Source organism: Clostridium swellfunianum (genome assembly GCF_023656515.1).
GTDB lineage: Bacteria > Bacillota > Clostridia > Clostridiales > Clostridiaceae > Clostridium_AT > Clostridium_AT swellfunianum.
In genome coordinates this window covers 1,356,028-1,471,370 of record NZ_JAMOFV010000006.1, presented here as the reverse complement: position 1 = coordinate 1,471,370, position 115,343 = coordinate 1,356,028, and the positions used below count along the sequence as shown (strand labels likewise).

Below are 115,343 nucleotides of genomic sequence, written 5' to 3'. Positions count from 1 at the left end.
ATTTGAAAAGTAACTCCGAATTTATCAGTTACCATACCATATGCAGGGCTGAAGTAGATTTCATTAAGTTCAATAAGGACTGTGCCTTCTTTCTTTAAGTTTTCATAAAACTGTTTAGCTTCCTCAATATCGTCAGTTGTTATACAAATTGAAACCTGGGTTCCATTTTGAAATGGGAGCTCAGGAATAATATCAGCAATCATAATTTTATTTTCACCAATCTTCAATACTGAATGTGCAACAAGATTTAACTCATCCTCTTTCATCTTAATCACATCATCCTTTGGTCCTTCACCAAAGGTTTGTTCAAAAAGAACTTTTGCATTTAATGCATTTTGATAATATTCAATAGCTTCTTTTGCTCTTCCGTTCATTAGAATATAAGAAACAAGTTGGCATGACATAATATACATCTCCTTTATAATATTATTTTTTTACACAAAATTAAGTATGTGTTATTACTAATGTATTTATTATTGTATAATATAATAGTGACAAACTATGTCATAGTCATTTTGGAGGTAGCAATGTCAAAAGCAAAAAGATTAAATGAAATGATAATGATGGTTAATAGGAAAAAAAGATTTACTGTTGGTGAACTGGCTCAAGAATTTGGAGTTTCTAAAAGGACTATTTTAAGGGATTTGCAAGAACTAAGCGAAATGGGAGTTCCTCTATATTCTGAGGTGGGACCGCATGGTGGATATCATATACTAAAAGAAAGAATTCTTCCTCCTATTGCATTTAGTGAAGATGAGGCAATATCAATATTTTTCATGATCCATGCGTTAAAACATTATACCTCTCTTCCATTTAAAATTGAGTACGAGTCAATCAAAAAGAAATTTTATTTAAATCTTTCTGGAGATATCAGAGATGCAATAGATAGATTAGAAGATAGAGTTGATTTTATGGCAGTTTACCAACAGGAGGAGATACCCCTCTTAAGGCAGCTTTTAGATGCAGCAATCCAACAGAAGGTTATCGTAATAAGCTATGAAGTAAATGAAAAAATCAGCAGAAGAAGTATTCAGCCAATAGGCATTTATGCAAATGAAGGGAAATGGTATTGTCCCTCTTACTGCTTCTCAACTAAAGATTATAGGGTTTTCAGATGTGACCGCATAAAAGCTTTAACAGCTGATGAAGATACGAAACCTATTGACTTATCCAATATAACTTTGAAAAATCGTTATTTGATATTGGACCATGATAAAGAGACTCTTAAGCTATATGTAGAGTTAAGTAAAAAAGGTGTAGAAAAATTTCAAACAGTAAATTGGTCAAATATTAAGCTTACTAAACGTGAAGATGGAACAGGATATTTGAGTGGAAGCATTACGAAAAAGGATATATACTTTTTTTCAGATTACTTTATTACTTATGGCAAAGATGCAATTGTTAAAAAGCCATTTGAGCTAGTTGAAAATATAAGAGAAAAGTTATATGAAATTTTAAAAATATATAACAACTAGCGTATTTAAACTGCTAGTTGCTGTTGTGAGAAGGAGAGAAAAAATGTATAGAAAATTTATTAATTGCTTAGTGGGTATTTTGTTTATAGTATTCACAATGTCAGGGTGTAGCCGAGCTGTATCAAACGATACGAATGGGAAGGTAAATAACAGCGTCCTATCAGAAGGAATTAGTCAGTCACAAAGTAACACTGCTGAAGTTAAAGATGGAACACAGAACAAGGAGAACTCTCAAGCCAAAGAAGATATAAACAAAAATAATAGTTCTGAAAATAAGTCTACTGAGGAGGCTTCCTCAAAAGTTGATGTGAAAAACGAAAAGCCAAAGGATACCAACACTAATACTAAACAAGCAAAAAAAAATAATAAAGTTATTGTCGTAGATGCAGGGCATGGAGGAAGATCAGGTTCTGAAAAGGAGAAGGTTTCACCGGATTCAAATGAACTGAAACCTAAAAATGTAAGTGGAGCTACAGGGGTAAAATCAAAAACTCCAGAGCATGTTATAGCACTTCAGGTTTCTCAGAAGCTTAAGAAGCTTTTGGAAAAAGAAGGGTACACTGTTATTATGACTAGAACTAGTGATACGCAAACTGTAGGAAATATAGAACGAGCTGAAATTGGAAATAAGAACAATGCAGATTTGGTTATAAGAATTCATGCTGATTCATCAACAAGTAGCTCAATTAAAGGTGCTTCAATGCTTGTTCCTGGACAAGCTGGATATGCAAAAAGTATTGCAAAAGTAAGCAGGGAATATGGAGAAACCATATTAAAGACCTTAGTAGAAGAAGCTAATATGCAAGATAGAGGCGTTGTAACAAGAAATGATCTTACTGGTTTTAATTGGTCAAGGGTTCCAGTGGTGCTGGTAGAGATGGGGTTTTTATCAAATCCAACTGAGGATAGTCTATTAAATTCAAGCGATTATCAAAACAAAATTGCTTTGGGGCTAGCTAAAGGTGTAGACAAGGTGTTTTCTAATAGGTAAGGAGATGGCTTTTAGCTATCTCCTTATCATAACTATATTCCTAAGGTTTCTACGCTGTTTTTCAGCATATTCCATTCCTCTATGACGCTTAGGCAGTAATTTTTTCCTTCAGTAGTAACTCTATAATACTTTCTTTGAGGTCCACCTGTTGATTCTCTCATATAGGTTTCCGTGTGCCCATCAGCATTGAGACGCCTTAAGATAGCATATATAGAGCCATCATAAACATCAGGAAAAACATCTTTTATTATTTTCATTATTTCATAGCCGTACATATCATTTTTTGTAAGCTGAAATAAAATGCACATCTCTAGTATACCTTTTTTAAGTTGGGTATCCATAAAATCATCCTCTCACTGAAACAACTATTGTTTTCGCTGCTCTATCGTGAACTGTGTTCCGCTCGCTAGTTAAAGATGCCCAAATTAGTGAGCCTATATTCAAGAGACCGCATAATATTACGTTAGCAATGGATTTAATAATTAATTCTCTAAAGATGGCATCCATAAAGGAGATTGCTGATCCATCAATTTTCTGAACTCTAATTTTAAAAAGCTTCTTTCCAATAGTATAGCCCTTAAGCTTCCAGGTTATAAATGAATTAAATATATTTGAAGCCAGTAGCGCTGTAAGAAATATTAGTAATTTAACTCTTGAGGGAAAAGGAACTTTAACGGTTGTAACATGTTTTCGTATGCTAAAGTCCTTGGAGATATCAAGTTTGTTTGAATCAATAAAGCTTACAAATTCTTCACTGCTGCCCTCGAAGACATTTTTATGGTTTTTATCTAGAACTTCAACCTTTGTTGTTAAACCATTGCTATCTTTATGAAATTTAGCTTCATAACCACTGCCGCCATTATCCACATTCCATATAACCCTTTCTTGGTTTAAGAAAGGTATATAAGCTGCAGCCATGATGATGACAAGTATGATAGTGCCAATAATTGTGTCTATGGCAAAGGCTCCAAAACGGCTTGACATAGATGCAAGATTTCTTGTATCGGTATAAGACTTATCGGCGTTTGATTTGAACTGTTTTTCCGGGGTATCTTCAAGTATTTTTCTTGCAATTTTAGCAGGTGAGCCTAACTCTATAGCTGTTTCTTCTTCAGTTTTTCCATCATATATACCATTTCCAAATATGTCGTTGTAGTCATTCAGTATTTCGCTGATTTCATCTTGAGGAAGTTTGCCTTCCAGCGAGTTTTCCAGTTCTGTTAAAAATTCTTTTCTTGTCATTTTTACCCTCCTATATTTCCTAATAGTGCGTAACCTACACATCCTATTTAATACACTATTGTTTAATGAATAATAGTGTAGTTTTATAGTAGCATACTATTGTTCATTAAACAATAGTGTGATGAAAAAATTCTTAATATTTTATATCTTCGCTAGGGATGTAATTTTTATGGCTATTGTACCATTTGAATCAATATGATAACATAATGCTAAGAAGTAAAAAATACCATTATACACACAAATGAGGGTTGAGTATGGCTAATGAAAATTTAGATACAAAAAATAAGCTTTTGCAAGCAGCAATAGATATATTTGGATTTAAGGGAGAGGTTACAACAAGAGAGATTACAGAGGCAGCTGGGGTAAATGTAGCTGCTATTAACTATTACTTTGGCAACAAAAACAACTTATTAAAGGAAGTAGAAAACTATTATGCTAACTTGCTTAACAGCAAACAGCATGAGATTCTAAAAAACAGCGACTTAAGCCCATTAGAGAAGCTTGTGAAGTGGGCTTATAATCTTACAGAGTTTATGTTTAAGTTTCCGGCAGTAACAGAACTTGTTATAAGTCTTGCTACTGTTGATAGAACATATAACCCCGCTTTAATTCAAAGGGTTTATTTGGATAAAGAAGTTCAGGATATGATTGAGGACAGTATTATAAAAGTCACAGGCTGCAGCAATCCTCAGATAGTAAAACATAAGTATTTAGAGATTTTCTCTGGAATTGTAGGTTTGGTTGTTCACCATATAATATCTAAAATATATTTTTCAGAAAAGGGTATATCAGGAATAGATAGCGATAAAGAATTAAAGGAATACATAGAAAGATTTATAACTGATATTTTATCAAGTAAGTAAGACCAGCTAATGGAAGCAGGTCTTTTTTATTTGGCTGAAATTTAGGATAGTTTTATATGTAGGAAGGATTACAATATAAATAATTCAGAGAGATTTAGTTTTACTATTTTACTCATTGACTACAGAAATTCAGCATGATATTATTAAAACATAAATTTAAAACACTTGTTTTAAATTTATGTTTTAATAAGTTAGTTAAGAAAGGGATGGATTATGAAGAGGTTTGCTAAATTCATTGTTGAACATCAAAAGTTCATTATTATGTTTTATATCTGTGCTATTTTATTTTCCCTTATAGGCTCGAGGTTCGTATCAATAGAGTATGATTTAGGGTCTTATCTTCCTAGCAGCATGAACTCTATCAAGGGAAAGCAGAAACTTGAACATGAGTTCAGCATCAATGGCACGGCATCATTAATGGTGAAAAACAGTGAGCTTTATGCGGTCAAGGAATTAAAAGATAAAATTAAAGAACTTCCAGGCGTAGAAGAGGTAGTCTGGCTAGACAGCATAGAAGATATAAATAAGCCTGCTGAATTTTTTGATGAAAAGCTGACTGAAAGATTTGTGCGTGGTGAATATAGTCTTTTCCAGATACAGTTTAAAGAAGGAAATGAAAGTATATCAACTAGAAAAGCATTAGATAAAATAGATGATATGGTTAAGGAGGAGCATTACCTAGGAGGACCTGCAGCGGTATCAAAGGACATGATGGATACTACCTCTAGGGAATTATTTCTTTATTCAGCTGCTGCCTTCATAATTATAACAATTATACTGGTTATATCCTCTGAAGCCTATTATGAGCCAATTTTATTTTTTATAACCATTGGTGTGGCTACAGTATTAAACATGGGAACAAATATGTTTTTCGGGAAGATATCTTCTATGACAAACTCCGTATCAAGTATTCTCCAGCTTGCAGTTTCCATGGATTACTCCATATTCCTGCTCCACAGATTTCATGAAGAGAAACAAAGCAGGGATAAAAAAGAGGCAATGATTAATGCAATCATTAAATCCTTCAGTTCTGTTTCTGCCAGTGCGATGACTACGGTTAGCGGTTTCCTTGCTCTTGTTGCTATGAAGTATGGAATAGGCAGAGATATGGGAATTGTACTTGCAAAGGGAGTGTTTTTCAGTCTTGTAGCAGTTATGACTTTAATGCCTGTTTTAATTTTGAAACTTGATGAGAGATTTAATAAATATAAGCATAAGATATTTTTACCTGACTTTAATAAAAACTCAAGAAAGCTTGCAGCACTTCGTAATGTAGCTGTTATTATAGCACTTATTTTAACTGTACCTGTATTTTTAGGACAGTCAAAGCTTAAATATTATTATTCAAATGAAAAGACATTAGCTGAGAATTCAAAATCTGCGGTACACAATAGAAAAATTGAAGAAGTGTTTGGAAAGAGCAATGAAGTTGTTCTAATTGTTCCTAAGGGAGATAAAGTAAAGATAAATACTCTTATAAACCAACTTAAAACAAAGGATAGTATAGACACTATACAAGGACTCTATTCTATGGTTGATGAATATCTTCCAGATTCCATAATTCCAAAGGAAGCTAAAGAAGCTTTTGAATCAGATAAATACACTTATTTTGCTGTAAACCTCTTAACAGGAGTGGAAGGAGAAAAAGCTTCAAAAGCCTTGGACGAAATAGGTGATGTAGCAGCCAAGTATTATGATGAATGGTATTTAACAGGCCAGGCTGTGGTTTATAAGGATCTTCAGCAGGTTACTTCCAAGGATTTCTCAGTAGTAAATATTATATCTATTTTTCTTATAGGTTTAATTCTTCTAATAACCTTTAAATCTATAGCAATTCCTCTGCTGCTAATCTTTGTTATACAGCTTGGAATATGGATAAACCTAAGCATACCATATCTTCAAGGAAATACAATAAATTTTATCAGCTTTATTATAATAGGAGCTATTCAACTTGGGGCCACAGTGGATTACGCAATTTTGTTTACTTCAAGATATAAAGAAAATCTGGAACAAATGCCACCTGTGGAAGCAGCTGTAAAGACTATTGGAGATACTGGAAGGTCTGTACTTACAAGTGCACTTATACTGATAGCAGGAACTTTCAGCATATCCTTCATTACTACAATAAGAACAACGGCGGAGCTTACTCTTATGATTGGAAGAGGTTCGCTTATAAGCTTGGTACTTGTATTTACACTGCTTCCAGGCGTCTTAGTTATATTTGATTCTTTAATAAGAACTACTACAATGGGCTGGCCTAAAAAATATAAAACTTTAAAAATGGGGAGTGAAAGCATAAATGAATAAAAAGCTTATTAGTGCATTATTAGCGTTTTCTATAGTAAGTTCAGGTACTGTAGTATACGGAAAAACAGCTAAAGATGAAACAGTATATGCTTCCTTAAAAAGTGATGGAAGTACAGCAGAAATAAAAATTGTTAACCATATTTATGGCAGTGATGATAAAGATTATTATACAGACTATGGTAACTATAAAGATATAAAAAACTTATCAGGTTTTGAGAAGCCAATGGTTAATGGCAGCGAAATTAAGTGGCCTATGGGGCTTATAAAAGATAAAGGACTGTATTATGAAGGTACCATAGAAAAGCAGCTTCCTGTGAATATTCAAATTAAATACTATTTAGATGACAAGGAAATAAAAGCAGAGGAACTTGGAGGTAAAAGCGGACACGTCAAAATTGCATTTAAGGTGAATTTTGACTCAAAGGACAAGGATTTAGCTTCTCAACTAATGGCTCAAATTCAAGTTGCTGCAAGTCAGGACGTATGTAAAAATATAGTTACTGAAGGCTCAAAAGTGGTAGTAGGAAAGAAAACAACTATTAGCTTTGTGGCTCTCCCTCCAAAGGAGCAAAGTTTTGTTCTTGAGATGGATGGAAATGATATAGAGCTTGAACCTATAAATATAACCCTTATAGCCTCTGGTAGTGCTATACCAGAAGATATATCAAAGGATTTAAACAAACTTACCGATGGACTTGGGGAATTATCTGAAGGTTCAAAGGGTATTGAGGATGGTATAGATGAGCTTGTTAACGGAACTAAAAAGCTTAAAAATGGTATGGTTGAGCTTAATTTTGGTATTGAAACTCTAAGCAAAGCTTCTAATGAAGCTGCAGCAGGGACAGTGCAAATCTCTAATGGTATGAATGAGCTTCATAAGGGAATGCTTCAAGCTGCTAAGGACAGCGAAGGCTTGGTGGCTGGGATCAACAGCTTATCAAATGGATTAGGCGAACTGGCTAAAAACAGTAGTGCTTTTGATAGCGGCATTTCAGGCTTGAACGATGGAATTAATGGATTAAGCACTGGAATGGAGGGTTTGTCTTCTGGAATGAGCAATCTAAAAGCTGGCCATGACCAATTGGCGCTTCTAGCTCAAGCTTTGCTAAGTGATCCAAATTTAAAGAATAACCCGCAGATTCAAGCTCTAGCAGGGGGAGTTATTTCAGAAGCACAAGGGATTAACTCGTTAACCCAAGGTATAAAACAAAGTGCTGGGGGAATAAAAGAAATTGGGAAAAATACAAAAGCCTTAAAGGAGGGTTATGCACAGTTTAATAATGGCATTGGAACAGTGGCTGAAAATACTAAGTTTATGGCAGGACAGGTATCAAAGCTTCCTGAAGGCTTAAAAGTGATGGCAGATAACTTTAATACTTTAAAAAATGGAACCAACCAGATTTTTGGAGGTTTTGGGGAAATGAGCAAGGCATTAAATACTATTGATAAACAAACTTCATCCATTCCGACCAATATAGAAAAATTAACAACTGGTCAAAATGAGATAAAAAATGGCGTAAGCAAGCTCCGTAAAGATGGCATAGATACCATGAAAGCTGAGCTGAAAGGCAGTATTGAAGATAGTGTGCTTGGTGGAAACAAAAAGGTTTCGTATACCTCCTTTGCAGACAATGAAAGAAATATAAATTCAACTGTTCAATTTATACTAAGGACTCCTGCCATTAAAAAACCAGAAGCTAAGAAGGTAGTGCAAGAGGAAAAGCTTGAGAAGAAGGGGCTTATAGCAAGATTGATAGATTTATTTAAATAGTAAATACTAAAAGGTCCGCTGACTATAACAATCAGTGGACCTTTTGATTTACTTAACTGTAAAGATTACAGCTGAGGTTATATTAGATTATAGCGTTTCAATAAGTCTATAATAACTGTTCCTGATACTTGTTTCAAAGCATTCATTGCGAACATGGTTGCTTGAGGTGGAAGATGTAAGTCAGTAAGTTTTTTGCCGTCCATCATTTTTGAGGTAGAATCTAATAATACCCGAACGTCATAGCAGGAAGCGAATACTTCGGGTACCCCACGGTCAACATTTAATAAGGTATATACTGCTTCCATTGCTGTTCTAACAGAATATTCTGTAGTAAATACTGTATCGCGTACAGTATCAGCAAACTGACCAATAAAGGCAAAGTTTACACATCCCTCCGGTACAACCTTTGGTCTGTCTCCTTTTGCTCTAGGCATAAAGAAGGCAGTTATATATGGCATCATGCATGGAATGCAATGAGCTGAATTCAATGCCATGTCATGAATTTCAGACTCTGGAACTCCCAAGTGATATAGCCATTCTTCAGTAATTTCTGTTCCTGTACATTCTCTCATAGGTTTCTTAATATAGTTTCCAGGAACGTCTACAAATAATCCATATACCCAAACTACAAGTTGATCCTTAGGCTGGCTCTTAAAATGAGGCTGACGATTTAAGGTGTAGCTCATAAGCCAATTTGAGTCTTTAGCGGTAATAATACCGCCTGTAACTACTTTACCGCTGAAAGGGTCTCTTTTACATATTTTTTCTATATAAGGTGGGATTCTGTTATCTAGGGTAGTGATTGTAGCAGATTCCCAAGTTGTTGCCTTTTTATCTGAACAGAACTTATCAGGATTACCAAAGGATGGATCCTGCTTGGCGATGTTCTTCCAAAGCTCCCAGCAGCCTCCCACAGAGTCGTTAAAGATTGGAGCATGATCATCATCGCCAGTAGTAGAGTTTTCTGTACAGCTGCCGTTAGTAACAAACACTAAATCATTTTCTGTAAGCTCTATATATTCTTTCTTTCCGCTGCGCTCATAAATAATTTTAGAGGCAACCTTTTTATCCTTTTGAATATTAAAAATAACATTGGTTACTCTAGTGTCATATTGAAAGTCAACACCATTGGCTTCAAGATATTTTATCATTGGAAGAATTAATGATTCATATTGGTTGTACTTAGTAAATTTTAGTGCAGAAAAGTCTGGAAGACCACCGATATGGTGTATAAATCTCTGAATATAAAGTTTCATTTCTAAGGCGCTGTGCCAATCTTCAAAGGCAAACATTGTTCTCCAGTATAGCCAGAAGTTTGAGGAGAAAAACTCATCTGTAAATACATCTGTAATTTTCTTGTCATATAAATCTTCATCTCGAGTCATAAACAATTTAATAATTTCCATTGAAGCTTTTTCACTTAATGTGAATTTTCCGTCAGTGTGAGCATCTTCACCTCTTTTTATAGTTGCTCTCATCAGCGAATAGTTTGGATCTTTCTTATTGAGCCAATAATATTCATCTAAAACAGAAGCGTCCTCAGTTTCAAGAGAAGGTATAGAACGGAACAAATCCCATAGACATTCAAAATGGTTTTCCATTTCACGTCCGCCTCTAACGATAAATCCCTTTTGAGGATCTTTTATACCGTCGCAGGCGCCGCCAGCAATATTCAGCTCCTCTAGAATGTGAATATGTTCACCTTTCATCTGGCCATCACGTACTAAGAAACATGCTGCTGATAAGGCTGCTAACCCTGAGCCAACAAGGTAGGCTGACTTATTATCCACATCAGCTGGTTTCTGAGGACGAGCAAAAGCTTCATAATTTCCATTGCTATAATACATTTTTATTCCCCCTAGTCTTTCTTTTTTGCACAAAACAATTATTAATTGTTTTGCCCTTAGTTTTTATATTGGCTTGATATCTATATAATAAAAATTAAGAGGGATACGTTCAATAGACGATATATGCTGTGTGTTTAAAGTTTCAACAAAGTGCCTATGGTGTAAAAAAATTAGACACTGTATTATAAGTGTCTAAATATGAATATTTGTTTTGAAGTTTTCAAGTGCTTTAATAATACTTCCATGGATTACAATATTTACTCTTTCAATAATACCGCAGGGGTCATCCTTCATGCCTTTCCCAATCCACTCCAGCATAAGTCCTACAAAGGCAAACTTATAAAAGTGAGCAATAAATGCCTTATCAGCTTCTTTTACATTGACTCCTGCAGCTTTTTCTTCTACAACCCCTATTAAAAGATTATAAGTTTCATTATATAGGTAATTCTCTAAGTGCTCACGATTAAGGGAATGATATGTATTTATTACAAAGGTTTTATTCTTTAGTACATACTCAAAGATTTGCATGAAGCCCTGCTGCCATGTGTCGTATGTTTTTTTATCCCCAAGCGCCTTTGAGGCTTCATTAGTATAAATCCATTCAACAAGATCATATATATCCTTAAAATGATAGTAAAATGTTTGTCTATTAACTTCACAATCTTCAACGATATCAACAACGGTAATCTTGTCCATAGGCTTTTCTAGCAATAGCTTTTTAAATGATGCTGCAAGTGCTTTTTTAGTTGTTTGTGCCATAGTGCCTCCTCATTGTATAAGCCAAAATTTTAATGATAATGGAAATAGGTATATTCTTATTAATGATACTTTTAATAATTACTTTACAATATATTATATAACTTATAACGTTTGTTGCCTATATAATTAAGCTGTTGTTTTTTTCAATGATAATTGACAAAAGGCTGGTTCTAGAAATTACTTAAGTCTTAAATGGCCTTTGAGTATTGAAGAATAATAACAGATTGCCTATGATACATATTAGGGAGGATGATGCAAATGAAGGAAAAAAGTTTAAGAGCTCATGAAAAATGGAAAGGGAAAATAGAAGTTATCAGCAGATGCAGTATAAATAACAGTGAAGACTTAGCGGTAGCTTATACACCTGGTGTAGCTTTTCCATGCTTGGAGATAGAAAAGAACGAAGAAGATTCCTATAAGTATACAAGAAGAGGTAATCTAGTTGGAGTAATTACTGATGGAAGTGCTGTATTAGGACTTGGGAATATTGGAGCTTTAGCTTCAATGCCTGTTATGGAAGGAAAGTGTGTTTTATTTAAGGAATTTGCAGGAGTTGATGCTTTTCCTATATGTATTAAGGATAATGATGTAGAAACTATAGTAAAAACTGTAAAGCTTATTGAAGGAAGCTTTGGAGCAATAAATTTAGAAGATATAAGTGCTCCACGCTGCTTTGAGATAGAGGAAAAATTAAACGAAATCTGTGATATTCCAGTTTTTCATGATGATCAGCATGGAACTGCCATCGCTGTTCTTTCAGCGCTTTTAAACTCAATTAAGGTTCTTAAAAAAGATTATAGCGTAAAGATTGTAGTAAATGGAGCTGGAGCGGCAGGTATTGCAATAGCTAATCTGATTTATGAAGCAGGTTTTCATAATATTGTAATTTGTGATAGATATGGTATAATCACAGTTGAAAATGCAGCTAATAAATATCAAAAGGATTGTGCTGTAAAGTTTAATAAAGATAAAGAAGGTAGCTTAAAAGAGGCTCTAACTGGAGCAGATGTTTTTATAGGGGTAAGTGCGGGCAATATATTGACTGAGGAAATGGTTTTATCAATGAACCATGAGCCATTAGTATTTGCACTAGCTAATCCAGTTCCAGAAATAATGCCTGAGGCAGCTAAGAACGCTAAGGTTAAGATTATGGCAACCGGAAGAAGCGATTATCCAAACCAGATAAACAACCTGCTAGTTTTTCCAGGTATAATAAAAGGAGCTTTAAAAGCACGCATCAATAAAATTACTACAGAAATACAGCTGGCAGTTGCTAGAGGGATTTCAGGTTGCATAGACGAGGCGGAATTAAACTGTGAAAATATAATTCCAAGCGTTTTTGATAAAAGAATTGTAGATTTAGTTTGTGATATAGTTTGCAGTTTTAAAAAATAAGGAGTATTTATGGAGAATTTAGCTAAGCTATTTAATAAATTAACTAACAGTGAGCAGAAAGTATTTACATATATTTATGCCAATCAGCAAAAAGTTATGAAGATGAAGATAAGCGACTTAGCTAAAGAGACCTTTACTTCTAAAACTGTAATTATTAATTTAGCTCAGAAGTTAGGCTTTGAAGGCTTTTCTGACCTAAAATATTATCTTAAATCATCTAAAGGCGATGAAGATAATAGAAAGGTCTTGGAAGATTTACAGTACAATTTAAAGCATAATATTGAAAAAACCTTTGTGGTTATAGAGGCAGACTTATATAAAAACATTACTAGAGAAATATTAGCTGCAAAAACTGTATATGTTTTTGCAAGAGGTACAAGCAAAGCAGCTGGATATTACTTAAATCATCTATTGCTTACTATAGGAATTAAGTGCGTATTCGTTGATGATTATAATTTACTCGCTTTAGTTAGCAATACCTTAGAAAAGGATGAATTAGTAATTTTAATTTCACTTTCAGGAAACACAGCAAAAATATTAGAGGTAGCTAATATAGCAAAGGTCAAAGGGGTTAAAAGCATAGCAATAACTGCCTTTGGAAACAATGAATTATCTAAGATAAGCGATTATACTTTGCATTGCGTATCAAATGATACTGAGACTAAATACAATGACAGTATTTCAAGAATAGGAATGTTTATAGTTATTGAAATGATTGTTAACTGCATAAAAGAACTTAATGCCAAATAGCTCGTTAATAAACGGGCTTTTTTTATTTGTAAAACTATTACATGACCTAGGTCATTTCCTGTGACCTGGGACTTTATGTTGGAAAAGAGTATCATCAAGAAGCGTTGTAAGATTATATACCAGAAGGTAGAATAGATATCAAGAAGAGTGCTCTTTTAGTAAACGTGTTCATAGTTTTATTTTATATTTTAAATGGAGGAAGGCGAAATGTCTAAAAATTTTAGTCAGAAGATACAACAGTTTGGAAGAACTCTGTTACTTCCTATCGCAGTTATGGCGCCTGTAGGAATGGTGCTGGGTATAACTGGTGCACTTGTTCAATCTTATATGATTGCTAGGTTTCCGTTCTTAGGGAACCCAGTTCTTAAAACTATATTAACTAATTTGAGAACAATCGCTAGTGCAATTTTTGATAATATTCCATTACTATTTGCAATGGGTGTAGCTTATGGCATGAGCAAAAAGGATAAGGGAATAGCTGTATTTGCGGCAACAATAGGATACATTATTCTCATAATATCCATGAATGTATGGCTTACTGTTACTGGAAAGCTGGCACCGGCAGATGTAATGAGCCAGTTTGGGCAGATTAAAATTCTAGGAATACAGACCATGAATGTAAATGCCTTGGGTGGAATAATAACTGGTTTAGTTGCAGCATGGGCAACAGATAAATTCTACAAGCTTGAGCTTCCAATAGCTTTTGCATTTTTCTCAGGTAAAAAATCAGTTCCGATTATAACTATGGGAATAATGATGGTAATTGGTTTAACAATACCTTTCATATGGGAAATCTTCGTAGCGTTACTAAAGAAATTATCAGTAGTTTACTTAAGCCCTGTAGGACCATTCTTTACAGCAGGTGGAGAAAGATTATTTATTCCTTTTGGACTTCACCACGTATGGAATGCTCTGTTTAGATTTACAGAGGCTGGTGGAACTTATGTTATAAACGGAAAGACCTATGTAGGGGTTGTTCCTACTCTAAACGAGATACTATTTAACTTAGGACCAAACAGTGAATACTGGAGTATGATGCCTAAGTTAACTAGATTCATGGCTCAGCAGCAGATGTTATGTACACTATTTGCATTCCCTGCAATAGGACTTGCTATGTACAAAACAGCATACCAAGAAAATAAAAAGCTAGTTAAATCCTTAATGGTTACTTGTATATTAACTGCACTTTTAGGTAATGTTACAGAACCATTAGAATTCTCCTTTGTATTTATTGCGCCAGTTCTATACGTAGTTTATGCATGTATTATAGGTATCGGAGCTGTTGCCTTATCACTAGCTAATGTAGCAATAGGCTATATAAGAGGAACTATATTCGACTTTGCAATATTTGGATTGCTTTATGAAAATACAAATTGGATAGCTTTTGTAATAATAGGCTTGATTCTGGCTGTGGTTACTTACTTTGTGTTTACATGGGCAATATTAAAATTTGACCTAAAGACTCCAGGTAGAGAAGATTCACCATCAGCAGATAATACTCTTATCAAAGAAAAGAGATATGATGAGATTGCTAAGATTGTAATACAAGCATTGGGTGGAAGAGCTAATATTAAACACGTTGAGAATTGTATAACCCGTTTGAGAATAGATTTAGGAGAAGTAAATGTAGTGGATCGTAAAATGCTAGAGTCTTCAGGCTGCACGGGAATATTCTTCCCAGCACCAAAGCATATTCACATTGTTTATGGACCTTTAGTAGAATTCGTAAGAAACGAAGTAGATGATCAATTAGCAGCTATGTAAATAAGACATAATGGAGACGTGAAGATTAAGCATTTTCACGGACAGTGTAAGGAAAACAGGAGGATTGACATGAGAAGCAGCAATATAATAACAATAACTGGGGCAGGTAGTGGCAGAACTCCAGCATTAGTAGGAAGCTTAGTAAAATTAAAGGATAGATTTCCTTTAAAAAAGGTAATCTTTTACGATATCGACAACGAAAGAACCTCAAAAATGGAGGCTTATATAAGACTTGTATTAAAGACTTACTGCAACGAAACAGAAGTAGTATTTACAACAGATGCAGATGTAGCATATGAAAATACAGACTTTGTATTTTGTCAAATGCGTGTTGGAAAGAATGAAATGAGAAGTCTTGATGAAAAAATACCTCTAAAGTATGGCTTAGTTGGTCAGGAAACCTGTGGACCAGGAGGCTTTGCTTATGGTATGAGATCTCTTGGTGCGATGATAGACATGGTTAATCAGGTACGTAAGTATTCAAAGGATACTTGGATTTTAAACTATACAAATCCTGCTGCTATAGTGGCTTTAGGGTTGGATAAGGTTTTCCCTGATGATAAGAGAATCTTAAACCTGTGCGATCAGCCATACTCACTTATGCGCTCCTATGCTAAAATCCTAGGAGTTGAGCAGAAGGATTTAAGAGCAACTTATTTTGGATTAAACCACTTTGGGTGGTTTACAGAACTTAAGGATGTTAATGGAAAAGACTATTTTGATCAATTAAGAACCTACTTAAGAGATTATGACTTTAAGCCATATAATGCAGAGCAGCGTTCTAAGTCCTGGCTTGACACTTACTTAAGAGTGAACAAATACATGAAGCTATTTGATGAGTATGTACCAACAACTTATCTTCAATATTATTTCTTCCCAGAGGAAATAGTTGCTGAAAGTGATCCTAACTATACAAGAGCAGATGAAGCAAGAGACTCCAGAGAGAAGGAAGTTTGGGAAATATGCTCAAAGGCTGTTGGAGCAAAATCTATAGAGGATGTTGACCTTATAACTAACAGTGTATTTGGCGACTTAATGATTGAACTTGCAGAATCTATAGCTTATGATTTACACAATGAGTTCATCCTTATGAGCAGAAACAATGACATAATAACTAACTTTAGCAAGGATGCTATCGTAGAAGTAGCAGGTACTGTTGGCAAAGACGGCGCTCATCCTTATAAATATGGCGAAATTAAACCTTTCTATAAAGGTCTAATGGAAACACAACATTCCTATGAACTTCTAACAGTTGAAGCATTCTTAGAAAAAGATTATGTTAAGGCGCTTCAAGCTCTAACTTTAAATAGAACTATTGTTAATCCAGAGAAGGCAAAAACTGTGCTAGATGACTTGATGGAGAACAATAAAAACTATTGGTATCTAGAGAAAAAGAAATAAGTATTTGGTAAAGAAGAATGCTGTAGACCTAAGCCTACAGCATTTTTTTCTTAGCTATTTTCCTTCAGCAGCGTATTTTCCAGCAATTCTACCAAAGGTTACTATATCAGAAATAGCATTACCGCCAAGTCTGTTTGTTCCATGAATAACTCCTGTAACTTCTCCAGCAGCATAAAGACCTTCAATAACTTTTCCGTCTTTAGTCTTTACTTTAGCGTTAGTATCTATTACAAGTCCACCCATAGTATGATGAACAGATGGTACAGCCTTTTGTATATAGTAAGGACCTTTTTCAAGAGATACAAATTTTCCTCTATAGTTAAAATCTAAGTCTTTTCCAGTCTTTGCAAACTCATTAACTCTAGCAACTGTAGCCTTAAGAGTTTCAACAGGAATTTGGAAGTGTTTAGCTGCATCTTCTAAGGTTTCTGCCTTATATAATATGCCTTCTTTTACAAGTTCCTCATACTCATCTTTGTGAACGCTTATAGTTTTGCTTATATTGTCTATATCTTGATTCCAAAGCTGATAAGTGTATCCGCCTGATTGAGCTAATATAGCTTTAGATATAACGTCTCTTCTTTCTAGTTCTTCAACAAATCTCTTACCTTCTTGGTTTATAAGTATAGCACCATCAAATCTGCTGTCTGCAACTAGAGATATTAAGCCAGTTTTTGGATTTGAGATTGGATATGTTTGAATATATTCCATTCCCATAGTAGCAGCGTTTAGTTTTTCTGTCATAATTATACCATCACCTGTAGTACCAGGAGCATCAGTAGTTAAATATTTTTCATCCATTTCAGGATTGTATTTCTTTCTCATTTCAACATTAGAGCCGAATCCACCAGTAGCAATTATAACACCTTTTTTTGCCTTAAATACAAGGTCTTGTCCAGCAGCGTTCTTAGCTTTTACGCCCACTACTTTCCCGCCTTCAGTAATAAATTCTTCTGCTTTAGTTTGAAGCTTTATAGGTATTTTTAATTCATCAGCTTTAGATTTAAATTTTGATATCATTTCAGCGCCAGTATGGCCTTCTGGTATTAAGGCTCTCTTAACAGAGTGACCACCGAATTGGAAAAGCTGGTCTTCTAAAAATTTAACTTTTATATAATCCTTTAGCCATTCTGCAGATGCTAGAGCATTGTCAGTAAATATTTTTACTAACTCTGGAACACCCTTATTGTCTCCGCCCTTAATAGTATCATTATAGAATGTTTCAGCGCTATCATTGTTTATGTTTAGTTTCTTTTGAACCCAGTTTCCCGGAGCGTTCATTTCTCCACCAGAAATTAAAGTATTTCCTCCGATGGAAGGCATTTTTTCAAGAATAACTACGTTAGCTCCAGCGTTTCTAGCCTCTATTGCAGCACTAAAGCCAGCACCACCAGCACCTATAACTACTACATCATATTCTTGAGTCGTTTGCTTTTCCTTCTCAGGTTCTACTGATATTTTATCAGCAGATAAATTCAAACCTGCTTTTTTAAGAGCAGCTTGTACAGCATTTATGTATGCTTCACTAGTTGCAGTTGAACCGCTTACGGCATCAACATTAGCGTTGTTCTTATCTATCATAAGAGCCTTTATTTGGTTAAACACAGGTTCACTAAGAATAGGGTTTTCCTTGGTTTCTAAAACAGTTATATCCTTAATCTTTTGGTTTTCTACAGTAACCTCTACTTTTAAAGTACCGTGCTTACCTTGTCCTTCTCCAATATATTTGTTTGCTTTAGAGCTGGAAGAAGTACAACCTGTCATTAGAGTAAAAAGCATAGTTACTACTAATGATAAACAAAATAGTTTTTTTAGTTTTTTCATCATTCTGCCTCCTCAATTGTTTGTTAATTAACTAACATAAACCAAGCATAGTTTATCAGCATTTAAATTATAATGCAATAAATTTTGAATAAAATGAGGAATATTTGTTAAGAATTTGTGAAATGTTTATATAAACATAGCTGTTTAATTGTAAATTGCCACATTAATACACAGTATTTAATCGTGTGGAGAGCATAAATAAATGATATTAACAGTGCAGTAAAAAATATCTTAGTGTAATCGTTACATAGCGTCTTTGAACCATTGACATTATATAAGTAAGCGAGTAAAATATATTTTGTGTACGAAATATGGTAATGCGAATAGTACTAGCACGAATATTTCTAAACAAAAGAATTGAAAGAAGGTGTAGGTTCTGTGGAGGAAGTAAGTAAGGCGGTTAAAATCATTCAGTTAATGAAAAAGGTTACGAATGCTATAAAGCAAAGAATGGGCAATCACTTTAAGGAAATGAATTTGACTGGACCTCAGGGAATGTTAATGGGAACTTTAGCTCATAACGGAGAAATGAAAGTTAGTGAGTTAAGTGATAAACTTGGGTTATCTAATAGTACTGTATCTGGAATCCTAGATAGACTTGAAAATCAAGGTCTAGTAGAGAGAGTTAGAAGCAAGGAGGACAGAAGAGTAGTTTATGTGAAAGTTACTGATGAATTTATAAAACATTCTCAAAAACACTTTGATGAAATTAATAATATTATAGAACAGATGATGAACAAAGCTACTCCAGAAGAACTAGATATTATATTTAAGGGTATGGATACTTTACAAAAGGTTATGGATAGACAGGATGACTAGGTTTTTATCAAAACAAAATATTTTTAGCAAGGAGACGATACAACAATGTATAAATTGGCAAAATATTTAAAGCCATATATAGGACTGCTTTTAATTGCAGTAGTACTGCTTTTTGGGCAGGCTATGGCAGATCTTTCTCTACCTGACTATATGTCTAATATAGTTAATGTAGGGATTCAACAAAATGGTATTGAAAATGCTGTACCTGACGCCATTAGAGTAAGTCAAATGGATAAGCTTACAATATTTATGAATAATGAGGATAAGCAAGAAGTTTTAAAGAACTATACACTAATCGATAAATCAAACTCAGACTATGACAAATACCTTAAGAGCTATCCAGCGCTTGAGAAAGAATCAATATATGTACTTAATGATATTAAGGATACAGAAGTAGAAAAGCTTAATCCTGTGATGGGTAAGGCGCTATTAACAGTTACAGGCGTCGAAAAAATGAAGGAAAATGCTAAAGACGGCTTTATTGAATTCAATGGGAATAAGATCCCTGCAAGTACTGATTTGTTTGCAGTGTTTGCAAAGCTTCCTGAGGATCAAAGAGCTAAAATCTCTGAGGATTCAAATAAAAGATTTGAAGCTTTAGGAGATAAGATGATTATCCAAGGCGCCGCTGCTTCTATTAAGGAAGAATATAAAGCGCTTGGCATGGATACAGACAAAATACAAAGGAACTATATTCTTTTAGCTGGTGTTATCATGCTTGGAATATCCCTTTTAAGTGCTATAGCTACTGTAGCAGTTGGGTTTCTCGCGTCTAGAACAGCGGCAGGAGTTTCAAGAGACCTTAGAAAAGACGTATTTACAAAGGTTGAACAATTTTCAAACACAGAATTTGACAAGTTCTCAACAGCATCACTTATAACAAGAACTACAAATGATATCACACAAATTCAAATGCTTATAGTAATGGCTGTTAGAATGATAATATATGCTCCAATTATAGGTATAGGTGGAGTAATAAAGGCAATGAATAAGGCTGCTTCAATGTCTTGGATTATTGCCCTTGCGGTTGTAGTGCTTTTAGGTCTTATAGGAATAGTATTCTCAATGGCGCTCCCAAGATTTAAAGCAGTTCAAAAGCTTGTAGATAAACTAAATCTGGTTACCCGTGAAAGTTTATCAGGGATGATGGTTATTAGAGCCTTTAACACTGAAAAGTTTGAAGAGAAGAGATTTGACAAGGCTAATAGAGATCTTACAGGCACAATGTTATTTGTAAGCAGAATAATGATAACCTTGTTCCCTGTTATGATGCTTATCATGAATGGAGCTACCTTGCTTATAGTATGGGTTGGAGCTCACAGGATAGCAGAATCCTCAATGCAGGTTGGTGACATGATGGCATTTATGCAGTATGCAATGCAGATTATATCGGCCTTCCTGATGATGTCCTTTATGTTTATAATGATACCTAGAGCCTCAGTATCAGGGCAAAGAATATCAGAGGTTTTGGAGGTAAAATCTACAATTATAGACCCAGAAAAGCCTAAAACCTTTGGTGGAAAAGCAAAGGGTACTTTAGAGTTTAAAAACGTATCCTTTAGATATCCAGAAGCTGAGGAAGATATGCTTAAAGATATAAGCTTTACGGCTTTGCCTGGTCAGACTACTGCTATTATAGGTTCAACAGGTTCGGGCAAAACAACTTTAATTAATCTTATACCGCGTTTCTATGATATAACCAAGGGACAAATTTTACTTGATGAAATTGATATAAGAGAAGTTACACAGCACGAGCTTCGAGAGCAGGTTGGTTATGTGCCTCAAAAAGGTTTCTTATTTAAGGGTACTATTGAAACCAACCTAATGTATGCTGATGAAAATGCTTCAGAAGAAGAATTAAATAAGGCTGCTGAAATAGCACAGGCTATGGAGTTTATAGGTGAGAAGCCAGAAGGCTTTGATACTGAAATCTCACAAGGTGGAACAAACGTATCTGGTGGGCAAAAACAAAGATTATCTATTGCTCGTGCCCTTGTTAAAAAGCCTCAGATTTATATATTTGATGACAGCTTCTCTGCTCTAGACTTTAAAACAGATGCTAAGCTTAGAAAGGCTCTTAAAGAACAGACTTCAGGAAGTACTGTTATTATAGTTGCACAGCGTATATCAACAATTAAGAATGCAGAGCGGATTATAGTGCTTGATGAAGGTAGAATAGTAGGAAGTGGTACACATGATGAACTTATGAAGACATGTGATACCTACCAGGAAATAGCTTTATCACAGCTCTCGAAGGAGGAACTAGCATGAGTGAAAACCAAAATAATAACGTAAAGCCTCCAAAAGGAGGAGGAGGCCCCGGACATGGAGGGCCAATGGGTATGATGAAGGGCGACAAAGCGCGTGACTTCAAGGGAACCATGAAAAAACTTATAGAATATTTAAGCGTATATAAGTTTTCATTAATTACAGTATTTATATTTGCCGCAGCCAGTGCAGGTTTTGGTATTGCAGGACCGAAGATTTTAGGTAAGGCTACCACAAAATTATTTGAAGGCATAATGGGTAAAATAGCTGGCACAAGTGAAGGAGTAGATTTTGATTATATAGGAAGAATAATGCTTACACTTATAGTTTTATATGGAGTAAGCTCACTGCTAGCTTATATACAAGGCTGGATAATGTCTAATGTAGCCATGAAGGTAAGCTATGGCTTTAGAAAGGATATTTCAGAAAAGATAAACCGTATGCCTCTAAAGTATTTTGACGGCACAAACCATGGTGAGGTTTTATCTCGTGTTACAAACGACGTTGATACACTAGGCCAAACCTTAAATCAGAGCTTATCACAAATAATAACATCAATTACAACAGTAGTAGGTGTTCTTATAATGATGCTAAGCATAAGCTGGACAATGACTCTTGTATCACTTATCATACTGCCTATATCTATGATTCTTATAATGGCTATAGTTAAGAGATCACAAAAGTATTTTAAAGAGCAGCAGGATTATTTAGGTCACGTAAACGGTCATGTTGAAGAAATGTACGGTGGTCACCAGGTAATGAAAGCCTTTAATGGAGAAGAAAAAAGCGTTAAAGAGTTTGAGGTAAACAATAACAAGCTTTATGGAGTTGCTTGGAAGTCACAATTCTTTACAAGTATAATGATGCCTCTAATGGGGTTTGTAGGTAACCTTGGTTATGTTGCAGTATGTATAATGGGCGGATATCTAGCAGCAAAGAAATCAATACAAGTTGGTGATATTCAAGCCTTTATACAGTATGTACGCCAGTTTACACAACCAATTTCTCAAATTGCCAATATATCAAATATTCTTCAGCAAACCGCTGCATCAGCAGAGAGAGTATTTGAATTTCTTGCAGAAGAGGAAGAAGTTCCAGAAGCAGAGAACCCGGTTAAGCTTGATGAAGTACATGGAGCAGTTGAATTTAGAGATGTTCACTTTGGATATAATCCAGACAAGATAGTTGTAAATGACTTTTCAGCTTCAATTAAGCCAGGACAAAGAGTTGCTATAGTAGGTCCAACTGGAGCAGGTAAGACAACAATGGTTAAGCTTCTTATGAGATTCTATGATGTTAATAGTGGAGCAATACTTATTGATGGTCACGATATAAGAGAATTTTCAAGAAATGACCTTCGCTCAATGTTTGGCATGGTCCTTCAAGATACATGGCTTTATAATGGAAGCATTATGGAGAATATTCGTTATGGAAGACTTGATGCTACAGATGAAGAGGTAAAAAAAGCTGCAAAGGCAGCCCACGTAGACAGTTTTGTGCATACTCTTCCAGATGGTTACAATATGGTTTTAAATGAAGAAGCTTCAAACGTATCACAAGGACAGAAGCAGTTGTTAACTATAGCCAGAGCCATCCTTGCAGATCCTAAGATATTGATTCTTGATGAGGCAACAAGCTCAGTAGATACTCGTACAGAAGTGCAAATTCAAAAGGCTATGAATAATCTTATGAAGAATAGAACAAGCTTTATAATAGCCCACAGACTCTCAACAATACGTGATGCTGACCTAATTCTAGTTATGAATCATGGAGATATTGTTGAGCAGGGAACCCATGAAGAGCTTCTTGAAAAAGGCGGCTTCTATGCTAACCTTTATAACAGTCAGTTTGAAACATCAGAGATTTCAGCTTAGAGAATATGTAACTTATTTCCTAGGAAATAGATAACAATAAAGAGCTTTCCGTGATATTAATTTATATTATGGAAAGCTTTTTGTTTTTGGCAGGCAATGGTATAATGTGGATAGTTTATTAGTGAAGGAATATAGCAAAACAGGAGGATAAGATGAAAACTATAGTATGTTTTGGGGATTCGAATACTTGGGGTTATAATCCTGCAGGCGGAGCACGTTATTCAATGGAAGAAAGGTGGGGCAGCTTACTTAGGGAAGAACTTGGAAGTGAATATTTCGTTATTGAGGAAGGGCTATGTGGAAGAACTACTGTGTTTAATGATCCTATAGGAGAACATAGAAGTGGCAAGGAGTACATTATACCTTGCATTGAATCTCATAGTCCAGTTTATTTAGTTATAATACTATTAGGAACAAATGATTTAAAAAAGAGATTTTCACTAACAGCTGGCGACATTGCTAATGGAGCTGGAATTTTAGTGAAAATGATTCAAAGCAGTAATGCAGGACCGAATTGGAAAGCTCCAAAGGTTTTGCTAATAGCACCTCCTCCAATAAAGGAAGTAGGGGTATTTGCAGAAGCCTTTGAAGGTGGGGAAGAAAAATCGCATAAACTATCAGAGCGTTTTGAATCAGTGTCCAAGTTATTAGGTTGCGAATTCCTTGATGCTGCAAAAAATATTACATCAAGTGATATAGATGGAATACATTTGGAGGTTTCAGAACATAAACGATTGGCAGCTGCTGTAGCTAAAAAAGTAAGAGAACTTTTATAACAGTTTGCATAGTTGGTAGTGGTGAGTAAATAGATGTCACCCCCTTATTATGTCCAGGTGGAATAGTATGGATCAATATACAGATTGGATAAACATGAGTATCTATCGTTCACATTACTACAGCTGTAGTTGAAGGGATGATTTAAAAACTGGCCTGACACTATGGAAATTTATTACATAGTGTCAGGCTTTGTGCTACAATAAAAACAACTAATAAAATAGGGGGGGATATTATGAAAAACGTAGTAATTACAGGCAGTACACGGGGACTAGGGTTGGCTATGGCTAGAGAATTTCTAAAGGCAGGATGCAATGTAACAATTTCAGGTTCAAAACCAGATTCTTTTAATAGAGCAAAAGAGGAGCTTAAGGAGTTTGAAAAACAGTTAATTTTTATTTCTTGCAATGTGAGAGCTATATCTGATATTAAGAATCTATGGATTAAATCAGCTGAAAGATGGGGAGGTATTGATGTTTGGATTAACAATGCAGGACAAAATTGTCCTCGTGAATTTATGTGGGATACTGAAGAGAGTTATATAGATGCTGTTGTTGATACAAATATAAAAGGAGTTATGTATGGTTCTAAGGTAGCTGTAGAAAATATGCTTAAACAAGGGCATGGTCAGGTATGGAACATGGAAGGGCTAGGATCAAATGATATGATTATAGAAAAAACTATTTTATACGGCACTTCAAAACGAGCCCTCACCTACTTTACCAAAAGTCTTGCAAAGGAATTGAAAGATTCTCCTGTAAAGGTAGGTAGATTATCTCCAGGAATGATGCTTACTGAATTCATCACTAAATCACCAACAGGCGAACCTTCTTCGGTTACAGAAGACAATCAGTTTAAAAAAATATTCAACATTTTAGCAGATAAACCAGAAGCAGTTGCAAAGTTTTTTATTCCTAGAATCCTTGCTAATACAAAACAGGATGCACACCTAGAATGGCTTACCAATGTAAAATCTGCCCAAAGGTTTATGATGGCTCCTTTTAAAAAGAGAAAGCTAATATAAAAGGACGCTAAAAGTTATTGTAAAAACTTACATTTATGCTATAATATCAATAACGAGAGTGTATCTAGGGTTCCGATCAATAGATGTCTGGTCCGAGCGGTACAGGAGTTTATCTACACTTTTAGGAAAAAAGCCTAAAGGACGAGTCTCAAACAGGAGACTTGTGCTTTAGGCTTTACTTTTTTTAGGGGGGATTATTATGAGTATCATCAAGGTTAACAAGCTGCACAAAACCTTCAGAGTTAAAACAAAAGACCCTGGACTCAGTGGAAGTATTAAATCACTATTCTCACCAACATATAGAGATATAGAGGCAGTAAACAATATTTCCTTCGAGGTTGAGAAAGGAGAAATACTAGCCTTTATTGGACCAAATGGGGCAGGAAAATCAACTACTATTAAAATGCTCACAGGAATATTACACCCATCTTCAGGAAGCATTGAAGTATTAGGATTAAGCCCGTCACTTCAGAGGAAGCAATTATCCTTTAAAATAGGTACGGTGTTCGGACAAAAGTCTCAGCTTTGGTTTCATTTGCCGCCACTAGACAGCTTTAACTTGCTGGGTAATATTTATGAAATGGATAAAGTTAAACTTAAAAAGAGAATAGACTTCCTAAAGGAGATTTTTGAAATTGGGGATTTAATGGATGTACCTGTAAGAAAACTTTCTTTAGGACAAAGAATTCGTTGTGAGATAGCAGCATCAATCCTTCATGAACCAGAAGTTATATTTTTAGACGAGCCTACAATAGGCTTGGATGTAGTAGTTAAGCAGAAGATAAGAGAGCTCATTCTTCAGCTAAACAAGGAGGAGAGAACTACAATTTTTTTAACCTCACACGATGCAGGAGATATAGAGCAGCTTTGCAAGAGGGCAATAATTATCAATCATGGAGAAATTGTACTAAACGAAACTATTAAACGTCTTAAGTACGACTATTTAAATAAAAAGGAAATTCATATTAAATACAACCAACCTGTAATTATTGATAACCCAGGTATAAATATCATTAAGAACAAGGGAAATGCCTTGAAGGTTCAAGTGGATACCTCTAAGCAGGATATTGAAGAAGTATTGACTATGCTTATAAGGTATGGAAAGGTTAACGATATAACTATATCTGAGGCTCCATTAGAGGAAATCATATCACATATCTACCAGCAGAACAGGGAGATTACAGTTAATGATTGATAATCATTAAGTGCAAAAAAGGAATACAGGAGGGATAAGCATGAAGGCAATTCGTAAGTATGCAGAAGTTTCAAAAATAACTATGTCAAACAGCCTTGTTTACTTCTGGAACTTTTTAAGTAAAAATATATTTTTCGTATTTATCATGTTCATATATTTGATGCTCTGGAAAAATATCTATAGTCAAAAGGGGGATAGTCTAGGCGGTTTAACCTTAAATAAAATGATATGGTATTTGGTCGTTACAGAACTTATAACTCTTTCTAGGACAGACCTTTACAACCAAGTGAATGAAGATGTGAAAACAGGTAATATAGCTTATTTGCTAAATAAACCTTATAACTATGTACTATACTGTCTATCCTATTTTTTAGGTGAAATAGGCATGAAGCTTTTAACCAACGGTATAGTGGGGCTATCTATTGGGCTGATTTATGTTGGAACTCTGGAAAACTTTAGGTTTGTACATCTTCCATTTATAGTTCTTTCAATAATAGTCGGATGCATTATACATTTCTTTATCTATATAATTTTAGCTCTAACCTCTTTCTGGTTTGAGGAAAATAGTGCTTTCTTTTGGATTTATTCAAAGCTTGTTTTCACTTTGGGTGGAATGCTTATGCCAATAGACCTTTTCCCTAAATGGCTTCAAAGCATATCAAAGTATATGCCTTTTGCCTACGTAACTTATGTACCAGCAAAGCTTGCAGTAGATTTTTCCTTTGCAAGTTTTTATAGACAATTTTTCATTCAGCTAGTTTATTTAGCAGTAGCCTTTATGGTTGCTATGATCTTATATAGAAAGGGGGCAAAGAGCTTAAATGTTAATGGAGGTTAGAAAAAGTCTTAAGTTAATGTTTTACTATTTTAGATTTAATATTGCTTCTGTTATGGAATACAGAGTGAGCTTTCTTGTTCAGAGCCTTGGCATGGTATTAAACAATGCTGCCTTTATATTTTTTTGGTGGATATTGTTTAATAATGTTAACAGCATAGGAGGCTACGGCTTTAAGGATGTTATGATGCTGTGGGCATTATCCTCATCAGGTTTTGGAATATGCTTTGTTATTTTTGGAAACGTAGGTCAGATTACAAGAATGATATTAAACGGTGAGTTGGATACCTATCTTCTTCAGCCTAAAGACCCTTTGATTAACCTAATTTGTTCAAAAACTATAGTTTCAGCTTGGGGAGATACTTTATACGGCATAATCCTATTTTTTATAGTTAGAGGTATTGACGTTAAAGGTTTTGCATTATTTTTAACTTTTGCTATAACTGCAGGCATAATGTTTGCTGCAGTATTAGTAACCTTTCATGCCTTAAGCTTTTATGCAGGAAATGTAGAAGGCTTGGCGCAGCTCACAACTGAATTTTTAATAAGCTTCAGCATATATCCGGAAGGGATATTTAAAGGGGGGCTTAAATATGTGCTTTATACTTTAATTCCTGCTGGCTTTATGGTATATATTCCAGCTAGAGTTATAAACGAGTTTAATCTAGTATTACTTTTAGAAGTTTTTGGAGTAGCATTATTATGGATTATCATAGCTTATTCAGTATTTTACAGAGGTCTTAAGAAATATGAATCAGGAAATCTAATAATTAATAAACTTTAGAAATAGTAGCTTCAGTTTATATTTTATGGTATGTGTGGATTACTATAAGAAAAGGAGAAAAGTATATAAAGCTTCAACATTTCTTAGTCAGTAATTGAAGGTGCCTGACCCTGTCACAAAGCTTTATTGGGTCAGGCACTTTTTCATTATTTATATATATCAAAGTACTTTGTTAGTTTGGTAGGTCCTTCCAATATATCTCGTCCTATATACAATGTGCCGTCTTCTTTTGTCTTTACGTTCCATTTAACAAGTGCTATTGTCCCCTGTGATATCTCTAGTGCAGTTATGCATCTAGGGTGGACCGAGCTACCGGCATTAAAGTAAGGCGGCTTGCCTACTTTAGGAAATACTGGTCTGTGAGTGTGACCTGCAATAAGCATAGTCTTTTTCTTTTTTGCCCACTCAATAAGTTTTTTCTCAACAGCAACTTGCTGATCATAATTTTTTGCCGTATTTGTCGGATCATTAATTCCTAGAGAAGAAAGTGGTTCCCAGAGAGTTTGGCATAATAATCTGCCCAAATACCACATCTTATCGTTTAAAAATTGGCCTTGATGTCCGTGTGCCAAAAGGATTTTATCATGTGTAACCGTATATTTTAAAACTAGTCCTTCATGAATCTGTATATTTTCAAATAAAGGAACAGTTTTTTTTTCATGCTCATTATAGTACTCATATAAATTATTTTTAACAAATTTACTACTTTTCTTAATTATATCGTGATTACCAAAGATAAAGTGGAGTCTTCCTTCTTTATAAAAGTTAGACAGATACCAAAAGATATGGCTATATTCTCTCTTAATCTCAGAAAAATTGGTGCTTTTCCATAGTTCATCCCCATCACCAATTTCAATATAAGTGAAGTTTTTGTTATAATAATTTTTCAGTGCTACAAAATAAAGATTTTGATTTTTTGAAAATGCGTCTGACAATCCACCTGTTCCCCTATGACAATCGCTCATTAAAACGATTTTTGAGGAGTCATCAAAAGGAATTTCTACAGAGCTTTTAAATATTTTAGTTATGCGTTTAAATGTGCTCATTATCTCACCTCGAGAAGGTATCAAAGCTTAGATGTTTGATTAATCATTCTTTTTTTGTTTAATTAAATTTTTAAAGCTTTTGTAAACTTCAGGACATTGTACAATAACTATCGCTAATTTATCTGTTAACCAATCAACTGGTCTAGCTATACCGTTATACTTGTCGCATAAATACTTATTCTTTTCTTGTATTATCCAATCTGTTAACCAAGTGCGGGTATAAGGCTGAGCGGTATGAGGCTTATTAAAGGTGAAGCTTACAGTATTTTCTTTTATATCAATTTGTTTATTTAGATAACCTGTTTTCCTTAGTGCTTGTACAAATGCTTTGCACATTTCTTCATCTTTTAAAGTAATTGTTACTTTCATAATCAGTTCTGAGGGCTTTGAAAACTCGGCCAGCTTAAATCCTGTTAGCCACCAGTGGGTATCATCCCTTTCAAAGAGGACCTTTCCATTCTTTATTAATACAGCATTCATATGAAGCATATCTTCATCACTTGCACAGTGGTAAAAGAGATTTTTATAAATTATAGGAATGTTTAAGTTTTTGAAGTCAGAGGTGTAAATTCCTATTTCACAACCAGTTACCATGTCATATTGGCCTTTCCAAATTTCGATAAGCCACTTTTTTCCTCCATATTCAAAATAGAAGGGTTCACAATCTACAATCATTCCAGTGACTGCAGCTGATTCATCATATAAGCGACAGTAGCCCATCTTCCTCTGCCATGCATCCTGAGTAGAGTAAAACATATCCTGTTTTATATCATAAGCGTAGCCGAAGGTTGCTATAGACTTGTCCAGAAAATCTTTATCTTCTGGCTCTTTTCCGTTGTGAATCTTAGCAATTGCAATTAGAGACTTTAAGCCGAGAAACATAAAAATACCTCCTAGAAATATAGTTTTTTTATATACTATTCACAGTGTGCCAAATGTGCTATAGTAAACAGTTGGTGTTTATTGACGAAAAAGAGAATATAAAAGATATGTTGATAGTTGAGAGATATGGTAAAATATAACTGAATGTTTTTGATTTTCTTAAAATGGTAATATTGGTTTTAATATATAGAGTGGCAGCATAGAATAAAATGTGCCTTAGAAAAAAGACAAGCCTTATTTTTTTAGTTTAATTTCATTTAAAGGGGTTGGGTGTTACGGAAACAAGAGTAGAAAGACGACTTAAAAAAAAGCTAATAAACAGAGCGAAAGAATTTATTAAAAAGCATAAAAAAATTGCTATAGGTGTTATAGTTTTTCTTTGCGTGCTGTTTATTATATATTTGGGAATGGTAGCATATTTTATGAAGCATTTTTATTTCGGTTCTGAAATTAATGGAATTAATATATCAGGTAAAACTGTGGAACAGGTAAACGAGAAAATGGCCACCGAGCTTGTAAAATATAATCTAAATTTAAAAGAGCGAGGAGGTAAGACTGAGCAAATTAAAGCTGAAGAAATTGGTTTGAAATATAATTTGGAAGGCGATTTTAAAAGCTTTAAAGAGCAGCAAAATCCTTATAAGTGGATATGGGCCTTATTTAATAAAGAAGCACATAAAATGGCTATAGATTTAAAACATGATGATAATATGCTAAAGGAGAGAATAGATAAGCTTTCCTGTTTTGAAACAAATACTATAATTGAACCTAAAAATGCTGAAGTGAAATATGAGAATAATAATTATGTAATTGTTGATGAAGTACCAGGAACTAAAGTGGATAAGGATATTTTATATAAGCATATATCTGAGACAATACTTAAAGAAGGAACCATATTAGATTTTGAAGCTATTGATTGCTATGTTAAACCTGAATATACTTCAAAGTCACAAAAGGTTATTGATGCAAGAGACATGCTTAATAAATATATATCTTCTAAGGTAACATACACTATTGGAGATCAAAAAGAAATATTAGATGGCTCAAAAATAAATGAGTGGATAACTATGGATGAAAGTTACGCAGTAAAACTTGACGAGGGAAAGGTGAAGGAGTTTGTTGATGCTCTTTCTAAATCTTATGATACAATAGGAAGCACAAGGAACTTTACCGCATCTTCTGGGAAGGTAATAAATGTTAAAGGCGGAGATTATGGCTGGAAGGTCAATAAATCGAAGGAAACAGAGACATTAGTTGCTGCAATAAAAGAAGGAAAAACCTTGGAAAAAGAACCAGCGTATATTGCAACAGCCTTTGCTTTAGGAAAAAATGATATTGGAAGTACTTATGTTGAAATAGATCTTACAAAGCAGCATATGTGGTTTTATAAAAACGGTGCCCTAATAGCTCAGGGAGATGTGGTTACAGGTAATGTAAGTTCTAAAAATACGACACCTCCAGGTATTTATAAACTAAAATACAAAGAACGAAATGCTACACTGGATGGTCCTGATTACTCAGTTCCAGTAAACTTTTGGATGCCCTTTAACGGAGGTATAGGAATTCATGATGCAAGCTGGAGAAATGCTTTTGGTGGAAGTATCTATAAGACGAACGGGTCTCATGGCTGTGTGAATTCACCATATAATTTAGCAAAAGCTATATTTGATAATATTACTCCAGGTACTCCTGTTGTTTGTTACAACTAAGATGGTGTCTGATTTTATGATAATTGAAGTCATAGAATCAGATATTTTTTTATTTAAGGTTTGTTTAAGGTTCAATATATAAAATTAATACATAATCAATATGAAACTGTTAAACAACAATAAATGAAGTAGAAAAAGGAGATAAATATTATGAATAAAAAATCTGTGTATTTAAAGGTAGTAGCAGCGTTAGTAACAACTACGTTTTTATATGGCTGCAGTTCTAAAGGCGGAACACAAACAGAAACAAGTACTCAAACTGAGACAACAGCACAAGCCAAAGCCAGCATAATAGGAGATAAAAATGTAGGTTCTATTATAAGTCAGCTTGTTACTTATGAGAAAGAAGAATCCTATAGTGACTGGAAAAATGAAAATCCAAATTATATTGAGTTGAGTGGGACTACTGCAAACTTAAAGGGGTCTGGTGCCGAGGTTAAGGCTAGTAAAATTACAATAACTGCAGCAGGAGTTTATGTTGTTAGTGGAAAATTAGATAATGGACAAATTATTGTAGATGTTAAGGATAAGGGGACAGTTAAAATTGTTTTAAACGGCACAGAGATAAAGAGCTCTGATAATGCACCTATCTATGTAAAGAATGCAGGCAAAACAATACTATCGATTGAGGCTGGCACAGAAAATAGTATAACAGATGGTGAAAAATACACGTTGGAAGATGCCTCTTCAGATGAACCAAGTGCAGCGATTTTTAGTAAGGATAACCTAGTTATAAATGGAACAGGCAAGTTAACTGTAAAGGCAAATTATAAAGATGGAATTGCAAGCAAGGATGATTTGAAAATTGTAGAAGGAAATATTTATGTTATAGCGGTTGATGACGGTATAGTAGGACGTGATATATTAGCTGTAAAGGAAGGCTCAATAAATATTGAGGCTGGAGGCGATGCAGTTAAATCTTCTAATGATGAGGCTGCAGATAAGGGAATAGTAGCTATTGAAAATGGAACCTTTAATCTAAAATCTAAAAATGATGGAATACAAGCTGAAACGGCGGTACTTATAACAAATGGTTCTTTTAATATTATATCTGGCGGCGGAAGTGTAAATGGCACTAAAAAAGCTGAAGAAGGAATGAGAGGACCAATGGATTCTGGGAAGAATACTAATAGCACAAATACAGCAACCTCCGCTCAGACTGAATCTGAAAGCGCAAAGGCAATAAAAGCTGGAGCAGATGTAGGAGTTGCCGGCGGTACCTTTAATATCGATTCTGCTGATGATTCTATACATAGTAACAACAATGTTACTATAGAAGGTGGAAGCTTCAATATTACTTCTGGAGATGATGGCATTCATGGAGATTCTACTATCTTTGCAAAGGGTGGAAAAATAAATATTACAAAAAGCTATGAAGGAATAGAGAGTTCAATAATAACAATTTCAGATGGAGAGATTTATGTTACTGCAAGTGATGATGGTTTAAATGCTGGTGGGGGTGCTGACGGGTCTTCTGTAAATGGGCGCCCAGGACAAAATAATTTTAACTCCTCAAGCAGCAATAAGCTAAATATAAATGGTGGATATATAGTAATAAATTCTGTTGGTGATAGCTTGGATGCTAATGGCTCAATATATATGACTAAGGGTACAGTAATTGTAAGCGGGCCAACAGCAAATTATAATGGCGCTTTAGACTATGATGGAACCTTTGAGATGACTGGAGGCTACTTAGTTTCAGCAGGAAGCTCAGGAATGGCTCAAGCACCTTCAGATACATCAGCTCAAAATTCTATAATAATGACTTATCCTAAGGCTCAAGCTGCAGGAACTATTGTTAACCTTCAAGACGGAAAAGGAAATGCTATCGTCACCTTTGCACCGGGTAAGGAGTATCAAACTGTAGTTATAAGTTCACCACAGCTTAAAAAAGGCGAGAATTACACACTTTATTCAGGAGGAAAGTCAACAGGCACTTCTAAAGACGGACTATATATTGATGGAAAATACGAAGGTGGTACAAAGGTTGTAAGCTTTGCTATCTCAAACTCAACGACTTGGCTTAATGAATCAGGAGTAACAACTGCTAAAAGCGGCATGCAGGGAGGACCTGGTGGTAAAGGCGGATTTAGAGGAGAGGGAGGCCAAAAGGGAGAACGTCCATCCGCTCCTCCATCTGGCCAGCAACCTCAACAACCTCCTGCACAGCAGCAATAATAAAAACTTAACAATATAAAAATATAACTAGATATCGTGATATCAAGATAAGAAGATATCGCGATATCTAGTTTTCAATAAAAGAATAAAATAGCCATTGCTTAAGGATTAAGCAATGGCTATTTTATTCTTTTATTGATTATTAATACGAGGAAGTTCAATTATAAAACTTGTTTCTTCATCTGGAATGCTTTTAACAGAAATCTTCCCACCATGCTGCTCAGCTATTGCCTTTGCTATAGAAAGGCCTAGTCCGTAGCCCCCACTATTTTTTGAGCGAGATTTATCGATGCGGTAAAAACGATCAAATATCCTGCTAATATATTCCTCTGGTATTCCTTTGCCAGTATTAGAAACTGTCATCACGGATTTGTTGCTAAACTTTTTTAAGGAAAGAGAAATTCTGCCTTTGGGATTGGTATATTTTAAAGCGTTATCTAAAAGTATCATTACTACTTGCTTAATTTGTTCATTGTTTCCATGAATTAAAACATTAGGTTCGATATTGTAGTCTAGAAACATATCATTTTCAAAAATAACTGCCTCCATTGTTAAAATAACATTCTCAATAGTTTCGCTTAAATTAAAATCTGTGGATATTAGCTTAATATCTGAATGATCAACTTGTGCAAGGTATAATAAGTCGTTAGTTAGCTTTGTCATTCTTTCAACTTCAGATTTTATATAATAAATCCATTTAGATTGATTTTTTATAGCATCCTCACTATTTGATAAAAGAACATCTGTATTTGTATTTATAACAGCAAGGGGTGTTTTCAATTCGTGTGAGGCATCAGCAATAAATTGCTTTTGCTTGTCAAAGCTTTCCTTAATCGGTTTAATTGATTTGTTTGCAAAGAATCTACTTATGAAGAAAATTGCAACAAGCATAACAAGTGCTACCACTAAGAATGTATAAATCAAATTAGTTAAATAAGAATGTCTCGAGGTTATATCTAAAAATACTAATCTAAAGCCAGTCCCGTCAGGAATAGGTCTAATCACAAATTCCCAGTAGGTATCTTCAAGCTTAAACCTTCCTTCGCTAGTCTTTTCAGATAGAGCCTTTTCTTTTGCGGTCTCGTAAAAATCCTCATCCATATTAAACACGGAAAAATAATCTACAAGATTGCTATTGTTATCCACTGTTAGACTGAAAGACAAGGAACGATCCATACGGTCATCTGGTCTAACATCACCAATCTTAGCATCTCTTGGCCCATTGTTTGGTTTTTTATTAAAGTCGGATAACTTCATCATTTCCATGTTGATATCCTTGCGGACATTATTATAAGTTACTAGATATATCGTTGTGAAAGAAATAAACATCATAATTGATATAATAACTAAATTCAGTATTAAAAATCTATTTCTAAGCTGCTTAAACATTTCCGTCCTCCAAAATGTAGCCAACACCTCTTACAGTATTTATAGTAACGCCGGAATTTAAGTAAACAAGTTTTTTTCTTAAAAAAGATATATAAACTTCAACATGATTATGTTCTGCATCAGAATCATAGCCCCACAGCTTTTCAATTATTAGTTCCTTAGAAGTAGCAAGGCCTTTTCTAGTAATAAGAAGTTCTAAGAGCTCAGCCTCCTTAAGGATAAGCTTAATTTCCTTGCTGTCCTTTGTTAGCTTGAGGGTGGAAGGGTTTAATTGCAAGTCGCCAAATCTTAAGTTGTTATCTTGAAGAACCTCGCCTTTACGCCTTGACATAGCTCGTATTCTTGCTAAAAGCTCTTCACTTGCAAAAGGTTTTGCTAAGTAGTCATCTGCCCCGCTGTCAAGACCATGAACCTTGTCAGAAATTTCTCCTCTTGCAGTTAATAGTATTACAGGAGTGGAAAGTCCCTCTTTTCTAATAGCCTTAAGAATGCTTAGTCCATCCATTTTAGGAAGCATAATATCTAAAATTATCAAGTCGTAAATACCCGTTACAGCATTGTCTAAGCCACTTTCGCCGTCGTTAACTGCATCAACAGTATAATTGTTTTTTCTAAGAATCTGAGTTAAAGCCTCAGCTAGCGGAAGTTCATCTTCTACTATTAATATTCTCATTTTGTTTGTCTCCTTTTAAAGCTATATTTATCTAAATTATATCACAACGAACCTTTAATGAAGCTTAAATGAAAAGCTATGAAAGTTTTAAGCTTTTAAATATATTTAAGGTTCGTTTAAGGTTGTTTTAATAAAATAAGTTCATAGGGCAGCGACGGAAAAAGTTAGGAAGGGAGAAATTTAGATGGCTATTGAGGTCTTTAGCAGAAATGAGTGCAAGTTTATAGTTGATAATGATATATACAAAGTAATGAATGAAAGGCTTCTAGAATATATGGAGATGGATGTCTATAATAAGGCTCATGATTTTTATACAATAAGTAATATCTATTATGATACTAAAGATAATTATTTAATACGAAATTCTTTGTCTAAGCCTAAATATAAAGAAAAGCTTCGACTTAGAGCCTATGGAGTTCCTAAAGAAAATGACAAAGTATTTTTAGAGATCAAGAAAAAATTTAATGGATTGGTTAATAAGAGAAGAACAGGCATTAGGCTTAACGAAGCTTATGAATTTGTGGATACAGGAGAAAAGCCAGAATTAAAACATTACATGAACAAGCAAGTTTTAAATGAGATAGGATACATTTTGAAGCTTTATGAGGTTGAGCCAAAGCTTTACTTGGCCTATGACAGAAAAGCTATGTTAAGCAAGGAAGACAGGGGTTTAAGAATAACCTTTGACACAAATATTAGAACGAGAAGATATGATTTAAAGCTTGAAGCTGGAGACTATGGGGAATTTCTCTTAGAAAAAGGAGAATGGCTTATGGAAGTTAAAGCAGAGAATAATATTCCTATTTGGCTTTCAAGGCTTTTATCTGAGTACAAAGTTTATAAAACCAGTTTTTCAAAATATGGCAAGGAATATGAAAAGATGCTTACAAAAAGTAAAAGTTCTAAGGAGGAAATGAAAAAATGTTTGACTCAATATTCAACTCAGTATCAAGTACAGCCGCAGCTGGTACAGCAATACCTTTAATGGATTCAATTTTGACTATTCTTATATCTTTTATACTAGGAGCAATTATTAGCATAACTTATATGAAAACTTCAAACAGAGCAGGGTATTCTCAAAACTTTGCTTTAACCCTTGTGATTATTCCAACAGTAATAGCTATTATAGTTCTTTTAATAGGAAGCAATGTTGCCAGAGCTTTCAGTTTAGCAGGTGCTTTCTCAATAATCAAATTTAGAAGTGCGCCTGGAGACCCAAAGGATATAGCTTTTGTACTATTTACTATGGCGGCAGGGTTAGCCTGCGGTGTAGGGGCCTATGGCTATGCGGGACTGTTTACAGTTTTCCTTAGTGTGCTAATGTATGTTCTTAATGTTATAAATTTTGGGGAGAGAAAAGTTTCTCATAAACTCTTAAAGATTACAATCCCAGAGGATTTAGATTATGAAGGTGCTTTTGATGATATATTTGCAAAGTATACAACTCACCATGAACTTATAAAAGTTAAAACAACAGATTTAGGAAGTTTGTTTCAGCTTGTATTTACAGTAACAATGGATAATGGTAAAAGTCAAAAGGAGTTTTTAGACGATTTGAGATGCAGGAATGGAAATTTAAATATTACTTTATCTATGAATGAGGATACAGCAGAGTATTAAATTTTGTCAGCATAATTCTTAAGTATTCTATTAAATTTATGATATAATTGAATAAAACTTAGGATTAGGCTGGTATCGAACATGAAGAAAAAGAAGGTTAAAAACAAAAGGTTTTTTATTACAGGTTTAGTGTTCTCACTGCTCTTTATAGTTCTTATGGGCAGGTTGCTTTACATTACAGGGGTTAAGGGTGCTCAATATAAGGAATATGCGGAAGGACAGTGGACAAGAACTATAGAAATAGCTCCAAAGAGAGGCGCTATATTTGATAGGAATGGTTCTACGCTAGCTATAAGTATGCAATCTTATAGAATCGATGCAGACTTGATGGTACTTAAGGCCTATTTGGAAGATAAGAAAATTACAGATGATAAGGCAGCTTCAGAGCTTGCGAGTGCTCTTGAAATGGACAAGAGCAAGGTTGAAAAAATATTAGCTAGTAAAGACAGCAAAGGGAAGCCTCTTCAATTCGTATCCCTAAAAAGACAGGCTGAAAAGAAGTCTGCGGATGCTGTTAACAGTTTAAAGTATAAGGGTATGCTGATTTCGCTGGACGAAGTAAGGTATTATCCAGAAGGCAGCTTTTTGTCCCATGTTATTGGACATACTAACTTAGAAGGAAATGGAATTAATGGAGTTGAGCAAAGCTATAATGAGATTTTAAGAGGAGTTCCGGGGCGTAGAATTCTTGAAGCCGATAGAACAAATAATGAATTGCCGAATACTGAAATTCTTTTAGCTCAGCCTGTAGAAGGAAAAGACCTAACTTTAACTATTGATTCAAGAATTCAATTGGTAGTAGAAAGAGTGGCAAAAGAAACTCTAAAGGAAAACAGCGCAAAATCAGTAAGTATTACAATTATGGATCCAAATAACGGTGAGATTTTAGCCATGGCAAATGCACCTTCTTATGATCCAAATAAGCCTGAAAAAGCTGGCAAGACTAGTGAAGAAATACAACAGTCCTGGAATAACCCTGCTGTAGGAGCTTTGTTTGAGCCGGGATCTATTTTTAAGGTAATAACTGCAGCAGCAGGACTTCAAACTGATTCAGTAACTGAAAAGGATAGATTTAATAGTACTGGAACTATGAAAGTAGCTAACGCCACAATTAAGAACGATAGATATGAAGCAAATGGTATTTTAGATTTGGCTGGAATTATCCAACATTCAGATAATATTGGTTTCGTTCAGTTAGGCCAAAAAATAGGCAAGGATAAGCTTTATGAATTTATAAGAAATATTGGCTTCGGTCAAAAGACAGGGGTCGATTTGCCAGGTGAAGGTGTTGGTTTGGTTACACCATTAAAAAATATTGGACCTGTTGAACTTGCTACTATGTCTTATGGACAAGGGGTTGCAGTTACTCAAGTACAGTATCTTGCAGCTTTTAATGCAATTGCAAATGGAGGAACTTGGATAAAACCTCATGTTATGAAGGAGATTTCTCATACTGCTGAAGACAAGAAGATTGTCGAAAAAAAATATGAAGATACTAATAATAAAACAATAATGGATAAGGATAAAGCAGCTCAGCTTAGAACCTACTTAGAACAGGTTGTTAATAAGGGAACTGCAACCGCTACCTTTATGGAAGGTTATCATATTGCAGGTAAGACTGGAACAGCAAATAAGGTAGACACCAATAATGGAAGATATGAGAGTGGAAAGTATGTGTCCTCTTTCGCAGGGATGGCTCCATCTAATAATCCTAAAGTAACCTTAATAGTTACAGTTACAGAGCCTGATCCAGAAAAGTACTATGCTTCTCAAACGGCAGTTCCAGCAGCTCAAAAGCTGTTTAAAGAGCTGTTTACTATATTAAATATAAGTCCAGATGATGCAGAAGCTTCGGATGGTAAGAAGAGCAACTAAACAAAAGACCTAAAGATAAATCTCAAGCAAGAGATTTACCTTTAGGCTTTTTTATTTGTTCTTATAATAGAACACTGCCAACTGAGTTCTGTCACGTAAATTTAGTTTTTCTAATATGACACTAATATAATTTCTTACAGTGCCCTCACTTAAATATAGTTTTTCCGCAATTTCTTTGTTGTTTAAGCCATTAGCAACTTGAACTATAATATCAAATTCCTTCTCATTTATATGGAAATTTGAAAATCTAAGCTTATTATTATCGGTAATTAATGAAGGAATTTTAGTTATTATTTCATCCCCGAAGACGGTCTGACCCATTTGCACAGCTTTCAAACAGGGAACTATACTTTCAAAGTTTTGCTTTAATAGGTACCCCTTAGAGCCAATGTTTAAAGCTTTTATAATGTATTCGTCATCTTGAAAAGTTGTTAGAAATAATATTTTGGCATCCTTATGTTTTTTTAGAATTGTTTCTGCGGCATCAAGGCCAGTCATTGTATCCATACGTATGTCCATTAAAAGTACATCTGGTCTTAGGTTATCATATAGTTCAATAGCCATTTTACCATTGTAGCCTAAGGCTGGCACTTCTATATCTTTATCGGCTTCAAGAATAATTTTAAGTGAAGCGCAAACTAATTTGTCATCATCTACTATTAAAACCTTCATTTTATTCCTCCATTATAGTATTAAGACCTTAGCAACTAAAGATTGCTAGCCTTTGGGGATAGATATAAATATTTTAAAGCCCCTGTCTGTATTTATATTAATATTTCCATTAAAAGCAGTAACCCTATCTATCATATTTTTTATACCAATACCCGATTCAGAATTATAATTTTCTATAGCTCCATTGTCTTCAATAATTAATTGATAAAAACTAGGATGTTCCCTAAGCCTTATGCTTACCTCGGTGGCGTTAGAGTGTTTAATTATATTTGACAGGGATTCTTTAATTATTGATATAAATGTATATTTAAGACTTTTATTAGGATTTTGACTTATATCGTAGTCAAGCTTTATGGGGCAAAAGGAAAATTCCTTAACAAGTCTATAAATTTGGTCATATAAGTCTATGGATTCTTCATGAAGATTATGAACACTTTTTCTTACACTGTCCATAGCCTCGGACATCGTATTCTTTATAGAAGTAAGATTTTCTTTTATAGAAGGGTCCTTATTAATAGCTATCACAGCTCCAATTTGAAGAAGGCATCGAGACAAGATATGTCCAAGGTTATCGTGAATTTCTCTTGCTATTCTGTTTCTTTCACTTAATGTGGCCACATGAATTTCATGATCCTGATTTGCCGCTAATTTAGCATTTTGCTCTTCGAGAAGCATGGACACCTCTGAGGCTTTGTCTCTAAAATTTATGTAATCTCTTTGAAGCTTTGAAGTTTTAAGAGTTCGAAGCTTCAAAAGGATAGCTAAGGACATAAAGGAAAGGGTGATAAAAATAATTCTATTTGAAACATCTAATTGGTTAGTTACTAATGGCATAAAAGCAAAAAAGTAAACTATCTGCATCTTATCCCTTATAATATCGTAAAGAATTAAAGGAAGAAATAATAAAAAGCTGTTGTAAAAGCTGCATAGTATGCTGTAAACGATAAATGATATCGCATGAAAAACTGGCCTTTCGATATAGCTGTTTAGACTGCTTATTGTTAAGGATAAAATTATTGGGAAAATCCATAGGCCTTCAGGAAGATCTAGTAAATATATACTTGTTAAGCAGAGAAAGATAAGTGCTTTGTCTACAATTTGCAGCATTTCTTGACTCCTTAATAATTTATATTTCATTTATATAATACAGAAGTTCTAATACACTAGCAATGTCCCAAAAATCCTTGAAAACTGGATATTTTGTGACATTGCTAGCGTAAGAACTTTATTGAATTATATATATGACAATTGTCATATGAAGTAATGATTTCTCTCACTACTAAATAGTACCATAAAATTGTAATATTAAGCTATAGACAAAGCTTAGTAGATTTTAATATAAATGAAAGGTAGTGAATTTTGCATGATAGTTAAGGTTAGTAACTTAGTGAAGAGATATAATGAGGTTTTAGCGTTAGACCATTTTAATTTAGAGGTTAAAGAGGGGGAAATTTTTGGACTTCTTGGACCTAATGGCTCTGGAAAATCAACCTCAATAAACTGTATTCTTTCTTTATTGAAATATGATAAGGGTGAAATAAGAATTTTTAATAAGCCTATGACACCAGATGCTTATGAAATAAAAAAAGATATAGGAATTGTAATGCAGGATGTTGCAGTATTTGAGGAACTTACAGTATATGAAAATATAGATTATTTCTGCGGACTTTATGTAGAAGATAAAGCTAAGAGAAAGCAGCTTGTTGAAGAAGCAATTGAGTTTGTAGGATTAAAGGATTTTAGAAAGTTTTATCCAAAGAAGCTAAGCGGAGGTCTTTTAAGAAGATTAAATATAGCTTGCGGTGTAGCTCATAAACCTAAACTCATAATCCTTGATGAGCCAACGGTTGCTGTAGATCCTCAAAGCAGAAACAATATTTTAACAGGAATTAAAAAGCTGAATCAGCAGGGAGCAACCATCATATATACTACTCACTATATGGAAGAGGTTGAGCAAATCTGCGATAGAATAGCCATATTAGATAAGGGTAAGACTGTAGCTTTAGGAACAAAAGAAGAATTAAAGGCGATGATTAAGATGGGGGAAAAGATTACTGCAGAAGTATACAACTTATCTCCTAAGCTGTTGGAGGAAATAAAACAATTATCTACTGTTGAGAATACAGAATATAGGGAAAACACTTTGGTTATTAAATCTAAAAAGGGTAAGAACAATTTAGTTAGAATTTTAGAATTCTTGAACCAACATGATATTGAATTTGGGAAAATTTATTCGGAGCTGCCAACTTTAAATGATGTTTTCCTAGAGATAACAGGTAAAGAGCTTAGGGATCAGGGGGTATAGGTATGTTTGGGCATATATTTGTTACAAGATTAAAATGCTTAATAAGAGATAAACAGCTTGTGTTTTGGAGTCTGGTCTTTCCAATACTGCTAGCTACCTTATTTAAAATCGCATTTTCTAATCTTTCAAGCAGCGAGATTTTTAAAGCTATTGATATAGCTGTAGTAGATAATCAATACTACAAAAACAATGAAGGTTTTAAGGGAGCTATGGAACAGGTATCTAAAGCAGGAGAGGATAAACTGTTCAACGTAACTTTTGCTGAAGAGGATAAAGCTGAAGAGCTTCTTAAAAACAGCAAGATAGAAGGATATATTTATTTAAATCCAGATATAAATCTAGTAGTTAAGTCTTCGGGCTTAAACCAAACTATTATTAAGTCTTATTTAGACAATTATAAACAGATTGAAAGTACTATAGCAGGCATTGCTAAAGAAAATCCCCAGGCAATGATGAATACAGCTTTAATGGAAGATATCTCATCCTATAAGGAATACACTAAAGAAATCTCCCCTTCAAGAGGAGAACCAGATACTATTTTAAACTATTTCTATTCCCTTATCGCAATGGCATGTCTTTACGGAGGGTTTCTAGGGTTAAAAGAAATAACAGATATACAGGCGGATTTGTCTAAGAGGGCAGCTAGAGTTAATATGGTTCCGGTGCATAAGATGAAGGTGTTTATATATAGCTTTTCAGCAGCGTTTATGGTTCAATTTGCACAAATACTCATCCTGCTAGGATATTTAAGGTTTATTTTAAAGATAAATTTTGGCAACCAGTTACCTTATATTTTGCTGCTGTGTTTTGTGGGCTGTATGGTAGGAGTTTCTATGGGAGCCATGATAAGTGCTTTAGTAAAGAAAAAGGAAGGTATGAAGGTTGCAATACTAATATCAGTTTCAATGATAGGTTCTATTTTATCAGGAATGTACCAGGCAAGCATAAAGTATTTTGTAGAACAAAAGCTGCCTGCTTTAGCTTACATTAATCCTGCAAGTCTTATTACAGACGGTTTCTACACTTTGTATTATTACAATACTCATGGTAGATTCTTTGTAAACACCTTCATATTAGTGGCATTGTCTGTGGTGTTTTGCTTGATAACCTACTACATTATAAGGAGGCAGAAGTATGCAAGTCTTTAAGGTTTATTTTAAAATTATTAAAGCCAATATAAAACAAATGAGCATATATCTGATAGTATTTTTAGCTATGGCAATGGTATTTTCTATTTCATCAATGCCGAAAAGCGAAGACACTTTTTCACAAACAAAGACTAATATCGCCTTTATAAATTTAGACAAGAATACTGTTTTTATAGATGGATTTAAGGATTATTTATCAAAATACGTAAACTTTGTTCAAATTGAAAATGAACAAGAAAAACTTCAGGATGCTTTGTTTTATAGAAATGTAGAGTATATATTAACCATACCTGAAAATTTCTCTGATTCTTTTATGAAGGGGGAAGCTGTAGAGCTGGAAAAAACTACGGTTCCAAGTTCTACGACCTCCATGTATGTTGACATGGCAGTAAATAAATATTTGAATTCAGCAAGAGTATATGTTAATAACATACCTGGAATAACAGAAGCGAATCTAATCAAAGAGGTTTCTAAAGATGCTGCCTCTGAAATAAAAGTTAATTTAAAAACCTTTGGAGCTAAAAAGAAAAGCAACACTTTTGCTGTAAATTATTTTAATTATTTTGCTTATTCCTTGTTTGCAATGCTCATACTTGGAGTAAGCTCAAATTTAATGGTTTTTAATGATAAGAATCTAAAAAGAAGAAACCTATGTTCTCCAATGAAAGATAGAAATTTTAATATTCAAATGATTTTAGGAAATTTAATTTTTGCTTTTGTGTGTTATGCAGTTATGACTATTTTCATTCTAATAATAAATGGGAAGAACATGATGTCATATAATGGGCTTCTCATATGCATAAATGCTTTAATATTTACGATATCGGCATTAAGCATAAGCTACTTGGTAGGACTTTCAATAAACAGTAAGAATGCTCAGGCAGCTGTATCCAATGTGCTTTCGGTAGGGCTTTGCTTTGTAAGTGGTGTATTTGTGCCGCAGGAGTTTCTAGGTGAAAAGGCACTAACCATAGCAAGCTTTAGCCCTGTATATTGGTATGTAAAAGCTAATAATACAATCGGAAAGCTATCAAGCTTTACTTTTGAGAATCTGAGACCAATATTAAATTACATGCTTATAGAAATAGGTTTTGGAGTAGCTATTTTTTCAATAGCCTTAGTTGTAAGTAAGCAAAAAAGAGTGGCTAACAGCTAAAAAAGGTGTCTGACTCTGTCGTGATTTTTCACCTCAGAGTCAGACACCTTTTTATGCTGCTACATCTCTTTTTGAAAAACCAACCCAAGAGATAGCATTAAATACAATAAAGTAGGTTAAAAGTACAGCTATTGAAAATTGAAGGGTCATTCCTTTTACTGGAGGAACTCCATCGTTATACATCCTTAAATTTGTGTTAGCAAATAAAATAAACTTAACCCAGTTGTATTTGCTAAGAAGCTGTACAAGAGTACTCCCTGTAAACATAAGAAATATTGAAATTCCAATAGCTAGAGAGCTGTTTCTAAACACTGTTGATACCATAAAAGCGAAAGTAGCCATCATCAATAAATTGACACAGTTATAACCATATACACTGAATATATGTGCAACCATGTTAACTTCCTTTACAGCACCATTGCTGTAGCTGAGGTAAGGGTCAGACACTCCGCCAAAGCCAAAAAGTATTCCTCCTGCAATGAAAGAAACTATAAAAAGTATTATAAGCATTATAAGTGAGGTAATTAAAGTTGATATGTATTTAGCTAGAAGGATTTTCCATCTTCGTGAGGGCCTTATTAGAAGGAGCTTTATTGTTCCTTCAGAAAATTCGCTAGCAACCATACCGGCGCCTATTATAATAGTGAATAGAGAAATAAGAGATATTAATGAGGAAGCACCGCTAGCAAAACCCCATAAACTATTATCCCGAGCGGGTGGAATATCCTTCTCTATTCTATATTCATTTATTTTTATCATCTTGGTATATTCGCCTTTAGTTGCTTCTATATTTTCCATTTGAGATATTGTAGTTTGTAAATCCTCGTTCTGCTTTCTAAGATCTTCTTTCCAATTAGGTGCTGTCATAGTTTTTGATGTGGTTTTTACAATAATTCCTGAACCTATAACAGCAAGAGTTAAAAGACCTATCATAACCCAAGTACCGATACGGCCATACAGCTTCAGATTTTCATTACGAATTAAATTAAGCATTTTATGCAATTTCATTACCTCCTGTTACTTCTAAGAATTTAGCCTCTAGGTTTCTGGTTGGTTTATATATTCCATAAATCCTTATTTTTTGTTCAACCAGTTTTTCTACGATAACCGGTATATCTTCAGTTTCAATAGAGACTTCGATTTCATTTTCTTTAATTGCAGGCTTGTAGCTAGAAGATAAATTCTCTAGAATCTCTTTAGCTTTATCTAATGGGGTAACATTGAAAGCTACGATACTACTTGTTTTTTCATCCTGAAGCATATCGGTTAGAGTTTGAATATCAACAAGAGACCCATTTTGGATAATTCCAACTCTATCACACATAAGCTCCATTTCTGATAAAAGATGGCTTGATACGAATACAGCTATATTTTCTTTATGAGCTAAGTCTCTTAATAAATTTCTAAGCTCATGAATACCAGCTGGATCAAGACCATTTGTAGGTTCATCCAGTACTAATAAAGAAGGTGAGTGAAGAAGAGCTTGAGCTAAACCTAGACGTTGACGCATTCCAAGGGAGTAAGTTTTTACTTTATCATTAACTCTATTTTCAAGACCGACTAGCCTAATGACTTCATCAATTCTTTCTTTTCTTACATTAGTATACATTCTTGCATAGTGAACAAGATTTTTATATCCAGAAAGGTGCTTATACATATCAGGGTTTTCAACTATACCGCCAACATGAGCAATAGCCTTTTCGAAATCCTTTGTTATGCTATGGCTTTCAATATATATTTCACCTTCAGTAATGGATATAAGACCTAAAAGCATACGGATTGTGGTTGTCTTTCCTGCACCATTTGGACCAAGAAAACCAAATACTTCTCCCCCATAAACATCAAAGGATATGCCTTTAATAATTTGCTTCTTACCTATGTTTTTTTTTAGATTTTTAATTTGTACGATTGGCTTTGGTGTCATGCTATACCTCCAAAATTTAATTAACACCTATAAGTAGAAACTAATATTCAACTCATAGAATCCATATTTACTAAGTATATAGACAGTTAAAAAAATTTACAATAAGTTTCAAATTAATTGTTAAATTATTAATTATCCTACTATTAATTGACATAATATGTAAACGAAGTTATGATTAGATTATAAATATGATATTTTAACATAAGCAATTAAGGGATGTAAAGTGGGATATGATTTGCGCAGGAATACTGTGCATTCATATCCCTTTTGTTTTTTAGCCTTGAAAAATATATTCAGGGCATATAAAACAACTAATTATAATACTATTAAATGTATATTCTTCAAAGGTAAATATGACGAGGTATGCTTTATTAGAAAAGGAGGGATTTAAAATGGAGAGTGCTAAGAAGACCAGGCTATATGATACCCATCTTAAGCACGGTGGGAAGATTATTGAATTTTCCGGTTGGCTGCTGCCTGTTCAGTATGAAGGAATTATAGAAGAGCACCAGGCAGTAAGAAATAATGCCGGCTTGTTCGATGTATCTCATATGGGAGAGGTAGAAGTTAAAGGAAAAGATGCTTTCAATTATATTCAGAACTTAGTTACCAATGATATAAGCACACTTTCAGATAATCAAGTTATATATACGCTTATGTGCTATGAAGATGGCGGCGTTGTTGATGACCTTCTAGTTTATAAATTTAACCGAGAGCATTATTTATTAGTTATTAATGCTGGAAATATAGATAAAGATTATGAGTGGATGCTTAAAAATAAAGAAAGCTATGAGGTTGAGCTTGAAAATATTTCAAATGATATTTCAGAATTAGCTCTTCAGGGTCCAAAGGCTCAGGAGATACTTCAGAAGCTCACAGAGTTTAATTTAGATGACATAAAGTTTTTTTATTTTAATGAAAGCATAGCAATAGACGGAGTTAACTGTCTTGTTTCTAGAACTGGATATACAGGTGAAGATGGATTTGAGATATATACTGATAATCAGCATATTGAAAAGTTGTGGAACAGCCTTTTGGAGGCAGGAAAAGTCCATGGAATTAAACCAGCTGGATTAGGTTGCAGAGATACTTTAAGATTTGAGGCTGCTCTTCCATTATACGGTCATGAGATTTCGCAGGAAATAACCCCTCTTGAAGCAGGCTTAGGCTTTTTTGTGAAGCTTTATAAAGACTGCTTTGTTGGTAAGGAAGCTCTTCTAAAGCAAAAACAGGAGGGACTAAAAAGAAAGCTTGTTGGCTTTGGGCTTAAGGAAAGAGGTATTCCAAGAAACGGATATGAAGTTACAGCTAATGGTGAAAAGATTGGTTATGTTACCACAGGCTATATGTCACCTACTCTTAAAAAGAGCATAGGTCTAGCTCTCGTTTCTTATGAATATGCTGAGCTTGGAACAGAAATAAATATCTTGATAAGAAACAAGCCTGTTAAGGCAGAAGTTATAAATAAAAAATTTTACAATAAAAATTATAAGAAATGAATGCAGGAGGGAATATGAAATGAAGGTTTTAAAAGATTTACTTTATTCAAAGGAGCATGAATGGGTTAAGGTTAAGGGAAAAAAGGCCTACATTGGAATAACTGATTATGCTCAGCATGCTCTAGGAAGCATTGTCTATGTTGAGCTTCCGGAGGTTGAAGCAGAGTTTAGCGCAGGAGAAGTTTTTGGTGCTGTAGAATCAGTTAAAGCAGCTTCTGATATGTTTACTCCAGTTAGTGGTACGGTGCTGGAAGTTAACGATGCAGTAGTAGATGATCCAGCCTTAGTAAATGAAAATGCTTTTGAAAACTGGATGATAATTATAGAAATGTCAGATAAGTCAGAGCTTGAAGATTTATTGACATCAGAGGAATATGAAGATTTTTGCGATAAAGAGGAATAGGAGTTAAATGAGCTTAAAGGAGGTTGCGTATGTTTCCTTATATACCTAATACTGACTTAGACCAAAAGAAAATGCTTGAAGCTATTGGAATGTCCAGCACTGAGGAATTATTTAAGGATATACCTGAGGGTGTTCGATTAAAGCGAAGATTGAACATAAATGCTCCTATGTCTGAACTTGAAGTTGGCAGAGAAATTAAAAGGCTCTCAGAAAAAAATCTTAATGATGAAGATTTGGTATGTTTTTTAGGGGCTGGTTCATATGACCACTATATACCGTCGGTTGTAAAACATATAACAGGAAGATCAGAATTTTATACCGCGTACACTCCCTATCAACCTGAGATAAGCCAAGGTACTCTTCAAGCAATTTTTGAGTATCAGACCATGATTGCAGAGCTTACCGGCATGGAAGTTTCCAATGCTTCGATGTATGATGGCGCTACAGCTTGTGCTGAGGCAGCTATGATTTCTATGGAAAGCACAAAGAGAAAGAATATTATAGTTTCTAAAACTGTTCATCCAGACACTAGAAGAGTGCTTGAAACCTATGTTAGATTTCATGGCGGCACCCTTATGGAGGTGGATTATCAGGAGGGAGAAACCGATTCCGAAAAGTTAAGAAACTTAGTGGACAAGAATACAGCCGCAGTTATAGTTCAAAATCCAAATTTCTTTGGAATAATAGAAAATTTAGCTGAGGTTGAAAAAATAACTCATGAAAATAAGGCGCTCCTTGTTATGAAGGTTGATCCAATCTCGCTAAGTATTTTAAAAACTCCTGGAGAAATAGGAGCAGATATAGTTGTTGGAGAAGGTCAAGCTTTAGGAAATGCTATGAATTTTGGAGGACCTTATTTAGGTTTTATGGCATCAACTTCAAAGCTTATGAGAAAGATGCCTGGAAGAATAGTAGGTCAAACAGAAGATGTAGATGGTAAGAGGGCTTTTGTATTAACCTTACAGGCTAGAGAACAGCATATAAGAAGACAAAAGGCAACTTCCAATATATGCTCCAATCAATCCTTAAATGCACTTGCAGCTGCAGTTTATATGTCAGTTATGGGTAAGGAAGGGCTTAAGGAGGTTGCAGAGCAATGCTTGAGAAAATCTCATTATGCCTATAATCAACTCATAAAATCAGGAACTTGTAAGGCTGTATTTAATAAACCATTCTTTAAGGAATTTGTGGTTGAAACCGTAATCGATTCAGCTACTGTTAGTAGTGAACTTCTAATGGATGGAATTTTAGGGGGATATCCATTAGAAAATAACTACCCGGACATTAAAAATTGCCTCTTATTCTGTGTAACCGAAAAGAGAAGCAGGGAAGAAATCGACAGGTTAGTAAGAGTTATGGAGGTGATATAGTATGAAGGAATATAACAAGCTTATATTTGATCTATCAAAGGAAGGAAGAAAAGCTTATACACTTCCAAGCTGTGATGTGCCTGAGATAGATGGAGAAGATTTAATTCCAGAAGAATTTTTAAGAAAGAAACCTTTAGAGCTTCCTGAAGTTAGCGAAGTTGATGTTATAAGGCACTATACTTTGCTTTCAAATAAAAATTATGGTGTTGATTCAGGTTTTTATCCGCTTGGGTCCTGTACAATGAAGTATAATCCAAAGATAAATGAAGATATGGCTTCAAATCCTCGCTTTGCAAATGTTCATCCATATCAGCCGGAGAGAACTACTCAAGGAGCTCTAGAGCTTATGTATAGCCTTGAAAGAAAACTTGCTGAAATAGTTGGAATGGATGGATTTACACTCCAGCCAGCAGCAGGAGCTCATGGAGAACTTACTGGTCTTATGATTATGAAGGCATACCACGAAAGCAGAGGAGAAGAAAATAGAACAAAGATAATATGCCCGGACTCTGCGCATGGCACTAATCCTGCCAGTGCTGCTGTTGCGGGTTACGATGTAATAGAAATAAAATCAGATGAAAATGGAGCTGTTGATTTAGAAAATTTAAAGGCTGTTTTAGGCAAAGACACAGCAGGACTTATGTTGACTAATCCAAGTACTCTTGGATTATTTGAAACTAATATAAGTGAAATTGCAGGACTTGTTCATGAAGCAGGAGGTTTATTATATTACGATGGAGCCAATACAAATGCCATTATGGGTATAACAAGACCAGGGGATATGGGCTTTGATATTGTCCACTTAAACCTTCATAAGACCTTCACTACACCGCATGGCGGAGGAGGTCCAGGGAGTGGTCCTGTTGGTGTTAAGAAAGAACTTATACCATATCTTCCTGTGCCTTTTATAAAAAAGGAAGAGGATAAATACTTACTAAGCTATGATAAACCTCTTTCAATAGGGAAAATAAAAAGCTTCTACGGAAACTTTGGAATGCTTGTTAGAGCCTATACCTATATTCTTACTATGGGAGCAGAAGGGCTTAAGAAAGTAAGTGAGACCGCTGTGTTAAATGCTAACTATATGAAAGAAAAGCTTAAGGATTATTATATTTCCTTAGATACTGTATGCAAGCATGAGTTTGTTTTGGCTGGTTTAAAGGATTATGGAGCAGGAATCTCAACTTTAGATGTAGCAAAGAGGATTATTGACTATGGCTATCATCCACCAACTATATATTTTCCACTCATAGTTGACAGTGCAATTATGGTTGAGCCTACTGAAACAGAGAGTCTTGAAACTTTGGATGCTTTTGTAGATGCAATGATAAATATTGCAAAGGAAGCTGTAGAGAACCCAGAGCTATTAAAGAAAGCACCTCACAATACGCCTGTAAGAAGAGTGGATGATGTTAGGGCTGCTAGAACTCCTGTTTTAAGATATAGCAAATAGGTTAGGTAAAACTACCGCTGCAATATATAAAGTATGTTAATTGACTAAGGTATACATGAGATAAGAAAAGCGTTGGATTCATGTATACCTTGTTTTATATGAATAATATATGCTAGAACAAATAAAAAGAAGGTGAAAAAAATGGACAAGGATTTAATAGTTATAGGTGGCGGACCCGGTGGATATGTGGCTGCAATAAGAGCTGCTCAGCTTGGTGCAAGAGTATGCTTGATTGAAAAGGATAGGCTTGGTGGTACATGTCTTAATAGAGGCTGTATTCCAACCAAGGCCCTTTATAGAAATGCAGAAATAATAAATACCTTAAGAAACATAGATGAATTTGGAATAAGTATTCCAGGTTTTGATATTGACATAGAAAAAGTGCACTGTAGAAAACAATGTATTATTGATCAGTTGGTGGGTGGAGTAACCCAACTTCTAAAGGCCAATAATGTTGAAGTTATTAATGGAATTGCTGTATTTAGGGACAAAAATACAGTTGAAGTTTCAAGAGAAGATGGAAGTACAAGTGAATTAAGTGCTAACAATTTTATAATAGCTACAGGCTCTGCATCAGCTATTCCTCCAATTGAAGGTGCAGATCAGGAAGAGATTTATACTAGTGAAGATATACTTAATTTCAAGAGCATACCAAGCTCTCTCGCAGTAATAGGTGGTGGAGTTGTAGGTATGGAGCTTGCCTGTGTATTTAATGCAATGGGTACAAAGGTTAGCGTAGTAGAATACATGCCAAATATTTTAGGACCTACAGATAGTGATATCACAAAAAGGCTAACGGCAGCTTTAAAGAAAAAAGGTATGAATATAAACCTATCTACTAAAGTAAACAAAATAGAAAAAAGCTTTAATGGGTATGTTGTATATGGAGAAGGTAAAAAAGGTGACGTAAAGATTGAAGCTGAGAAGGTACTTATTTCAGTAGGGAGAGTTCCTGTAGTAAGCGGGCTTAATCTTGAAGCTATTGGCATAGACTATGATAGAAAGGGGATTAAGGTAGACTCTTACTGTGAAACGAATGTAAAAGGAATCTATGCTGTCGGTGATGTAAATGGGAAAATAATGCTGGCCCACGTAGCTTCACATCAAGGTATTATAGCTGCCGAGAGGATTATGGGAGCAGATTCTTCAGCTTTAAATTATGTGGTACCAAGCTGCATATTTGTTTTTCCAGAGATAGCTTCAGCCGGCTTAACTGAAGACGAAGCTAAAAGACAGGGCTTGCCTTATAAAATAAGCAAGTTTATGTTTGGTGCCAATGGCAAGGCACTTGCACTAGGTGAAGGAGAAGGCTTTATTAAGGTAATAGCTGTTGATGATGCTATAGTTGGAGTTCATATTATGGGGCCGCATGCTTCTGATTTGATTCATGAGGGTACTTTAGCAATAGCTAATAATATGAAGGTAGGTCAAATAAAAAATACTATCCACGCACACCCTACTCTTTCTGAAGTTTTTTTAGAAGCTGTTATGGGGCTATCAGGTGAGGCTATACATTTAGTTCCTCACAAAAAATAAAATAATGAGGACGGAAAAACCGTCCTCATTATTTTATTCAGCACCTCTGCACAAAACAATTATTTTATAAGGAGTTGTTTGAGCAGGAATACTTTTTGTAGAAGGTCCATACACAACAATTAGATTCTTGTTTGCAGGATTCCTTCTAAATGGTTGATCATTAGTAAGTAAAATTTCAGTAGAAGAAGAAAGATTTAATTTTAAATTTTCATCGCTGCTTATAAGCTGACTGTTAAAATAATCTACCTTTATATTTTGCGTTGGTGAGATCTTAGACATAACAATGGCCTCGTATTGAGGTGGATAAATGAGGATTACAGGTTTATTTGCATCGTAAAAGCCCGTTACTTCATCCCCTGTAAATATTGCTTCATGATTTACGAAATAAGTGTTAGGTGCTGCTACAAAATTTACTATACTTCCTTCCTTGTTTTCAAGAGTTATCATCTTATAGCAGCCGGAGGTTTCCTCGTTTTGCCCTTGCCTGAGATCAGTTATTTTTGTTACAAAACCAGAAAAGTTTTTAAACTGTGCCATATTTACCTCACTAATCTCTCCAAATATGCCATAAAGAATTATTTGTGCCTCTTGCAAAAACGTCAGTTCTATTAGGTCCCCAGGAAACTGCAGCAGGATCTGAATTTAAAGTTCCACCAAGGTTTTGCCAATCGCTCCAGCGAGAGCCGTTCCATGTCCTTGTAATTAGCTGATTGTTTGTGCCTCTTGAAAATATTTCAAGTCTGTTAGCTGCTCTAGAGGATACAGCAGGAGCAGAAGTTAGGTTGCCTCCAAGATCTTCCCAATCGCTCCAACGAGAACCGTCCCACCACTTATGATACAGTCTGTTACCCTGACCACGAGCAAACACGTCTATTCTATTATTTCCCCAAGAAACAGCTGCAGGTGAGGAAGTCAGGTTGCCGCCAAGGTTTTCCCAATCACTCCACCTAGAACCATTCCAGAATTTATGGTAAAGAGCATTATCAGTACCACGAGCAAAGGTATCGATTCTGTTAGGTGCCCAAGAAGATGCAGCAGGAGCAGAAGTTAGGTTGCCTCCAAGGTCTTCCCAGTTGCTCCACCTAGAGCCATCCCAATATTTATGATACAATGCATTGTTTGTTCCTTTTCCAAATACATCAATTCTATTAGGTCCCCAGGAAACAGCAGCGGGAGCAGAAGTTAAAGTACCGCCAAGCTCTTCCCAATCACTCCAGCGAGAGCCATTCCAGAATTTATGATACAATGCATTATTTGTTCCCCTTCCGAAAACATCGAGCCTGTTAGATGCCCATGAAGCAACTGCTGGTGCCGAGGTTAAGGTTCCTCCAAGGTCTTCCCATCTGCTCCATCCACCCGGAGTTGGCTTAGGCACTGGTGGGGGAACAGGAATAGAAGTGCTGTTTCTAAGAGTAAATTCTATTACATCTCTAAAGGTGCTGTTGATTATATTATTAGGAACCCCTGCACGACGAAGGGAGTTGAAAATAACCTGGTTACTTCTTCTAAAGTCATTAAAAATAGCAATAGTTCTTTGATTTAGGTTACCAGTATTTTTTGAGGCATTATCCAGTGTGTAATTGATAGCAGTTCTAAAGTAGCTGTCTACTTGATTTCTGGGCACTCCGTATCTAGTAAAGTTTCTAAAAAGCTGAGGTTGTTGATCATTAAGCAATCGAAATATCCTGTTTACCTCTTGCTGTGGTGCTCTAAAGTCATAGTCATCTAGCTCATAGTAATCATTAAAGTCAAAACTATCGTAGTCGTAGTTGCTATCAAATTTTCTCATTTGATAGTTGCAATATGGACAAATTGTTGGTTGAGTACAATAAGGACAGTAGAGAAATTGATTGTTGTACATTTAAATTCTCCTTTGAAATTTGCTGCGGTTACTAACCTCACCAATAATATTTTATGATTCGGCAGGAGAAGTGTTACAAGTATTAAATAAACGCTGCCTGACTCCTTAAAGCAATTTGCTAAGGAATCAGGCAGCGCTTATTTGTATCCATTAACTACAATTTCAAGCTTTCCTGTTTTGGGATCTATTATTAAGCCATGAACTATTAAATCCTTTGGAATAAGTGGATGGTTTTTAATTAAACCTACACTTTCTTTTATAGATTCTTCAACAGAATCAAAACCATGCAGCCATTTCTTTATATCTATACCTGCATTATTTAAGGTTGTTATAACATCTTTTGATACACCTCTGGAGATTATTTTTTCTATAGTTTTATCTACATTTAAGTTGCTCATGCCGCAGCCGTGATGGCCAATTACTAAAACCTCATCTGCTTCAAATTCATAAACTGCAACAACAATACTTCTTATAATACTTCCAAAGGGATGCATTATAGAAGCTCCGGCATTTTTAACAAATTTAGCATCTCCATTTTTAAGATTTAGTGCCTTTGGTAGAAGCTCGGTTAATCTAGTATCCATACAGGATAAGACAACCAACTTCTTGTTTGGTTCCTTTGAAGTTATGTATTTATCGTATTCTTTGTCTTCAACAAAAGACTTATTAAAATCTAGGATTTCTTGTAGTTTGCTCATCTCTTACCCTTCCTCGCAGTAAAATTTTCTAAACTTTATATAATTATAACTCAAAAGTTTAGAATAAAAAATATAAGAAGATATCCTGAAGTTAGATATCTTCTTGATTTTCTATGATAAATCAGGAGTTTTAATTTCTTTATCAATGATTTTAGCTGAACCTTCATAGTCAATTTTTAAATTTTCTTTTTTTATAGTTTCTTCAATACATTTGTTTTCTTGAAACTGTTCAATATGATAGGTTACATCCTCTAAAGCCACAGGATGCTTTACAATTTCAACTCTTTCTTCCTTTATAGGGATTCTAATAGTCTCCGCCTTATCATCAATCATAGATTTTTTTTCTATTATTAAATCCTCATGAGTAATAGGTACAGTAAAAGTTTTTTCTTCGGTATAAATTTCCTTATGCATATTAACTTCTGCTGTTTGTACTCTCTTTTTAGTTATATCTAAACGTTCCTCATGAAGTTTCAGTTTTCCACTGTTAGCTGAAGATTCAGCTATATTGGGTTTGTTTATTGTGGAAAAGTAAGAAATTAATCCACTGATTACAACCCCAACTACTATGCCTACAAGAGTTCCGGTTACAATTGCATTCATAGGTACGACTAAAAATATAGAGGAAACCACTGGGATAATTAATAGGCCATATTCATGAAGAAAGCCTAGGAGAGCTCCTATAATGCTACCCGATACTACGCCAATAATAATTGCTTTTGATAAGCTTTTATTTTCTTCTTTATGATAAGAGTTATTAATCATATTAAGACCTCCAGAGTTGCTTAAAAACACCCCTTAAATCTTTTCATGATTTAGGAGGTGTCTTACTATTACATAAAATGTTCTTACTAGGACCAGCTGTTTGAATTATTATTGTCATTATTATTATTATTATTATTATTATTATTATTATTATTATTATTATTAGATTTACTATTTTCGTTAGTTATAATAGGATTGCCATTCTTATCAATTTTAGCTTCTTCTCTTCTTAAAGTTTCTTCTACCTTTTGTGTTTCTTCAACATTACGCTTATAAGCAGAAACTTCTTCTGTTACTACAGTATGCTTTCCAACTTCAACTTTTTCTTCTGTTACAGGAATTCTAATAGTTTCCTTGTCGCTGTTATCGATATTATCGCAACCACAGTCAGAACATGAGTTAATTGAGGAATCTGATGATTGATTATTGACTGGTCTTCTTTCTATTACAACTTCTTCATGAGTAACAGGAACATTAACTGATTGTTGTTCTTCTACTACTTCCTTACTTAGTATAACTTCACCAGTTTGCACTTTGTCCTTATTTATATCAAGTTCTTCCTTTTTTAATTGAAGAGTCCCCTCTTGATTTTCATTCTGATTGTTTTTATTTGTATTTTTGCCAGCTTGATTATTTTCATTATCATCAGTACCAAATATTGATCCGAATATGCTCATAGTTATTACCTCCAGCTTTATTTTAATTCTTATTACGAATTTATTCTGCCCTTTAAAAATGAGTAATATCCTAATTAGAAACTGGTAGTAAAGCTATATGCATCCAATTAGTTTTGATAGAGTTATGTTATATTTAAGCTTGCAACTTGTAATAATATATAAGAACCTTAAATTTGAATATATTAATAGGTAATAGAATGAAAAAACTATCTAAAACTATAAAGATACTACTTACTTTAATAATTATTATATTAATTGGAGGCTTTATTTTTATGAAACAGCCACAGTTTGGAAAACAATCTACAGGTGAAAGGTTAGAAAGAATAAAAAAATCTCCTAACTACAAAGATGGTAAGTTTCAAAACCTGGCTAAAGTTTCTGAAATGGGAGGAGAAAGCAGCTTTAACATATATGGAATGCTTAAAGAAATTTTCTTTAATAGAAATGGAAAGCGAATGCCTCCAGACAAACTTCCATCAATTAAGATAGATTTGAAAAATTTAAGGCCTGAAGATAATATAGTAATTTGGCTTGGTCATTCATCATTCTTTTTACAGCTTGATGGCAAGAAAATGTTAATCGATCCTGTTTTGGACGGATATGCTGCACCTACAAGCATATACAATAGAAGTTATAAAGGAAGCGATGTATATTCTGCAGAGGATTTCCCTACCATAGATTATCTTCTTATATCACATGATCATTATGATCATTTGGATTACCAGACGGTTATAAAATTGAAATCAAAAATTAATAAAATCATAACAGGTCTTGGAGTTGGAGCACACTTCGAGCATTGGGGCTTTGATAAAAATATTCTAATAGAAAAGGATTGGTATGAAGCTGCCAGCTTAGGGGAAGGATTTAAAATTATTTTTACTCCTTCAAGACATCGATCAGGAAGAGGCCTAAAATCAAATCAAACTCTGTGGGGTTCGTTTGTAATTAATACACCTAAAACAAGGCTTTTCTATAGTGGAGATTCAGGTTTTGGAGCACATTTTAAGGAAATAGGAGATAAATATGGTCCTTTTGATTTGGCTCTAATGGAATGTGGGCAATACAGCAAGTATTGGAAACAGTCTCACATGATGCCTGAAGAAGTAGTTCAGGCTGCTATAGATTTGAAGGCAAAAAAAATGATACCAGCGCATTGGGCTAAATTTACCTTATCAATTCATGATTGGGATGAACCAATAAAGAGAGTTCTAGAGGAAAGCAGAAAAAGGAATCTGCCTTTACTGCATCCCATAATTGGTGAAAAAGTAGATATAAATCAAACTGAAACTACTGAGGAGTGGTGGAAGAAGGTAGAATAAAACCATTTGTCACGGGAAAAATAAGAATATAATGGAGAAAGGGGCATGAGACTATGGATAATGACAAGAAGAAAAAACACGAAGTTGCTATGGAAGATGCAAAAGAAATGCTTGATAAGGGTATAGGCATGAGTGAAATATCAAATTCAACAGGGCTTAATGAAAAAAATATTAACAAAGCTAGGAGAAAGCTTAAAGATGAGGGCTTGATATAAAAGATAATAAGAGGGAGTGTATTTCGTATATTTGAAATTCACTCCCTCTAATTATTATTGAAGTATTGTACTAAGACGATGTAAAAAATCTAGAATTTAAATAATATGCAAATACATATATAAAGTATAGAAAAATATCTGATAATAAGTTATAATTGATAACAGTTATTAATAATGTAGAATATGATAATAATGCGATAAGGATTAAAGGTGGGATTTTTATGCTATTATTGATTGTAATATCAGCTTTTTTATACGCTTCTTTAGTGGAATACTGCCTTCATCGATTTGTGCAGCATAAATCCTATGAAATGGAACATATAAAGATACATCATAAAATATTTCATGGTGTAAAGTCTTATGAGATAGATAATGCGAAAGCGGAGGATATTCTTTTAGATGCTAGAGGAATTTTGTTAAATGGAAGCTTATATCTAATTCCTGCTAGCATAATATTTTATGAAAATAAGTTTAATGGGATTTTATTTTTTGTGTTCTGTCTGCTTTATAATCTTTGGGAAGAGTATGTCCACCTTTATTCTCATAAAAGTTCAAATGTGTTTATAGAAAAGCTTAAAATATTTAAAAGACTAAAGGAGCATCATAGGGTTCACCACTACATCTATAATTCAAACTATGGTATAGGCACCACTTTGTGGGATATTGTGTTTAGAACGAAAAAGCTTGCTGATAAGAGGCGAGAAGCTATAATGAGCAGAGAGAGATAACAAGAACCCAGCAATTTATCTAAGTAATTGCTGGGTTCTAAATTTAGATTAGGAATATATATCAGAAAACTCAAGGCTTGCCCGTTCTATAATTCTATCATCAGACAAATTTTCGTTTACTAAGTTATCATCACATAATTTAACTGGCAGCTGAATAGTGAATTCACTGCCTTTTCCTAAGTGGCTTTTAGCTTCAATCATGCCTCCATGCATTTCAACAAAGGATTTTACTAATGAAAGACCGATACCGCTTCCCTCATGATTCCTAGTAAAAGTCTTGTCCACTTGCCTGAATCTCTCGAAGATAAAATTCAGTTTATCCTCAGGAATGCCGATACCAGTATCCTTTACTGAAATTTTTACGTAATCACCCTCATCTAACATGTTGACTACAATCTGACCATTAGGATTCGTAAATTTTAAGGCATTTGAAAGCAGGTTAAGGATAATTCTTTCTAGCTTATCAGGATCGAGAGCTATTATTTTTTCCTCGCAGTTCGTATCAAAAATCAACTCAATTCCCTTGTTTTCTGCAAAATCAACAACAGACATTGTTATGTCCTCAACCACACTTATTATGTTGCAATTTTTCATATGAGGAACTAAAAAACCAGCATCTGCTCTTGTTATATCAAGAAGATTATTAATTAGTCTCGTTAATCTGTAACAATTCTGCTTCATTATCTTTAAATATTTGTCTTTATTTTGCATAAGCTTGTCCTGATCCTGAATAGCCAAAAGCTGTACTGAAGAAAATATAATATTTAAAGGAGTTTTAAGTTCATGTGAAATATTAGAGAAAAAATCTGTTATAAACTTGTTATACTCTCTTGTTTCATTTAACAATTGTACGTTTCGTTCAACGTCCTTCTCTAATACCAGAACTTGTTTCTCTGAGGTTATATCACGCAGTATAGTAAGGATAGTTGCTTGTCCTTCATAAATAAAGCAAGTAGAAGTGTTCTTTACAGCCACAGTTGTTCCGTCAACAATGTTTATCCTCTGTTCAAAGGATAAAACCCCTGTTTCATCTCTATATATACTGCTATATTTATTCTCTATTTCGCACTTCTCATTCTCTGGCACAAAATCCATGATAGAGGTATTAGATAGTGTACTTAACTGAAATCCAGTTAGCTTAGCTGCGCTGTCATTGGAAAAGATTAATTTATTATTTCTGTGAACAAATATGGCATCATTACTGTTATTTATAAGTAGGTTATAGCATATTTCGCTATTAAAAATCATTTTTTCTATCTGTTTTCTTTTTAGTTCTTGTTCAGTTAGTTTTATATTCAGTATTTGAAGTTGCTCTGTTTTCTTGTTTAAATTTTCATTTTGAAGCTCAGAATATCTTCCAAGGGCCCAGGCGGCTAAAACGAGAGAACCAGCAAGTATTATATCATTTTCAAAGTATATATTTACTGAAGCTGAAGGTGCAAAGATTAGGTCTATTGTAAGTACTATAACTGAAGAAATTGAAGCTATTAATAATCCAATCTTAGATCCTAATTGAATAATAGAAGATATTATTACGAATAAAAACAAAAATTTAAACTGACTTTTGTATGCACCTGATATAAGAATTAAAATTGTAAAGAGAGTTATAAAAACAAGGTTTTCTACTAAAATCATATTTTTACAATATTTATTACGTTTAGGATGCAAATAAAAATAAGACCAAATTAAGTACATAACAAGCATAATTGGCGTAAAAATATAAAGTATAATATGAATATATTCTTGAGGGGCTATATTTAAAATAGAATTTCCATTATGAATAACTCGGTATAAAATGATAATTATGCTAAAGTATAATACTCCTAGTTTAACAACTCCTAAAATACTATTTATATTTTTTTCACCATCATTTTCGTTGTAATTCATACCAATCTCCTAGATTTAAAGGTTTAATAAGATATTTGCAAATTTCTACATAAATTATTATAACATTACTTTATATAAACATAAATGGGAAAACATGTAGTAAACTTCTTTTATTTTACATAATGTTACATAGAATAACCTATATTCCATTTTAATTCAACAAGATTTATGCTATAGTTATTAATATATATTGATTTTCATGATATTAGGAGTAATAAAACTATGGTTAAAATACCCTTAATAGAAATGTTTATAAGATTATTACCAGAAGGCTTTCTTTTTATGTTTGCAGCATATGTTTTAACTAGAGCTAGTTTTGATAGAAAAAAGTATATGGTATCTGTTATTTTATTAACTCTGGGAGGTTTTTTAGTAAGAAGCCTTCCTATTCATAATGGTATACACTCCATATTGATTCTAGTATTATTTATAATCCTTTTAGTTTATATTAATAAGATTAGTGTTATAAAAGCTATTCGTGCAGGTGTTATAACTATGCTTATAATGTTTATTAGTGAAGGAATTAACGTGGCAATAATACAGTTTATCTTGAAAAAGGATGTTAATGTCATTTTTAAAGATTCGATACTAAAGAACATATATGGTATACCATCACTTATAATCTTTTTCAGTGTTGTAGCATTATATTATTTCTCTACAGCTCGAAAGAAAATGTGTAAAAATATTTGTGATAATATATAGATGTAAATTTGTAATATAAACAATTACAATTGGACCGGTGCTATCCGGTCTGATTTTTTATGTTGATAATAAAAAAGTAAAGTGATATCATTTAGTTGCAAAATTTGTATGTAATAGAGGTGCCAGTTAATGTCTAAGAAACTGATAATAGCAGAAAAGCCTAGCGTTGCAAAGAATATAGCTGAGGCGCTTAATATAAAAGTAAGAAAAGACGGATATCTTGAAGGCCAGGATTATATAGTATCATGGGCTTTCGGACATTTACTGCAGCTCTATGATGCTAAAGATTATGATGAAACTATGGCAGCTTGGAGGATGGAGAAATTTCCTTTTATACCTCAAAGCTTTAAGTATAAGATTAAGAGCGATTCTAAAGATAAGTCTAAGAAAGACAGCGGAGCAAGTAAGCAAGTTAACATAATTAAGCACTTAGTACTAAGAGATGATGTTGAAGCAGTTATATCAGCCTGTGACTTTGACAGAGAAGGTCAAATAATAGGTGACATTTTATTAAAATATTTAAGAGTGAGTAAACCTATATATAGATTGCTACTTAATGAATGGACACCTAAGGAAGTTATAGCAGGTTTGAGCAAGCTAAAATCCAATGGAGTTATGAAACCCATGCAGGATGCGGGAATAAGCAGGCAGTGGGCAGATTGGGTTATAGGAATTAATTTAACCTCTGTTGCAACCTTAAAGTATCAAAGGGGTATGGGTAAGCCTTTGAATATAGGAAGAGTTATACTTCCAACTCTTAAGATTATTTATGATAGAGATAAGGAAGTTGAAAGTTTTGTACCAAACGATTACTTTAAGCTTCAAGCAACCTTTAAGACGGAGAAGAATGCTGAATATGATGGCTTTTATACCGTAAAGGGAGAAGAAAAATTTAGCGATAAGAATCAGCTTCAAGAGATTCTAAAAAACTTGAAAGATAAAAATGGAGTTATTGTAGATAAGGAAATAGACAAGAAAAAGGAATATCCGCCGTTTTTATTTAACTTATCTAACTTGCAAGGATTTATAACTAGTAAAAACAAGGGTTGGACTTCTGATAAGGTACTTAAGGTCGCACAGGGGTTATATGAGAAAAAACATATAACTTATCCGAGAACAGCAAGCTCAGTACTTGAAGAAAGTTTGGTAGGAAAGGCTAAGGAAGTATTAGAACTACTAAAGAAAGGGTTGCCTTTTGAAGAGGAAATTCAGTTTAAAGTAACAAAAAGAGTCTTTGATAACTCAAAAGTAGAAAGCCACAGTGCTATAACTCCTACATATGTCCTGCCAAAGATGCTCTCTCCAGATGAGGCTATTGTATATAATGCAATAAAGAACAGGTTTATAGCTCAATTCATGCCTGTAGCCGAGGTTGAAGAAACTAAGATAACTACTAGAGTAAATAATATAGATTTGGAGGGTGTTTTTATATCTAAGGGTAAGGTTCAAATAGTGGAGGGCTGGAAAAAGGTAGAGAAGATTGAATCAAAGGATGTAATCTTACCTTTTGTTAATGTGAATGAACCTGTTCAATTAGTGGGGGCAAAGGTAACCACGCATAAAACTACACCACCAAAGCATCATATTGAAAAGACTTTGCTTAGGGTTATGGAAACCTGTGGGAAGAAATTTGAAAATGAGGACAGCAGCGAAATGATGGCTGCTATACTGAGCGGCTTCAGTATAGGAACACCTGCAACCAGGGCAGAAACCATAAAAAAGCTAAAGGATATAGGCTACATCTATAGCAAGGATAAATTTTTAATATGTACTGAACTTGGAAGAAGGATGGTGGAAAGTTTTCCTATTAAAGAGCTATTTGACTTAGAGTATACGGGAAGGCTTGAAAAAACTTTATCTGACATTGAAAAGGAAAAGTTCAAGAAAGATGACTTTTTAAAGCACGTATTTGATTTTGTAGCACAGTCTGTAGAAGCTATAAAAAGAGATAGACCAGTGATTTTAAAGGATAACTCTCAAAAGGCCAGTTCTTATGATAAAAACAAAGAAGCTGCTGAGGAACAACCAAAGTCTGCTAGACAAAGTAGAACGAAAAAGCAAGGGGACTCAGCAGAGAAAAATGATAAGGCTGCTTCACCTGGAGAAACAAAAATTGAGACCTTTGGTAAATGCCCTGTTTGCGGGCATGATATTATAGAAGGACAAAGAGGCTTTGGCTGCAGCAATTGGAAAAGCGGCTGCAAGTTTGTTATCTGGAAGGAAGATGAATTTATAAAGTCTTTAAAGAAGAAGGTTACAAAGACAATGATTAAGAAGCTTCTAAAGGATGGTAAGGCTGAAATTAACGGCATTACAAATAAAGATGGAACAAAATTTGATGGTTATATTAGTTTTGTAAAAAATCCTCAGACTAATAATTTTAGCTGGAGGATTACAGGAAAGGATAAAATATCGTGAGTGAATTAAGTTTAGATGTAAAATGCATGGATGCAAAAGAAGCTTGGAAGGCTTTATATGGAAAAGATTTAAATACGAAAAATCACATACTAGAGTATATAGATATAACTAAAATATTTAAGCAGCCTGACATTCCTGCTGAGAAGGTACAGGATACCTATAACTTTATATATAAGTCCATAGAGGATTTAGGTGGAACAGTTAAAGTAAATACAAAGCTGCATTTAAAAAATCAGCTAAAGGCTCAGCTTGGTAAGTATGTTTCAGAAAAAGATCCAAAGCCAATAAATTACTTTGTAGAGTTTTTTAAAGAAGCTTATCCACCAAGCACCAGAAGAAAAGATTTTACTTGGGTGCTTATGGACGTTAATAAAATTACTGATGAGCAAATATGGACTACACTAGCTTATATAAATGGTTGGCTTTTAAAAGAAGATAACAAGCTTAGTGAAAATCAAAAGAAGGATATTGTTAAAATCATAGAACTTTTAGTAAGAAGAAAAAATGTTAAGTTCATTAATAATACAAGAAGCCTGGAAAAACTTCTTAGCAGCTTAAATATAAAAATAGTAACCTTAAAGGAAGGCTTCAAGGTTAAAAGACAAAAAGACAGCTCTGAAAATAAATAGCAAAAAATGATTAGGTATTAGCAAGAAGTGATTAGAGAAGGTTGGCTTTAGCAGTTAGAATGTAATTATATTGACTAAGTTAAGTATAATTACGGAGGGATATATTATGCTAGAGAAGCCTTTATATAAAGATGAAAGCGTAAGCTTTGAAGAACGTGCAAAAGACCTTGTTTCAAAAATGGACCTTCTAGAAAAAACAAGCCAAATGACTCATAGTGCTGCTGCAGTTTCGAGGCTTGGAATACAGTTTTACAATTGGTGGGGTGAGGGACTTCACGGGGTGGCGAGAGCAGGGGTTGCAACAATATTTCCTCAAGCAATAGGAATGGCTGCAACCTTTGATGAAAACTTGCTTCAACAGGTTGGAGATGCTGTCGCTACAGAAGCAAGAGCAAAGCATCATGAATTTGCAAGAAAAGGTGATTATGATATATACAAAGGTCTAACCTTATGGGCTCCAAACATAAATATTTTTAGAGACCCAAGATGGGGAAGGGGTCATGAAACCTATGGCGAAGATCCATATTTAACAGGAAGATTAGGTGTTGCCTATATTAAAGGCTTACAGGGTGAGCATGAAAAGTACTTAAAAACTGCTGCCTGTGCTAAGCACTTCGCTGTACACAGCGGACCTGAAGCAGAAAGACATAGCTTTAATGCATTAGCATCCCTAAAGGATATGTATGAAACATATCTTCCAGCTTTTAAGGAAGCTGTAAAGGAAGCTAAGGTTGAAGCTGTTATGGGAGCTTACAATAGAACCAACGGAGAGCCTTGCTGTGGAAGCAAAACATTATTAAATGATATTCTTAGAGAGGATTGGGGTTTTAAAGGTCATGTAACCTCAGATTGTTGGGCAATTAAAGATTTTCATGAAAATCATCAGGTTACTTCAGATGCTTTAGAATCCATTGCTTTGGCTTTAAATAATGGCTGTGACTTAAATTGTGGGAATATGTACTTAAATGTTATTCGTGCTCATAAGGAAGGACTTATAACAGAGGAAACTATTGATAAGTCGGTTACAAGACTTATGAATACAAGAATGAAGCTAGGCATGTTTGATGATCCTGAAAAGGTGCCTTACGCAAATATTCCTTATGAAATGAATGATTGTAAGGAGCATAGAGATTTAGCTAGAGAAGTTTGTAAAAAGACTTTAGTGCTTCTTAAAAATGAAAGCAATATGCTTCCTCTTGATAAAAACAAACTAAAATCCATTGCTGTTATAGGACCAAATGCTAATACCCATGAATCCTTAATCGGAAACTACTTTGGAACTGCTTCAAAATATGTAACTGTACTTGAAGGAATACAAAATGCAGTAAATCCGGATACAAGAGTATACTATGCACAGGGTTGCCACCTATACAGAGATAAAATAGATGGATTATCTGCAGCTAAGGATCGCTTTGCGGAAGCTGTTTCTGTAGCAGAAAGAGCGGATGTGGTTATTATGTGTATGGGCTTAGACGCAAGTATCGAAGGTGAAGAGGGAGATGTTTCAAATGAGTATGCAGGTGGAGATAAGAAACATCTAAATCTTCCAGGAGTTCAGCAGGATTTGCTTGAGGCAGTATATAAAACAGGAAAGCCTATAATATTAGTGCTATTATCTGGAAGTGCGCTTGCGGTTACTTGGGCAGATGAAGATGTTCCTGCCATAATCCAGGGCTGGTATCCAGGAGAAGAAGGTGGAACTGCAATTGCCTCAATGTTGTTTGGTGAGTTTAGTCCATCTGGAAAGCTACCTGTAACCTTCTACAGGACAACAGAGGAACTTCCTGATTTCAAAGATTATTCAATGAAGAATAGGACCTATAGATATATGCAAAATGAAGCATTATATCCTTTTGGATACGGCTTAAGCTATACAAAGTTTGAATATAGTAATATAAGACTTAATAAAGATACCGTGCAAGCTGGTGAAGCTGTGGAAGTTAAAGCAACAGTTAAAAATATAGGAAACTATGAGTCTGACGAGACTGTTCAGCTTTATTTAAAGGATGTAGAAGCTAGCGTTGAAGTACCTAGGTGGCAGCTTAGAGGGATACAAAAAGTATGCCTAAAGCCGGGAGAAGAAAAAGAAGTAAGCTTTGAGCTTACAGCTAGGCAAATGGCTCTTATTGATAATAGCGGAAAATGTATTCTTGAACCAGGTGACTTTGAAGTGTTTGTTGGAGGAAGTCAGCCGGATTCAAGAAGTATAAAGCTTACTAATACTGAAGTTCTTAAGGGAACCTATACTGTAAATGGTAAAGCCATAGAGTTAGAATATTAATTATGTATCCTCATTTCAAAGCTTATGATAGAATTTGAAATGAGGATATTTTTTTATTTCTAGTTTGAAGGATGTGATTGTATGATTTTAGAAGGACTGCGAGAGAAAGAAATATTTACTGAAAACAATATTTTTAGAATTGCAGTGAATACAGAAGCAAATTATAATTATCCATCACATTGGCATAATGCTTTAGAATTAATTTATGTAGAAAAAAACAATTGCACTGTAAGCCTAAATAATGAAGAGTGTAAATTAAATGAAAGAGATATACTTATTGTTGCCCCAGGAGATATTCATGGATATCATACCTATGACGGTGAAGGAGTAGTATATTTTATACAATTTGATTATAATAAAATCCTGAGTTTTAGTAATTCTCATGATTACAAGTCTTCCCAATATTTTACTCAACTAATTACCTTATATGACAGCAAGGAAATTCACTATGAATTAGAAACTCAGATAATAAGGATTTTGAGAGAGCATGATAATTTGAAAATTGCATCTGACATTTATATAAATGCTAGATTTCTTGATATTGCAGTTATATTATCCAGAAGCTTTTCAAGCAGCAATAAACATAGCAATAATATAAATAAAACTTACGAACTGACCAAGCTCCATAAAGCCTTTGAATATATTGAAGAAAATCACAATAGACAGATATCCCTAGGGGATGTTGCTAGAGCAGCAGGCTTTAGCGAATATCATTTTTCAAGAGTATTTAAAAAAGCCACTGAAAAAAAGTTTTGCAATTACTTGAACGAGTATAGAATAAAGAAGGCAGAAAAACTTATTTTTGATAACGTAACTATAACTGAAGCTGCGTATGCTTCAGGATTTAACAGTCTAGTGACCTTTAACCGTATTTTTAAACAAGTCAAGGGATGCTCTCCAAGTGAATATATAAAGAAAAGAATTTAAAACCCTATAATGGAATGCTTTGTATATTGAATTGATATATGTAAGGCATTCCTTTTATATTTTACCATGGAAACAAGATTATAATGAATAGATAAAGGAAGCATGAGATAATAAGAGCAAATGAGATATTAATACAAGATTTCAAGCTTAAATAATATTTTGCTTATAGATTTGGAGAAAATAAGACTATATCATAACTTGTTATATGGTATTAGATAACATATAATAGAATTATTAATAATGTTAAATATTTATTAACTAATAGGAAAATAGGGGGAGAAAAATGTTATTTTATTTATTAATTATCGTATTGTTTCTAAAACCGAGCTTTAAAAAAGAAGACTTGCCTGAACAGCTAGGAAGATTAATTTTAGGTGCTTTAGCGTCCTTCTTACTTCTTTATGTATTCAAGGTGGACAGAAGTCTTTCATTTATTTTAGCTATGATGTGGTTTCCAGCTTTGATGCAGATAATATTTTATTTGGGCAGTAAAGCAGGTTATAAAAGCAAAAGAATTAAGGAAGAGAAAAAGGCCTCAACTGCAATTCCATTAATTATGATTGCGGCATTAATTTTTAGCATTGGTTACAATAATTATCCTTATATAACTGCTGGTGCAAAGAAATTGGCTAAAATGGTTCCTGTAAAAGAAAGTACAGAAAAGGTTTCTAAGGTAGATGCAGAGCATGTTGTTGTTATATCTCCAGAAACAGCTTACTATGAGATGCAGAAGATGATTGGTACTCTACCAAATCCAAGCGTTTATAAAATTGGTGAACTTGGTGTAACAATGACTAAGGATGGGGCGGTGTATGTGGCTCCTATTGAAGTAGATGGTTTCTTTAGAGCTGTTACAAACAAGCAAATACCTGGAGTTATGTATGTATCAGCAGAAAAGCAGGAGGAAGCAAAAATTATAAGTATGCCAGTCTCAGCTGCAGAATCTCTTATACTTGGTCGTGATCTTGAAAGAACTATGCGTAGAGCTAAACCAGGTGCTATACTCTTCCAAGCTAATGCTGAGCTTGATGATGAAGGAAATCCATACTATGTAGGAAGCTATGGACATTATCAATATGGACGTAAGGCTCCTGTAATTGATGGTGTACTTTTATTAGCCTTTAAGGATGGAAAGATTACAGACTACAGCAAGGATAAGGTGCCTGCTTGGGTAGATGAGATTTATCCTTCTGATGTTTCAGAGGTTTATAATAGTTATTTTGGTACTCTTTCAAAGGGGCTTATAAACAAGATATTTGCAAAGGTTGGTGTACATGTGCCTACAGCTTGGACTGGAGAAACAAGTGTAGAGGGACTTCAGGTTAACTCAAAAGAAGTAACAGGAGTAATTGATGGAGATGGAAAGATGAAGTGGTTTACTGACCATACAAATACTTCAAGCAGTTCAACTACAATGACAGGATATACCTTAATGGATATGAGAAGTGGAGACATGATTTATTATAAAACTTCTGGCTATATAAATGGAAAGGGAGCAATGAATGCAGTTGATAAAACTCTTGGAGCGAATAAAGCTAATTGGGCTCCAGTACAGCCGCTTTTCTATAATTTATTTGGCACTGAAGCTTGGATAGTTCCTGTAGTTAACAAAACAGATGGTGCCTTAGTAAAAGTTGCTATAGTTGCAGCACAAAATAGTTACGTAGTTCTTGAAGGTAATAAGCAAGCTGCTATTGAATCCTTTAAAAATGCTATAGCTTACGGTAAGATAAATGCTGCAAATGATAAAAATGCAAACAGCATAAAGGCAGAAGAAAAAACTATTGAAGGAAAAGTATCGAGAGTAAATGCAGTGACAGAAGAAGGAAACACAATTTTCTATGTTAAGCTTGCTGAAGAAAACACTATTTATATGGTTAATAAATCAGCAGGAGTTGATATAGTTCTTACAAAAGAAGGAGACCTGGTTGAAATTAAATATCTAGATATTAAAGATAATAATATAGTTTCAACCACTGGCTTTAAAAACAATAGTATAAAATAGGAAAGCAAAGAGGAGGAGACGATTCTAAATCGCTCCTTCTAAAAATACATTCTGAAAAAAGTTGTATTTATAAGAACATAAAAATATGTAAATATAAGAACATAAGAATATGTACGTATATGAACATATAAATAGTTAAAAATGCTAGAATTGTATTATTGGGTAGGGGGATATTTATGAATTTCAATGTTTCTATTTTATTTATGTCTCTAAGTGCAGCAGCTGCTACTATTCTTCCAATAGGAGTGGCTTTGTATTTAAGAAGTAAATATCAAACTTCTTGGAAGGCAGTTGGTATTGGTGCATTAATTTTTATTTTGTTTCAGCCTGTGCTAAGGTTTCCTCTCTTAAGGCTTTTACAGGGAACCTCATGGTATAGCTATAACTCTGTGGTTAATCCTTGGCTTATAGCTATAGTCTTAGGTTTTAGTGCAGCCGTTTTTGAAAACATAGGAAGGTTTGTTGCTTTTAAGTTTCTTCTGAAAGGAAACCGTCAATGGAAAAATGGTATCGCTTATGGGATTGGGCACGGAGGTATAGAAGCAATACTTTTAGCAGGAATTCCTCTAATAAATTCTATTCTTTTAAGCATAAGTAATCCTGCTTTATTAAATCAGCCTTCAGCAATTTACCTAGTGGGGGGATTAGAAAGAATATTCGCTATGACCTTTCATGTAGCCGCTTCTCTCATAGTTTTATATGGAGTTAAGTTTAGAAAATATAGATATCTTTTTTATGCTATTTTAATGCACGGATTGCTGGATTCATCTATAGGCTTTATTAAAAATATAGCATTGTTTGAAGCTTGGGCTGGGATACTTGCTATTACATTGCTAGTTTCGATAATTATAAAAATAAAAAGATCAAGCAGTGGAAAAATATTATCTTAATGGAGGTATTAAAATGAAGATGAGAAAGTTCAATCCTATTCTTGTGTTAGTCATGTTATTAACTTTACTTGCTGGTTGTGGACAAAAGACAAAAACAAATGAAGCAGAAGTAAAAGCATACTCAGATACTATACTGGAAAGTATCCTAATAGCATCTAACAAGGATGACTACTCTTCATATTCAAAAGATTTCAGCGATAAAATGAAGTCAGCACTCACAGAAACTAACTTCAAGCAGCAGAACAAATTAATTAAAGATAAAATAGGCAACTTTGAGTCAAAGCAATTTGTTAAGACACAAGCAAATGGAGATTATACAGTTGCAATATATAAAGCTAAATATTCTAATGAACCTAAGGACGTTATGGTTACAATAACCTTCAAAAACGGAGATGAAACTCATAAAGTTGAAGGGTTATTTATCACTTCGCCAAAACTTGCGAGCAAATAGAAAGCAGAGGAGTTTTCCTCTGCCTTTTTAATAAAATGACATAAACATATATCTTTAACTTGCATAGCTTTGTGTTATAATAAAAGCTATAATACAAAATACTAAAAGTAAATGTTTACAATAAGAGGTGACAAGAATGGATATTAAACAAAGGATTGAAGCACTTAGAAGCTTAATGAGAGAAAGAGGAATAGAAGCGTACATAGTACCAAGTTCAGACCCTCACCAAAGCGAATATGTGGCAGAGCATTATACAGCTAGGACTTTTATTACTGGTTTTACTGGTTCAGCTGGTACTGCAGTTATAACACTGAATGATGCAGGACTTTGGACAGATGGAAGATATTTTATACAAGCTGAGAATGAGCTTAAAGGTACAGGTGTAACATTATTTAGAATGGCAGAAGCAGGTGTACCAACAATTGAGGGTTTCCTTAAGGAGTCCGTAAATAAAGGTGCAAAGATTGCTTTTGACGGAAAGGTTATCTCAGTAGATTATTTTAGAGGTCTGCAGAAGGCTTTAGAAAACAGGAAATTCTCCTATGAGCTTGGTGAGGATTTAATTGATAAAGTATGGGAAGATAGGCCTGTAAAGCCAAACACAGACGTTATTGTTCATGATGTGAAATATGCAGGAAGATCAAGAGAAGAAAAGCTTGCTGAAGTAATTAAAGAAATGAAAAATATAGGAGCAGACCATTATGTTATATCAGGACTTGATGATATAGCATGGCTCTTAAATATAAGAGGAAGAGATGTTCAGTGCAACCCACTAACAATATCTTATGTTGTTATTTCAGAAGGAAAGTGCTACTTATTTATAGACAGCAATAAGATAGGTTCAGAGGTTAGAGCTGCACTTGAAAAAGCTAAAGTAGAATTAAGGCCTTATGAGAGTGTAGTTGACTTCTTGGAAACTATTTCCCAGGGAATAATGTTACTAGATCCATCTAAGACTAATACTTGGGTTTATAGCTCTATAAAAATTAAAACTATAGAAGCTATGGATATAACTACAAGATTTAAGGCAGTAAAGAATGAAACAGAAATTGAAAATGTAAGAAATGCAATGGTTAGAGATGGCGTTGCTATGGTTAAGTTTATTAATTGGATAAAGAAAACCATAAAAACACGTAATATTACAGAAATAGAAGCTTCAGATAAGCTTGAAGAAATAAGAAGAGCAGGAGAAAATTTCTATGACTTAAGCTTTGGTTCAATATCAGCTTATAAGGGAAATGCTTCAATGCCTCACTATCATGCAACAAAGGAAAATCAGGCAACTATTAAGGCAGAAAGTCTATACTTAATAGATTCTGGTGCACAATATCTAGATGGAACTACAGACATAACAAGGACACTTGCTATGGGAGAGCTTACAGAAGAAGAAAGAACAGATTTTACTCTTGTACTCAGAGGTATGATAGATTTGACTATGCAGAGGTTCTTATACGGAACAACTGGATCAAATCTAGATATAATTGCTAGAACTCCGCTGTGGAACGCAGGATTAGACTATAAGCATGGAACAGGACACGGTATAGGTTTCTTCTTAAATGTTCATGAAGGACCACACAGAATAGCTATGGTTCCTAATACTATAAAGCTTGAAAAGGGAATGATAGTATCTAATGAACCAGGAGTTTATAAGGCTGATAAGCATGGTATAAGAACTGAAAACCTGGTAGTTGTTCAAGAGGATGAAAAGACTCAATACGGTGGACAATTTATGAAGTTTGAAACTTTAACCTTATGCCCAATAGATCTTGATGCTATTGATGAAGGTTTGTTAACTAATGAAGAGAAGAATTGGTTAAATAACTATCACAAAACTGTATTTGAAAAGCTTTCTTCATATTTAGATGGAGAAGAGTTAGAATATTTAAAAAAGGCAACAAGAGCAATATAGAAATACAACTCCTAATTATAAAATCCAGCGGTACAGTTACTGCTGGATTTTACTATAATTATATTGTGTACTATGAAAACTAATTTGACATTATAGGGTAGATTTGGTACCATTAAAAGGTGGAATACTGATGGGGTGTCGCCAAGTGGTAAGGCGCCAGACTCTGACTCTGGTACTTCGTAGGTTCGAATCCTGCCACCCCAGCCAACTTAATAAAGAAATTTTTAGCACTCTAGAAACTTGAGATTTTCTAGAGTGCTTTATTTTTAAAAATAAATTCTTATAGTATAGTGATAGATATGAAAGGGGTGTGGGTTTCTTACTACTATATTTAGACGAAATTATATATAAATACGCTTATTATAAAATATACAACTACTGCAGCTATAGAAATTAGCACACCTAACCAACTAGTACCCCCTGCTTTTTCTAGCATATCATAATATTCACCTTCAGTAGATGAATAATTTTTTATTTTAAATATTTTTTTCTTCATATGATTAAGGTAATAGCTATTGCCCATAACACCTAATGCGCCTGATATGGCATATCCAATAGCGTTATTTATATCTATGCCAATCGATACCTGAACTATATCTGTTACTATGAAAATACCTAATATAATCAGCAGAGTATTGTACATCTTTCTATACCCAAGCCAGAAAATGCTTAAAAAGAATGCAGCAAAGTTCCAATTTATTCTTTTAGGCGAAGATTTTAGGATAGACCATTTATTAATGTAATAATCTGCATTCTTGCCAACAAATGTCTTTGCTTCCTGAAGCTTTATTCCTGATGATAGCTCTTGTTGAGTAGGATTTAAATTCATATTCAACCTCCATGTTTTTATAGTTATTAATATTATATGAGTGATTTTGATAATATTGACTAATAAATAGTGATTATTTAGGGAAAATAAGTTTATCTAACATGGATCCGGTAATAGCGAAATTTGCTTATGTACAAGATTTAAATTGAGTTAAGATTGAGTTTATAAAAGGCTTTAGTTTATATAAATAAAAGGAGACTAAGCAGTTTGATATTAGCTGCCTAATCTCCTTTTCTATTTGCATCTATCTAAACCTTAAACTTATTAAGCTGGTCAGAAATCTTTTGTGAAGCTTCACTTAACAAGCTTGCCGAATTAGATACCTCAGAAGCTGAGGAGTTCATTTCTTCAGCTGATGAAGATATTTCCTCAGAAGTTGAGGAGGTTTCTTCGGCTACTAAAGAAGCAGATTCAATTCTGTTAATAATTTCTGATTTTCTTCTATCTATTTGCTGTGTTGCATTATTTATTTCTTCAACCTTAGGAAGTATTTGTTCAATTGAAGTAATTATGTCTCTAAAGGAGTTAATAGACGCTTCTATTGTTGAAGTTTGAGCTTTCAGCTCTAAACTTACATCGTTTGTTGTATTTATTACATCCCCAGCTCCTGAAGTAACTTGGCCGATTATTTTACTAATACTCTTAGAGGAGTGCTTGGATTGCTCTGCAAGCTTTCTTATTTCATCAGCTACAACTGAAAATCCTCTTCCAGCTTCACCAGCCCTTGCTGCTTCAATTGCTGCATTAAGCGCAAGAAGATTTGTCTGGTCAGCTATATTGTTTATGGCTGTAGTAATTTCTTGGATTTGATTTATGTTGACGCCAAGTTCATTTATTTTGTTGCTTACCCCTAAAAAGGATTGCCTTATTTTTTCAATAGAATCTACTAGCTTCTGGAGCTGTGAGTTGCTTCCACTAGCTTTGCCATTAATAATTTTTGAATTGCCGTGCACATTATCAATCAAAACCAATATCTTATCGAGCTCAGTTCCAAAGTCCTCAAATATTCCACTAATATCAACCAAGTTAGAAGCCTGTTCAGTAGCCCCATTTGCAACCTGGTTTATTGCTGAAGAAACTTCCTCAGAGCTTTTTGATAATTCTATAGATACATTTGATAAGGTACTTGACTGTATCTTAAGCCTATCAGCATTAGCTTGTATGCCTTCAATCATGCTCGAAACATTTAAAACCATAGCGTTAAAGTTGTTTCCAAGTGCTGAAACTTCATCTTTTCCTTCAATCTTAATATTATTAATTCTAAGGTTCCCATTTTTAACTTCTGTCATAGCTTCTGAGATTTTAACTATTGGCTTTGTTATACTCTTGGATAGAAGATAAGCTATTAAAGAAGCGATAATTAAAATGAAAATACCAACAAATACAGTGATTTGCAAGGCTTTGTCCTTAGCACCCTGGAATTCAGAAGTGTAGCCTGAAAGTGCTATTATCATATCCCAAGGTTTATAGTATGTATAGTAAGCAAATTTATTTTCATCATTATGGACATAATTGACCTTTAATACTTGAGCCATTCCATATTGCTGCATATCAAATTTTGAAATATTGGATAGCATCACTTTAATTTGTTCCTGATTTACCAAACTAACCCCAACTTGAGACTTATCAGTATGGTACAATCCAACTCCGGCTGAGGTTACTGCATAACCGTAGCCGTTGTCACCGACTTTTCTCGATACAATATATTGTTCAAAAGCTTTCTTAGCAGTTTCCTGGCTTATTGAAGTAGTATCCAGACCATTAGCTACGTCCCAAGCACACATTACTCTTTCTTCCATTTGAGTAGTTAGAACCTTGTCCGATTCGTTGACAATAGCAAAATAGCTAGGAACTGCTATTGAAACCAAAGTTATTATTAATAAAACGTATATTGATAATATGAGTTTTGTACTTAGTTTATTTCTTAATTTCATTTTATTTCCTCCTTGACCTACAATAATACTATACATTACTTAATAGTAATTATCAAACAAATATTTATATAATATTATGTTATGGTATTCTAATATTTTCTTCAGTGTTTATAAAAATCATAAAGTTATGCGAAATGTATCTAATTTTTGTATTTACAGTAAGATAAAAGAAGAGTATAATAAATTAATAAATGAAAATTATTATCAATGAATTCAAGAGCTAAATTGGGGTTGTTAGAGATATCGGAAGGAGATAATAAAAATGAAAAATAAAATTATGACATTGGTATTGAGTTTTGCAGTAATATTTAGCTATACTGTATTTGAAAAGTTAATGTAGTTTGTTTAAGCACTTCTGTAGTTCAGAGGTGCTTTTTTACAAGCTGTTAATATGATTTTTTTATAAAATTACATATAATAATTATTATTATATTTGGATGATAGGAGAAGAAAGCATGGCAGTAAAGGTACTTTTTACTTATGATTATGGAAAAGAAAATATGAATAGCATTAAAGAGCTTGGTTATGATGTTTCAATTATTGATGAGAAAAAAGCTGCATTTAGTGAGTCAATAAAAGATACAGAAGTACTGGTTTGCTATAATCCTTTTAATTCTTTGGATATTAGCCTGCTAAAAGACTTAAGATATATACAACTGTCTAGCATAGGTATTGATCAGCTTCCTATAGATATAGTAAAGCAATCTAATATACAGGTTTGCAATAATAAAGGTGGCTATAGCATTCCAATAGGGGAATGGATAGTAATGAGTATACTGCAGCTTATGAAGAATAGTCATGGTCTTTATAGAAATCAGCTAAATAAGCTTTGGAAAATGAAAACTAACATACTTGAAGTTTATGGCAAGACTATTGGATTTATAGGAACTGGAAGCATAGCTGTAGAAGCAGCCAAAAGACTTAAGGGGTTTGGCGTAGGGCTTATAGGCATTAACACAAACGGAAGAAATATAGACTATTTCGATGAGTGTCACAGTATAGAGCAATTAGATCAAATACTTTCTATTTGTGATGTCGTAGTTATAACTGTGCCTTCCACTAAGGAAACAAAGCATTTAATAGACAAAGCTGCATTTTCTAAACTAAAAAGAGGGGCTTTTTTAGTTAATGTAGCAAGAGGCAGCATTTTAGATGAGAGTGCCCTAATCGAAAGCTTAAAGACTGGAAACTTAGCAGGTGCAGCTCTTGATGTTTTTGAAGAGGAGCCTTTAGGAAAAGACAGTGAGCTTTGGACACTTTCAAATGCAATAATTACTCCACACAATTCATGGATTTCAGAAATGAGAAATGAAAGAAGATGGAAGCTTATATATGAAAATTTGAGAAGATATATAAATGGTGAAGATTTGGTAAATAAGGTTGATTTAGAAAAAGGTTACTAAAATTAAAGGGATGTCCATTGTTATAATGAACATCCCTTTAATTTTAATTTTACCACTCACCAGGGTAAGCTACTAAATTTAGAGTTACTGGTCTTCTGCCCCATGTAATACATTCTGCCACAGAATTCATATATAAGTCTATAATGTTTCCTTTAATCTTACCTCCAGTATCAGAGGCTATAGCATATCCATATCCAGGAATAAAAACTTTTGAGCCTAATGGAATAACTGTTGGATCCACGGCAATAGTACTTAATCCATTGGGGTCTCTTATAGGCTTTAGGCCCATAGCTGTTAACGTACCTCCAGCGTAAGCTGTAGCAGTCATGGAGTAGGTAGCTTTGTAAGTATCACTGCTATTTGATGCTGGTTGTGATTCTTGAGCTGCCTTGGCTATTAAATCAGCCAATTTTGTATTTCCTTTAGCTACATAATCCTTTGCTTTGGCTTTAACTGAAGCTGTACTAAGCTGTGGTATAAGGCTGTTTAAAGTCTGAAGAGCACTTTTCACATCGTTTATACCTGATGAACTTGAATCTACAACTGAAATCGCGTGGGATATAAGTTTTTCTTCATTTTCTTTTATTAACTCAGCCGCAGCTAGTTTTTCTTGATTAAATTGCTTTACTAAAGCTTCGAGCTTTTGCTTGTCCTCATCTAACTTAGCAAGTGCTGCGACATTGGAGGCTTTTAATTCATCAAGCTTCTGTTTTTTTTGGTTTAATTTGCTGATACTTTCGTTTAATGCAGCTTTTTTTGTTATCAAATTATCTATTAATTTTTTATCAAAGGATATGACTCTCTTTATAGCTTCATATTTATAGAAAAAATCTGACATATTCTCAGAGCTGAGAAGAATTTCAAGGAAGTTTTTACTGTATCCGCTTATGTACATAGTTCTAATTCTTTTGTTCGCAAGCTCCTGACTGCTTTCAACCTCTTTAACAAGCCTTTCCATGTTTGAGGCTTCTGCCTCTATAAGTTTAGTGTTTTCATTTATATCTTTATTATTTTTTGCTATGTCATTTTTAAATTTATCTAGTTGATCATTCATGTCAATAATTTTTTGGTTAATTTCAATGATATTGTCGCTCATTTGCTGAAATTTTATTCTATTTTGTGCTATTGCATCTTGTGGGTTATCATCAGCATAAACTAGATAGCTTGCACTAAACAAAAGAGCAATTGCTGTAAGTAAAGAAATTAATCTTTTTATCACTAGTAAATTCCTCCTCGTATTTCTTATAAGTACACGAAGATTATCAATCCTCGTGCCCCTTGTATTTCTTATAAGCACATAAAGACTATAAAGCTTTACGGCCCTTGAACATATTATATCATAAAAAAATATAAGATTTGCAAAGGGTTTATTATTAGGACTATTGTTTAGAAAAATAATAGCAATAGTAATAGTGAAATCATATTATAATATGTAGCAATAAATAAGGAGGATGAAGATGTCTAGCTATAAACCATATGCCAGATGAGGTTGCGCACCTATGCCTGTAGGCAGAGAGATTGCTTCCCCAGATCCACCAAAGACCCAACCGCCAAATTTTATTCCTGATAAAGATAAGGCTCATGCACTTGGGTTCACTAAGACGCCTGGAACTAATCTGGTTTTTCAAACAACCATTCTTCCATGCCAATATGAAATTACTTATGTATGGTTAAAAAATAATAATAAGTTTTGGTGTAAGCCTGTTAATATAAATCAGAATTCAATGACATGTTGGATATGGAATGGATCAAGGTGGGCTTCACAAATGATACAATTGAGAGATATAGATACCTTTATTTGTAAATATTTTTAGATTACTTGAAAAAATAAAGAACCTTTTTTACTGAAGCTGAATAAAATAGTAATATGAGTTCAATTAATGAGGTGACTTTGCGGTGGCATATAGTGCAAGAGAATTATTAGCAAGAATACTCAGGTGTGAAGCTGGCGGCGAAGGCGAAAACGGTATGAAGGCGGTTGCTTCTGTAATTATGAATAGAGTTAATGCTCCTGGTGGTGAATATTTAAGAATAGGTCAAGGCGATGTAAGAAAGGTAATATATCAAAAAGGACAATTTGACTGTGTTCGTTCTACGCTAAGAGGTCAACCAAACCCCCAAACAATTTGGGCTAATCCACCAGAAGAAATACATTATGCAATTGCTGACTGGGCGTTATCTGGAAATAGGATATTTACAGTAGGTGCTTCCCTATGGTACTTTAATCCATTTATCCCTTCATGTCCGTACTCTTTTCCATACAATGGAACTGGTAGATTCCAGGTAAGAGTGGTTCAGCATTGCTTCTACAACCCGACATCACTTTATTTTCAAACATAATTAATTTTATATATCAAGGAGGATTTAAATGTATAACGATTATTACAATGAATGCCCTTTTAGGGAAATGCAGGATGAGTTAGCCATGCCTCAATACATGCCAATGTTCCAGCCGGGGCCAACAGGAATGCCGGTTATGACCCCTGGACCTACAGCAGGAATGCCATCTCTAGCACCAGGAGGAACTACTGCAGTACCTCCATATCCAACTCCACAAGCTCTTCAAGGTATGCAGCAGGCAGGAGGCTTTGAAATGGCAGAGGGAGCACCTGTTCAACAAGATATAAATTACACTCAGGGTTACTTAAGAACTCAAATTGGAAAAAGAATGCTTGTAAGCTTCTTAATTGGAACTAACACCTATCAAGATAGAACTGGAGTTTTAGAAAGGGTTGGAATAAGCTATATTATTTTAAGAGAACCTGAGGGGACACAGTTGCTTTGTGATATTTATTCAATTAAATTCGTGAGAATTTTTACGGAGCCAGGTACTTCTTCAAGAGAATAAAAGATTAAGACCGCATTATGAAAACATGCGGTCTTAATCTTTTTGTTTTATATATGATTTACTAGATGAAGCTTTGTGATAAAAAACATTGGTTTTTTATTGTGTTTAGTCTAAAATAGTTAAGAGAAAACTAATTTAGGTTGATCACTAAGGAGAGGGTTAAATGTTGAAAGCAGATAAAGTATTTATAGAGAACATAAAAGAAATAATGGAAAACGGAAATACAGATGAAGGGCAAAAGGTTAGACCCCACTATGCTGATGGTGTAGAGGCTCATACTATTTTTATTACACAGGTAGTAGAAAAATACAATATAGCAAATAATGAGTTTCCGATAACTACCTTAAGACCTATTTACATTAAAAAAGCAATATCTGAAATCCTATGGATTTACCAAGATCAAACAGAAAATCTTGAAGTCTTAAAGGATAAGCACGGTATTACTTGGTGGGATGAATGGGATATTGGAAACAGAACTATAGGTCAAAGATATGGTGCTACTGTAAGAAAGTATGATTTGATGAATGGTCTTTTAAAAGGGTTAAAGAACGAACCTTATGGGAGGCGGCATATAGTAAATCTTTATCAATATGCCGATTTTAAGGAAAGCAAAGGACTTTACCCATGTGCCTTCGAGACTTTATGGAGTGTAAGAGGAGAATATCTTGACATGACTCTTTCACAAAGATCTTCAGATTATCTTGTGGCTGGGCATATAAATAAAATGCAATATGTTGCTCTTATGATGATGGTTGCTAGACACGTAGGCTTAAAGCCAGGAAATTTCATGCACGTTGTTCAAAACCTTCATATTTATGACAGACACTTAGAACAAGCAAGAGAGCTTTTATCAAGAACTCCAAGCGAAAAGACTCCTAGGCTTATACTTAAAGAAGGAAAGACTGATTTTTACAGCTTTACTGTTGATGACTTTGAACTTGTGGACTATGAGCCAGTTAAACCACAGCTGAAATTTGAATTAGGGATTTAAGGCTAGGAGAATATAGATATGATTAATATGATAGTTGCAGTAGACAGAAACTTAGGCATAGGTTGTAATAATAAGCTGCTTGCGCAAATAAAACCAGACATGGAGTATTTTAAAAAAGTTACAGCAAACAGTGTTGTGGTAATGGGATATAATACATATATGTCTATACCTAAAAGGCCTTTACCTAATAGAGTTAACATAGTTTTGACGTCGAAAAATATAGAACTGGAAGGTGCTATTGTTGTATCTAGCATTGATGAGTTGATTGATACCTTAGATAACTATAAGAAAGAGATCTACATAATAGGTGGGGCTTCAGTATATAAGCAAATGATGCCTTATGCAGACATGTTATACATAACACATGTGTTTGATTCATTTGAGGCAGATTCATTTTTTCCTGAAATAGACGAATGCTGGGAAGTAGAAAATATAACTGCAGAAAAAGAAAATTTGTTTCATAAGCATCCCCATGTGTTTGCTGTATATAAAAGAAAGTAGCAGCTAAAGCAAACAAGGGGGAAGACTTATGTCAGAATATCTACTTCAGTTAAACAAAAAAATGGTTTACCATGGCTATAGTATAATCAAGAGAGACATTGTATTTGCTATAGCCTTTGTACTGGCAGCCGCAAGCTGCTTTGTAAATAATCCAAAGCTTGAATACATTGATTTTAAGGTGCTATTTAGTTTGTTTAATCTTATGATTGTAGTAAAAGCTTTTGAAGAACTAAAAATATTGGATAAGTTTGCTATAGCTATTGTAAACAGAAGCAGAAGCTTAAGAGGGATTTCGCTAGTTTTAATTTTTATATGCTTTTTTACGTCCATGCTGATAACTAATGATGTAGCTTTAATAACCTTTGTCCCATTAACTTTAATTATTAGCAGAAAAACAGGAAAAGCTATGCTTAATACTGTTATTTTTCAAACCTTAGCTGCTAATATAGGGAGTAGCTTGACTCCAATGGGAAATCCCCAGAACTTATATATATTCTCATTTTATAAACTTACCTCAGTGCAATTTTTTACCACTATTGGAGTAATGACTATATTAGGTGGAGCTTGGTTATATATTGTAAACTTGAAGCTTAACAAGGAAACTCTGGATATAAAGCTTGCTGAAATTGAATTAAAAGACAAGCTGGAAGCCCTAGTATGGGCAGCAGTATTTTGTATTATAACAGTCTCTATACTTGATGCTGTAAGCTATAAGTTTGCATTTATAGCTACAATTGCCGCAGTATTGATTTTTAATAATAGCTTGCTTGCAAGGATAGACTATTTACTATTGGTAACCTTTATTTGCTTTTTTATATTTATAGGAAATGTTTCTAGTATAGAATTTATATACAGCTATGTGATTCGCTGGCTTAATGGCACAGCTTCAGTGTTTTTAAGCTCTATATTTTTCAGCCAGTTCATAAGCAATGTTCCGGCTGCAATTCTTTTATCAAAGTTTACTGATAATTGGAGAGCCCTGCTTTTAGGAGTTAATTTGGGAGGTATGGGAACACTTATCGCTTCACTGGCAAGCGTTATTTCTTATAAGCTTTTTATTAAGGAAAATCCAAAGGAAGGCAAGATTTATATGCTTAGATTTAGTCTGTATAATTTTATAAGCTTAATTTTATTGTCGGCAGTAAGCTATATAATAGTGTTGAGATAATAAGGAGGCCTATTATATGATAATAGAAATTGATGACGGTACAATACAAGTTATTAAAGACATGATGAAGCAGGAAAATATATATACTCTAAGAATAGATTATGATGAAAATACTTGAAGCAATTTAAGCTTTATGGCTGTGCTGGATGCGCAGAATGAAAATGATTTAGAGTTTGAATATAAGGGCATAAAGATAATCGCTGCAAGGCAGATTGACATGATTGTATCTAAGGTTGTTATAGGTAATCAAAAAAGTCCTAAAGGAGTAAAGCTTATTTTAAATTGGGAGTAAATCGAAATTTTAGGCAAGAGTTTAGTAAGTTTATAGTTGAGAGTGTAAGGCGATTTATAATTGCATTACACTCTTTTCAACATAATAAATTATCCAAAGCAGTGTTAATTTCAACAGAATTTTTTTCTGCAATCCATACATTTAGTATAATAACATACCTGCAATTACTGCTTTTTAAGTAACTGTATATTATATGAGACTCATCTATATCATCTCTATCAACTTCTTGAGAGTTTTCCATATTACTAGAAGTGAAACATTCCAAAATCTTCATATTTAAATCATCTTTTAATTTGATTTTGTCTATGATATTTAAATCAATTTTATCACTAGCAAGTACTTTGTTCCCATTGATTAAAAAATATTTCAATTCACTTTCATCGAGGTGTTCCATAACTATAAAGTTTTTATTCTGCTCAGTAAAATCTTTAACCTTTGCAGTACCTATAAGCGCATTTATGGAAGCAATGTAGTCCCTATACTTTGCAGCAGTTTCAAAATCAAAGCGCTCAGCAGCTGTTAGCATATTTTTCTCCATTTCTTCAAGAATGCTCTCATCAGTGCGATTAAATAAGGCAATAATCTTATCTATTATGCTCCTGTATACTTCACTTGATTTACCTAAACATATGCCTATACATAGTCCTAAGGAATAATTTAAGCAAGCATTTTTGCTCTGAGAAGGATTGCTGCACATTATTTTGTAGGTTTCCTTTATTCCTTGAATAGCACGCTCCACAGTCCCTTTGCTTGTATAAGGCCCGAGATATAAGCAGCTATCACCTTTGTTTAATACATTAGTTACTATAATGCTAGGGTAAGCTTCGTTTATATTTATTTTTATATAAACATAAGACAATGGGTTTTTCATTTTTCTATTATAACTTGGCTTTAAAGCTTTTATTAGCTTACACTCTAAAAGTAAGGCTTCAAATTCTGTGTCGGTAAGTATATATTCGAAATCCTTAATATTCATTACAAGCTTTTCTGTTTTTGAAGTGCGAGTATTTGAATTTTGAAAGTAAGAACTAACTCTGCTTTTTAGATTCTTAGATTTGCCCACATAAATAATAGTACCTTGTGAATCCTTCATAAAATACACTCCAGGAGATGAAGGCAGGTTTTTTACTTTCTCCTTTAATTCCATTAATTCTCTCACTTCCTTATTATTTTTATATATTATTTTATCACAATCATAGCACTTTATAAATCAATCAAAAATTAACAGTCAAGACAAAAATATATCTTGCTATGATGCCACAGCTAATGAAAAGTTCATAGACTGTGGTTCTTTTTTTTATTTTTCTAAAGAGTAAAATTGAATTATAAGAGATTAGGAATTGTTTACAACAAGCAATCTAATTGTTTTGTATATTTAATAGAAATTTGTAAAGGAGAATTAAAATGAGAGTAGGTGTTATAACCGGTGGTACTTCAGCAGAGAGAGAAATTTCTATAAAAACAGGAATAGAAATGATGAAGAACCTAGATAAAAATAAATATAAGGCAATAGAAATACAGATAAACAACAGAAGAGATTTAATTGATAAACTACTAAAAGAAAATATAGATTTTGCTCTTATTGCCCTTCACGGAAAGTTTGGTGAAGATGGAGAAGCGCAGGAAATTTTAGAAAGTCTGAATATACCATATTCAGGATCAGGCATACTAGCCAGTAGTTTATGTATGGATAAGGATATCTCTAAAAGGCTTATGAAGGCTGAGGGAATCCCAACACCAGAGTGGATTGCTATAAAAAAGCATCAAGAATTAAACTATGAGCTAATAAATAGAATAGGATACCCTGTAGTTGTAAAACCTGTTAATGGAGGTTCAAGTCTCGGAACTTATATAGTAAAAAACAGTGATGATATAGTTGATGCGGTATTAAAAGCTTTTAGTTATGATGAGGAAATTATAATAGAAAAATATATTAGAGGCAGAGAAATAACCTGCAGTATTCTAAGTGGTAAACTTCTTCCTATTATTGAGATAAAACCATATTCTGAGTTCTTTGATTATAGAGCTAAATATGATGATAAAGCCTCGGAGGAAATAGTTATAGAGCTTGATGAAGAATTAAAATGCAAGGTTGGTAATATTTGCAGAAAATGCTGGAGTTTATTTAAATGCAGTGTGTATGGTAGAATAGACATGATAATAAAGGATAATGAGCCATATGTGCTTGAAGTAAATACTTTGCCTGGAATGACTAAAAACAGTCTTCTTCCTAAAAGTGCTAAGTCTTATGGCTTAAGCTTTACAGAACTTTTAAATTCTATAATTGAGCTGTCATTAAAAATCAATCGTTAACGAGGTTAAAAATGCTTCTATCTGAATTTAAATTAAATGATAATGAGCCCATATATAAACAAATAAGTAATGAGTTAAAGAGAATGATTGAGGAAGGAATGCTTGTAGAGGGGAGCAAGCTGCCTTCTACAAGGGAGCTTTCTAATATACTTGGGGTAAGTAGGAATTCCTGTGTTCATGCCTATGAACTTCTGGAGGATGAAGAATATATACAAATAACTAAAAACAAGGGTGCTTTTGTTTCTCATAGATTTAAGAAGCATGACTTGAGATGGAGAATAGGCTGGGAGGATAAAGTTAGTTCTTTTGGCAAGATGGCTGTGAAGCTAGATATAATTAAAAGTGAAATGCCTACTCAAAAGGGTATGATATCTTTCAAAAGCATAGCTCCAGATGAAAAATTATTTAATTTAGAACAGATTAGACGAGATTTTCTTAACAGTATTTCTGTAGATGGAGAAAAACTATTTAACTATGGATATGCAAAAGGTTATAAGCCTCTTATAGATTATTTAAAAAGTTATATGCAAAATAAGGGAGTTAATCTTAGTGACAAGGACATACTTATCACTAATGGCTTTACAGAAGGTTTTGATATTGTTTTATCAGCTTTAACATCAGCAGGCGACAGAGTTATTTGTGAAAATCCTACTCATAATACAGCAATAAAGCTTATGATGCTTCATAGTTTGGAGCTTATAGGGGTAAATTTTAAAAATGGTGTTATGGATACGGAACAGTTAAAACACGAACTAACTGACAATACTATTAAGCTTATATACTTAACGCCTTCCTACCACAATCCTACTGGAACTGTAATGTCAGCGAATAAAAGGAAGGAAGTTTATGAGCTCTGCAGAACCTCTAAGGTTCCAATTATTGAAGATGGATTTAATGAGGAACTGCTTTATTCCTCCTCTCATGTGTCTTCAATAGCAGCCTTAGCTGGCGAAGATAATAGTGTTGTGTACATAGGAAGTTTTTCTAAGATACTTTTTCCTGGAATTAGAATTGGATGGATTGCAGCAGACAAAAAATTAATAGATGTGCTAGAAAGTATAAAGAGAAGCAGAAACATCCATAATTCCGTATTAGATCAGGCATTCTTATATGAATATTTAAGAAGCGGAAATTTTGAAATCTATCTGAAAAAGGTACGAAAATATTATAAAGACAAGTATATGTTTGCTGTAAATTGTGCTCAAAAGTATATTCCTGGGTGCAAGATTTATGGCGAAGGTGGGCTTCATATATTTTTAGAGCTTGAGAGAATAGATGCTAGAATGCTTTTAGACGAATCTATAAAAAGAGGAGTTGATTTTATGCCTGGAGATGTTTTTTATATTGATAAATCGTCTAAGAATACTCTTAGACTCGGATTTTCAAGAGTAGGACTAAAGGATATTGAAAAGGGCTTTAGAATCATAGGAGAATGTATAGAAAAGCTGCAGAAGTAAGATCTGCAGCTTAAATTTATTTGTATCTTTTTTCAATTTCATCCCAATTTATAACATTCCACCAGTTGTCAATATAATCTCCGCGTTTGTTTTGGTACTTTAGGTAGTATGCATGCTCCCAAACATCGAGGCCCATAATAGGTGTTATACCAATCATCATTGGGCTATCTTGATTTGGTGTTGATATTATTTTAAGCTTATCTTTATCTTTTATAAGCCATGCCCAGCCACTGCCGAATTGACCAAGTGCAGCAGCTTTAAAGTCCTTCTTAAAGTTTTCAAAGGAGCCGAAGTTTTTTATTATATCAGCTTTAAGTTTACCATTAGGTTCTCCGCCTTTGTCTTTGCCCATTATTGACCAGAATAAGCTATGGTTGTAATGACCACCGCCATTGTTTCGGACAGCCTCCTTTATATCTGAAGGAAGACTATCTAAATTGGATAGTAAATATTCAAGAGATTTGCCAGTAAACTGTGGGTATTTGCTTAGTGCCTTGTTCAAGTTATCTACATAAGCCGCATGATGTTTTTGATGATGTATAGTCATAGTTTGTGCATCTATATATGGTTCTAGTGCATCATAGCTATAAGAAAGCTCAGGCAGTTTAAATACTTCGCCTGTTTCGGCTGATGATTCAGCTTTTGTAAACCCAAAAGGTAATAGAACAAGTATTAAGGCTCCAAAAATCAAGAATATCAGTTTTTTGTTTTTTAGCTTTTCCATCAATATACCTTCTTTCATATATTTTTATCGTATAAAATAGTTATACCCAAAAATAAAATATATATTAGTTTTAGAAGGTAAGCTATAACAAAAATAGCAGAGGAACTGGTCCTCTGCTATCTACTATTGCTCTTCAAATTTTAAGGTTAAGTTTACTTGTTTTCCACTTCTTTCTACAGTTAATGAAACTTCATCTCCAGCTTTGTGCTTATTTTTTATTTCATTAACTTCTGCAAAGGTAGTTACCTTTTTGCCATCAAAGCTAGTTATAACATCTCCTCGTCTTAAACCTGACTTTTCAGCTGGGCTGAATTCAGTAACATCTTGAATATAAAGACCTATTGGAAGATTGTACTGTGTGGATAAAGTCTTATCTATTTCTCTTCCCTGAATTCCTACCATCAATATTGGTTTTGACAAGTCTTGAATCTTATTTCTTATAGCGTTGATTGGAATTGCAAACCCGAGTCCTTCAACACCGCTTTGTTTTATTTTAGCAGTGTTTATACCTATTACTTGGCCTTGGGAATTTATTAGCGGCCCACCGCTGTTACCGGAGTTAATAGCGGCATCAGTTTGAATATATGAAGCTTTGTTTGTATCTCCATCAATCTTTCTGTTTAAGGCGCTCACTACACCAGTTGTTACAGAACCAAAGAAATCTGTTCCAAGAGGATTACCTATAGCTACAACTGATTCACCAATTTGAAGATTATCTGAATCACCAAGCTCAACTATTGCGGGTATATCAACTTTTTCGGTTATCTTTATTACTGCAACGTCATAGTTGGCATCATAGTTTACAACTTTGGCAGTTACAGTTTTATCGTTGCTTAATATTACCTTTACTTGTTGAGCGCCTTCAACTACGTGATAATTAGTAAGGATATAACCCTCTTGATTAATTATCATACCAGTACCAACGCCTTGCTGAACACCACTCTTTCCAAATAAATCTACATTTCCTTGAACTTGCGTTGTAACAGCAACGACGGCAGGACCAACCTTTTTAGCAACTTCTGATACTGTCAAAGCTTCTCCCTTTGAAGCTAATTGCGTTGGATGGCCGTCATAAAGAGCAGCTGCAGGGGTTGTGGATCCTCCTTTATTAAGAGACTGATAAAGGGCACTGTTTTCAAAAAGCTTTGTTTTAGGAAGCCCGTAAAGCAAAGCAGCTCCAGAGGCAGCTCCACCTATTATTGCGCAAGTTAATCCAAAAGCGACATAGGCCAAGGTTTTCTTTAACCCTCCACGATTTTTCTTTGGAACTAACATATTAGGTATTTCAACCTTAGGCTCACTATAGGATGCATAGGAACTGGCAGATTCTGATTTAGAATCATCATAATTAATAAAATGACTAGTAGTCTCAGTTTTTTCCTCACTGTAATTAATGTCTTGTTCGTTGTTATAATTAAACTCATGATTATTGTTAGTCTCCATAATCAATCCCTCCAAAATCTATATTAACATAATTATTATTAGCTGATGAGTATATAATAAAACTCAATTGTGGCAATTTGATGACAATGTTGTTACAAAATTTAAAATTTATTTTTTAAGGATATTGTAAATAACTAATGATTAAATTTCAATATGATATTTAATGCAGCATTTATCTAATATTTCCAGCATACTTTTGAATTAATAGAAGTTTTATAAGGCAGAGATAGTATTATGATTCCTGGAACTCATTTGATTATATCAAAAATTATAAATGAATATATTTTTAAAACTACCAATTTTAAATTGGATTATTCCTCCTTTGCATATGGGAACATTAGACCTGATATAGATAAAAGATATATCAAGTTACAGCATACCTACGAAGAGAGTATAAATAATATAATTTCATATTCTTATAAGCTTATGAAAGCAAAGCTATCACTAAAAGATTTCTCAGAGGGGTTAGGAGTGATTTGTCATTTTATTTGTGATTACTTTTGTTTGCAGCATAGTGCGAGTTATTGGAAGAAGAATAAACTTGAGCATGGGCTCTATGAACTTGAATTGCATACGAAGCTCATAAAGCTTACTGGAAATAGAACTTTGAATATAAGATACAAGTGCAAGAAAGAAGAAAATATTGAAATTCTGATAATGAAACTAAGAAAAAGCTATAACGATGAACCAGTTAGTATAATGAGAGACATAACTTACTCTATAATTGCAGGAATAGAAGTTAGCAGGATTATAATATATTCCAGCAAAATTTACGAAGAGCAGCTTAAATTGCTAAAGAAAAGATAATAAATCACTTAATACAAGATCAGACAGCAAACAATAGGTAATAATTATTGACAAATAAAAATTATTAGTATATTCTGGTGTAGAAATAACTTTGTATCGGGGGAGTAGAAAATGGATAGCAAAATGTTAATTGAAGCAGTTAATTCACACTTGGAAATAGTTAAGGACATGTATGATAAAGGTTATGAGCCTAAATTTCAATTGGTAGAGGATGAAGAAGGAATACACTTAGAAATAACAGCAGTACATAAAGAAAAAGCAAAGGAACTAGAAAGAGCTTCTGTTGCAAGTGAGGAAAGAGTAGATAATTTGACTTCTATTTTAGACGGGTACTTTGCACAAGGCGGTCATCATTTAAATGTTAATGTTTTAAAAAGAGAAACTCTAATGGATGCAGTTGAACATCCAGAGAAGTACCCGACTCTAACTATAAGAGTTAGTGGTTATGCTGTTAACTTCAACAGATTAACAAAGGAACAAAAGCTTGAAGTTATAAATAGAACTTTCCATGAAAGCATGTAATTAAGTATAATGATAAGAGCTAATCTATAGTTTGTCCTACAACTAAAAACTATAGATTAGCTTTCAATTTTAATAATAAAGAATTAATTGCAATTTAAATTAAAATTACTTGCAAAAAGTGTTGACAGCTATACTTTATCGTGATATATTATTAAACAAGAGCCAAACAAATTATGGGATTTTAGCATCAAAAACCTCTATATTAAAACTATGATGAAGAGCAAGCTATCATAAAATCAATTACAGAGAACTGGGATTAGCTGAGAGCCGGTATTGATTTGATAGTGAGCAATCACTTCTGAGTTTTGCAGCTGAATACTAGTAGGCTGCACCGTTGGGCCCCGTTAAAAGGCCAGGGTTTGTTAGAACCCGTAAAGATGATTATTGTGAGGTAATCATGAAGTAGAGTGGTATCGCGATATAACGCCTCTATATGTATTTAGCATACATATAGAGGTTTTTTTATATTATTTTTTAGAAAAGGGGGCGGTTTAGTTGGGACTCACTGCAGGTCAGGATGAAGATGGCATTATACTCAAGAGCCATTTATTAAAGTCAGTCGCGAATAAGAGGGGGAAATTAAAAATGAATAAAAAGTTATCAGTATTAGTATCAGCATGCGTTGTTATGAGTATTTTTGCAGGATGTTCTGCTGCAACTGTCAAAAATAATGCAGGTCAAATTAAGGTCGGCCTAAATTATGAACTTTCAGGAAATGTTGCAACTTATGGACAAAGTCTTGTCAGCGGTATCGAGCTTGCTATCACAGAAATAAATAGCAACGGTGGAGTTTTAGAAAAACAAATCGAGGCTGTTAAGGTGGATAATAAATCTGAAAATACTGAAGCAGCTAATGTATCTACAAGGCTTGCTACTAGGGATAAGGTAGTTGCTATTTTAGGGGCAGCAACTTCAGGAAATACTAAGGCAGCATCTCCGGCAGCAATACAGAACAAGGTTCCGCTAGTTTCTGCTTCTGCAACCTCAGATGATGTAACGGTAGACAGCAATGGAAAGGTTAGGGAATTTATATTCAAGACTTGTTTTAGTGATTCTTTTCAAGGCGTTATGATGTCTAACTTTGCAGTAAATGATTTAAAGGCTATGAAAGCAGCTGTACTCGTGGATACAACTAGCGATTACAGTAAAGGGCTAGCAAAGAACTTCGAAGAAACCTACACTAAGCAAGGTGGGCAAGTAGTAGGCAAAGAAGCTTATCAGGCAAAGGAAACAGATTTTAAAGCAGTACTTACAAAGATTAAATCTTTAAATCCAGAAGTGCTATTTCTTCCTGGTTATTATGAAGAAGTTGGACTAATTGTGAGACAGGCAAGAGATCTTGGACTAAATGTTCCTATACTTGGCGGGGACGGGTATGAGTCACCAAAGCTAACTGAGCTTGCAGGCAAGGATGCTTTAAACAAGGTTTATTATACAACTGCCTATTCATCAAAAGATACTTCAGCTGAAGTAGTAAAATTCAATGACGCTTATAAGAAAAAGTATGGAAAAGAACCAGATGCATTCAATGCTCTAGGTTATGATATGGCTTATTTAATTGCAGATGCATTAAAGAGAGCAGGAGAAGTTAATTCAGTAAAGCTTAAGGAAGCTTTAGAAGCAACTAAGGATTTTAAAGGAGTTACTGGTAAGGTAACTATTGATAAAAATCACAATACAGTTAAATCAGTAACAGTAATAGAAATGAAAAATGGAGAGCCAACTTTCTTAAAGAAATTAAATCCATAATCATTAGTCAGTAAATTTTAATTATCATAAGGGCATAGGAAAGGAAGTGTCGAGTATTGAAAGAACTATTTCAGCAGCTTATTAATGGTCTGTCTCTAGGCAGTATATATGCACTTATTGCTCTCGGATATACCATGGTATATGGAATAATCAATTTAATAAATTTTGCTCATGGCGATATATACATGGTGGGAGCTTATGTTGGTTTTGCAGTAACTACCTTTTTCCACTTGGACTTCTTACCGGCCTTATTGATATCAATGCTTGTTTCTAGTATTTTAGGAATGGTAATTGAGAAGGTAGCCTATAAGCCTATAAGAAAATCTACAAGAATTGCTGCGCTCATAACAGCTATAAGTGTTTCTTTGTTTCTAGAATATACAATGATGTATTTTGTTAAAGCTGAAACTAGATCATTTCCGCAGGTTTTATCTAATAAAAAGATAACATTTTTTGGTGGAAGCGTAGTTATGGACGCTAAAAATCTATATATAGTGCTAATTACAATAATGCTTATGATTATACTTCAATATATCATCCATAGAACTAAAACTGGCAAGGCTATGAGGGCAGTAGCTTTAGACAGAGAAGCTGCTCAGCTCATGGGCATTAATGTAGACAAGACTATATCCTATACCTTCGCTATAGGTTCAGCATTAGCTGGAGCAGCAGGAGTTCTTGTGGGAATTTACTATAACTCTATAAATCCACTCATGGGTGTTATACCGGGTTTAAAAGCTTTTATTGCAGCGGTTATAGGGGGCATAGGAATAATACCAGGTGCAGTATTTGGAGGCTTTTTCCTTGGAATAACAGAAACCATGGTAAGTGCTTATGGAGGATCGCTTTATAAGGATGCTGTTGCTTTTGCAATCTTAATACTGGTTTTACTATTAAAACCAAATGGTATCCTTGGAAAAGTAGTAAAGGAAAAGGTGTAGGGGGAAGATAATATGAAGCTGATTAATAAGAAGAATATAATTTCATTGTTAGTTCTAATCGCGGTTTATGGTCTAGGTCAGCTTATGATAACTACGGGGGCTATTGATAGTTATATATTTTTAAATATTGTGCTGATTGGAATTAATATTATACTGGCGATTAGCTTAAATCTAATAACAGGCTTTACAGGGCAGTTTTCATTGGGGCATGCTGCCTTTATGGCCATTGGAGCCTACACCTCTGGGATTCTAACAGCTAAGCTTGAAGCGCCTTTTATAGTAGCAATATTGCTTGCAGGGGCAGCAGCGGCTGTAGCTGGAGTTCTTATAGGAATTCCAACTTTAAGGCTTAAAGGGGATTATCTTGCTATTGCAACCCTTGGTTTTGGAGAAATAATAAGAATTGTAGCTCTTAATACAGAGTATATTGGAGGAGCTACAGGCTTAAATGACATACCTCAGTATACGAGCTGGACTTGGCTGTTTTTTATGTGTGCAGCAACAGTTATAATAATAAAAAACTTTATTAATTCCTATCATGGAAGAGCCTGTATTGCCATAAGAGAAGATGAAATAGCAGCAGAAGCTATGGGGGTTAATACAACCTATTATAAGGTATTGGCTTTCAGTATAGGGGCGCTGTTTGCTGGTATTGGTGGAGCATTATACGCAAATTATTTTTATTTTATAAAACCAGATGCCTTTGGATTTATGAAATCTATAGATATTTTAGTAATAGTAGTTTTTGGAGGCATGGGAAGCATTAGCGGGTCTATAGTAGGGGCTGTAGCACTAACGCTGATATCTTTATTTCTACAACGAATACCTGAGCTTAGAATGGTAGTATATTCTTTAATTCTCTTTGTAATTATGGTTTACAGACCACAAGGTTTATTAGGAAGTTATAAATTTAAATTGCCAAGCAGAAAGAGAAAGGAGGGCAAACTTTATGTCAGTGCTGAAGGTGAATAAGCTTTCAAAGGCATTTGGAGGTATTAAGGCTGTTACTGATGTAAGCCTAAGTATAGAAAAAGGAGAAATAATTGGCCTCATTGGCCCAAATGGTGCTGGAAAGACTACCTTCTTTAATCTTTTAACAGGCATATATACTCCATCAGAAGGCGAGATAGTATATGAATTTGATAAAAAGGTAACCTCTAAGATGTTAAAGCCTTATAAGATAACGCACTATGGTATATCAAGAACCTTTCAAAATATAAGGCTTTTTCAGAACATGAGTGTTTTAGACAATGTGCTTATGGGGTTTCAAAATAATTTAAAGTATGGAGTTCAATCAGCATTATTCAGGCTTCCTTCCTTTTATAAGAGAGAAGCAGAGGTTGAGGAGGAAGCTTTTAAGCTTCTTGAAAAGTTTAATCTTAAGGATAAAAGAGGAGAACTTGCTAAAAATCTTTCCTATGGAGAGCAAAGGAGGCTTGAAATAGCACGAGCACTGGCTGCAAAGCCAAAGCTTCTGCTTTTAGATGAGCCTGCTGCAGGTATGAATCCAAAGGAGACTCAGGAGCTAACAGAGCTCATTATTTGGATTAGAAAAGCTTTTGATTTGACTGTTATTCTTATAGAACACGATATGTCGCTGGTTATGGGGATTTGTGAAAGAATAATGGTGTTTGATTATGGAAAACTTATTGCATCAGGTACTCCAAAGGAAATTCAAAAGAATCCAGAGGTAATTAAGGCTTATTTAGGAGAAGCAGAATAAGGGCGTAATAATTAAGTATTATTACGTGCTCACTAGGAATGCAGGAGGCATAAAAGTTAATAATTTTTATGTTCTCATAAGGAATACAGGAGGGAAAAATATGCTAGAGCTTAGAGGTATAAATGTATATTATGGAGCTATCCATGCTTTACGAGATATAAATTTAAGAATAGAAGAAGGTGAAGTAGTTACTTTAATTGGGGCAAATGGTGCTGGAAAAACTACAACCCTAAAGGCTATATCTGGAATGTTGAAACCTAAAAGCGGAATCATAAAGCTAAATGGGAAAGATATAAGCTCAGTAGATGGAACAGAGATTGTTAAGCTTGGAATATCTCACTCTCCAGAAGGCAGAAGAGTTTTTTCCAAGATGAAGGTGATGGAGAATCTTGAGCTTGGTGCCTTTACAAGAAAAGATAAAGTGGAAATAAAAAAAGATTATGAAAAAGTATTTTCACTGTTTCCAAGGCTTCTTGAGAGAAAAGAGCAGCTAGCAGGAACTTTATCTGGTGGAGAGCAACAAATGCTTGCTATTGGTCGTGCATTAATGTCCAGACCAAAGCTTCTTCTATTAGATGAACCTTCCATGGGACTTGCGCCAATCATAGTAAAAGAAATATTCTCTATAATTAAGAATATTAATGAGGCTGGTACAACAGTTTTACTGGTCGAGCAGAATGCAAACCTAGCACTTCAGGCTGCTGATAGAGCCTATATAATAAGAAATGGAGAAATTGAAATGGAAGGAAGCGCAAAAGACTTTCTTCAGGATGAATTGGTTAAAAATGCATATTTAGCAGGCTAGAGTCGGAGAAATCCGGCTCTTTTTTAGAAGGAATTTTAATAAATTTAGCGAATCATACTAGATATATGTTTTTGGGGGAAGGGAATATTATGAGGGATTTAGATTTTACTAATAATGAAAGAATTGAATTTGCTTACGATGTTATAGTTGGAATCTTAGCCATTGTAGCAACCTTTGTTGTGGTGCTGCAATTCAATAAAAATATTAGTGACAGTCAGCTTGCTTACTTGAGTATAGCTGACAATGTAATTTATTTTATTTTTGTGCTTGATTTTTTTATAAGATGGGGGCTATCAAAGGATAAATCAGCATTTATAAGAAATCACTATGTGGATTTAATTGCTATACTTCCCTTTCACTTTTTTACAAACTCTCCATATGGGAGCTTGCTAAAGCTAATGAGAGTTTTAACTTACTCAATGAGGCTTATTCATAATATAAAAGATGTTTTATATACAAATGGTTTTATATATTCTCTAGGCTCTGCAACGGTAATAACTATTTTAGGCTCCTTTGCTATTTATTTTTTTGAGAAGGATACCAGCGCTACAATTAAGTCCTATGGGGATGCTTTTTGGTGGAGTATTGTTACCGTCACTACTGTAGGCTATGGAGATATTAGCCCTACTACAACAGCAGGTAGAATTATAGCGGCCATACTTATGCTGTCTGGAATTGGGTTTTTGAGTATGCTCACAAGTACAGTATCTACTTATTTTATAACAAAGACCAATGAGAAAAAAAGTGAAATAGTCCATGATGGAGAAAAGGTGGTTTTAGATATATCAGAGCTTAGTCAAGAGAAAAAGAAGATGCTTCTAAGCTACTATGAATTTTTAAAAACTATTTAATAAATATAGAAGTTGTGCTTCAGCAGCATGTTGAGGCTTTTTTGTATTTAGGCAGAAAAATATAAATTGTGATATAATAAAGGGATTATTAAGTTTTTTTTACAAGGATACAAAGATATAATAGCTATAATCAGAATTAGGAGTGCATGAGAGGTAACTATGAAAGAAGATATGCTACTTCAAATATTTAATGAAGGTACTAGCGGTAAAAAGCATGCCGATGGACAAAGAGTGTTAAACAATGACTTGGTTTCCTCGGTGAATATTACTAGTAACGATAATATGCTTTGTATAAATGGTTTTGTTATTTCGGAAAATCTTTTTAATGAATATACCACAAAGATTGAGATGGATGCGGATAAGAAAAATATATTTTCTACCTATTGCAGCTGTCAGGATTTTGAGAAGAATGAGTTCAAGAAGAGAAATTACTGCTGCAAGCATTTAGTGGCAACTTATTATAAAGCAGTGGATGAACTATCAAATCACGAGCTTTTTAAGGATGAAGAGGAAAAGGATAATGGAATATTGAAAAGTAGTGGCAATATATTGTCCCTGCTTTTAGGTGAGGAAAAAGATAAGGATGAAATAAAAATTGAAATTTATATAAATAAGAAGGAATGGGATGATAGTCTTCAGGCGGAATTTAAAATAGGCTTGAACTCAATGAGTTCGAACAGCCTTTATATATTAAAAGACCTTGAGCAGTTTTTGGTTGCACTTTATAACAAGGTGCCTGTTGCTTACAGTAAGAACTTTATCTTCGATATAAAGCAGCAAAAATTTAGCGTCAGAGATAAAAAACTCCTTGATTTTATTGAAAGCCTAAAAGAAATTGAAGGAAATACAAGATATTTTGGTAATAACAAAACAAATGCAGTTGATGGAAAATATTTAAATATACCAAAGTTTATGGCTAGAGAATTTTTTAATGTAATTAAACAACATAGGGTTTATTTAAATGAAGGCTTTTTTCATAGGCCAGTGGAAACAGAAATCTTGTATGAGACTCCACCAGTAGATTTTGATTTAAAGATAATAAAAAAAGATTACGTTTTAAAGTCTCCCGGTGGAATGCCAGCAGTATTAGGTTCTAAAAATGATGTGTTTTTATATGGAACTGAAATATACCTTCCAGGTTATGATTTTTGCTATAAAATAGCACCATATCTACAAGTATTTAACCAGGCAAAGGTTGTAACTTTTTCTGAAAATGAAGAGGATACAGTACTTAGGAAGCTCATTCCAGAGCTAAACCTTTTATCTCAGAACGTTGCTTTATCTAAAGCCATAAAAGACAAAATAGTTATTGGGCAATGTGAGATTAGTTTTTATTTTGATAAGGAAGGAAACGATATAGAACTTATTCTAAAAGCTAAATATGGAGCTTATGAGTTTAACGTATTTGAAGATTTTCAGGAGAAAGTAATTTATAGGGATTCTAAAAAGGAAGCTCAGGTTATTGCAATGCTAAAAAATCTAGGCTTTGAAGAAATAAAGAACAAGTTTTATCTTTTAAAGGATGATGAAAACATATTTAGATTTTTTAAATATGAAATAAGTAAGCTTCAGGAAATAGGAGAGGTATACTATTCAGAAAGGTTTAAAGGCTTAAAGTCTATTGGAAGCAAGGGCATAAAAGGAGATATCAAGTCTGGGAAATACGATTACTTTGAACTGACTTTTAAAATCGGAGATGTTCCGTCGAGAGAAAGTGCAGAGATACTGAGAGCTTTTAGAGATAACCTTAAGTTTTATAAGCTTAAAAATGGAGAATATATTGACCTAGAAGAGTTGGAGCTAAAAAAGTTTCTAAAGTTATTAGACGCTGTTGCTTCAAAAGGTTTGGAGGACAATAAGCTGGAGGTTTCTAAAAGCAGGGCTCCCTATATGGAGAACTACTTAGAGGAAAACGGCATTAGGTATATGAAAGGAAAATCAGAGCTTAAGGAAGTTACTGAAAAACTTAAGAATGTACAGTCATTAAGTTTTGCGCAGCCTGAGAATTTAAAGGCAAATCTTAGAGAGTATCAAAAGGTAGGCTTTAATTGGTTTATGACTTTAGATTACTTAGGCTTCGGAGGGATTTTAGGTGATGAAATGGGACTTGGAAAGACTCTTCAAGCTATAGGCTTTATAGCTGCTAATGGAGGAAGTAAATCCTTGATTGTAGCTCCGACTTCTTTAATATACAATTGGGCAAGCGAGTTTGAAAAATTTGCGCCCTCTGTTAAGATATCAGCAGTTAATGGTTCTAAGGAAGAGAGAGAAGAGCTAATTAAAAATTTAAGCCATTATGATGTTCTTATAACAACTTATAATCTTTTAAAAAGAGATATTGAAAGCTATAAAGACATAGAGTTTGACTACTGCATTTTAGATGAAGCACAATACATTAAAAATTCAAGTTCTCAAAATGCTGTAGCTGTTAAGGAAGTAAAGGCAAAGAGAAAGTTTGCACTTTCAGGTACTCCGATTGAAAATTCTCTTATGGAGCTTTGGTCCATATTTGATTTTGTAATGCCAGGCTACCTTTATGATGAAAAAACGTTCAGCGTTAGGTATCATAAAAAGCTTAGAGAAGAACCAGTAGTGCTAGAAGAATTAAATAGACTTATAAAGCCATTTATTTTAAGGCGAAGAAAGAAGGAAGTTATAAAAGAACTTCCAGATAAAATTGAAAAAACTCTTGTGGTAACCATGGAGGAAGAACAGAAAAAAATATATGGAACCTATGCTAATTATGCTGTTGACCTTATTAAGAAGAGAGTTGAAGATTATGAATTTCAAAACAGTAAAATTGAAATTTTATCTTATATAACAAAGCTAAGACAGATATGTTTGGACCCTTCTGTGCTGATGAAGGAATACAATGGAGGAAGTGCAAAACTTGAGGCGTTAGTGGAATTATTGGAGCAAAGTATTGAAGAAGGACATAGGATCCTAGTGTTTTCTCAATTTACCTCTGTGCTTAAAAACATTGGAAGCAAAATTACTGCAGAAGGAATATCCTATAGTTATTTAGATGGGTCAATACCTTCCGAGAAAAGAATGAGTATGGTTAAGGCTTTTAATGAAGGTGAAAACTCTGTATTTTTAATAAGTTTAAAAGCTGGAGGAACAGGCCTAAACTTAACCTCAGCAGATATAGTAGTTCATTTTGATCCATGGTGGAACCCTGCGGTTGAAGAGCAGGCTACAGACAGAGCCCACAGAATTGGGCAAAAAAATGTTGTCGAGGTCATTAAGCTTATTGCTAAAGGAACTGTTGAAGAAAAGATACTAGCTCTGCAGCAAGACAAGAAAAAGCTAATTGCTGAACTTATGGGAGATGACTTATCTAATGGTGAAACTTTGATGAGTCTAAGTGATGAAGAATTGATTGAATTGTTTAATTTTGACTAAAATAATGGAACCTAGCAGATTTAGCTGCTAGGTTCCATTATTTTATAAATTATATTTTTCTAATATGCTGTCGATGAATTTGCCGTTTTCATAGAACAACTCACCATCGGCATAAATTTTGCCACCGCTTCTCATATCACAAAGCATATCCCAGTGAATTGTTGATCTGTTTTGTCCGCCAGCTTCAGGCATTGAATCTCCGATGGCCATATGTATGGTTCCACCTATTTTTTCATCAAAGAGCATGTTTCTTGTGAATTCCTTGATGCCATAGTTAGTGCCTATAGCAACTTCACCAAATCTTACTGCGCCTTCATCAGTTTCAAGAAGTGCCTTTAAAAGCTCCTCACCCTTTGTTGCAGTAGCGGTTACAACCTTGCCATTTTCAACATGAAGAACAATACCTTCAATTTCTTTACCCATATATATTCCTGGGAAACTAAAGGTTATTACTCCATTTACACCATCTTCAACAGGTGAAGTAAATATTTCTCCATCTGGGAAATTCACTCTTCCATCACAGTTAATCCACTTTCGGCCATTAACATTTACTTTTATGTCAGTTCCTTCTGATATAAAATGGAGTTCTTTTTTAGTATCCAGGTATTTTACCCAGCGTTCTTGTTCAGCACTAACTCTTTTCCACTCAGCTACAGGGTCTTCGAAATCAAGAAGCCCTGCACCATAAACAAATTCTTCATAGTCGCTAAAGCTCATGGAAGCCTCCTGAGCATCAGCATAAGTAGGGTACTGAGTGCCACACCATCTTAGAGATCCGTCCCCCATCTTTTCTGAATAAATCTTTCTCCAGCTTGCTGCGCCTTTAGAAGAAAGCTTGAGTTTATTTACATCTACTTTTGAATTTGTCTTCGTGTTTCTGTCTGCCCAGGCTGAAATCCAAACATCAGCATTTTCAAGCATGGTTTTCATAAGAACGTTTTCATGAAGAAGCTGATTTTCACTGCTGTACTTAAGTCTTGCCTCTGCTACATCCTGAGAGGAAAGCACAGTTTCTACGTGAGCTCCTGCTTTTACAGCTTCCTTAACAACTTCTACCATCCAAGGTTTTGCCACTTCATCGCAGGATATAAATACAAAATCACCAGGCTTAACTTCAGTAGAATAATTAACTAAAAGTTTTGCAAGTTTATTTAGTCTTTGATCAGGCATTTTTTAAATCCTCCTTGTAAGTACACAAAGATTACTAATCTCTATGAATCTGATTACTACTACATTAATATATTACCAAAAATTTCATAAATTCTCTATACTTAATGCAAATAAAGCTATAGGTGCATATAAGTATTACAAGTCTCAAGTACTTTCCTTAGGGCCTGAGCTTAAAAATTTATATAGATATATTTCGCAGGTAAATACTAATAAATAAGTTGGAAAGGAATTGTAAAGAGTATAACCATTTTTATAGTGAAAAACTCCAAGGAAATCTGCCAACAATTCACTCAAGGTTGCAATAATGCTGTAGAGAAGAATGTAAATAGGTGTATACTTGAGTTTAATATTGGCCCTTTTATAGACGTAAACAAAGATATATGAGAAAGGACTAAACATAAGATAGGTAATAAAGTCCATTATCTCATAGGAAGAGTTATCACCTACATCATACAAATCAATTGGAGGAGTAGATAGGATATGATCACATAAGATTCCAGTAAAAAAGCCAAATAGAAAATAAACTATGGTTTGCTTAAAGGAGAAGATTTTTTTTAGTTTTACCATTAAGATAAGTCCTACAAATAAAAAAACTATAATTGTCCATTCATTTTTATTGAAGGCTGTGTCATATAAATCTGCCATTTAGAAAATCCCTCCTTCATGGTAGTTTCTTCAGTGCTTTTATAAATACAAAAGCAAAAGCCAGTAATACTACATAGATAAAAGTGGTAAAGAAGAAAGTCCAAGCTGTATAGTTTACTAACTTATCCCATATAGTTATCAATTTTATGAAAACAAGGAACAGCACTGAAAACAATATTATCAATATTCTTTTAGATAGTTTATAGTATTTAAAGGTAAGGTTCGCGAATATCAAAAGGCAAAAGGGAATAATTATATTTCTGTGAAGAAAAAGAGAAATAATCGCTGTATAATGATAACTATATCGTACAAGCTTCAGATTCAAAGTAAGGACAATATATATATTTGAAATGATAATATCGATGATGAAGAATAAAATAACATTTTCTTCTTTTGTCAAGCTTTTAGGGACAAGAAAGAATGTGCAAATAGTCAGCCAGGTAATTAGTACAAATAATGCCAAAGTCATTATAAAACATCCTTTCTAATATACTATCAAATAGTATTTACCAAGTGGATTTAGAATATTAATGTATAATTTATGTTAATTGACAAGTTATTTTTGTTATCATAAAATTACTCTAATATGAGAATTATTATGCGATTAAAGTTATAAATGAGCTTGAATGGGACCTGTGTCGAGCGCAGTAACTGAGAATAATAGGAGGAAAGATGAAATTTATAGGATATAGAACTTTAAAAACAGCTATAGGAGCTGCTATAGCTATGATTTTAGCAGCTAGCTTTGGATTAAAGTATGGTACAGCAGCAGGGGTTATAGTAATTTTAAGTGTTCAAAGCACCAAGAGACAATCAATAAGGGTAGCAATTCAAAGAATGGGAGCATGTGTTTTAGCTTTATTTCTATCCTCTGTATTATTCAATTTTCTAGGCTATAATGCTTATGTTTTTGGCTTATTTCTTTTAATGTTTATTCCTTCAGCGGCCAGATTTAGATTTAATGAAGGAATAGTCGTAAGCTCTGTGCTGGTAACACATTTGCTTGTGGAGAAGTCCACAGAAGTTTCCTTGATTGTGAATGAGCTTCTTTTAATGATTATAGGTATAGGTGTAGCACTTATAATGAATTTGTATATGCCAAGCATCGATAAAAAAATTAAGACTAATCAAGCTGAGATTGAAGATCTTATTAGAGATGTTCTAAAGCATATGTCTGAGGCTTTAAGACTTAGTGCAGTTTCTCTTAAAGAAGACGAGCTTTTTAGAAGTCTTGAGAGCAAAATTAAAAAGGGAAGGGAAAGAGCTTACAAAAGCCTTAATAATTCTTTGTTTTCAGATAACAGCTACTATGCAAAGTATATGGATATGAGGTATCAGCAGTTAAAAACTTTAAAAAATATGAGAAAACACTTTGAAAAGTTTTCTATAACATATAAGCAGACGGAGATGATTGCTGGTTTTACCTTAAGACTTTCTAATTCTATTCATGAATATAATACTGCTGAGGGGTTATTGAAAGGTCTGCAAGAGTTGAAAGATAGTTTTAAAGCAATGGAACTTCCAAAGACTAGAGAGGAATTCGAAAATAGGGCCATGCTCTATCAGTTTTTAAATGACCTTGAGCAGTTCCTGCAGATAAAAAATGATTTTAAAAAGAATCTTGATGAAGAAAGACATTTGGACGTTTTTTAAAAAGCATTATTTTAATATTACCGATATATTATAAAAAATATGGTTCATGAGTTGGCTGATACGAATGAACCCTCATGAACCATATTTTTTATATTTACGCTGTTTTTGATATAAAACTAATCTTTTTATGAACCTGTTGATTTATAATGCCTTACCCCAAAGTTCCAAACTAAAACGCATGGAATTATGAAAGCTAAGCCTAAAAGTGGGGTAAACATATACAATAGAGAGTTGCCTTCAGCCTTATCTAATATAAACATAAGCGGAAGATAGTTTACTGTACCAAAAGGTATAATAAAGGTGAAGAATTTTCTTAACCATTCTTTATATATGCTCAGTGGATACTGAGCCATTTCTCTGCCGCCATCTGTAAAAATGTTAACTACTTCAAGTCCTTCTACAGTCCAAAAGCATAAGGTTGCACCAAGCATATATATACCTGCGAAAATAAATACTGCGCTTATTATCATAAGTAAAAGAGTAGTCATCTTGTGTATGTTCCAGCTGATTTGAAGATTAGCAATTGAGAAGACTAATACTATAAGACTTTGTGCGAGACGGCCTATTCTTGTGAATTCAAACTTTGAGCCAAGCACTTGAAGTATGGTTGTTCTCGGTCTTACTAAAATTCTGTCAAAATCTCCATTTATAATAAGAGAAGAAAAAGAATCAAAGCCTCTAGCAAAGCATTCACTTAGTGAAAAAGCAATATGAATTACTGAGTAGCATAATGCAACTTCGTAAAGAGACCAGCCAGCCAAACTTTCAAATCTTTGAAAGAACATAAATATAGAAGTAAAAACTAAAAAAGGCACGAAAAACTGTCCAATGGAAAGTAGTATGAAGGAGGTTCTGTATTCCATCTGACTTCTGAAAAGTATGGATAAGTATTTTAGATATAATTTCATGATGCTTTCTCCTTTCAATTCTAAATTGAGCTAACCTGAATTGGTAGTTCTATTAGCTAAATTAACCACCTTGCACAACAATCCTTTTTAAAGCCTTGCTCATCCACAGTTTTCCTATGCCAACTGTTAGGGTTATCCATACAAGCTGAACACCAATACTTAGTATAGCTTCCTTCATTCCTATATTACCTGCATAAATTCTAAATGGCAGATCAGAGGTGTATCTGAAAGGAAGAATATAAACTATGGTTTTTAAAGCATCTGGCATTAGAGGAACTGGAATTACCAAGCCAGAAAAAAACTCGCCAAACACACCGAAGATAAGCAAGGAGCCTACACCTGACATAGTATAGAAAATTGATATGTAAATGAGCATGGAAATAGCTACTATTAGAATCAACCCAAGAAGCAGAGTGATAATAAACAATAAGAAGCTTGCAACGCTGGGCGGCAGCGTAAAGTTATAGGGGTAAGGAAGAAGTATAGCTACAATCAATATAGGAAAGCATCTTAATAGTGCCCCCGATAATCTTTGAGCTATAAGCTTTGCATACCAAAAGTTATACAGGTCAGCAGGACGACAAAGCTCATAGGCAATGTTGCCGCTGGTTATAAGATTTATCAGTTCGGCATCTCTAATCCACAGCATGATGAAGACTAGAAAACTTTGCTGAAGCCATAACACTTGAATTAATTCTCTAAAGGAAATGGGTTGGGTAGCAGAGCTGCTTTTATAGAAAGCCTCGAAAATCATGATATACATAAAGCCCCAAAAAAATTGAGTTGAAACTCCAGCTAAGGCAGCTGCTCTGTATTGAAGTCCTTTTAACAGTCTCATTTTAAACAGTGAGTAGTAGGCTCTCATATCTCGTACTCCTTGTATAAATCAACTATGATTTCTTCTATAGGCCGACTTTCTACTGAAACATCTAGAATATCTAGTTTATTTGATAGAAGACCAATTACTTCTGAAACTTTTATTTTATCTAAATCAATGGACATAGATAGACTCTCGCTTGAGCGAGATAGAATAGTTGTTCCTTCGATATGTATAGCTTCATTATTTTCTGCAAAATCAACAGTTAGTGTTTTATGTGTTGCAAATCTATTTTTTAGCTCAGTAAGCGTGCCATCAAGAAGAATTTTACCTTTACCTATAAGAATAATTCTTTCTGCTAAAGCTTCTATGTCATTCATATCATGAGTTGTTAGTATAACCGTAACTTTTTTTTCTTTATTTATAGTTTTAATAAAATTTCTCACAGCGATTTTAGAAACGGCATCAAGTCCTATAGTTGGTTCATCTAAAAATAATATCTTGGGATTGTGAAGCAGTGAGGCGCCAATTTCACAGCGCATTCTTTGACCGAGGCTTAATTGCCTAACAGGAGTTGAGAGTAATGTGGATAAATCTAAAGTGGATGTTAATAAATCTAAAGAGTTTTTATATTCTTTATCAGGTATTTTATAAATATCTTTAAGCAGGTTGAAAGAGTCAATAACTGGCACGTCCCACCAGAGCTGAGAACGCTGTCCAAAGACAACACCAATATTTTTAACATGCTCAATTCTATTTTTCCAAGGAGTATGTCCAAGAATACTGCAATTTCCGCTGTCTGGTACAAGTATACCGCTTATAATCTTTATTGTTGTAGATTTCCCTGCACCGTTTGGACCAATGTAGCCAACGATTTCACCATCATCAATATTAAAAGAAATGTCTTGAAGAGCTTGAACTGTAGTATATTCAGGTTTAAAGAGAGATTTTACAGCAGCACCGAGGCCAGCTTTTCTTTTGGCTACCTTAAAGGTTTTATTTAGGTTTTGGACTTCAATCATATTATCACCTCGCATCCTTTATTTTACAAGAAATATAATTATATTCTTACTTGTTAGAGAAGTCAATACAAAAACTGATACAATTGGTAGTTTATATTGTGGCGAAATAAAGTATATCAATTAGTACGGAATTATCTTGATATCAAGATAAGAAGAAATCAAGATAAGAAGATATCATGATATCTTCTTATCCATCAGAACATAAATTGTTAACCATATAAATTGTTAACAATTTATATGGCTGATAATATAGACGAAATGAAAGAGCTGTTTCTTATAGAAGAATTCTTCTATAAGAAACAGCCTTGCTATATATTATTATTATAATTTTTATTAAGCTTTGCTGGTCAGAGGTGCAGTAGATAAATTTTTTCGTCTGTAAATGCTAAGCATAAGCCCTGCTGAAATCATATCCATAATTAAGTGAGAACCGCCAAAACTCATGAAAGGCAAACTCACACCAAGCATTGGAGAGATGCCTAAATTAACTAATATGCTCAATATAAATTGAGCAGACAGTATAGTAACTAGCCCAGCAGACAAAAGTTTGCCGTAGGAATATTTCGCTGAGCTAGACACACGAATCATTCTTAAAATAAAGTAAAGTATTAATAGGACAATAGCTGAGGCGGCAAGCCATCCAAAGGTATGAGTCATATAAGCAAATACAAAGTCAGTATGAACCTCTGGAATATTTAACTTATCACTACTTCTGTTTCCCCAAAAGCCAGCTGAATTTACTGCATTATGAAGCTGAATATATATCCAGCCAGCTCCATTTGGCTCACGATTAGGATTAATAAAAACAAGAAACCTTGCAATCCTATAAGGAGCACTAATTATAAATAGGTATACAAAGAATAGCAAAGTAGCTGGTGGAACAAGAATCCAGCGAAGTTTTACTTTTGAAACTAGCATTAACACCACGCATGCGCTCATATAAATAAACATTGCAGATAAACTAGGAGCCAAAAATAAAAATAAGCCAGGTATAATCATAAGAAATAGTCCTAAGGAAAAACCACCAAGGCTATTCCAAGCCCATTCTTGAAATATTCCAGATAACGAAATTGTTATAAGAAATGGACTAATGTATATAAAGTCAATACTCATTCCGCCAAAGCTTAAATATGGTAGTCCATTTGCATATTTTCCAAAGAATACAGTTAAGAACATTAATGCCAAGGTTGCTAAGTAGATATACTTTGAATAAGGTAAAATTCTTCTATAATCAAATAAATACAAGCCTATTGTAATAAAAATACCGATTATATAAAATATAAGGCTGCGTTGAAACATTCTTATATCTTTAGCATGAGATACAGCGTTACTGGATTGTATTATATACATTACAACAAGGCCTAAAACTGAAAAAGCAATAACAGGTACAAAAATCTTTAAGTCCAGTTTTGCCTTGTGGGTTTTATTAAGCTGATTTCCAACTACTGAAGCCTCACCCATATGAGCAACAGCCTTAATAGCTGCCTCTTCTTCAGAAACACCGGAAGAAATAAATTCCTCTTTAAGGGTTTCCAAGTGGTCTTCAAGTTCTAATTTTATACTATTATGAACATCTTTGTTTTTAACTAGTGAGCAAACTTTTTCTATGTATTCGCCAAATGAGCTATTTTTATCTTTTCCCATATTTTAAACCTCCCCCAGAACTTTGTTTACAGTATTGCTAAACAAAGACCATTCTTCTTTTCGTTCTTCCATATGATTTCTACCTTTGTCAGTAATTTTATAGTATTTTCTCTTTCTGCCTTCCTCACTGTCACTCCAGTAGGCTTCAATCATTTCATCACCTTCGAGAGAATGTAAAATAGGATACAAGGTTCCCTCTTTAAAACTGAATATTCCATTGGACTTGGTTTCGATTACCTTAATAATCTCGTAACCATACATAGGTCTTGAGTTTAGCAGACTTAAAACTAAAGTTGCAGTGCTGCCTTTAAGCAATTCCTTATTAATTTTCATAATACAACCTCCTTATACATAGAATAACGATACATAGTAAATCTAGGTATAATGTTAAACGAATATATGCATGATGTCAATAGGATAAAAATAATTAAAGAGAACAATTAGAAGTACTTAACGAAGGAAAAGCCACAAATTTTAGTGTTGTTCGTTTATTTGCAGCAAAGCAAGTTTTACGAAAACACTTAATTTGTGGCTTTTCCGAGCTTAGTACTTATATGTACATCGTGCACCTCGCTTTGACAATTAAGCTATCAGCGTTTGCAATTATCTCAGCTCAAGTTAGGTTTATCCACGGCACTCAGAAAGGCTCACTTATCGCTGCTTTCTTCCGAACCTGACGAGTTTCATGACTCTCTGACGCATGGGACCAAACTCTCAACACTGATTTAATTACACTGACCTGACAGCTTAAAGCCTAAACGAGGGATTCAACCCTGCTGTAGCGGATTGCAGGCTACAGGGCACCGCTGGCTCCCCGTCTAGCACGACTTGTTGATGTACTAATAATAACATGCCTTAGTTAACTAAACAATGATGTTATTTTGGCAATAAGCTTTGATTATGGAAAAGGAGTTTTTATATCCTATTTAAATAATTCTTCTCCAAGAAGGGCAAAGCTTTCAAGTATCATATGAATTTTTATATCCATCTTCACATCTTTCTTAAGAAATTCTTTTGCTTCTTGTTGGGATACTAAAGTTGCATCAATATCTTCATCTGCTTCTAGGTATTGATTGGATAAAGTACCTTCACAGGTGCAGTAAACCATAGCAACAGACTCGTCTGTCATGCCAGCAGATATATATACCTTTCTTTTGCTTCTATTATAGTTTATATCTATTAAAGATAAGCCTGTTTCTTCCTTAAGCTCGCGTCTAACTGCAGTCTCCATAGATTCATCAGCATCTAAAAGCCCGGCAGGAAGCTCGTAAACATAGTCATTTAGAGGAATTCTAAATTGCTTTATAAGAACAAGGCTATTAGTCTCCTTATGAAGAGCCGCAATAATTACAGCATCTATCCTTTCTTCTTTCTCGCCTGAATATTGTGCCTTTAGTGTCTCAAAGTTTTTTCTGGAGGCTATAATCCAGTGCTTTTCTTTACCTGCTTTATTTTCATATTGAGCATCATAAAGACTTAGGAATTTGCTTTCGGCAAGTGAAGTCAATTTTTTTATTCTATTTTCTCTCATAACGTTCTCCTCATTTTCCATTAATAGGTTTCGGCAATAATTTCTTCATTTATTATACATATTATTGCTCGTTCCATTCAACCAAATTTTTTAATATAAAGAAGAATATTGTTAATATTTTGTCAATAATAAAGGATATTTTTATCTTGCATCGAATAGTAATTAATGAAGGTGTTCTTTCATAAATATGATAATTAATGAAATAATTATGGGGAGTGATTAAAAATGGAGAATACTAACGGAAAATTAAAAAGGGAATTGGGACTATTTTCAGCTATAACAATAGTTATAGGAATGGTTATTGGCTCAGGGATTTTCTTTAAGCCAGCTATAGTTTTTAAAAATGCAGGCTCGCCTTTTATGGGAATTATGGCTTGGGTTATAGGAGGACTTATTACGGTAGCCTCCGGACTTACTATTGCAGAAATAGCAGTGGCAATTCCTAAAACAGGCGGCGTATTTGTGTATCTTAAGGAGTTATATGGGGAAAAGTGGGCATTTTTATTTGGATGGGTACAAACCGTAGTATATGTCCCAGGTTCTGTTGCAGCACAAGCTATTGTTTTATCAACTCAAATAACCTCATTTGTAGATTTAACTCCTGTTCAGCAAAAGCTGGTGGCTATATTTTTCCTTATCTTTATAGCTGTAATGAATGTTATATCTACAAAGCTTGGAGGGAAAATACAAGTTGCAGCAACAATAGCTAAACTACTACCTATAATAATTATTATTACTTTAGGTTTTGCAAGAGGAACGGCAAAAGGACTCGTATTTAATATACCAGGAGGAGCCGCATCTGCAGGCCTTGGTGCTGCAATTCTAGGTACTTTATGGGCTTATGATGGTTGGGTGAGTGTTGGAAATATGGCTGGGGAGCTTAAAAATCCTAAAAAGGATTTGCCAAAGTCAATTATACTAGGGCTTTTCTTAGTTATAGTTGTTTATGCCTTAGTAAATGTTGCACTTATTAAAATAATGCCTGTTGAAGCTATAATAGCTTCAAGCAAGCCTGCTTCAGATGCATCGGTTGTATTGTTTGGAAGCTTGGGCGCTAAGTTTATTTCTGCTGGAATAGCCATTTCGATTTTTGGTGCACTTAATGGATATATGATGACAGGGGTACGTATTCCTTTTGCTATGGCTCAGGAAAGACAGCTACCATTTTCAAACTTTTTAGGAAAGGTAAATAAAAAATTTGAAACACCTTTAAATTCTTTCATACTTGTAGTTATTCTAGCTTCCGTATATGTTTTATCAGGATCCTTTAATACGCTTACTGACCTAGTAATGTTTATACTATGGATATTCTTTACTATGGCTGTAGCAGGAATTTTTATTTTAAGAACTAAATTTAAACATATAAAAACCTCTTATCATGTTCCTTTGTATCCTATAGTACCCATTATAGGAATTGTGGGAAGCATCTATATAATTGTGAGCACACTAATTGCGAATATGTCTTATGCTATCTTCGGGACAATAATAACTTTGCTAGGCTTTCCTGTTTACTATTATTTGAAAAAGAAGAATAACTAACTTTATTGTGCTATAATTTAAGCAAGAAACTCTACGGAGGTCAGACTTAAATTGGATAAAGTAATAATGCATGTAGATATGGATGCTTTTTTTGCAGCAGTAGAAGTAATTGATAATCCAAGTCTTAGGGGTAAGCCTGTAATAGTAGGAGGTACAACTGAAAGAGGGGTCGTAGCTACTTGTTCTTATGAAGCTAGAGCTTATGGTATAAGGAGCGCTATGCCTGCCTATATTGCTAGAACAAAATGTCCTGATGCTATCTTTCTTCCCGTGAGATATGGAAGATATAAAGAGATTTCAAACAAGATATTTAATATTTTTTATGAGCTGACCCCTTATGTAGAGCCGCTTAGCATAGACGAAGCTTATCTGGATATATCAAATGTAGATATAAAGCCTTTAGAAGTTGCTAACTATATAAAAAATCAGGTTAAAAAGCAAACAGGATTAACTATATCTGTAGGAATATCCTATAACAAATTTTTAGCTAAGCTTGCCTCCGATTGGAATAAGCCGAATGGTTTGAAGGTGATAACTAAGGATATGCTGCCAGATATTTTATTTCCACTTAAAGTAAGCAAGGTTTACGGGTTAGGACAAAAATCGGTTAAGAAGTTAAATGATATAGGTATTTTTACAGTAGAGGAGCTTTATAAGCTTCCTAAGGAACTTCTTATAGAGTTTTTTGGTAGGTTTGGAACTGAAATATACGATAGAATTAGAGGTATTGATAAAAGAGAGGTAGAGATATACAGAGAGCGAAAGTCTATAGGTAGAGAGACAACCCTAAGAGTTGACACGAAGAATAAAGATGAGCTGAAGGTTTACTTGAAGGGTTTTGCAGATTCTATAGCTAGTACTATGCAGGCTAAGAATGTAAGTGGAAAAAGTGTAACAGTAAAAATTAAGACCTCTTCTTTTATAAACCATACCAGAAGCAAAACCTTAATGCATTATATACACACTAAAGAAGACATATATAATGAAGCCAGCAGCATTCTAGAAGATATTGAACTTAATGAAACTATTAGACTTATAGGAATATCAGTTTCATCTTTAAGAGAAGATAGCTTGGAACAATTGACCATGTTTTGAAAAATAAATATGTTGCACATTATAAATATGTCTGCTATACTGATTAAGTGATAGAGACTAATTAATGTCTAACACTAAGATTTAATATGGTAAACAACATATCCTCTTTTTTTATAAAGAATATACTTGTTGATCTAAATTGATCTTAATCATTCGAAAAGGAGGAATGTTTAAATGGCAGATAAAACAATAGTTTGTAAAGATTGTTCAAAGGAATTTATATTCAGTGAAAACGAGCAAGCTTTCTACAAAGAAAAAGGATTCGATAATGAACCTCAAAGATGTGCTGATTGCAGAAGAGCAAGAAAGCAACAAAACAACAATAACAACAGAGGCTTCAGAAGATAATAAATGAAACCTACAAACCTGTAAATTTAATTTACAGGTTTTTTATTTTTATGTTTAAGTGGAGAGAAGTTGGCAATAATATAAACATAAAGTTATATATGAGCTTTTAAAGCTCATAAAAGCAGTCAGCCGGTCCCCCTAGCTGACTGCTTTTTATTTTAGTACAGGAATAAGTTTTACTTTGTATAATCTCTGCTGCTTTTAACTACTCTAGGATAATCAATGGTTTTATCAAGAGGCCTAGCTACTGTAAATTCAATTTCAAATTTTATTTCCTCATTAAAGTCATAAAGAAATAAAAGTTTTTGTTTTTCATGAAGCTTAAGTTTGTGAATCTTATAGTTAATAGCCATATCTTTTTTTTCTGTATTATACGGTGAGGTGATTTCAAACTCTTTATCCCAAGCTTTGTTGTTCATAAAGAAAGAATATTGGGAACCGTATTCTAAATCAAAAGCACTGACTATTGAGTTAGCTAAATTATCTAAGGTTTGGGTGCCTTTAAGCTCTATAGCTTTCCAGGAACGCTTGTTGTAGTAGTGCTTTACTTTAAAAGTATAGGCTAGGTTAGGCTTTGTTATTAAGGATTTGTGCGATGTTTTTGATGAAGCTGATTTGTTAGCATTTTCCTTAATAGGGGTTAAAATATCCCTAAACTCATTAATAAGCTTATTAAGTTCCTCATCAGAAAGATTGAAGTCCCCGAAATCACCATCTAAAATCTCATCGGAGTCATAGTAGCTTATGAGTTCGTTATACATAACCTGATAATTATAAGGACTTTCAAGCTCTTGAAATATATTCTTAGGAGATTTCCCACCTAAAAGTATTTTCTTTCCTAAGGAAGTTATATCAAAGCCACTCCCCATAAAAAAATAAAGCTTTATAGGAGGAACATTTGTATTATAAGCTTCTAAGAGCTGCGCAAAGTGAAATTGAAATACCATTTCTTCGTTATAAATTGGCTGTATAACCTGAAGGTAATGTCCTAGTGGGGTTAAAAGCTGAGCATCCATTATAAAGTTAAATTCAACGTTTATACTCAATGCAATTAAGGTTTCTTCTGGAATATTTAATTCTTCACCATTTTCAATGGCGCTAAAGTAAAGATCCTCTAGGTCTAAATCACCTATATCTAAGTTGTATTTCTTGAAAGTATTTCTTGAGTATTCCTCTAAGTTTTGAGAATCCTGAAAAAGCTTCATTAAGCTTTCCTTAGAAAAGGCTTTTCTGTCAAATTCAAAGAGGCTGCTCAGAGATTTTGAAGCTGTTCCAATAACTGTATCAATAATTTTCTGAAGTTGTTCATATGCTGAAAGCTTGAAAAAACTTTCAATTCTTATTCTATTCGCCATTGCCCTATAGGTATTAATTGAAGGCATTTTTTCAATTAAATTCAAACTGTAGGCAAGGTTTGTAAGAAAGGTAGCATAAAAAATTTCCTTAAAGGTGAGACAGTTAATAAGCTCATCTCTTTCCACTTCTAAAAGCAAGCCGTTTTCATCTACTGCTACATCAGGAATACAGTGCTCAATAAAAATTTGTAAATCTTCCAATACAGGATGATTTTCAACGCTAAAAGTCTTAAACTCAAATTTAAAATCTCTTAAAACTCTGTTCTTAAAGACGGGGGTAATTATGGGAACAACTCTGAAATCTTCGCTGTATTCTTGCTTAATTTGTGAGTTTATAAAACTACTTGGAGAGATAGTGGTATCGAGCATAAGCACTGAGTAGAACCAAAGCCTGTATAAATAAGGTATTGCCTTGAGTATTGGGGGCCTTTCTTTTGGTTTGTAATGGCAAAATTCAGTTAAAAATTCATTTTTGAATATATCTAATATTCCATAAACAGTATCAGTTTTATTGCAAAAGTCAATAATATCGTTATTCAATTTGTTACATCCTTCCTTAAATCAAATAATACGCATCATATTATAGGTTATATTTTTGACACAAAAGGTGAAAATTATAATTTGTTTGAAAAACAATATAAAAAAGCTATAATATATTCTATACAATTGCAAGGAAGGAAATGAGATATGACTAAAATAGCTTTTAAAGGCAGTGCAATATTAAATCCTGTGCCAGCTGTTATGATAACTTCACAAAATTCCGAAGGCAGGGTAAATGTTTTTACAGTAGGATGGATTGGAACGGCATGCACACGCCCACCTATGATAACTGTCGCAATAAGACCTGAGAGATTATCTTATGAATACATAAAGGAAACTGAAGAATTTGTTGTAAATCTTCCATCAGCTTCAATGACAAAAATAGTTGATTATGTAGGAGTTGTGTCTGGAAAGAGAGAAGATAAAATAGAGAAGCTAAAGCTTGAGCTTGAGGCTTCTGAGAAGGTATCGGTACCTTCATTAAAGGATTGTCCTGTGAATATAGAATGTAAGCTTAGGAGCATTACTCAACTAGGCAGCCATGATTTATTTTTAGCAGATGTACTTTCTGTTTCTGTAGATGATAGAATCATAGACGAAAAAGGAAAAATTCATCTAGAAAAGGCAGATTTAATTGCTTATTCCCATGGCGAATATTTTAAACTTTATAATAAGCCATTAGGTAAGTTTGGTTATTCTGTACAAAAGAAAAAGAAGAAAAAGGATTAAGAACTAGAAGGGGAAGATTGCAGATATATTCTTCTATTTATTAATGAAAGGGTGAGGCTAGTGATTAGTATTGAAGATATACTTTCAGGAGATTTTTCAAAGTACCCTTTGGAAGCTCAAGAATATATGAGAAAGTATACAGACAAGCTTAGAGAAAAAATTAAGGAAGAGCTTGCCAAAGAGCTTGCTGATAGAATGCTTAAAGATGTTGATAAAAGCAATGAAACTTTTATGACTATATTGACAGAAATATTAGACAACGGCTGCAAGGGCTTTAATAAAATGTCAACTCGAACTCTTTTGAATATGTATTTAGAGAAAAAGAGCCAGGAGGATTTCTTTGATTTATTGGAAAACATAAAGGTTTAAATGAAAATTAACTAAGGTAATTAAGTTTTTTATACAAGTTTTCTATAGTTGTTATCTTAAGGTTTTATGTGATAAAATTCTATTGATATATGGAAACAGAGGCTAGGAAT

Annotated in this window: 101 protein-coding genes, 1 tRNA gene, 1 other RNA gene, 1 pseudogene and 1 other annotated feature (1 of these 105 running past the window's edge); of the genes and pseudogenes, 68 read left to right on the top strand and 36 right to left on the bottom strand. The window is 33.9% G+C overall.

The genetic code is table 11. The annotated features are described in order from the left end of the window. Positions 1 to 404, bottom strand: the 5' portion of a protein-coding gene (locus tag NBE98_RS06690; RefSeq protein ID WP_250813872.1) for a VOC family protein. It extends 19 nt beyond the left edge of the window; 404 of the gene's 423 nt are visible here — the first part of the coding sequence; it begins with the start codon at positions 402 to 404; its stop codon lies beyond the left edge, outside the window. A 123-nt stretch (positions 405 to 527) separates the two neighbouring features. On the opposite strand from NBE98_RS06690, the gene NBE98_RS06685 reads away from it, so the two are divergent. Then, positions 528 to 1,475, top strand: a complete 948-nt coding sequence (locus tag NBE98_RS06685; protein WP_250813868.1) for a helix-turn-helix transcriptional regulator — start codon at positions 528 to 530, stop codon at positions 1,473 to 1,475. Positions 1,476 to 1,518: 43 nt separating this feature from the next. Further along, the gene (locus NBE98_RS06680; protein WP_250813866.1) at positions 1,519 to 2,466 is read left to right on the top strand and encodes an N-acetylmuramoyl-L-alanine amidase family protein; all 948 of its coding nucleotides are present in this window, start codon (positions 1,519 to 1,521) and stop codon (positions 2,464 to 2,466) included. A 32-nt stretch (positions 2,467 to 2,498) separates the two neighbouring features. On the opposite strand, the gene NBE98_RS06675 is transcribed toward NBE98_RS06680, so the two are convergent. Together NBE98_RS06675 and NBE98_RS06670 are read right to left on the bottom strand one after the other, a co-directional pair. After that, the gene (locus NBE98_RS06675; RefSeq protein WP_250813865.1) at positions 2,499 to 2,807 is read right to left on the bottom strand and encodes a PadR family transcriptional regulator; all 309 of its coding nucleotides are present in this window, start codon (positions 2,805 to 2,807) and stop codon (positions 2,499 to 2,501) included. A gap of 4 nt (positions 2,808 to 2,811) precedes the next feature. Beyond that, positions 2,812 to 3,708: an RDD family protein gene (locus NBE98_RS06670; RefSeq protein WP_250813858.1), complete on the bottom strand. Its 897-nt coding sequence runs from the start codon at positions 3,706 to 3,708 to the stop codon at positions 2,812 to 2,814. Positions 3,709 to 3,962: 254 nt separating this feature from the next. Between NBE98_RS06670 and NBE98_RS06665 the strand changes: the two genes are divergently transcribed. The 3 genes from NBE98_RS06665 (at position 3,963) to NBE98_RS06655 (ending at position 8,649) form a co-directional block, all read left to right on the top strand. Further along, positions 3,963 to 4,571: a TetR/AcrR family transcriptional regulator gene (locus tag NBE98_RS06665; RefSeq protein WP_250813855.1), complete on the top strand. Its 609-nt coding sequence runs from the start codon at positions 3,963 to 3,965 to the stop codon at positions 4,569 to 4,571. 213 nt (positions 4,572 to 4,784) lie between these two features. Further along, complete coding sequence (locus NBE98_RS06660; protein WP_250813852.1) at positions 4,785 to 6,878, top strand: efflux RND transporter permease subunit; 2,094 nt, start codon at positions 4,785 to 4,787, stop codon at positions 6,876 to 6,878. Further along, entirely contained in the window at positions 6,871 to 8,649 is a 1,779-nt protein-coding gene (locus tag NBE98_RS06655; protein WP_250813850.1) for a methyl-accepting chemotaxis protein, read from the top strand. The genes NBE98_RS06660 and NBE98_RS06655 overlap by 8 nt, the downstream gene beginning before the upstream one ends. Before the next feature lie 77 nt (positions 8,650 to 8,726). Here NBE98_RS06655 and NBE98_RS06650 read toward each other — a convergent pair whose 3' ends face one another. Together NBE98_RS06650 and NBE98_RS06645 are read right to left on the bottom strand one after the other, a co-directional pair. Next, positions 8,727 to 10,496, bottom strand: coding sequence for an oleate hydratase (locus tag NBE98_RS06650; RefSeq protein ID WP_250813847.1), 1,770 nt, complete (start codon positions 10,494 to 10,496; stop codon positions 8,727 to 8,729). 192 nt (positions 10,497 to 10,688) lie between these two features. Then, complete coding sequence (locus tag NBE98_RS06645) at positions 10,689 to 11,255, bottom strand: TetR/AcrR family transcriptional regulator (RefSeq protein WP_250813840.1); 567 nt, start codon at positions 11,253 to 11,255, stop codon at positions 10,689 to 10,691. 252 nt (positions 11,256 to 11,507) lie between these two features. Here NBE98_RS06645 and NBE98_RS06640 point away from each other — a divergent pair, with 252 nt between their 5' ends. The 4 genes from NBE98_RS06640 to NBE98_RS06625 all read left to right on the top strand — a co-directional run bounded on the left by NBE98_RS06640 (position 11,508) and on the right by NBE98_RS06625 (position 16,565). Further along, complete coding sequence (locus NBE98_RS06640) at positions 11,508 to 12,650, top strand: NAD(P)-dependent malic enzyme (protein WP_284703706.1); 1,143 nt, start codon at positions 11,508 to 11,510, stop codon at positions 12,648 to 12,650. A gap of 9 nt (positions 12,651 to 12,659) precedes the next feature. Further along, positions 12,660 to 13,400, top strand: a complete 741-nt coding sequence (locus tag NBE98_RS06635; RefSeq protein ID WP_250813836.1) for a MurR/RpiR family transcriptional regulator — start codon at positions 12,660 to 12,662, stop codon at positions 13,398 to 13,400. Between the two features lie 207 nt (positions 13,401 to 13,607). After that, complete coding sequence (locus NBE98_RS06630; RefSeq protein ID WP_250813834.1) at positions 13,608 to 15,164, top strand: PTS transporter subunit EIIC; 1,557 nt, start codon at positions 13,608 to 13,610, stop codon at positions 15,162 to 15,164. Between the two features lie 69 nt (positions 15,165 to 15,233). Further along, positions 15,234 to 16,565 (top strand): family 4 glycosyl hydrolase, encoded by a 1,332-nt coding sequence (locus tag NBE98_RS06625; RefSeq protein WP_250813832.1) that lies wholly within the window; start codon positions 15,234 to 15,236, stop codon positions 16,563 to 16,565. A 54-nt stretch (positions 16,566 to 16,619) separates the two neighbouring features. Here NBE98_RS06625 and NBE98_RS06620 read toward each other — a convergent pair whose 3' ends face one another. Further along, positions 16,620 to 18,389, bottom strand: a complete 1,770-nt coding sequence (locus NBE98_RS06620; protein WP_250813830.1) for a flavocytochrome c — start codon at positions 18,387 to 18,389, stop codon at positions 16,620 to 16,622. A 378-nt stretch (positions 18,390 to 18,767) separates the two neighbouring features. On the opposite strand from NBE98_RS06620, the gene NBE98_RS06615 reads away from it, so the two are divergent. The 8 genes from NBE98_RS06615 to NBE98_RS06580 all read left to right on the top strand — a co-directional run bounded on the left by NBE98_RS06615 (position 18,768) and on the right by NBE98_RS06580 (position 27,962). Further along, positions 18,768 to 19,208: a MarR family winged helix-turn-helix transcriptional regulator gene (locus NBE98_RS06615; RefSeq protein ID WP_250813828.1), complete on the top strand. Its 441-nt coding sequence runs from the start codon at positions 18,768 to 18,770 to the stop codon at positions 19,206 to 19,208. Positions 19,209 to 19,253: 45 nt separating this feature from the next. Then, entirely contained in the window at positions 19,254 to 21,479 is a 2,226-nt protein-coding gene (locus tag NBE98_RS06610; protein ID WP_250813825.1) for an ABC transporter ATP-binding protein, read from the top strand. Next, the gene (locus NBE98_RS06605) at positions 21,476 to 23,350 is read left to right on the top strand and encodes an ABC transporter ATP-binding protein (protein ID WP_250813823.1); all 1,875 of its coding nucleotides are present in this window, start codon (positions 21,476 to 21,478) and stop codon (positions 23,348 to 23,350) included. Before NBE98_RS06610 ends, NBE98_RS06605 begins: the two co-directional genes overlap by 4 nt. A gap of 152 nt (positions 23,351 to 23,502) precedes the next feature. After that, entirely contained in the window at positions 23,503 to 24,126 is a 624-nt protein-coding gene (locus NBE98_RS06600; RefSeq protein ID WP_250813821.1) for an SGNH/GDSL hydrolase family protein, read from the top strand. Between the two features lie 233 nt (positions 24,127 to 24,359). After that, positions 24,360 to 25,148, top strand: coding sequence for an SDR family oxidoreductase (locus NBE98_RS06595; protein ID WP_250813819.1), 789 nt, complete (start codon positions 24,360 to 24,362; stop codon positions 25,146 to 25,148). Between the two features lie 199 nt (positions 25,149 to 25,347). Then, complete coding sequence (locus NBE98_RS06590; protein WP_250813817.1) at positions 25,348 to 26,343, top strand: ABC transporter ATP-binding protein; 996 nt, start codon at positions 25,348 to 25,350, stop codon at positions 26,341 to 26,343. A 40-nt stretch (positions 26,344 to 26,383) separates the two neighbouring features. Then, the gene (locus NBE98_RS06585) at positions 26,384 to 27,181 is read left to right on the top strand and encodes an ABC transporter permease (protein WP_250813815.1); all 798 of its coding nucleotides are present in this window, start codon (positions 26,384 to 26,386) and stop codon (positions 27,179 to 27,181) included. Continuing rightward, positions 27,165 to 27,962: an ABC transporter permease gene (locus NBE98_RS06580; RefSeq protein WP_250813813.1), complete on the top strand. Its 798-nt coding sequence runs from the start codon at positions 27,165 to 27,167 to the stop codon at positions 27,960 to 27,962. Before NBE98_RS06585 ends, NBE98_RS06580 begins: the two co-directional genes overlap by 17 nt. Before the next feature lie 146 nt (positions 27,963 to 28,108). On the opposite strand, the gene NBE98_RS06575 is transcribed toward NBE98_RS06580, so the two are convergent. Continuing rightward, positions 28,109 to 29,008, bottom strand: a complete 900-nt coding sequence (locus NBE98_RS06575) for a metallophosphoesterase (protein WP_250813811.1) — start codon at positions 29,006 to 29,008, stop codon at positions 28,109 to 28,111. Positions 29,009 to 29,047: 39 nt separating this feature from the next. Continuing rightward, positions 29,048 to 29,890: a DUF4474 domain-containing protein gene (locus NBE98_RS06570; protein WP_250813809.1), complete on the bottom strand. Its 843-nt coding sequence runs from the start codon at positions 29,888 to 29,890 to the stop codon at positions 29,048 to 29,050. 266 nt (positions 29,891 to 30,156) lie between these two features. On the opposite strand from NBE98_RS06570, the gene NBE98_RS06565 reads away from it, so the two are divergent. Then, positions 30,157 to 31,599 carry a L,D-transpeptidase family protein gene (locus NBE98_RS06565; protein ID WP_250813807.1) on the top strand — a complete coding sequence of 481 codons (1,443 nt, stop codon included), beginning with the start codon at positions 30,157 to 30,159 and terminating at the stop codon, positions 31,597 to 31,599. A 150-nt stretch (positions 31,600 to 31,749) separates the two neighbouring features. Continuing rightward, positions 31,750 to 33,777, top strand: a complete 2,028-nt coding sequence (locus NBE98_RS06560; RefSeq protein ID WP_250813805.1) for a carbohydrate-binding domain-containing protein — start codon at positions 31,750 to 31,752, stop codon at positions 33,775 to 33,777. A gap of 132 nt (positions 33,778 to 33,909) precedes the next feature. Here NBE98_RS06560 and NBE98_RS06555 read toward each other — a convergent pair whose 3' ends face one another. Both NBE98_RS06555 and NBE98_RS06550 read right to left on the bottom strand, forming a co-directional pair. Continuing rightward, positions 33,910 to 35,166, bottom strand: coding sequence for a sensor histidine kinase (locus NBE98_RS06555; protein ID WP_250813803.1), 1,257 nt, complete (start codon positions 35,164 to 35,166; stop codon positions 33,910 to 33,912). Next, entirely contained in the window at positions 35,159 to 35,839 is a 681-nt protein-coding gene (locus NBE98_RS06550; protein WP_250813801.1) for a response regulator transcription factor, read from the bottom strand. The genes NBE98_RS06555 and NBE98_RS06550 overlap by 8 nt, the downstream gene beginning before the upstream one ends. Before the next feature lie 184 nt (positions 35,840 to 36,023). Between NBE98_RS06550 and NBE98_RS06545 the strand changes: the two genes are divergently transcribed. From NBE98_RS06545 to NBE98_RS06535, 3 genes are all read left to right on the top strand, one after another. Next, on the top strand, positions 36,024 to 36,824 hold the full coding sequence (locus NBE98_RS06545) for a polyphosphate polymerase domain-containing protein (RefSeq protein WP_250813799.1): 801 nt from the start codon (positions 36,024 to 36,026) through the stop codon (positions 36,822 to 36,824). Continuing rightward, positions 36,761 to 37,459: a DUF4956 domain-containing protein gene (locus tag NBE98_RS06540; protein ID WP_250813798.1), complete on the top strand. Its 699-nt coding sequence runs from the start codon at positions 36,761 to 36,763 to the stop codon at positions 37,457 to 37,459. Before NBE98_RS06545 ends, NBE98_RS06540 begins: the two co-directional genes overlap by 64 nt. An 81-nt stretch (positions 37,460 to 37,540) precedes the next feature. Further along, on the top strand, positions 37,541 to 39,334 hold the full coding sequence (locus NBE98_RS06535) for a peptidoglycan D,D-transpeptidase FtsI family protein (RefSeq protein WP_250813796.1): 1,794 nt from the start codon (positions 37,541 to 37,543) through the stop codon (positions 39,332 to 39,334). Positions 39,335 to 39,385: 51 nt separating this feature from the next. Here NBE98_RS06535 and NBE98_RS06530 read toward each other — a convergent pair whose 3' ends face one another. After that, complete coding sequence (locus tag NBE98_RS06530) at positions 39,386 to 40,006, bottom strand: response regulator transcription factor (protein WP_250813794.1); 621 nt, start codon at positions 40,004 to 40,006, stop codon at positions 39,386 to 39,388. A 45-nt stretch (positions 40,007 to 40,051) separates the two neighbouring features. Then, the gene (locus tag NBE98_RS06525; RefSeq protein WP_250813793.1) at positions 40,052 to 41,113 is read right to left on the bottom strand and encodes a sensor histidine kinase; all 1,062 of its coding nucleotides are present in this window, start codon (positions 41,111 to 41,113) and stop codon (positions 40,052 to 40,054) included. A gap of 256 nt (positions 41,114 to 41,369) precedes the next feature. On the opposite strand from NBE98_RS06525, the gene NBE98_RS06520 reads away from it, so the two are divergent. Genes NBE98_RS06520 through NBE98_RS06510 form a run of 3 tightly spaced genes read left to right on the top strand, consistent with a single transcriptional unit; the run spans position 41,370 to position 44,615 of the window. Next, positions 41,370 to 42,311 carry an ABC transporter ATP-binding protein gene (locus NBE98_RS06520; RefSeq protein WP_250813791.1) on the top strand — a complete coding sequence of 314 codons (942 nt, stop codon included), beginning with the start codon at positions 41,370 to 41,372 and terminating at the stop codon, positions 42,309 to 42,311. Positions 42,312 to 42,313: 2 nt separating this feature from the next. Then, positions 42,314 to 43,459 (top strand): ABC transporter permease, encoded by a 1,146-nt coding sequence (locus NBE98_RS06515; RefSeq protein ID WP_250813789.1) that lies wholly within the window; start codon positions 42,314 to 42,316, stop codon positions 43,457 to 43,459. Continuing rightward, positions 43,446 to 44,615, top strand: coding sequence for an ABC transporter permease (locus NBE98_RS06510; protein WP_250813788.1), 1,170 nt, complete (start codon positions 43,446 to 43,448; stop codon positions 44,613 to 44,615). The genes NBE98_RS06515 and NBE98_RS06510 overlap by 14 nt, the downstream gene beginning before the upstream one ends. Before the next feature lie 51 nt (positions 44,616 to 44,666). Here the strand turns inward: NBE98_RS06510 and NBE98_RS06505 are convergent, their stop codons facing one another. Both NBE98_RS06505 and NBE98_RS06500 read right to left on the bottom strand, forming a co-directional pair. Then, positions 44,667 to 45,608, bottom strand: a complete 942-nt coding sequence (locus tag NBE98_RS06505; protein ID WP_250817488.1) for an ABC transporter permease — start codon at positions 45,606 to 45,608, stop codon at positions 44,667 to 44,669. 1 nt (position 45,609) lies between these two features. Beyond that, complete coding sequence (locus tag NBE98_RS06500) at positions 45,610 to 46,539, bottom strand: ABC transporter ATP-binding protein (protein ID WP_250813786.1); 930 nt, start codon at positions 46,537 to 46,539, stop codon at positions 45,610 to 45,612. 392 nt (positions 46,540 to 46,931) lie between these two features. On the opposite strand from NBE98_RS06500, the gene gcvT reads away from it, so the two are divergent. From gcvT to lpdA, 5 genes are all read left to right on the top strand, one after another. After that, positions 46,932 to 48,038: a glycine cleavage system aminomethyltransferase GcvT gene (gene gcvT, locus NBE98_RS06495; RefSeq protein ID WP_250813785.1), complete on the top strand. Its 1,107-nt coding sequence runs from the start codon at positions 46,932 to 46,934 to the stop codon at positions 48,036 to 48,038. Between the two features lie 19 nt (positions 48,039 to 48,057). Then, positions 48,058 to 48,441: a glycine cleavage system protein GcvH gene (gene gcvH, locus NBE98_RS06490; protein ID WP_250813784.1), complete on the top strand. Its 384-nt coding sequence runs from the start codon at positions 48,058 to 48,060 to the stop codon at positions 48,439 to 48,441. Positions 48,442 to 48,470: 29 nt separating this feature from the next. Beyond that, positions 48,471 to 49,811, top strand: a complete 1,341-nt coding sequence (gene gcvPA / locus NBE98_RS06485) for an aminomethyl-transferring glycine dehydrogenase subunit GcvPA (RefSeq protein WP_250813783.1) — start codon at positions 48,471 to 48,473, stop codon at positions 49,809 to 49,811. 1 nt (position 49,812) lies between these two features. Beyond that, the gene (gene gcvPB, locus NBE98_RS06480; RefSeq protein ID WP_250813781.1) at positions 49,813 to 51,264 is read left to right on the top strand and encodes an aminomethyl-transferring glycine dehydrogenase subunit GcvPB; all 1,452 of its coding nucleotides are present in this window, start codon (positions 49,813 to 49,815) and stop codon (positions 51,262 to 51,264) included. 141 nt (positions 51,265 to 51,405) lie between these two features. After that, positions 51,406 to 52,800 carry a dihydrolipoyl dehydrogenase gene (lpdA, locus tag NBE98_RS06475; RefSeq protein WP_250813780.1) on the top strand — a complete coding sequence of 465 codons (1,395 nt, stop codon included), beginning with the start codon at positions 51,406 to 51,408 and terminating at the stop codon, positions 52,798 to 52,800. A 33-nt stretch (positions 52,801 to 52,833) separates the two neighbouring features. Here the strand turns inward: lpdA and NBE98_RS06470 are convergent, their stop codons facing one another. The 5 genes from NBE98_RS06470 to NBE98_RS06450 form a co-directional block, all read right to left on the bottom strand. Then, positions 52,834 to 53,337, bottom strand: a complete 504-nt coding sequence (locus NBE98_RS06470) for a hypothetical protein (protein ID WP_250813779.1) — start codon at positions 53,335 to 53,337, stop codon at positions 52,834 to 52,836. A 10-nt stretch (positions 53,338 to 53,347) separates the two neighbouring features. Beyond that, positions 53,348 to 54,661 (bottom strand): PLL family lectin, encoded by a 1,314-nt coding sequence (locus tag NBE98_RS06465; protein ID WP_250813778.1) that lies wholly within the window; start codon positions 54,659 to 54,661, stop codon positions 53,348 to 53,350. Between the two features lie 137 nt (positions 54,662 to 54,798). Further along, entirely contained in the window at positions 54,799 to 55,359 is a 561-nt protein-coding gene (locus NBE98_RS06460; RefSeq protein WP_250813777.1) for a beta-class carbonic anhydrase, read from the bottom strand. A 111-nt stretch (positions 55,360 to 55,470) separates the two neighbouring features. Beyond that, positions 55,471 to 56,124, bottom strand: coding sequence for a YsnF/AvaK domain-containing protein (locus tag NBE98_RS06455; protein WP_250813776.1), 654 nt, complete (start codon positions 56,122 to 56,124; stop codon positions 55,471 to 55,473). Positions 56,125 to 56,210: 86 nt separating this feature from the next. Continuing rightward, the gene (locus tag NBE98_RS06450; RefSeq protein WP_250813774.1) at positions 56,211 to 56,801 is read right to left on the bottom strand and encodes a YsnF/AvaK domain-containing protein; all 591 of its coding nucleotides are present in this window, start codon (positions 56,799 to 56,801) and stop codon (positions 56,211 to 56,213) included. 272 nt (positions 56,802 to 57,073) lie between these two features. On the opposite strand from NBE98_RS06450, the gene NBE98_RS06445 reads away from it, so the two are divergent. From NBE98_RS06445 to NBE98_RS06435, 3 genes are all read left to right on the top strand, one after another. Next, the gene (locus NBE98_RS06445; protein ID WP_250813773.1) at positions 57,074 to 58,120 is read left to right on the top strand and encodes an MBL fold metallo-hydrolase; all 1,047 of its coding nucleotides are present in this window, start codon (positions 57,074 to 57,076) and stop codon (positions 58,118 to 58,120) included. A gap of 53 nt (positions 58,121 to 58,173) precedes the next feature. Beyond that, entirely contained in the window at positions 58,174 to 58,335 is a 162-nt protein-coding gene (locus NBE98_RS06440) for a hypothetical protein (protein ID WP_250813771.1), read from the top strand. 221 nt (positions 58,336 to 58,556) lie between these two features. Next, on the top strand, positions 58,557 to 59,063 hold the full coding sequence (locus tag NBE98_RS06435) for a sterol desaturase family protein (protein WP_250813769.1): 507 nt from the start codon (positions 58,557 to 58,559) through the stop codon (positions 59,061 to 59,063). Positions 59,064 to 59,111: 48 nt separating this feature from the next. Here NBE98_RS06435 and NBE98_RS06430 read toward each other — a convergent pair whose 3' ends face one another. Continuing rightward, positions 59,112 to 60,950, bottom strand: a complete 1,839-nt coding sequence (locus NBE98_RS06430; RefSeq protein WP_250813767.1) for a PAS domain-containing sensor histidine kinase — start codon at positions 60,948 to 60,950, stop codon at positions 59,112 to 59,114. A gap of 222 nt (positions 60,951 to 61,172) precedes the next feature. Here NBE98_RS06430 and NBE98_RS06425 point away from each other — a divergent pair, with 222 nt between their 5' ends. From NBE98_RS06425 to NBE98_RS06380, 10 genes are all read left to right on the top strand, one after another. Next, entirely contained in the window at positions 61,173 to 61,652 is a 480-nt protein-coding gene (locus NBE98_RS06425; RefSeq protein WP_250813762.1) for a hypothetical protein, read from the top strand. Positions 61,653 to 61,781: 129 nt separating this feature from the next. Beyond that, a complete protein-coding gene (locus NBE98_RS06420) occupies positions 61,782 to 64,070 on the top strand; it encodes a type IA DNA topoisomerase (protein WP_250813759.1) in 2,289 nt (762 codons plus the stop codon). A gap of 26 nt (positions 64,071 to 64,096) precedes the next feature. Next, entirely contained in the window at positions 64,097 to 64,699 is a 603-nt protein-coding gene (locus NBE98_RS06415) for a hypothetical protein (RefSeq protein ID WP_250817486.1), read from the top strand. A gap of 106 nt (positions 64,700 to 64,805) precedes the next feature. Then, positions 64,806 to 66,980, top strand: coding sequence for a glycoside hydrolase family 3 C-terminal domain-containing protein (locus NBE98_RS06410; protein ID WP_250813758.1), 2,175 nt, complete (start codon positions 64,806 to 64,808; stop codon positions 66,978 to 66,980). 81 nt (positions 66,981 to 67,061) lie between these two features. After that, positions 67,062 to 67,907, top strand: a complete 846-nt coding sequence (locus NBE98_RS06405; protein ID WP_250813756.1) for an AraC family transcriptional regulator — start codon at positions 67,062 to 67,064, stop codon at positions 67,905 to 67,907. Between the two features lie 283 nt (positions 67,908 to 68,190). Beyond that, positions 68,191 to 69,912, top strand: a complete 1,722-nt coding sequence (locus NBE98_RS06400) for a hypothetical protein (protein ID WP_250813755.1) — start codon at positions 68,191 to 68,193, stop codon at positions 69,910 to 69,912. A gap of 176 nt (positions 69,913 to 70,088) precedes the next feature. Then, positions 70,089 to 70,802, top strand: a complete 714-nt coding sequence (locus tag NBE98_RS06395; RefSeq protein ID WP_250813749.1) for a YhfC family intramembrane metalloprotease — start codon at positions 70,089 to 70,091, stop codon at positions 70,800 to 70,802. Positions 70,803 to 70,815: 13 nt separating this feature from the next. Further along, positions 70,816 to 71,253, top strand: a complete 438-nt coding sequence (locus tag NBE98_RS06390; protein ID WP_250813741.1) for a DUF3887 domain-containing protein — start codon at positions 70,816 to 70,818, stop codon at positions 71,251 to 71,253. A gap of 136 nt (positions 71,254 to 71,389) precedes the next feature. After that, positions 71,390 to 73,162 (top strand): aminopeptidase P family protein, encoded by a 1,773-nt coding sequence (locus NBE98_RS06385; RefSeq protein ID WP_250813739.1) that lies wholly within the window; start codon positions 71,390 to 71,392, stop codon positions 73,160 to 73,162. Positions 73,163 to 73,293: 131 nt separating this feature from the next. Then, positions 73,294 to 73,369: transfer RNA gene (locus NBE98_RS06380), tRNA-Gln, on the top strand. 124 nt (positions 73,370 to 73,493) lie between these two features. Here the strand turns inward: NBE98_RS06380 and NBE98_RS06375 are convergent. Both NBE98_RS06375 and NBE98_RS06370 read right to left on the bottom strand, forming a co-directional pair. Further along, positions 73,494 to 73,991, bottom strand: coding sequence for a DUF2628 domain-containing protein (locus NBE98_RS06375; RefSeq protein ID WP_250813738.1), 498 nt, complete (start codon positions 73,989 to 73,991; stop codon positions 73,494 to 73,496). Between the two features lie 248 nt (positions 73,992 to 74,239). Next, a complete protein-coding gene (locus NBE98_RS06370; RefSeq protein ID WP_250813736.1) occupies positions 74,240 to 75,925 on the bottom strand; it encodes a methyl-accepting chemotaxis protein in 1,686 nt (561 codons plus the stop codon). Between the two features lie 455 nt (positions 75,926 to 76,380). On the opposite strand from NBE98_RS06370, the gene NBE98_RS06365 reads away from it, so the two are divergent. After that, complete coding sequence (locus NBE98_RS06365; RefSeq protein WP_250813733.1) at positions 76,381 to 77,328, top strand: phosphoglycerate dehydrogenase; 948 nt, start codon at positions 76,381 to 76,383, stop codon at positions 77,326 to 77,328. 49 nt (positions 77,329 to 77,377) lie between these two features. Here the strand turns inward: NBE98_RS06365 and NBE98_RS06360 are convergent, their stop codons facing one another. Then, positions 77,378 to 78,547 carry a 3D domain-containing protein gene (locus NBE98_RS06360; protein WP_250813731.1) on the bottom strand — a complete coding sequence of 390 codons (1,170 nt, stop codon included), beginning with the start codon at positions 78,545 to 78,547 and terminating at the stop codon, positions 77,378 to 77,380. Positions 78,548 to 78,827: 280 nt separating this feature from the next. Here NBE98_RS06360 and NBE98_RS06355 point away from each other — a divergent pair, with 280 nt between their 5' ends. The 7 genes from NBE98_RS06355 (at position 78,828) to NBE98_RS06325 (ending at position 83,128) form a co-directional block, all read left to right on the top strand. Then, on the top strand, positions 78,828 to 79,142 hold the full coding sequence (locus NBE98_RS06355; protein WP_250813729.1) for a hypothetical protein: 315 nt from the start codon (positions 78,828 to 78,830) through the stop codon (positions 79,140 to 79,142). Between the two features lie 82 nt (positions 79,143 to 79,224). Beyond that, a complete protein-coding gene (locus NBE98_RS06350) occupies positions 79,225 to 79,668 on the top strand; it encodes a cell wall hydrolase (RefSeq protein WP_250813728.1) in 444 nt (147 codons plus the stop codon). A gap of 28 nt (positions 79,669 to 79,696) precedes the next feature. Continuing rightward, positions 79,697 to 80,176: a hypothetical protein gene (locus NBE98_RS06345; protein WP_250813727.1), complete on the top strand. Its 480-nt coding sequence runs from the start codon at positions 79,697 to 79,699 to the stop codon at positions 80,174 to 80,176. Positions 80,177 to 80,339: 163 nt separating this feature from the next. Then, a complete protein-coding gene (locus NBE98_RS06340) occupies positions 80,340 to 81,167 on the top strand; it encodes a thymidylate synthase (RefSeq protein ID WP_250813725.1) in 828 nt (275 codons plus the stop codon). An 18-nt stretch (positions 81,168 to 81,185) separates the two neighbouring features. Then, positions 81,186 to 81,668, top strand: a complete 483-nt coding sequence (locus NBE98_RS06335) for a dihydrofolate reductase (protein WP_250813723.1) — start codon at positions 81,186 to 81,188, stop codon at positions 81,666 to 81,668. A gap of 28 nt (positions 81,669 to 81,696) precedes the next feature. Beyond that, positions 81,697 to 82,836: an SLC13 family permease gene (locus tag NBE98_RS06330; protein WP_250813720.1), complete on the top strand. Its 1,140-nt coding sequence runs from the start codon at positions 81,697 to 81,699 to the stop codon at positions 82,834 to 82,836. Positions 82,837 to 82,969: 133 nt separating this feature from the next. Continuing rightward, positions 82,970 to 83,128, top strand: a complete 159-nt coding sequence (locus NBE98_RS06325; protein WP_250813719.1) for a hypothetical protein — start codon at positions 82,970 to 82,972, stop codon at positions 83,126 to 83,128. Between the two features lie 76 nt (positions 83,129 to 83,204). Here NBE98_RS06325 and NBE98_RS06320 read toward each other — a convergent pair whose 3' ends face one another. Beyond that, entirely contained in the window at positions 83,205 to 84,275 is a 1,071-nt protein-coding gene (locus NBE98_RS06320; protein ID WP_349305897.1) for a GIY-YIG nuclease family protein, read from the bottom strand. A 257-nt stretch (positions 84,276 to 84,532) separates the two neighbouring features. Between NBE98_RS06320 and NBE98_RS06315 the strand changes: the two genes are divergently transcribed. Together NBE98_RS06315 and NBE98_RS06310 are read left to right on the top strand one after the other, a co-directional pair. Then, a complete protein-coding gene (locus tag NBE98_RS06315) occupies positions 84,533 to 85,441 on the top strand; it encodes a D-alanine--D-alanine ligase (RefSeq protein ID WP_250813713.1) in 909 nt (302 codons plus the stop codon). A gap of 11 nt (positions 85,442 to 85,452) precedes the next feature. After that, positions 85,453 to 86,898 (top strand): aminotransferase-like domain-containing protein, encoded by a 1,446-nt coding sequence (locus NBE98_RS06310; RefSeq protein WP_250813711.1) that lies wholly within the window; start codon positions 85,453 to 85,455, stop codon positions 86,896 to 86,898. Between the two features lie 16 nt (positions 86,899 to 86,914). Here the strand turns inward: NBE98_RS06310 and NBE98_RS06305 are convergent, their stop codons facing one another. Both NBE98_RS06305 and NBE98_RS06300 read right to left on the bottom strand, forming a co-directional pair. Beyond that, positions 86,915 to 87,622: a superoxide dismutase gene (locus NBE98_RS06305; protein ID WP_250813709.1), complete on the bottom strand. Its 708-nt coding sequence runs from the start codon at positions 87,620 to 87,622 to the stop codon at positions 86,915 to 86,917. Between the two features lie 123 nt (positions 87,623 to 87,745). Continuing rightward, positions 87,746 to 89,065: a S1C family serine protease gene (locus tag NBE98_RS06300; protein WP_250813707.1), complete on the bottom strand. Its 1,320-nt coding sequence runs from the start codon at positions 89,063 to 89,065 to the stop codon at positions 87,746 to 87,748. A 234-nt stretch (positions 89,066 to 89,299) separates the two neighbouring features. Between NBE98_RS06300 and NBE98_RS06295 the strand changes: the two genes are divergently transcribed. The 9 genes and pseudogenes from NBE98_RS06295 (at position 89,300) to NBE98_RS06255 (ending at position 99,868) form a co-directional block, all read left to right on the top strand. Next, positions 89,300 to 89,872, top strand: coding sequence for a zinc dependent phospholipase C family protein (locus NBE98_RS06295; protein WP_250813704.1), 573 nt, complete (start codon positions 89,300 to 89,302; stop codon positions 89,870 to 89,872). Positions 89,873 to 90,163: 291 nt separating this feature from the next. Beyond that, a pseudogene (locus NBE98_RS06290) lies at positions 90,164 to 90,394 on the top strand (glycine radical domain-containing protein); the annotation flags it as partial. A gap of 201 nt (positions 90,395 to 90,595) precedes the next feature. After that, positions 90,596 to 90,828: a binding site (T-box leader), on the top strand. Between the two features lie 151 nt (positions 90,829 to 90,979). Then, positions 90,980 to 92,143 (top strand): ABC transporter substrate-binding protein, encoded by a 1,164-nt coding sequence (locus NBE98_RS06285; protein ID WP_250813703.1) that lies wholly within the window; start codon positions 90,980 to 90,982, stop codon positions 92,141 to 92,143. A gap of 56 nt (positions 92,144 to 92,199) precedes the next feature. Continuing rightward, positions 92,200 to 93,084 carry a branched-chain amino acid ABC transporter permease gene (locus NBE98_RS06280; RefSeq protein ID WP_250813701.1) on the top strand — a complete coding sequence of 295 codons (885 nt, stop codon included), beginning with the start codon at positions 92,200 to 92,202 and terminating at the stop codon, positions 93,082 to 93,084. Positions 93,085 to 93,096: 12 nt separating this feature from the next. Next, a complete protein-coding gene (locus NBE98_RS06275) occupies positions 93,097 to 94,056 on the top strand; it encodes a branched-chain amino acid ABC transporter permease (protein WP_250813696.1) in 960 nt (319 codons plus the stop codon). Beyond that, positions 94,034 to 94,807, top strand: a complete 774-nt coding sequence (locus NBE98_RS06270; protein ID WP_250813694.1) for an ABC transporter ATP-binding protein — start codon at positions 94,034 to 94,036, stop codon at positions 94,805 to 94,807. The genes NBE98_RS06275 and NBE98_RS06270 overlap by 23 nt, the downstream gene beginning before the upstream one ends. 100 nt (positions 94,808 to 94,907) lie before the next feature. Next, positions 94,908 to 95,612: an ABC transporter ATP-binding protein gene (locus NBE98_RS06265; protein WP_250813692.1), complete on the top strand. Its 705-nt coding sequence runs from the start codon at positions 94,908 to 94,910 to the stop codon at positions 95,610 to 95,612. 89 nt (positions 95,613 to 95,701) lie between these two features. Next, complete coding sequence (locus NBE98_RS06260; protein ID WP_250813691.1) at positions 95,702 to 96,463, top strand: potassium channel family protein; 762 nt, start codon at positions 95,702 to 95,704, stop codon at positions 96,461 to 96,463. A 159-nt stretch (positions 96,464 to 96,622) separates the two neighbouring features. Further along, the gene (locus NBE98_RS06255; protein ID WP_250813690.1) at positions 96,623 to 99,868 is read left to right on the top strand and encodes an SNF2 helicase associated domain-containing protein; all 3,246 of its coding nucleotides are present in this window, start codon (positions 96,623 to 96,625) and stop codon (positions 99,866 to 99,868) included. Between the two features lie 42 nt (positions 99,869 to 99,910). Here NBE98_RS06255 and NBE98_RS06250 read toward each other — a convergent pair whose 3' ends face one another. Further along, the gene (locus NBE98_RS06250; RefSeq protein WP_250813689.1) at positions 99,911 to 101,038 is read right to left on the bottom strand and encodes an aminopeptidase; all 1,128 of its coding nucleotides are present in this window, start codon (positions 101,036 to 101,038) and stop codon (positions 99,911 to 99,913) included. A 144-nt stretch (positions 101,039 to 101,182) separates the two neighbouring features. Next, positions 101,183 to 101,683: a CBO0543 family protein gene (locus NBE98_RS06245; RefSeq protein ID WP_250813687.1), complete on the bottom strand. Its 501-nt coding sequence runs from the start codon at positions 101,681 to 101,683 to the stop codon at positions 101,183 to 101,185. A 672-nt stretch (positions 101,684 to 102,355) separates the two neighbouring features. On the opposite strand from NBE98_RS06245, the gene NBE98_RS06240 reads away from it, so the two are divergent. Continuing rightward, the gene (locus tag NBE98_RS06240) at positions 102,356 to 103,336 is read left to right on the top strand and encodes an aromatic acid exporter family protein (RefSeq protein WP_250813686.1); all 981 of its coding nucleotides are present in this window, start codon (positions 102,356 to 102,358) and stop codon (positions 103,334 to 103,336) included. 125 nt (positions 103,337 to 103,461) lie between these two features. Here NBE98_RS06240 and NBE98_RS06235 read toward each other — a convergent pair whose 3' ends face one another. The 7 genes from NBE98_RS06235 to NBE98_RS06205 all read right to left on the bottom strand — a co-directional run bounded on the left by NBE98_RS06235 (position 103,462) and on the right by NBE98_RS06205 (position 109,258). Beyond that, entirely contained in the window at positions 103,462 to 104,244 is a 783-nt protein-coding gene (locus tag NBE98_RS06235) for an ABC transporter permease (RefSeq protein WP_250813685.1), read from the bottom strand. A gap of 61 nt (positions 104,245 to 104,305) precedes the next feature. Further along, the gene (locus tag NBE98_RS06230) at positions 104,306 to 105,109 is read right to left on the bottom strand and encodes an ABC transporter permease (RefSeq protein WP_250813683.1); all 804 of its coding nucleotides are present in this window, start codon (positions 105,107 to 105,109) and stop codon (positions 104,306 to 104,308) included. Continuing rightward, positions 105,106 to 106,083, bottom strand: a complete 978-nt coding sequence (locus tag NBE98_RS06225) for an ABC transporter ATP-binding protein (protein ID WP_250813681.1) — start codon at positions 106,081 to 106,083, stop codon at positions 105,106 to 105,108. The genes NBE98_RS06230 and NBE98_RS06225 overlap by 4 nt, the downstream gene beginning before the upstream one ends. A 333-nt stretch (positions 106,084 to 106,416) precedes the next feature. Next, on the bottom strand, positions 106,417 to 107,727 hold the full coding sequence (locus NBE98_RS06220; RefSeq protein WP_250813678.1) for an FtsW/RodA/SpoVE family cell cycle protein: 1,311 nt from the start codon (positions 107,725 to 107,727) through the stop codon (positions 106,417 to 106,419). A 3-nt stretch (positions 107,728 to 107,730) separates the two neighbouring features. Next, the gene (locus NBE98_RS06215; protein ID WP_250813676.1) at positions 107,731 to 108,060 is read right to left on the bottom strand and encodes a PadR family transcriptional regulator; all 330 of its coding nucleotides are present in this window, start codon (positions 108,058 to 108,060) and stop codon (positions 107,731 to 107,733) included. A gap of 228 nt (positions 108,061 to 108,288) precedes the next feature. Further along, positions 108,289 to 108,554: signal recognition particle sRNA large type (ffs, locus tag NBE98_RS06210), an RNA gene on the bottom strand. 95 nt (positions 108,555 to 108,649) lie between these two features. Further along, positions 108,650 to 109,258, bottom strand: coding sequence for an NUDIX hydrolase (locus NBE98_RS06205; protein ID WP_250813674.1), 609 nt, complete (start codon positions 109,256 to 109,258; stop codon positions 108,650 to 108,652). A gap of 225 nt (positions 109,259 to 109,483) precedes the next feature. Here NBE98_RS06205 and NBE98_RS06200 point away from each other — a divergent pair, with 225 nt between their 5' ends. The 3 genes from NBE98_RS06200 to NBE98_RS06190 all read left to right on the top strand — a co-directional run bounded on the left by NBE98_RS06200 (position 109,484) and on the right by NBE98_RS06190 (position 112,240). Further along, on the top strand, positions 109,484 to 110,797 hold the full coding sequence (locus NBE98_RS06200; protein ID WP_250813673.1) for an APC family permease: 1,314 nt from the start codon (positions 109,484 to 109,486) through the stop codon (positions 110,795 to 110,797). A gap of 51 nt (positions 110,798 to 110,848) precedes the next feature. Beyond that, positions 110,849 to 111,892, top strand: coding sequence for a DNA polymerase IV (locus tag NBE98_RS06195; RefSeq protein ID WP_250813671.1), 1,044 nt, complete (start codon positions 110,849 to 110,851; stop codon positions 111,890 to 111,892). A gap of 174 nt (positions 111,893 to 112,066) precedes the next feature. Then, positions 112,067 to 112,240, top strand: a complete 174-nt coding sequence (locus tag NBE98_RS06190) for a zinc-ribbon domain-containing protein (protein WP_250813667.1) — start codon at positions 112,067 to 112,069, stop codon at positions 112,238 to 112,240. Between the two features lie 176 nt (positions 112,241 to 112,416). Here the strand turns inward: NBE98_RS06190 and NBE98_RS06185 are convergent, their stop codons facing one another. Then, complete coding sequence (locus NBE98_RS06185; RefSeq protein ID WP_250813666.1) at positions 112,417 to 114,135, bottom strand: plasmid pRiA4b ORF-3 family protein; 1,719 nt, start codon at positions 114,133 to 114,135, stop codon at positions 112,417 to 112,419. Positions 114,136 to 114,282: 147 nt separating this feature from the next. Between NBE98_RS06185 and NBE98_RS06180 the strand changes: the two genes are divergently transcribed. Together NBE98_RS06180 and NBE98_RS06175 are read left to right on the top strand one after the other, a co-directional pair. Further along, complete coding sequence (locus NBE98_RS06180; RefSeq protein WP_250813664.1) at positions 114,283 to 114,864, top strand: flavin reductase family protein; 582 nt, start codon at positions 114,283 to 114,285, stop codon at positions 114,862 to 114,864. 60 nt (positions 114,865 to 114,924) lie between these two features. Then, positions 114,925 to 115,233: a hypothetical protein gene (locus tag NBE98_RS06175; protein ID WP_250813661.1), complete on the top strand. Its 309-nt coding sequence runs from the start codon at positions 114,925 to 114,927 to the stop codon at positions 115,231 to 115,233. Positions 115,234 to 115,343: the final 110 nt, after the last annotated feature.

What these genes read in the sequence shown, in the direction of transcription:
- NBE98_RS06685 (WP_250813868.1), top strand. Translation starts at nt 528, where the DNA reads ATGTCAAAAGCAAAAAGATTAAATGAAATGATAATGATGGTTAATAGG.
- NBE98_RS06680 (WP_250813866.1), top strand. Translation starts at nt 1,519, where the DNA reads ATGTATAGAAAATTTATTAATTGCTTAGTGGGTATTTTGTTTATAGTA.
- NBE98_RS06675 (WP_250813865.1), bottom strand. Translation starts at nt 2,807, where the DNA reads ATGGATACCCAACTTAAAAAAGGTATACTAGAGATGTGCATTTTATTT.
- NBE98_RS06670 (WP_250813858.1), bottom strand. Translation starts at nt 3,708, where the DNA reads ATGACAAGAAAAGAATTTTTAACAGAACTGGAAAACTCGCTGGAAGGC.
- NBE98_RS06665 (WP_250813855.1), top strand. Translation starts at nt 3,963, where the DNA reads ATGGCTAATGAAAATTTAGATACAAAAAATAAGCTTTTGCAAGCAGCA.
- NBE98_RS06660 (WP_250813852.1), top strand. Translation starts at nt 4,785, where the DNA reads ATGAAGAGGTTTGCTAAATTCATTGTTGAACATCAAAAGTTCATTATT.
- NBE98_RS06655 (WP_250813850.1), top strand. Translation starts at nt 6,871, where the DNA reads ATGAATAAAAAGCTTATTAGTGCATTATTAGCGTTTTCTATAGTAAGT.
- NBE98_RS06650 (WP_250813847.1), bottom strand. Translation starts at nt 10,496, where the DNA reads ATGTATTATAGCAATGGAAATTATGAAGCTTTTGCTCGTCCTCAGAAA.
- NBE98_RS06645 (WP_250813840.1), bottom strand. Translation starts at nt 11,255, where the DNA reads ATGGCACAAACAACTAAAAAAGCACTTGCAGCATCATTTAAAAAGCTA.
- NBE98_RS06640 (WP_284703706.1), top strand. Translation starts at nt 11,508, where the DNA reads ATGCAAATGAAGGAAAAAAGTTTAAGAGCTCATGAAAAATGGAAAGGG.
- NBE98_RS06635 (WP_250813836.1), top strand. Translation starts at nt 12,660, where the DNA reads ATGGAGAATTTAGCTAAGCTATTTAATAAATTAACTAACAGTGAGCAG.
- NBE98_RS06630 (WP_250813834.1), top strand. Translation starts at nt 13,608, where the DNA reads ATGTCTAAAAATTTTAGTCAGAAGATACAACAGTTTGGAAGAACTCTG.
- NBE98_RS06625 (WP_250813832.1), top strand. Translation starts at nt 15,234, where the DNA reads ATGAGAAGCAGCAATATAATAACAATAACTGGGGCAGGTAGTGGCAGA.
- NBE98_RS06620 (WP_250813830.1), bottom strand. Translation starts at nt 18,389, where the DNA reads ATGAAAAAACTAAAAAAACTATTTTGTTTATCATTAGTAGTAACTATG.
- NBE98_RS06610 (WP_250813825.1), top strand. Translation starts at nt 19,254, where the DNA reads ATGTATAAATTGGCAAAATATTTAAAGCCATATATAGGACTGCTTTTA.
- NBE98_RS06605 (WP_250813823.1), top strand. Translation starts at nt 21,476, where the DNA reads ATGAGTGAAAACCAAAATAATAACGTAAAGCCTCCAAAAGGAGGAGGA.
- NBE98_RS06600 (WP_250813821.1), top strand. Translation starts at nt 23,503, where the DNA reads ATGAAAACTATAGTATGTTTTGGGGATTCGAATACTTGGGGTTATAAT.
- NBE98_RS06595 (WP_250813819.1), top strand. Translation starts at nt 24,360, where the DNA reads ATGAAAAACGTAGTAATTACAGGCAGTACACGGGGACTAGGGTTGGCT.
- NBE98_RS06590 (WP_250813817.1), top strand. Translation starts at nt 25,348, where the DNA reads ATGAGTATCATCAAGGTTAACAAGCTGCACAAAACCTTCAGAGTTAAA.
- NBE98_RS06585 (WP_250813815.1), top strand. Translation starts at nt 26,384, where the DNA reads ATGAAGGCAATTCGTAAGTATGCAGAAGTTTCAAAAATAACTATGTCA.
- NBE98_RS06580 (WP_250813813.1), top strand. Translation starts at nt 27,165, where the DNA reads ATGTTAATGGAGGTTAGAAAAAGTCTTAAGTTAATGTTTTACTATTTT.
- NBE98_RS06575 (WP_250813811.1), bottom strand. Translation starts at nt 29,008, where the DNA reads ATGAGCACATTTAAACGCATAACTAAAATATTTAAAAGCTCTGTAGAA.
- NBE98_RS06570 (WP_250813809.1), bottom strand. Translation starts at nt 29,890, where the DNA reads ATGTTTCTCGGCTTAAAGTCTCTAATTGCAATTGCTAAGATTCACAAC.
- NBE98_RS06560 (WP_250813805.1), top strand. Translation starts at nt 31,750, where the DNA reads ATGAATAAAAAATCTGTGTATTTAAAGGTAGTAGCAGCGTTAGTAACA.
- NBE98_RS06555 (WP_250813803.1), bottom strand. Translation starts at nt 35,166, where the DNA reads ATGTTTAAGCAGCTTAGAAATAGATTTTTAATACTGAATTTAGTTATT.
- NBE98_RS06550 (WP_250813801.1), bottom strand. Translation starts at nt 35,839, where the DNA reads ATGAGAATATTAATAGTAGAAGATGAACTTCCGCTAGCTGAGGCTTTA.
- NBE98_RS06545 (WP_250813799.1), top strand. Translation starts at nt 36,024, where the DNA reads ATGGCTATTGAGGTCTTTAGCAGAAATGAGTGCAAGTTTATAGTTGAT.
- NBE98_RS06540 (WP_250813798.1), top strand. Translation starts at nt 36,761, where the DNA reads ATGTTTGACTCAATATTCAACTCAGTATCAAGTACAGCCGCAGCTGGT.
- NBE98_RS06535 (WP_250813796.1), top strand. Translation starts at nt 37,541, where the DNA reads ATGAAGAAAAAGAAGGTTAAAAACAAAAGGTTTTTTATTACAGGTTTA.
- NBE98_RS06530 (WP_250813794.1), bottom strand. Translation starts at nt 40,006, where the DNA reads ATGAAGGTTTTAATAGTAGATGATGACAAATTAGTTTGCGCTTCACTT.
- NBE98_RS06525 (WP_250813793.1), bottom strand. Translation starts at nt 41,113, where the DNA reads ATGCTGCAAATTGTAGACAAAGCACTTATCTTTCTCTGCTTAACAAGT.
- NBE98_RS06520 (WP_250813791.1), top strand. Translation starts at nt 41,370, where the DNA reads ATGATAGTTAAGGTTAGTAACTTAGTGAAGAGATATAATGAGGTTTTA.
- NBE98_RS06515 (WP_250813789.1), top strand. Translation starts at nt 42,314, where the DNA reads ATGTTTGGGCATATATTTGTTACAAGATTAAAATGCTTAATAAGAGAT.
- NBE98_RS06510 (WP_250813788.1), top strand. Translation starts at nt 43,446, where the DNA reads ATGCAAGTCTTTAAGGTTTATTTTAAAATTATTAAAGCCAATATAAAA.
- NBE98_RS06505 (WP_250817488.1), bottom strand. Translation starts at nt 45,608, where the DNA reads ATGCTTAATTTAATTCGTAATGAAAATCTGAAGCTGTATGGCCGTATC.
- NBE98_RS06500 (WP_250813786.1), bottom strand. Translation starts at nt 46,539, where the DNA reads ATGACACCAAAGCCAATCGTACAAATTAAAAATCTAAAAAAAAACATA.
- gcvT (WP_250813785.1), top strand. Translation starts at nt 46,932, where the DNA reads ATGGAGAGTGCTAAGAAGACCAGGCTATATGATACCCATCTTAAGCAC.
- gcvH (WP_250813784.1), top strand. Translation starts at nt 48,058, where the DNA reads ATGAAGGTTTTAAAAGATTTACTTTATTCAAAGGAGCATGAATGGGTT.
- gcvPA (WP_250813783.1), top strand. Translation starts at nt 48,471, where the DNA reads ATGTTTCCTTATATACCTAATACTGACTTAGACCAAAAGAAAATGCTT.
- gcvPB (WP_250813781.1), top strand. Translation starts at nt 49,813, where the DNA reads ATGAAGGAATATAACAAGCTTATATTTGATCTATCAAAGGAAGGAAGA.
- lpdA (WP_250813780.1), top strand. Translation starts at nt 51,406, where the DNA reads ATGGACAAGGATTTAATAGTTATAGGTGGCGGACCCGGTGGATATGTG.
- NBE98_RS06470 (WP_250813779.1), bottom strand. Translation starts at nt 53,337, where the DNA reads ATGGCACAGTTTAAAAACTTTTCTGGTTTTGTAACAAAAATAACTGAT.
- NBE98_RS06465 (WP_250813778.1), bottom strand. Translation starts at nt 54,661, where the DNA reads ATGTACAACAATCAATTTCTCTACTGTCCTTATTGTACTCAACCAACA.
- NBE98_RS06460 (WP_250813777.1), bottom strand. Translation starts at nt 55,359, where the DNA reads ATGAGCAAACTACAAGAAATCCTAGATTTTAATAAGTCTTTTGTTGAA.
- NBE98_RS06455 (WP_250813776.1), bottom strand. Translation starts at nt 56,124, where the DNA reads ATGATTAATAACTCTTATCATAAAGAAGAAAATAAAAGCTTATCAAAA.
- NBE98_RS06450 (WP_250813774.1), bottom strand. Translation starts at nt 56,801, where the DNA reads ATGAGCATATTCGGATCAATATTTGGTACTGATGATAATGAAAATAAT.
- NBE98_RS06445 (WP_250813773.1), top strand. Translation starts at nt 57,074, where the DNA reads ATGAAACAGCCACAGTTTGGAAAACAATCTACAGGTGAAAGGTTAGAA.
- NBE98_RS06440 (WP_250813771.1), top strand. Translation starts at nt 58,174, where the DNA reads ATGGATAATGACAAGAAGAAAAAACACGAAGTTGCTATGGAAGATGCA.
- NBE98_RS06435 (WP_250813769.1), top strand. Translation starts at nt 58,557, where the DNA reads ATGCTATTATTGATTGTAATATCAGCTTTTTTATACGCTTCTTTAGTG.
- NBE98_RS06430 (WP_250813767.1), bottom strand. Translation starts at nt 60,950, where the DNA reads ATGAATTACAACGAAAATGATGGTGAAAAAAATATAAATAGTATTTTA.
- NBE98_RS06425 (WP_250813762.1), top strand. Translation starts at nt 61,173, where the DNA reads ATGGTTAAAATACCCTTAATAGAAATGTTTATAAGATTATTACCAGAA.
- NBE98_RS06420 (WP_250813759.1), top strand. Translation starts at nt 61,782, where the DNA reads ATGTCTAAGAAACTGATAATAGCAGAAAAGCCTAGCGTTGCAAAGAAT.
- NBE98_RS06415 (WP_250817486.1), top strand. Translation starts at nt 64,097, where the DNA reads ATGGATGCAAAAGAAGCTTGGAAGGCTTTATATGGAAAAGATTTAAAT.
- NBE98_RS06410 (WP_250813758.1), top strand. Translation starts at nt 64,806, where the DNA reads ATGCTAGAGAAGCCTTTATATAAAGATGAAAGCGTAAGCTTTGAAGAA.
- NBE98_RS06405 (WP_250813756.1), top strand. Translation starts at nt 67,062, where the DNA reads ATGATTTTAGAAGGACTGCGAGAGAAAGAAATATTTACTGAAAACAAT.
- NBE98_RS06400 (WP_250813755.1), top strand. Translation starts at nt 68,191, where the DNA reads ATGTTATTTTATTTATTAATTATCGTATTGTTTCTAAAACCGAGCTTT.
- NBE98_RS06395 (WP_250813749.1), top strand. Translation starts at nt 70,089, where the DNA reads ATGAATTTCAATGTTTCTATTTTATTTATGTCTCTAAGTGCAGCAGCT.
- NBE98_RS06390 (WP_250813741.1), top strand. Translation starts at nt 70,816, where the DNA reads ATGAAGATGAGAAAGTTCAATCCTATTCTTGTGTTAGTCATGTTATTA.
- NBE98_RS06385 (WP_250813739.1), top strand. Translation starts at nt 71,390, where the DNA reads ATGGATATTAAACAAAGGATTGAAGCACTTAGAAGCTTAATGAGAGAA.
- NBE98_RS06375 (WP_250813738.1), bottom strand. Translation starts at nt 73,991, where the DNA reads ATGAATTTAAATCCTACTCAACAAGAGCTATCATCAGGAATAAAGCTT.
- NBE98_RS06370 (WP_250813736.1), bottom strand. Translation starts at nt 75,925, where the DNA reads ATGAAATTAAGAAATAAACTAAGTACAAAACTCATATTATCAATATAC.
- NBE98_RS06365 (WP_250813733.1), top strand. Translation starts at nt 76,381, where the DNA reads ATGGCAGTAAAGGTACTTTTTACTTATGATTATGGAAAAGAAAATATG.
- NBE98_RS06355 (WP_250813729.1), top strand. Translation starts at nt 78,828, where the DNA reads ATGCCTGTAGGCAGAGAGATTGCTTCCCCAGATCCACCAAAGACCCAA.
- NBE98_RS06345 (WP_250813727.1), top strand. Translation starts at nt 79,697, where the DNA reads ATGTATAACGATTATTACAATGAATGCCCTTTTAGGGAAATGCAGGAT.
- NBE98_RS06340 (WP_250813725.1), top strand. Translation starts at nt 80,340, where the DNA reads ATGTTGAAAGCAGATAAAGTATTTATAGAGAACATAAAAGAAATAATG.
- NBE98_RS06335 (WP_250813723.1), top strand. Translation starts at nt 81,186, where the DNA reads ATGATTAATATGATAGTTGCAGTAGACAGAAACTTAGGCATAGGTTGT.
- NBE98_RS06330 (WP_250813720.1), top strand. Translation starts at nt 81,697, where the DNA reads ATGTCAGAATATCTACTTCAGTTAAACAAAAAAATGGTTTACCATGGC.
- NBE98_RS06325 (WP_250813719.1), top strand. Translation starts at nt 82,970, where the DNA reads ATGGCTGTGCTGGATGCGCAGAATGAAAATGATTTAGAGTTTGAATAT.
- NBE98_RS06320 (WP_349305897.1), bottom strand. Translation starts at nt 84,275, where the DNA reads ATGGAATTAAAGGAGAAAGTAAAAAACCTGCCTTCATCTCCTGGAGTG.
- NBE98_RS06315 (WP_250813713.1), top strand. Translation starts at nt 84,533, where the DNA reads ATGAGAGTAGGTGTTATAACCGGTGGTACTTCAGCAGAGAGAGAAATT.
- NBE98_RS06310 (WP_250813711.1), top strand. Translation starts at nt 85,453, where the DNA reads ATGCTTCTATCTGAATTTAAATTAAATGATAATGAGCCCATATATAAA.
- NBE98_RS06305 (WP_250813709.1), bottom strand. Translation starts at nt 87,622, where the DNA reads ATGGAAAAGCTAAAAAACAAAAAACTGATATTCTTGATTTTTGGAGCC.
- NBE98_RS06300 (WP_250813707.1), bottom strand. Translation starts at nt 89,065, where the DNA reads ATGGAGACTAACAATAATCATGAGTTTAATTATAACAACGAACAAGAC.
- NBE98_RS06295 (WP_250813704.1), top strand. Translation starts at nt 89,300, where the DNA reads ATGATTCCTGGAACTCATTTGATTATATCAAAAATTATAAATGAATAT.
- NBE98_RS06285 (WP_250813703.1), top strand. Translation starts at nt 90,980, where the DNA reads ATGAATAAAAAGTTATCAGTATTAGTATCAGCATGCGTTGTTATGAGT.
- NBE98_RS06275 (WP_250813696.1), top strand. Translation starts at nt 93,097, where the DNA reads ATGAAGCTGATTAATAAGAAGAATATAATTTCATTGTTAGTTCTAATC.
- NBE98_RS06270 (WP_250813694.1), top strand. Translation starts at nt 94,034, where the DNA reads ATGTCAGTGCTGAAGGTGAATAAGCTTTCAAAGGCATTTGGAGGTATT.
- NBE98_RS06265 (WP_250813692.1), top strand. Translation starts at nt 94,908, where the DNA reads ATGCTAGAGCTTAGAGGTATAAATGTATATTATGGAGCTATCCATGCT.
- NBE98_RS06260 (WP_250813691.1), top strand. Translation starts at nt 95,702, where the DNA reads ATGAGGGATTTAGATTTTACTAATAATGAAAGAATTGAATTTGCTTAC.
- NBE98_RS06255 (WP_250813690.1), top strand. Translation starts at nt 96,623, where the DNA reads ATGAAAGAAGATATGCTACTTCAAATATTTAATGAAGGTACTAGCGGT.
- NBE98_RS06250 (WP_250813689.1), bottom strand. Translation starts at nt 101,038, where the DNA reads ATGCCTGATCAAAGACTAAATAAACTTGCAAAACTTTTAGTTAATTAT.
- NBE98_RS06245 (WP_250813687.1), bottom strand. Translation starts at nt 101,683, where the DNA reads ATGGCAGATTTATATGACACAGCCTTCAATAAAAATGAATGGACAATT.
- NBE98_RS06240 (WP_250813686.1), top strand. Translation starts at nt 102,356, where the DNA reads ATGAAATTTATAGGATATAGAACTTTAAAAACAGCTATAGGAGCTGCT.
- NBE98_RS06235 (WP_250813685.1), bottom strand. Translation starts at nt 104,244, where the DNA reads ATGAAATTATATCTAAAATACTTATCCATACTTTTCAGAAGTCAGATG.
- NBE98_RS06230 (WP_250813683.1), bottom strand. Translation starts at nt 105,109, where the DNA reads ATGAGAGCCTACTACTCACTGTTTAAAATGAGACTGTTAAAAGGACTT.
- NBE98_RS06225 (WP_250813681.1), bottom strand. Translation starts at nt 106,083, where the DNA reads ATGATTGAAGTCCAAAACCTAAATAAAACCTTTAAGGTAGCCAAAAGA.
- NBE98_RS06220 (WP_250813678.1), bottom strand. Translation starts at nt 107,727, where the DNA reads ATGGGAAAAGATAAAAATAGCTCATTTGGCGAATACATAGAAAAAGTT.
- NBE98_RS06215 (WP_250813676.1), bottom strand. Translation starts at nt 108,060, where the DNA reads ATGAAAATTAATAAGGAATTGCTTAAAGGCAGCACTGCAACTTTAGTT.
- NBE98_RS06205 (WP_250813674.1), bottom strand. Translation starts at nt 109,258, where the DNA reads ATGAGAGAAAATAGAATAAAAAAATTGACTTCACTTGCCGAAAGCAAA.
- NBE98_RS06200 (WP_250813673.1), top strand. Translation starts at nt 109,484, where the DNA reads ATGGAGAATACTAACGGAAAATTAAAAAGGGAATTGGGACTATTTTCA.
- NBE98_RS06190 (WP_250813667.1), top strand. Translation starts at nt 112,067, where the DNA reads ATGGCAGATAAAACAATAGTTTGTAAAGATTGTTCAAAGGAATTTATA.
- NBE98_RS06180 (WP_250813664.1), top strand. Translation starts at nt 114,283, where the DNA reads ATGACTAAAATAGCTTTTAAAGGCAGTGCAATATTAAATCCTGTGCCA.